Here is a 91,597-nt window from a genome sequence, read left to right as displayed (position 1 = left end):
GGCCGGCAACCTCAGGTCGCGTGAGTCCATGAGGTTGCCGGCCAGCGGCCGGCACTACCGGGTCACGTCAGCGCTTCTTCTTCGCCTTGCCCTGCTCGGCCGGGCCGATGGTCTGCTCCAGCCAGCGCTCGCTTTCGGCCAGCATGGTCATGATCGACTCGCGTGCACGGTAGGCATGCGATTCGTTCGGCAGCATCACCAGACGCGCGGTACCACCCAGGCCCTTCACTGCGGCGAACATGCGCTCGCTCTGCATCGGGAACGTGCCGGAGTTGTTGTCGTCCACGCCGTGGATGAAGAGGATCGGATCCTTGATCCTGTCGGCGTAGTTGAACGGCGCCATCTTCTGGTAGACGTCCTGCGCCTGCCAGTAGTTGCGCTCCTCGGCCTGGAAGCCGAACGGCGTGAGCGTGCGGTTGTAGGCACCGCTGCGGGCGATGCCGGCCTTGAACAGGCGCGTGTGCGCCAGCAGGTTGGCGGTCATGAACGCACCGTAGGAATGGCCACCAATGGCGATGTGATCGCGATCGGTCACGCCACGGCGCACCACTTCATCCACGGCTGCCTGGGCGTTGGCCACCAACTGTTCGATGTAGGTGTCGTTCGGCTCCTTGTCGCCCTCGCCGATGATCGGCATCGACGGGCTGGCCAGCACCACATACCCCTTGGCCAGGAACGCCTGCGGGCCCCAGTAGCTGACCGCATTGAAGCGGTACGGCGAATCGGTCACCTGGCTGGCCGCAGCCGCACTCTTGAACTCGCCCGGGTAGGCCCACATCAGCAGCGGCCGCGGGCCGTCGCGCTTCGGGTCGTAGCCCGGCGGCAGCAGCAGGGTCGCGGTCAGGTCGACGCCATCCTTGCGCTTGTAGCGGATCTGCTCCTTCTGCACGCCCTTCAACTGCGGCAGCGGATGCGCGAAGTGGGTCAGCGCACGCGGCGCAGCGCCAGCATCGGCCAGCGACTGCACGTAGAAGTTGGCCGGCTCATCCGGGCTCTCGCGGCTCAGCAGCAGCGAGCTGGCCTGGTTGTCCAGCAACGCCACCGGCAGCGCATAGCTCGGCGCCTGCGAGTGGAACAGGCGGGTGACCTTGCCCGTGGCAACGTCGAAGCGGTCCACGAACGGACGATCGCCTTCCGGCGATGCACCGGCACCGGCCAGATACAGGCTGCTGCCGTCGGCGCTGGTCTGCAGCAGCGAGCGGCCGCGGTCGTCGCTGGACAACAGCGGCCGGCCCGGATCGGAATAGCGGTCCTGTCCGTCGCGATCCCACAGCAGGCGCGGCTCGGCGCCGGCATTGTCCGGGGCGATCAGCCAAGTCCTGGTCTTGCGCGTCTTCCACCACGACTCGGTCAGCAGGGCCAGGTCGCCACGGCCCCAGTTGATGCCCACCAGACGGCTGCCGAGCTGGGCCAACGTGACCGGCGGCGTGTCGAACGGCGCAGCCTGCATCAGCACCGCATCGCGCACCTTGGCCTCCCTGTTCGGGTCGCCGCCGTCCTGGGCTTCGGCCCAGACCAGCGTGGCATCGGCATCACCACGCCAGCTGATATCGCGCACGCCGGTCACTTCAGCGTCGTTGCCGGTCGGCAGACCTTCCACCAGCGGACGCACGGCCACGGTGTGCACCAGCTTGCCGCTGGCACGGTCGATCACTTCAATGCGGCGCGGGAAACTGCTCACCGGCACCACGTAGGAATACGGCCGCTGCACCGGCTGGCGCAGCACGAAGCGGCCATCCGGCGACACCGAGAAGCCCATGAAGATGCCGGCCGCGCCGATCGCGCGGGTGTTGCCATCCAGGCTGACTTCCATCGGCTGGGTGGTGGCGTAGTAATCGAACTGGCGCGCGTCGGCCTCGTTCTTCAGCAGGTCCTGGTAGGTACGGATCGACACCACGCCGCCGCCCTGGCTGGTCTGCTGCACGGCCGGGCCGGTCGGAATGCCGTCGGCGGCCGGGGCCGCACCAAGGTTGGCCGGACGGGTGAACACCACCAGGCCGCGGCTGTCCGGCAGCCACTGGTAGCCACTGCCGATCACCGTGTTCAGGCCGGCGACCAGACGACGGGCGCTGCCGCCGGCCACATCCACCAGCCACAGTTCATTGGCGCCGCTGGCGGCGTCGACCTGGTTGAAGGCCAGCCACTTCTGGTCCGGCGACCACATCACGCTGGCGATCGACAGCTTGGCCGGCAGGCCGCTGATCTGCCGTTCCTTGCCGTCGGCCACGTTCATCAGCCACAGCTTCTCGCCGAAGCTGAAGCGGCTGTCGGAGAAGGTGCGCGGGTTGATGCGCAGGCCGGCCAGCTTCAGTTCCGGCTGCGCCACCACCTGGATCGACGGCAGCGACGGCATCTGCATCATCGCGGCCACGTCGCGGCGCGGTGACAGGTACAGCGAGGGCGCGCGCGGCGCGTCCACCACCGCCTGCAGCGCCGCCGACGGCAGTTCGTAGCCGTTGACGCCCTGGGCCTGTACCTGGGCGGGCTGCGGGGACGCGGCCCAGGCCAGCGGAGCCACCGCCAGCAGTCCCATCGACAGGACCAGACCGGTCCAGCGCCGTGTGCGGCGCGCGTGCATGCTCATCGTTCCACCTGTGTGATGCGTGAAAACACCGACCTTAACAGGCCGTGCACGCGATCCCACCTGCCGATGGTTGGGTCATCCGGATGTCACGCCGGGGCCGCGATATAATGGGGGTTCTCCCCTGCCGAGGGGCGCTGCGACCGGATCCCATGAGGCCCGGCCAGGCTCGGTAAGGTGGCTTTGTAACAACGGCGCCCGGCTAGATGCGAGCACCCGCTCGCCCACAACCGGAGCACACGAATGAACGCTGTTGCCAAGACCTTCTCCACCGAAGGTGATTACAAGATCCGCGACATCACGCTGGCCGACTGGGGCCGCAAGGAACTTGACATCGCCGAGCACGAAATGCCGGGCCTGATGTCGATCCGCCGCAAGTACCAGGCCGAGCTGCCGCTGAAGGGCGTGCGCGTGACCGGCTCGCTGCACATGACCATCCAGACCGCGGTGCTGATCGAGACCCTGAAGGACATCGGTGCCGACGTGCGCTGGGCCTCGTGCAACATCTTCTCGACCCAGGACCACGCCGCTGCCGCCATCGCCGCCACCGGCACCCCGGTGTTCGCCTGGAAGGGCGAGACCCTGGAAGAGTACTGGGACTGCACCCTGGACGCGCTGACCTTCACCCTGGCCGACGGCACCCTGACCGGCCCGGAACTGGTGGTCGACGACGGCGGTGACGTGACCCTGCTGATCCACAAGGGCTACGAGCTGGAAAACGGCAGCGACTGGGTCAACACCGCCTCTGCCTCGCACGAAGAACAGGTCATCAAGAACCTGCTCAAGCGCGTCGCCAAGGAGCGCCCGGGTTACTGGGGCCGCGTGGTCAAGGACTGGAAGGGCGTCTCCGAAGAGACCACCACCGGCGTGCACCGCCTGTACCAGCTGGCCCAGGCCGGCACCCTGCTGATCCCGGCGATCAACGTCAACGACTCGGTCACCAAGAGCAAGTTCGACAACCTGTACGGCTGCCGCGAGTCGCTGGCCGATGGCCTGAAGCGCGCGATGGACGTGATGCTGGCCGGCAAGGTAGCCGTGGTCTGCGGCTACGGCGACGTCGGCAAGGGCTGCGCGGCCTCGCTGCGTGCCTACGGCGCGCGCGTGATCGTCACCGAGATCGACCCGATCTGCGCCCTGCAGGCGGCGATGGAAGGCTATGAAGTCAACACCATCGAATCGACTCTGGGCCGTGCCGACCTGTACGTCACCACCACCGGCAACAAGGACATCATCCGCATCGAGCACCTGAGCGCGATGAAGGACCAGGCCATCGTCTGCAACATCGGCCACTTCGACAACGAGATCCAGGTCGATGCGCTGGTGTCGTTCGCCGGCATCAAGCACGTCAACATCAAGCCGCAGGTGGACAAGTACATCTTCCCGAACGGCAACGCGATCTTCCTGCTGGCCGAAGGCCGCCTGGTGAACCTGGGCTGCGCCACCGGCCACCCGAGCTTCGTCATGTCCAACAGCTTCGCCAACCAGACCCTGGCACAGATCGACCTGTGGGCGAACAAGGACAGCTACGAGAAGAAGGTCTACCTGCTACCGAAGAAGCTGGACGAAGAAGTGGCCCGCCTGCACCTGGAAAAGATCGGCGTGAAGCTGACCACCCTGAGCCAGGAACAGGCCGACTACATCGGCGTGCCGGTGGAAGGCCCGTTCAAGCCGGACCACTACCGCTACTGATGCCTGCGCGGTGGCGGCCAGCGGCCGCCACTACCGGTGCATGCAACACACGGAACGGGCGCCTTCGGGCGCCCGTTCTGCGTTCGCGTGTGGCCGTACACCACGTATCCACGCATGGCGTGGATCTACTGATCGTCCGGCCCCAGTAGATCCACGCCATGCGTGGATATCCCCCAGCCAACCCACAGTAGATCCACGCCATGCGTGGATGTTCCCCACCGGAGCGGGAACAATAGCCTCGGTCAAGGCAACACCCCTGCCCCGCGCTAGGATGCACCCATGACCCCGGCCATCAACCTGCTCAAGCGCGAGAAGATCGCCCACACCGTGCGCAGCTACGTGCACGACGCCCACGCCGAATCGTATGGGGGCGAAGCCGTCGACAAGCTCGGCCTCGACCCGGCCCAGGTGTTCAAGACCCTGCTGGCGAGCACCGAAACCCACGAGCTGCTGGTGGCGATCGTGCCGGTGGCCGGCCAGCTGGACCTGAAGGCCCTGGCCGAAGCGGCCGGCTGCAAGAAGTGCGAGATGGCCGCTGCTGACGCTGCACAGCGCGCGACCGGTTACCTGGTCGGTGGCATCAGCCCGCTCGGGCAGAAGAAGCGCCTGCGCACCTTCCTGGACGCCAGCGCGCAGGCATTGCCCAACCTGCATGTCAGCGCCGGGCGCCGCGGCCTCGAGGTGGAACTGGCGCCGACCGACCTGCTGCAGCTGACTGCTGGCCACTACGCTGCCATCGGCAAGTCACGCTGATGCGCTGGCCGTGGTCTGCAGCACCGATACCCCGGCTCGACGATGCACAGGCCGATGTGCTGCTGCAGGACCTGTTGTCGCGCGATGCAACGCGCATCACCGATGCCGCGCGTACGGTCGCTCGGCTGTTCAGCGCCTCATCGTTGGACGCGCTGGTCGCGCATGTGGATACGATCGAACGCAGCTGCCAGGACATCGCCCTTGGCGGCATGCTGATCAGCAACCAGGCGCACCTCAAGGCGGCCCTGCAACGGCTGCGCTACTGGCAGGCACGCGAAGGCTGCCTGTGCGCGCTCTACCCATCCTATGTGTTCTTCAGCCCCGAGCCTCTGCTGGAACAAGGTCACGTGCAGCTGCGTGCACGGGGCGAAGCGGAGGACGGCTGGGGCGAATGCTACCGGCTGACGTGCACCTGCTGCGCGCAGCAATGGAGCGCGACCGAGCGCGAATACCACTACACCTGGTGGGAGTGGAAGCCCGAGCCCGCCCTGCAGACGCCTTAGTTGAGCTTGAACGTGACCGTGCCGCGTATCAGGCTCATGCTTGGTGCCTTGCCTGCCGCTTCACGCTCGTAGCGCCAGTCACGCGCGTGCTTGAGCGCCGCCGCATCGAGCAGCGGGTAGCCGCTGGATCGGGACAGGATGATCGCCTGGGTCTTGCCCTGCGCATCCAGCAGCAGCATCAGCTCGACACCTCCCTGCTGGGCCTCGCGCATGGCGGCCGCAGGATACGTCGGGACCGACGAAAGTCGCCGCTGGTGCCAGCCTCCTTCCCGGGCAATCAAGGGCGTGCTGGAAGAGAGTGGGCAACGTGCAGGCATCTGCAGGTCGAAGCCTGCAGCCCCTTGCGAAGGCCGGGTGGTGGCTGGCGCACCACAGGCGATCGCCGACACGCTCTGCAGCAACGACTGCTGACGCGAAAGCGCTGCAGCGTCATCCGCTTCCACATGGAACGTGCAGCGCCCCGACGTTGCCTTCGCCTGCAGTGAACCCACGCCGGCATCGCGGATCGGCGTCACGTCGGACAAAGCACCACAGGCGGCGCCTGCATCGTACTTTGCTGCCGAGCTTTCACTTGCGGCCAGCAGACCTGCGGCGACCCATGCAAACGGCATCCAACTGCGAACATCCATCCCTGTGCTCCCTGCGTTGATTCACTGCTATGGTAGCGCCCCGCTGCAATCCTCCCTGTTCATATGCCGACTGTCCGGCCGCAGCGTGGGCTCACGGCCGCCAGTTCGCGTTGTTCTCCCAGAACGCGACGGAGCGCTGGTACGCCTCGCGATCCAGCGGCACACCGGAACCGCCCTCCTCCACGCCCAGTGCATTGCGCATCATGGTGATCGGCGCCATCGGTACTTCTTCGGGTTCGGCGGTGTAGATGCAGCCGACGATGCCCCAGTCCGCTTCGATCGGTGACCCCTCCTTCGCCAGCTGCCCGGCGCTGTACAGGATCACTACCAGATAGTTCGCGCGCGGCGACTCCACGCCCTCGAACCAGCGCACCAGCACCGGCAGTTCCTCGCGGTTGCGCGCCTCGTAGCCGCTGCGCAGCTGGTGGCGGTTGGCCTCGGTGACCGGCACCGTCAGGCAGCGCGTGCTGGTCCAGTTCTCGTAGACGAACAGTTTGCAGAACGGCGCGTAGCCGTCGAGCACCTTCAGCGGCGCGTGCGCATTGAGGTGTGCCTCGAACTGCTCGGCAGTACAGTCCTGGATGGTGTTGCCACGCGGCACGCGCGGGAACAGGCGGGGACGGGCGAAGTCGGTAAGGACGATGGACATGGCATGCACGAACGGGAACAGGCCCTCAGGGTAACGGTCGATGCGCTTGAAGTCTGCTTCACATTTGCCGGCCACAGTGCGCGCACATCTCCCGGAGAGTCCTGCATGAACCGCTTCCGCTCCCCCCTGCTGTCCGGCCTGCTGGCCGTCCTTCTCCTCCCTGCCATGGCCCCATCTTCCGCGTCTGCCGCACCATCGCGCGTGCTGCTCGTCGTCAGCAGCGAAGGCCGGGACCAAGGGAAGACCCGTCCGGGCTTCGAGATGGACGAATTTGCCCAGGCCTGGCTCATCCTCAAGCAGAACGGCTTCGACATCGACGTGGCAAGTCCGCGTGGCGGCGCCGTCGAGGCTGACAAGTACAACCCCTCCGAGGCCTTCAACGCAGCTGTCCTTGCCGATTCCCAGGCCATGGGCAAGCTTGCCGCGACCGTGCCCACTGCACAACTGCGTGCCAGCGACTACCAGGGCGTCCTGGTGATCGGCGGCAAGGGTGCCATGTTCGACCTTCCGGCCGACAAGGCCCTGCATGCCACGATTGCCGGAATCTGGCAGCAGGGAGGACTGGTCGCGGCGGTATGCCATGGTCCGGCCGCACTGGCGGGTGTTCGCCTTCCCGATGGCCGGGCCATGGTGGAAGGCCGCGCCATGACCGGATTCACGGAAGAGGAAGAAGCACTGTTCGGCAAACGTTGGGCGAAGGAATTCGCGTTCCAGCTTGAACCGCGCATGCGCGAGCTGGGCGCACGCTGGCAGGAGGCACCGCTGATGATGCCCAAGGTCGTAGTCGATGGACGCCTGCTGACCGGTCAGAACCCGTTCTCGACCGCCGCACTGGCTGACGCCTTCGTGCGCGCCAGCGGGCGTGTGCCACTGGCACGCCAGGCATGGCGCGATGAGCGCAGCATGGCGCTGGTGGAGCAGCACCTGCAGCAGCGTGATGGTCAGGCGGCGCAGATACTGGCGCAGCGCCCGTCCGACCATCACGTCGAGCTGATCGGCATGCTGGGTTTCTACCAGCTGAAAGCAGCAAAGGACGCCACTGCAACCGCCGACGCGCTGTCCATCATGCAGCTGGCCAGCCCGCATATGGACGAGCCGAGGCTGCAGGTCGCGATGGCAGAAGCGCACTGGCGCCTGGGCCGGACCGATCTGGCCCGTTCGCAGGTACTGGCTGTGCTGGAAAAGCAGCCCGGTCTGGACGAAGCTAACGCTCTCCTGGCCCGCATGCAGCCCTGACCATGGACGCCGAGCGCCTGCGCCTGCTGTTGATTGAAGACAACCTGCCGTTGGCCTCGGCCATCATCGACATGCTGCAGGCGCATGGCCATCTGGTCGATTTCGCCGCTGGCGGACACGTCGGGCTGCAGTTGGCGCTGGCGTCACCGCCGGATGTGCTGCTGCTCGATATCGGGTTGCCGGGCACCGATGGTACGACGGTCTGCCGTCGGTTGCGCGAGTGCAGTGATCGGCACGTCCCCATCCTGATGCTGACCGCACGCGATGCGATCGACGACAAGCTGCAGGGCTTCGCTGCGGGCGCGGATGACTATCTGGTCAAGCCCTTCGACGATGCCGAGCTGCTCGCCCGCTGTCTCGCCCTCGCCCGCCGCCATCGCGTGGGTCAACCGAACCTCCTGCAGATTGGGCCGCTGAGCATCGACCGCCGCAGCGGCCAGGCCTGGCGCGCGGGATTGCTGCTGGAGCTGGCACAGGTTCCGCAGCGCATCCTGCTTGTACTGGCCGAGGCCTGGCCGCGAACCGTCACCCGCAGCGAGCTCGTTCAACGCCTGTGGGGGGATGAAGCACCTCCTTCCGATCCGCTGCGCTCGCATCTGTACCTGTTGCGGCAGGTACTGGACAGGCCGTTCGAAGGCGAGATGCTGCGCACCGTCCACGGTGTCGGCTTCCGTCTGGAAGCTTCGCCATGAAACCGCGGCCCACCCAGCACCTGCGCCGTCGACTGCTGATCACATTCACAGCCTTCGCGCTGTTCACCGCCACGGTGTTCGGCACCTACTCGCTGGTGTTCATGTATGTGGTGGAAGACAGCATCTTCAACGCCCAACTGGACCGTGAAGCACGGGCTCAGCTCGCCCGGCACGCGCTCGAAGGGGACTGGCGTACACCTGCCGATGCCGCAATCCAGCTGCATCGTTCACCCTCTACCTTCCCCGACGATCTGCGCAGCGAGCTCGCAAAGGAACCGTGGCGCTCAGAGTTCGCGGGTGTCGATGGTCGGCACTACCATCTCAAGCGGATCGATCCCCCGGCCGGCGCCCGCCCTGCTTGGCTTGTGTCGGAGGTCAGTGCGCAACTGGTGGTCCGGCCGATCCGCGATCGGGTCGTAATGCTGCTTGCCGGCACAGCACTGCTGGTCCTGATCGCGGCGATCGTCCTCGGCATCTGGCTCGCCCATCGCAGCACACGCTCGCTCTACGCGCTGGTCGAGGAGGTTGAAGCGCTGCAGCCGGAACCAGGCCCCGGCGTGCGCCTGGCAGCACGTTTCGACGATGACGAGATTGGCGTGCTCGCGCGCGCCCTGGATGGATTGTCCGCACGCGTCGCTGCCTTCGTTGCCCGCGAACACGCGTTCACGCGCGATGCCAGCCACGAACTGCGCACACCCTTGAGCGTCATCTCCAGTGCGGCAGGCCAGTTGGCCAGCGAGTCGGGCCTGTCCGAGCGTGGCCGCCAGCATGTGCAGCATATCCGTCTTTCGGCACTGCAGCTGCAGCAGGCCATTGCGGCGCTGCTGGCGCTGGCTCGCGAGGAAACCGCCAGCCACGGCGCTCCGCCGGTCAAACTTGTGCCGCTGCTGGAACGGGTGATCATCGAGCAGTCTCCGTTGCTGGCTGCACGGCCGGTCGAGGTACAGCTGACCGTGCCCGACGGGGCCACGCTGCGCGCGCCCGAGGCGGCCCTGCGCGTAGTCCTGGCCAATCTGGTCGGCAATGCGTTCGCGCATACCGCGCAGGGCCAGGTCCTGATTGCATGGCAGGACGCTCAGCTGCTGGTGCACAACACGGCAGGTGCTTCGCCCTTCCTTGGCAACTGGCCCGAGCCGCGGCCATTCGACAAGCGTGATGGCAGCGAGGGCAACGGTCTGGGCCTGGATATCATGCGGCGACTGTGCAGCCACTACGGGCTCGAACTGGTCATCCAGCACGGCGGTGGCGGGGTGATGGCCCGCTTGAGGGGGCAGCCAGCCGAGGCATGAAGCGCCTCCGGCGGTCCAGCCCCGTCAGTGCCGAGCGGTAGCGGCAGCTACAACGCCATCCGTTCACGCAGTTCACGCGCCTGCCGGCGCGACACCTCCACCTCGCTGCCGTCATCCAGCGCCAGGTCATAACCATCAGCGATGCTGGGCGTCACGCCTCGGATGCGGCGCATGTTGACCAGCGCGTTGCGGTTGGCACGGAAGAAAAGATCCGGCGGCAGGCGTGCTTCCAGCGCAGTCAGGCTGCGGGTCAGCAGGGCATTCTGGTCGCGGAACCACAGCCGCGTGTAGTTGCCATCCACCACCAGCCGGCGGATCTCCGAGACCGCGACGAACCAGCAGCGTTCGCCCTCGCGCACGAACACCTGGTCCTGCGCAGCCAGCGTGCTGCGCTGCTCCGGCGTTTCGCCCGCCACCACCTCGCGCTGGCGCGCCCGCTGCAACGCTTCCAGCAAGCGCGGTGCCTCGACCGGCTTCACCAGATAGTCCAGCGCGTTGGCCTGGAACGCGCGCACCGCGTAGGTGTCGTAGGCAGTAACGAAGATCACCGCCGGCACCGTCTCCAGCCCATCCAGAACATCGAAGCCACTGCCGGAGGGCATCTGCACATCCAGCAGCACCAGGTCCGGCGCCAGTGTGGCGATCGCCTCGCGCGCGGCCGGCACATCGTCGGCCTCGCCCACGCACTGCACCCACGGCAGCACCGACAACAGCGTGCGCAGCTCCTGCCGCGCCAGCCGCGCATCATCAACGATCAACACACGCAGCACGCCACTCATTGCGGAATCTCCAGCAGGGCCTGCATGCGGTCGCCGACCGGCTGCAGGGTGAAACGACCTTGCGTACCGAGCTGCGCACGCAGGTAGGCCAGGCCGACGCCATGCCCAGGGGTGGGCTCGTTGGCGCTGCCCAGCGGATTGTCCACCTGCAGGCGCAGCACGTCATTGTCCAGCGTGGCACGGATCTGCACCTCGCCGCCGCCGGGGCGGCTGGCGATGCCGTGCTTGATCGCGTTCTCCACCAGCAGCTGCAACGCCATCGCAGGCAGCTGCGCCTGCATGGCATCGGCATCGATCTGCTGCCGCACCTGCAGGCGCTGCTCGAAGTGGATGGCCTCGATGGCCAGATAGTCGTCGACCACCGCCAGTTCCTCGGCCAGCGTGACCTGCTCGCTGCGGTTGTGCGCCAGCGCCTGGCGCAGTGTGCGCGACAGGCGGGTGACCATGTCGCGCGCACGCTCAGGATCTTCCAGGATCAGCGCACGCAGGTTGTTCAGCGCATTGAACATGAAGTGCGGGTTGAGCCGCGCACGCAGCGCATCGCGTTCCAGCGCACTGCGCTCGGCTTCGGCGCGCAGGCGGGCCAGTTCCGCCCCGCGTATCCGGCGCAGGCTGTGCAGGCTTGCCCAAAGCGCTGCCCACAGGGCCAGCATCACCGCAGTGGTGTACCAGTAGAGCAGCAGCGCCTTGGGACTGAAGTCGGCCGTCTGCCGCCCCAGGCTCACCCAGTTCCAGGCCAGCGCCGAGTGCAGCGCGATGTTCACCAGCAGCTGCGCCACTGCCGCGCCCAATGCCACCGACAGCGCCAGCCGCAGCAACAGCCCGGCCGTTCCGCGCGCCCACCAGTCTGCGCGCAGCGCCAGCGCGCGGATGGCACCGCTGCATCCGAACAGGGCCAACGCCAGGCCCAGCGTGATCAACACGCCTGCGCTTCCGGCATCGCTGAAATAGGCTTGGCGCAGGCCGATTCCGGCAACGCCATAGAGCGCCCATACCAGCGCATTGAGCAGCCAGAAGCGTACCGTCGAGGAGGAATCCGGCATGTCCATTCCGAGGCGTGTTGAAACTCAGTGGTGGCGGTCGAGGAAGGCCTGCACCTGTTCCTGCAACCAGCGCGGATCATCCCACATCAGGAAGTGGAAACCCTGCGCGCTCATCGCGATCTGTACGCCCTGCAGTTTCGCGTACTGCGACTGGAACATCGCCCGGGTGCCGTCCTCGGTGCCACCCATCGGCTGGTAGCCGGCCCAGCTGCCCAGCACCAGCGTCGGTGCGGTGATCGAGGCAATGCTGTCACGCAGGTCAGTGGACATCACCGCATGCATGGCATCGGCCGTGGTCTGGCGGTCGCTGTCTTCGCCCCAGCGGCCCAGTTCGGCCTGGCGCTGCGGATCGCGGGTCATCCCCGGCAGGCCCGCCTTCAACTGCGCCTGCCATTGCGCGGCGTCGGCGGCCAGCATGCCCTTGCGCAGCTGGTCGGCCATCGGCCGCACGCTGTCAGCGGTGGCCTTCGGGTCACGCGCGGCCGGCAGGAATGGCAGGGCGTCAACCACCACCAACGCGCTGACCGCCTTCGGCTCGGCCTGCGCCATCTGCAGGCCCAGCAGGCCACCGAGGCTGTGGCCAACCACCACCACCGGCCCCAGATGCTGGTCATGCAGGTAGGCCAGCAGCTGCCCGCGCATCGCCGGCAGGAACTCGACCGGGCGCGGATCGGCCGCGAGCGCACCGGCAAAGCCGGGCAGCTGCACCAGATGGCACTGCACATCCTTCAGGGCCAGGCAGGTCTCGCGCCACACCTCGGCGCTGCTGTTGAGGCCGGGAATCATCAGCAGCGGGCGGCCCTTGCCGACCACCTCGACCTGCACCTTGCCCGCCGCCGGGGCGCTGGCGGCGTGCGCCGAGCCGGAGCCGAGCACGGCCATCGCCATGCCGATCATCGCCAGCCGGGCCAGGGCCTTCATTGCATACCAGAGTGCCAGGAAGATCTTCATCGTCTGCTCCTTCGTCAGGTGGGTGGTGCCGGAATGGGCTCAGCGTGCCGCCGGCCACGGCACCCGGGGGGCGATTTCGGAGCAGCGGCCGATCGCCGGGGCGAACGGTCGCAGGCGGCAGACGATGTACGCCCGCAGAAATTGACAACATCCATCTTGATGAAGCGATATACTGATCCGCACCCGCCGCTGCCGCCCGTGCCATGACCGCCATCAGCTTCGAGTTCTATCCGCCCAAGACCGACGAACAGCGCAGCCAGCTGGACCGCGCCGCAGCCAGACTGAAGGACTACGGTCCCGAGTACGTGTCGTGTACCTTCGGCGCCGGTGGCTCGACCCTGAGCTATACCTCCGAGACCGTGCGCCACCTCAACCAGCACCATGGCTTCGATGCCGCACCGCATCTGTCCTGCGTCGGCGGCGCCCGTCAGGAAATCCGCGAGCTGCTCAAGCTGTATCGCGCCATCGGCTGCCGCCGCCTGGTCGCGCTGCGCGGCGATCTGCCGTCGGGCATGGGTTTCCCCGGTGACATGCGCTATGCCGCCGAACTGATCGACTTCATCCGCGCCGAGCACGGCGATGCGTTCCATATCGAAGTGGGCGCGTACCCGGAAACGCACCCGCAGGCTTCCGACGCACTGGCCGACCTGAAGCATTTCAAGGCCAAGATCGACGCCGGTGCCGATGCGGCGATCACCCAGTACTTCTTCAACCCTGATGCCTACTTCCATTTCGTCGACGAAGTGCGGCGGCTGGGCGTGCAGGTACCGATCACGCCCGGCATCATGCCGATCGCCAACTTCAGCCAGCTGCGCCGCTTCTCCGAACAGTGCGGTGCGGAGATCCCGCGCTGGATCAGCCGCAAGATGCAGGCTTATGGCGATGATGCAGAGTCGGTGCGTGCATTCGGCACTGAAGTGGTGGCCAAGCTGTGCCAGCGCCTGATCGAAGGCGGCGCACCCGGCCTGCACTTCTACACCTTGAACCTGGCCAAGCCGACCACTTCGGTGCTGAAGCTGCTGCAGGGCTGAAAGCACGGCGCGCAAGCGTGATCGGCGCTACCCTGCGAGGATGATCCGGCTTTCCTTCCTGCTGTTGCTGCTGCTGCCGTGCGTTCTGTCGAGCGCCGCCCACGCACAGTCCACGCGCCTGAACCGCTGCACCGATGCCCAGGGCCAAAGCGTCTACACCGACCGGCCCTGCGACAGCCTGGGCGCGCGGTCGCGGTTGCCACCGCCTGCGCCCGCCGGCAACACCCTGCAGCGCGACACCCTGGGGGCACGCTGCCCGCGGCGGCTGAGTGAACTGGTGGACGCGCTGCGCGTCGGCATCGTCAGCAACGATGTGAATCGGCTGTCCTCACTGTATCTGTGGGGCGCGGTTTCCGATGCGGGCGCGCAGCGCATCCTCGGCCAGCTGGAATCGTTGGCGCGGCGGCCCCTGGTGGACGTGGTGCCGGTGTATCCGTCACAGGCGCTGCCGCAATCGCAGGATGAGGATCAGAGCCCTGCCGCGCTGGGATCCGACCCTGTGGCCTCTGTGGCGCGGCATCCCATCGGCCTGCGCCTGGAGCAGACCCTGCCCGGCAGCGCGTCGCGCACTTCGACGGTGCTGGGGTTGCGACGGCAATACGGGTGTTTCTGGATCACGCTGTGATCGCGAGCATCCATCCACGCATGGCGTGGATCTACTGCCTCCATCCCACACGGTAGCGCCGGGCCATGCCCGGCGAGCGAAGCAGCTTTACTCCGGCCACAGCGCGCGGATGGCGGCGATGCCCTGCCCACCATGGCGACGCGCTTCGGCGATGTGACCGCGGCCCATGCCGCCCAGGGCGTAGATTGGCAGTGACACCTGCGCGCGCAGCTCGGCGAACGCGTTCCAGCCCAGCGGCACGGCATCGGGATGGCTGGCCGTGGCCTGCACCGGGCCCAGCACGGCGAAGTCGCAGCCCAACCGCTGTGCGGCCTGCAGCTGCTGCAGGTCATGGCAGGACGCGGCCACCAGCTGGCCTTCGGGCAGCGGACGCTGCGACAGCTCCAGCAGCTGCTCGCTGCCCAGGTGCACCCCAACGCCCAGTACGCGTGCGCGTTCGATATCGCGGTTGAGCAGCCACTGCACCCCGCTGCGACGATGCGCGCGCACAGCCTGTTCGACCATCGCCTGGCGCTGCGGATGCGCCGTCGGCAACCGCAGCTGGATGCGCTGCTGGCCCGCGGCCACCGCGCGCTGCAGCTGTTCATGCCAATGCTGCATGCCGCCCTCATCATCGGCCGGCGCCGGGGTGATCAGGTAGCTGTCGGGTTGGCGCAGCGCGGCCACCACCGGCAGATCGGCCGGTGGCATCGAATAGCGACCCAGTTTATCCGGCGCCACCCAGGTAATGGCCTGGCCCTCGCGGCCACGTGGCGTCCCCTTCCAGCTGCGCACGTGGCGCACTTCCAGGGTCAGGTGCTTGTCCGGGTAGCGCTGCGGCACATCCATCAGCCATTCGCCGACATCGGCTTCGATGCCCAGTTCCTCGCGCAGCTCGCGAACCAACGCCTGCTCGGAGGTCTCGCCGGATTCGCGCTTGCCGCCGGGGAACTCCCACAGGCCGGCCATGTCGCGGTTCTCGGTACGACGGTTGAGCAGCACGCGGCCACGGGCGTCGGTGATGACGGCGGCCACGACGTGGATCGATCGGGTGGGGGGAGCCATGGGGGAAGCATGCCCAGAACAGGGCGGCCCGCGCAATCTCGGATCGGGCCGGATCAGCCCCGCGAAACAGCCGCCATGAAAAAAGAGCCCCGCTTTCGCGGGGCTCTTCGGGGTCAGCTCAGCTGGCCGTGGCAGTGCTTGTACTTCTTGCCACTGCCGCACGGGCATGGATCGTTGCGGCCGATCTTCGGCTCATCGCGCTGCGCCTGTGCAATGCCCTGCTGGGCAGCTTGCACCTGCGCGGCTTCCTCGTCGGCGCTGTAGCCGCCCACGTCCTGGTGCTGGAACTGCGACTGGCTCAGGCGCGCTTCGGCCTGCTGGCGTTCGGCTGCTTCCAGCGCCTGCACTTCCTCGTCGCTGCGGATGCGCACGCGCGACAGCAGGGTCACCACTTCGCGCTTGACGTTCTCGAGCATGTCCGAGAACAGCTCGAAGGCTTCCTTCTTGTACTCCTGCTTCGGCTGCTTCTGCGCGTAACCACGCAGGTAGATGCCCTGGCGCAGGTAGTCCATGCGCGCCAGGTGCTCCTTCCAGCTCTGGTCCAGCACGGTCAGCATCACGTGCTTCTCCAGCGCGCGCATGGTTTCCTCACCGACACCGGCTTCCTTCTCGGCAAAGTGCTGGTTGACGCGCTCCTGCACCTTGGCAGCGATGGCTTCGGCGTCCAGCTCTTCGTGCGACTTGACCAGGTCGGTCAGCGACATCTGCAGGCCGAAGTCCGACTCCAGGGTCGCTTCCAGGCCACGCAGGTCCCACTGCTCGTCGATCGAGTTCGGCGGCACGAAGCGGGCCACCACGTCGAAGATCACGTCGTCGCGGATGCCGTCGACGTTGTCCTTCACCGACTCGGCGTCCAGCAGTTCATCGCGCTGTGCGTAGATCACCTTGCGCTGGTCGTTGTTGACGTCGTCGAAGTCCAGCAGGTTCTTGCGGATGTCGAAGTTGTGGGCCTCGACCTTACGCTGCGCCTTCTCGATCTGGCGGCTGACCAGGCGGTCTTCGATGACGTCGTCTTCCTTCATGCCCATCATGCGCATGGCCTTCTGCACCCAGTCGGAGGCGAAGATGCGCATCAGGTTGTCTTCCAGCGACAGGTAGAAGCGGGACGAACCCGGGTCACCCTGACGGCCCGAACGGCCGCGCAGCTGGTTGTCGATACGGCGCGATTCATGGCGCTCGGTACCGACGATGTGCAGGCCGCCGGCAGCCTTGACGGCCTCGTGGCGCTTCTGCCAATCGGCCTTGACCGCGGCCTTCTGTTCGTCAGTCGCGCCTTCGCCCAGCTCGTGGATTTCCGCTTCCAGCGAACCGCCCAGCACGATGTCGGTACCACGACCGGCCATATTGGTGGCGATGGTGACCGCGGCCGGACGACCGGCATTGGCGACGATGGTCGCTTCGCGGTCATGCTGCTTGGCGTTGAGCACTTCGTGCTTCACGCCCGCCTTTCGCAGGTGCTCGGACAGCATTTCCGAGGTTTCGATCGAGGTGGTACCCACCAGCACCGGCTGGCCACGCTTGGCGCACTCTTCGATGTCGGCCAGCACCGCATTGAACTTGCCCTTGCGGTTCAGGAACACCTGGTCCGGGCTGTCCTTGCGGATGGTCGGGCGGTTGGTCGGGATCACCACCACTTCCAGGCCGTAGATGCTCTGGAACTCGAAGGCTTCGGTATCGGCCGTACCGGTCATGCCGGACAGCTTCTTGTACATGCGGAACAGGTTCTGGAAGGTGATGCTCGCCAGCGTCTGGTTCTCGCGCTGGACCGGCACGCCTTCCTTCGCTTCCACCGCCTGGTGCAGGCCATCGGACCAACGGCGGCCGGACAGGGTGCGGCCGGTGAACTCATCGACGATGACCACTTCGCCATCGCGCACGATGTAGTCCACGTCACGCTGGTAGATCGCGTGCGCGCGCAGCGCGGCGTTGAGGTGGTGGACCACGGTCAGGTTCTGCGGCGCGTACAGGCCTTCGGTCTCGCCGTCGAGGATGCCGGCCTCGACCAGCAGCTGCTCGGCGTGCTCCATGCCCGCTTCGGACAGGTGCACCTGCTTGCCCTTCTCATCGACCCAGAAGTCGCCTTCGCCGTCTTCCGCTTCCTGCTTGACCAGGTTCGGCACGACGCGGTTGACGCGGATGTACAGCTCCGGGGAATCGTCGGCCGGGCCGGAGATGATCAGCGGGGTACGCGCTTCGTCGATCAGGATGGAGTCGACTTCGTCGACGATGGCGTAGTGCAGGCCGCGCTGGTAGCGGTCGGCCTTGGACAGCGCCATGTTGTCGCGCAGGTAGTCGAAGCCGAATTCGTTGTTGGTGCCGTAGGTGATGTCCGAGGCGTAGGCTTCGCGCTTGTCGCTGTGCGGCATGCCCGGGTACACCACGCCCACGCTCAGGCCCAGCCAGTTGTACAGCTTGCCCATCTGCGCGGCGTCGCGGCGGGCCAGGTAGTCGTTCACGGTGACCACGTGCACGCCCTTGCCTTCCAGCGCGTTGAGGTACACCGGCAGGGTCGCCACCAGGGTCTTGCCTTCACCGGTGCGCATTTCTGCGATCTTGCCCAGGTGAAGCACCATGCCGCCGATCAGCTGCACGTCGTAGTGGCGCATGCCCAGCACGCGGCGACCGGCTTCGCGGCAGACCGCGAACGCTTCCGGCAGCACCTTGTCCAGGGCTTCACCGTCGGCGATGCGCTGCTTGAACTCCGGCGTCTTGGCCTGAAGCTGCTCGTCGGAAAGCTTCTCGATCTCCGGCTCCAGCGCATTGATCTTGGCGACGATGCGGTTGAGCTGGCGCAGCTGTCGTTCGTTACGACTGCCAAATACGCGGGTAAGCAGGCTGTTGATCATTGAAGGAACCGGGTTGGATGGACACGACGCCCGGCCTCCCCCTTGGGATCCGTCCGCCGCAAACGAAACAGGGCGCCTGGCGCCCTGTCGATGGCAACACCCATTGTAGCTTGGGACGGCCGCAAGGGGTTTCAACCCTTTGGCGGCAATGGCATCCGAACACTCCCGGTAGTGCCGGCCGCTGGCCGGGTACGCGTCAGCGCATGCGCGCTGGCGCTCCCACGCTTCGCTGCGCGAACCGTGGGCCCCACTTACCTCGCCTCCACACCCCCGCGCCTACGGCGCTGCCCCCGTACTCCGGGGGCGGTAGTGCCGACGGCAGCCGGCACCCCAATGGGGCTTCAGCCGCGGCTGACGCGGCCGACCGGCGTGTTGCCGCCGTCGCCGAGGAACTTGCGCGGGTTGACCACGTTGCCGTTCTCCCACACCTCGAAGTGCACGTGGGCGCCGGTCGAACGACCGGTGGAACCGGCCTTGGCCACTTCCTGCCCGGCACGCACCAGGTCGCCGACCTTCACCACCAGGCGCGAATTGTGCGCGTAGCGGGTGACGTAGCCGTTACCGTGGTCGACGTCGACCACGTTGCCGTAGCCGCCCTTCACGCCGGAGAAGCTGACCACGCCTTCGGCCACGGCCATCACCGGATCACCGACCTTGGCGTGGAAGTCCATGCCCTTGTGGGTGGCGGCACCGCGGCCGAACGGGTCGGCACGGGTGCCGAAACCGGAGGTCACGTAGCTGTTGCGGATCGGCATGCGCGAGGGCACGGCGTTCTGCTGCAGCTGGTGGTCGAACATCAGCGATTCCATCACCGACAACTGGCGGCCTGAAGCAGCGAAGCGCTGCTCCAGCACCTGTAAGTCGGCGTTGACGTCCTTGACCGGGATGTCGCTGGTCGGGCCGCCGGCGTCGCCGTCACCGAGACCGGGGGTCTCGTTGAAGTCGAACTCGCCGTCTTCCAGCTTGCCCATCTGGGTCAGCCGTTCGCCGAGGGCGTTGAGGCGGGTGGCCTGGGCCTGCAGCTCGCCGAGGCGGGCCGCCAGCGCGTTGACCTGGGTCTGCGCATCGCGCTTGACCTTGGCCAGCTCTGCATCCTGGCGCTCGACCTTGGCCTGCAGGCGGGAATCATTCAGCGCGCTGGCGCCAATGCCGCCGGCAAGGCCGATAATGCAGCCTACCCCGAGCACGCTGCCCAGCAGGGCGCGGGGGCGGTCCTCGAAATAGAACCGCAAACGCGCGATCGGCGACGCTTTGGCCTGTCCTTCACGCGTTTTGATTACGATCTTTTTGAATGCCATCAGTGAGTTTTCATGTCTGAGCCGAAATCCAGCGTTCGCCCCGCGTCAGTGCCGAAGCCGGCGCTGGATGCGGTGATGGCGGACAAAAGCGGGAACCCGCTGCGGCGTGCCTTGTGGCTCGACGCGCTGGACCGTCAGTTGCGCCCCCAGTTGCCGCCACCTCTGCGCAGCCGTTGCCGGCTGGCCAATGTGGACGGGGAACACCTCGTTTTTCTCGTCGAGTCCCCGGTCTGGCATGCCAAGTTGCGGCTTGCCGAAGCCCAGTTGCTCGACGCGGCCCGTTCCATCGGGCTGAAGGCCACCAGGGTGACCATCAAGACTGCGTCTCCCACTCCCACGCGCTCCCCAGCGCTCGACAACCGGAATGGACCCCACGCAGTTTCAGCCGCCACGCACAAAGGGCTACGCGACGCCTTGGCTTGCCTGCAGGACGTTCCTTCGAAGCCGAAGAAGCGGTCCTGACGACAACGGAGCATCCGGCTCCGCTCCCCGTCGCGCGTGTCACCACGGCGTGAAACATTTCGGGGGCCGGGTCGCATCCTAGCTGCCATCCGGGGGTCTGTCGTTAGATTGTTGTTAAAAAGGCGTTAAATTCAGGCTTCCGATCCAACAGGTTCACAAAACCGTGACCTCGAACCGGCCTTGACGCGCGTCAAGCATGCTGAATGCGTCGGACACGCCTGAAACGACAAGGCCGCCCTGGGAGGCGGCGCTTTTGTCTTTCAATTCAACGATCTACAGGAATCAGGCGTAGGCCGGAGTGGCATATTCCACCGGGTCCGGGGTGGCCGGCGAGTCGAAGCTGACCCATTCCCAGGCGGTGGCGTCGGCCATCAGCGCCCGCACCAGCTTGTTGTTGAGGGCGTGACCGGACTTGAAGCCTTCGTAGGCACCCAGCACCTGGCCACCGGCCAGATAGAGGTCGCCGATCGCGTCGAGGATCTTGTGGCGCACGAACTCGTCGGCGTAGCGCAGGCCGTCTTCGTTGAGCACGCGGAACTCGTCCAGCACGATGGCGTTGTCCATCGAACCGCCCAGGCCCAGGTTGCGCTCGCGCATGTATTCCAGGTCGCGCATGAAACCGAAGGTGCGCGCGCGGGAGATTTCCTTGGTGTAGGCCAGCGTCGAGAACTCGATTTCCTGGCGCGACTGCTTGGCCGGGATCATCGGGTGATCGAACTGGATGGTGAAGCCCAGCTTGTAGCCCTCGTACGGGCTGAAGCGGGCCACCTTGTCGCCCTCGGTCACTTCCACGGTCTTCAGCACGCGGATGAAGCGCTTGGGCGCATCCTGTTCCACGATGCCTGCCGACTGCAGCAGGAACACGAACGGGCCGGCCGAACCGTCCATGATCGGCAGCTCGGCCGAGGACAGTTCGACGATGATGTTGTCCACACCCAGACCGGCCAGCGCCGACATCAGGTGTTCGACGGTCTGGATCTTGGCGTCGTTGCAGGTCAGGCCGGTGCACAGGGTCACTTCGGTGACCAGTTCGGCCTTGGCCGGCACTTCCACCACCGGGTCCAGATCCACGCGACGGAACACGATCCCATGGTTGACCGGTGCCGGGCGCAGGGTCATGTAGACCTTGTCACCGCTGTGCAGGCCAACGCCGGTGGCGCGGATCGTGTTCTTGAGGGTGCGTTGCTGGATCATGGGGGATGGGCCGGAAGTGACACATTAGATTAACACGCGCCCTCCCCTACCCTGGCTGAAACGCCAGTGAAGGCTGCCGGCAGGACGCACCGGCACGCCGCGGGGACGCGCGTGAAGCAGGGCAGCCGGACCCATCCTGGCCCGGCGCCCGCGTTTTCAGGACATGGTGGCGCAACCCGGGGAGGACAAGCCCCGGGCGCCCCGCTTAGTCCGCCTGGCGGCGCAGGAACGCCGGGATGTCCAGGTAATCGTTCGGCAGTTCCGCCGCCGCCGGGGCCGAAGCGGCCGGGGCCGAGGGAGCGGAGGCTGCCGCGGTATCGCTGCTGGCGCGACGCAGGCCCAGACCCATGCCGCCCACGGCCTTGGACACGGCGTCGCCGCCGTTGTCGAAGTCACCGAATTCCGGCTGGCCGGTGGTGGCATTGCGGACCAGCTTGATCGGCGCACGCTCGCCCGGACGCTGGGTCTTGCTGGCCGACACGCGGTTCAGGCCGGTAGCGACCACGGTCACGCGCACTTCGTCCTGCATGTCCGGATCCAGCACGGTACCGACCACCACGGTGGCGTCCTCGGAAGCGAAGCCATCGATGGTGCGGCCGATTTCGTCGAACTCGGCCATGGTGAAGTCGGCGCCGGCGGTGATGTTGACCAGGATGCCGTTGGCACCGGCCAGGTTCACATCGTCCAGCAGCGGGTTCTGGATCGCGGCTTCGGCGGCGGCCTGGGCGCGGTCATCGCCACGGGCGGTGCCGGTACCCATCATCGCCAGGCCCATTTCGGACATGACGGTGCGCACGTCGGCGAAGTCGACGTTGATCAGGCCCGGACGCACGATCAGGTCGGCGATGCCCTGCACGGCGCCCTGCAGCACGTCGTTGGCGGCACGGAAGGCCTGGATCATGGTCGCGTTGCGACCCAGCACGGTGATCAGCTTCTCGTTCGGGATGGTGATCAGCGAGTCGCAGTGCTGGCTCAGTTCCTCGATGCCCTTCAGCGCCACCTGCATGCGGCGACGGCCTTCGAACGGGAACGGTTTGGTGACCACGGCCACGGTCAGGATGCCCATTTCCTTGGCCAGCTGTGCCACCACCGGCGCAGCGCCGGTGCCGGTGCCACCGCCCATGCCAGCAGTGATGAACACCATGTCCGCACCCTGCAGGGCGTCCATGATGCGCTCACGGTCTTCCAGCGCGGCCTGGCGGCCGACTTCCGGGTTCGCGCCTGCGCCCAGGCCCTTGGTCACGTTGGTACCCAGCTGCAGCTGCAGCTTGGCACCGCAATTCTTGATGGCCTGCGAGTCGGTGTTGGCGGTGATGAATTCCACGCCGTCCACCGCCGAGTTGACCATGTGCGCCACGGCATTGCCGCCGCCGCCGCCCACGCCAACCACCTTGATCACCGCATTGGGTGCCATCTTTTCGATCAGTTCAAAATGCGCCATGTCCGTGTCCTCGTTGTATCCGCTTTGGCTGGCATGGGCATTCGGGCGTCCTGCCGTCCTGCTGCATGCCGACGTTGCGGCTGTGTGGGTTGTGTGTTGCCGGTGTTGCGTTGTGCTACGGGTACTGCGGGTGCTGCGCCCGGGCGATGCCCGGTGTTACGGGTTCCGCGTCAGAACTCGCCGCGGAACCAGGTCTTGAGTTTCTTGAACATGCTTCCAGCGCGCCCGGTCGGCAGCGACGGCCGCCGCGGGTGCTCGATCTGGCTGCCCATCAGCAGCAGGCCCACGCCGGTGGCATGCACCGGGTTGCCCACCACTTCGCCCAGGCCGGTGACGTGCTGCGGAATGCCCACGCGAACCGGCATCTGCAGCATTTCCTCGGCCAGTTCGACCACGCCTTCCATCTTCGAAGCGCCACCGGTCAGCACCATGCCGGCGCGTACCAGTTCCTCGAAGCCGGAGCGGCGCAGTTCGGCCTGCACCATCTCGAAGATTTCCTCGTAGCGGCCCTGCACGGCCTGCGCCAGCGAATGGCGCGGCATGCGGCGCGGCGGGCGGTCGCCCACCGACGGCACCTGGATGCTTTCCTCGGCGGTGGCCAGCTGGGCCAGGGCGCAGGCATAGCGCACCTTGATCTGCTCGGCTTCCGGGGTCGGCGTGCGCAGCATGTGCGCGATGTCATTGGTGACGTGGTCGCCGGCGATCGGCAGCGAAGCCGTGTGGCAGATCGCGCCCTGCACGAACACCGCGATATCGGTGGTGCCGGCGCCCATGTCGACCAGCACCACGCCCAGCTCGCGCTCGTCGGCGGTCAGCACCGCCACGCTGGAGGCCAGCGAGGACAGCACCAGGTCGTCCACCTGCAGGCCGCAGCGCTGGACGCACTTGCTGATGTTGGCCGCAGCCGACTGCGCGCACACCACCAGGTGGGCATGCACTTCCAGGCGCACGCCGGTCATGCCGACCGGGTTGCGGATGCCTTCCTGCGAATCGTCCAGGACGTACTCGCGCGGGATCGCGTGCAGGATCTTCTGGTCGGCCGGAATCGCCACGGCCTTGGCCGCATCGAGCACGCGATCCAGGTCGCCCCAGGTCACTTCGCCGTCGCGGATCGGCACGATGCCCGGCGAGTTCTTGCACTGCACGTGGTTGCCGGAAATCGAGGCATACACCGAGCGGATCTCGCAGCCGGCCATCAGCTCGGCTTCTTCCACCGCGCGCTGGATCGACTGCACGGTCGATTCGATGTCCACCACCACGCCACGCTTGAGCCCGCGCGACTCGTGCGAGCCGATGCCGATCACTTCGATCGGGTTGCCCGGCGAGTACTCGCCCACCAGCGCCACCACCTTGGAGGTGCCGATGTCCAGGCCAACGATCAGCGATTTGTCACCCTTGCGATTCATGTCCTTTCCTGCGTCCTGCTGGCTGGGGTCGCCGACGTTTTCGCCGGCGTGGCCGGGGTACCCCAGCTCAGCGTGAAACCATTGGTGTAACGGAGGTCGGCGCGCTCGATCGGCGCGTCCTGACGGTTGAGCTGCGGCAGCACCTTGACGAAGCGCTGCATGCGCGAGCGCGCGTCGTCGCGGCCGACCACCACTTCGGTACCGTTGCTCAGCACCAGCGACCAGCTACCGCGCGCATCCATCGTCACCCGGCGCACGTCGACGCCAGCCGGTGCGAACAATGCACGCGAGTCGCTGTACAGCTTCATCACTTCTTCGGTCTGGCTGTCCGGGCCGTCCAGTTCGGGCAGCGCCAGATCGGCCAGCTTCTTCGGCGTAGGGAACAACTTGCCCTGCTCGGAAACCAGGCGGTCGTTGCCCCAGCGCGCGAACGGCTTGTGCTCGACCAGGGTCACTTCCAGCACGTCCGGCCACTGCTTGCGCACCTGCGCGCTTTCCACCCACGGCAGCTGTTCCAAGGCGTCCTGCGCGTCCTGCAGCTTGACCGCGAAGAAACCCGCGTGCGCGTACGGCAGCAGCACCTGCTGCAACTGCTCGGCCGGCACCCGCTTGAACTCACCATGCACGCGCAGCTTCGCCAGCGGCCAGCGCTCGGCGCCGACCCAGCCATTGACCACGGCCACCACCGGCAGTGCAACCACCGACAGCGCCAACAGCCAGACGAAGATGCGCAGCACCGCGTTCATGCGTGCGAGGCCTCCAGGGTCTGTTCCAGCACGCGCCACACCAGCTCTTCGAAGCTGATGCCGGCCTGGCCTGCGGCCTTGGGCACCAGCGAATGGCTGGTCATGCCCGGCGCGGTATTCACTTCCAGCAGGAAGAAGCGGCCGCTGCTGCGGTCACGCATCACGTCCACGCGGCCCCAGCCACGGCAGCCGGCGGCACGGAACGCAGCCAGCGCGATGCGGCGGATTTCCTCTTCGTCGTCACCGTCCAGGCCTGGGCACAGGTACTGGGTGTCCTCGGCGATGTACTTGGCGTTGTAGTCGTACCACTGGCCCTTGGGCACGATGCGGATCGACGGCAGCGCGACATCGCCGAGGATGGCCACGGTCAGTTCGTCGCCCACCACCATCTGTTCCATCAGCAGCTGGCCGTCGTAGCGCGCGGCCAGCGCCACGGCTTCATCGAGGCCAGCGTCGTCGGTGACCCGGCTGATACCCACGCTGGAGCCTTCATTGGCCGGCTTCACCACTACCGGCAGGCCCAGTTCGGCTGCCAGTGCATGCACCGTGGTCGCGTCCACCTTCCGGTACTGCGGGGTGGGCAGGCCCAGCGACAGCCACACCTGCTTGGTGCGGATCTTGTCCATGCTCAGCGCCGAGCCCAGCACGTTCGAGCCGGTGTACGGCACGCCGAAGGCGTCCATCAGGCCCTGCACGATGCCGTCCTCACCGCCACCGTTGTGGCCATGCAGGATGTTGAACACGCGATCGATGCCACCGGCGGCGAGCGCCTTGGCCAGCGCCGGAATGCCATCCACCGCGAACGCATCGACGCCGCGCGACTGCAGCGCTTCCAGTACGTTGCGGCCGGAGTCCAGCGACACCTCGCGTTCGCTGGAGCTGCCGCCGAGCAGCACGGCGACGCGGCCGAACACGGCCGGGTCGGTCACGCGCAGCGGCGGGAAGGTCAGCGCGCTCACGCCTCGCCCTCCCCCTTGAAGCCTTCCACCGCGATATGGGTGGCCACGGCACCGATGTCGCCGGCACCCATCATCAGCAGCAGGTCACCGTCCTGCAGCACGTCCGGCAGCACGCTGGCCAGCTCGGCGGCCTTGCCCACCACCACCGGCTCGCTGCGGCCACGCGCTCGGATGGCGCGGGCCAACGCATGCGAATCGGCACCGGCAATCGGTTCCTCGCCGGCCGGGTAGACCTCGCTCAGCACCAGTGCATCGACGCTGGACAGCACCGCGGCGAACTTGTCGAACTGGTCGCGCGTACGGCTGTAGCGGTGCGGCTGGAAGGCCACCACCAGGCGCTTGTCGGCCCAGCCACCACGGGCGGCGGCGAACACCGCTTCCAGCTCGCTCGGGTGATGACCGTAGTCGTCGATGATGCGGACCTTGGCGCCGCTGGCGGTGGTCACTTCGCCCAGATCGTTGAAGCGACGGCCGACACCGGCGAAGCCTTCCAGTGCGCGCGCGATCGCGTCCGGTGCCACGCCCAGCTGCCAGCCCACCGCAGCGGCGGCCAGCGCGTTGAGTACGTTGTGCTTGCCCGGCAGCGCCAGCACCACTTCCTGGCTGGTGCCCTGCGGCAGGCGCAGGGTGAAGCGCATGCGCGAGCCTTCCTGCACCACGTTCTCTGCGCGCACGTCGGCCTGCGGGCTCATGCCGTAGCTCATCACGTGGCGCGGGGTCTTGGCAGCCAGAGCCGCGACTTCTGGATCGTCGATGCACAGCACCGCCAGGCCGTAGAACGGCAGGCGCTGCAGGAACTCGGCGAACGCCGCCTGCACGCGGGCAAAGTCGTTGCCGTAGTTCTCCAGGTGATCGGCGTCAATGTTGGTGATGATCGACATCAGCGGGTTCAGGCGCAGGAAGCTGCCATCGCTTTCGTCGGCCTCGGCCACCAGCCACTGTCCACCGCCCAGCTTGGCGTTGGCGCCGGCAGCCAGCAGCTGGCCACCGATCACGAACGTCGGGTCGAGCCCGCCTTCGCTCAGCACTGCAGCGGTGAGGCTGGTGGTGGTGGTCTTGCCATGGGTACCGGCCACAGCGATGCCGCGGCGGAAGCGCATCAGCTCGGCCAGCATCGCCGCACGCGGCATGATCGGAATACGCTGGCTGCGCGCTTCCATCAGTTCCGGGTTGTCTTCGCGGATGGCACTGGAGACCACCACGCAGTCGGTGCCCAGCACGTTGGCTGCGGAGTGGCCGCGCATGATGCGCGCACCCAGGCTGGCCAGGCGACGGGTCGCCACGTTGTCGGCGTTGTCCGAGCCGGACACCTCATAGCCCAGCGTCAGCATCACTTCGGCGATACCGCTCATGCCGGTGCCGCCGATGCCGACGAAATGCACGCGCGGGAACGCGCGCACCAGGTCGTTGGTGTCGTGCAGGCGACGGATCATGCGCGGCCTCGCGCAGGGCAGGCGCGGTGGCATGCCTTCTTCATACAGCTTCCTCAAGAATGATATCGGCGATGCGCTCGGCGGCATCGACCTTGGCCAGGGCACGCGCGGCTTGCGCCATCTGCATGCGGCGGGCGGGATTTTCGGACAGATCGCGCAGCAGTGCGGCAATGCCGTCAGCCAGCGTTCCGTCCTGCTTCAGCAAAACCGCCGCGCCGCGCTCGACCAGGTACTCCGCGTTGCGGGTCTGGTGATCGTCGACGGCGGCGGGGAATGGCACCAGCACGCTGCCGACGCCGACCGCGCACAGCTCGGCCAGAGTGGAAGCGCCGGCACGGCACACCACCAGATCGGCCCAGGCAAAGGCCTCGGCCATGTCGGCGATGAACGGCGTGATTTCAGCCTGCACGCCGGCCTTGGCATACGCCTCGACCGCTTCGGCATGCAGCTTCTCGCCGCTCTGGTGGCGAACCTGCACCGGCACACTCGTGCCCAGCGCAGCAATCGCCTGCGGCACGCCGGTGTTGAGCGCACGCGCGCCCTGGCTGCCACCGACCACCAGCACGCGCAGCGGACCCTGGCGGTCGGCGAAGCGCTGTTCCGGCGGTGCGATGGCGGCAATTTCCGCACGTACCGGGTTGCCGACGAACTCTTCGCCCTTGGCGAAGGTGCCCGGGAAGCCGGTCAGCAGCCGGCGCGCATAGCGCGACAGGATGCGGTTGGTCATGCCGGGAGCGCGATTCTGCTCGTGCACCAGCAGCGGCAGGCCGTGCAGGCGTGTGGCGATGCCCCCCGGGCCGGACGCGAAACCACCGAAGGCGACCACCGCACGCGGCTGGCGCTTGCGGATGATCATGCCGGCGGCACGCAGCGCGCGCATCAGCCGCCACGGCGCGCCCAGCAGGGCCAGCTTGCCTTTGCCGCGCAGGCCGGTGATGGCCAGGGTGTCGATCGGAATGTCGTGCTGCGGCACCAGGCGGGTTTCCATCGCACCATCGGCGCCCATCCAGGTGACCGGCACGCCGCGCGCGCGCAGCACGCGGGCCACGGCCAGGCCGGGGAAGATGTGACCGCCGGTGCCACCGGCCAGGATCATCACCGGGCGCACGTTATCGGTGGCTGCGCTCATGACAGCCTCCCGAAGGTCGGTTCGATGCGCGACTGCAGGCGGCTGGTACCGCGTGCGGCGTTCGCTGCAGCGGCAGCCGTCGGCTCGGCGCTCATCGGCACGCTGGCCGCAGCCGGTGCGGCCGGCGCGTCCACGGGTGCATCGGCCACGGCCTCGTCGCCACCACCGATGCGCACGGCCTGGCGACGCTCGGCGCGCTTGAGTTCATAGGAGACGCGCAGCAGCAGGCCCATCGCCACGCAGGTCATCAGCACCGACGAACCGCCGGAGGAGATCAGCGGCAGGGTCAGGCCCTTGGTCGGCAGGATGCCCAGGTTCACGCCGATCGAAACGAAGGTCTGCATGCTGATCCACAGGCCGATGCCGAAGGCGATGTAGCCGGAGAAGTGGCGCTTCATTTCCACGCAGCGCATGCCCAGCCAGAACGTGCGGCCGACCAGCAGCGCGTACAGGGCCACGATCACGCAGGTGCCGAGGAAGCCGAACTCCTCCGCGGTGACCGAGAAGATGAAGTCGGTATGTGCTTCCGGCAGGTAGTACAGCTTCTGCACCGAGTTGCCCAGGCCAACGCCGGTCCACTCGCCGCGGCCCACGGCCATCAGCGCGTTGGACAGCTGGTAGCCGTCGCCCTGCTGGTCGGCCCACGGGTCGAGGAAGGAGGTGATGCGGCGCATGCGGTACGGCTCGATGATCGCCAGCGCGCTCATGCCGACCAGGCCGATGATCACCGGCATCGACATGCGCGGCATGTTCACACCGCCCAGCACCAGCATGCCGGCGGTGATCGCCAGCAGCAGGGTCGAGGAACCGAAGTCCGGCTGCAGCAGCAGCAACAGCACCAGCGCACCGGCCACGCCCAGTGGCTTGAGCATCGCCGGCCAGGTCGCGTTGACCTCGTCGCGGAAGCGCACCAGGTAGCTGGACAGCCAGACGATATAGAGCACCTTCACCGCTTCCACCGTCTGGAACTTGGAGATGCCCAGATTGATCCAGCGGCGTGCGCCGTTGACCGTGCTGCCCAGACCCGGCGCGAACACCGCCAGCAGCAGCACGAAGCAGCCCAGCAGCAGCATCTGGTTGTACTGCTCGATGGACTTCAGTTCAGTGCGGGCGGCAACGACCGCCAGCACGATACCCACCGCCAGGAAGATCAGGTGGCGGTTGAGGTAGTAGAACGGGCTGCTCATCAGAGCGATCGAGCTGGACGCCACCATCACCACGCCGATGCCCGTGAGCGCGATGATCGCGCCCAGCAGCCACTTGTCGTAGCTGCCTTCGATGGCCTCAAGGCGTGTTGCCTGGCGGGACAGGTCGTTCATCTCAGCGCACCTTCAACGTGGCCAGGCCGATCAGCACGAGCACGACCGAGATGATCCAGAAGCGCACGATCACGCGCGGCTCCGGCCAACCCTTCAGTTCGAAGTGGTGGTGGATCGGCGCCATGCGGAACACGCGCTTGCCGGTCAGCTTGAACGAGGCGACCTGGATCATCACCGACAGCGTTTCGATGACGAACACGCCGCCCATGATCACCAGCACCAGCTCCTGACGGGTGATCACTGCGATCGTACCCAGCACCGCACCCAGCGCCAGCGCGCCGATGTCGCCCATGAACACCATGGCCGGATAGGTGTTGAACCACAGGAACCCCAGGCCCGCACCGGCGATGGCCGCGCAGATGATGACCAGCTCGCCGGCGCCCGGGATCTGCGGGATCTGCAGGTAGTTGGCGAACACCACGTTGCCCGAGGCGTAGGCGAACACGCCCAGTGCGCAGGCCACCAGCACGGTCGGCATGATCGCCAGGCCGTCCAGGCCGTCGGTCAGGTTCACCGCGTTGGAGAAGCCGACGATCCAGAAGTAGGCGATGGCCACGAATCCGATGCCGGCCAGCGGCAGCGCGATCGACTTGAACATCGGGATGTAGAAGGTCAGCGCTGCCGGCACGTCGGCCGTGTAGAACAGGAACAGGCCCGCGGCCAGGCCGAAGATCGACTGCAGCAGGTACTTCCAGCGCGACTTCAGGCCGTTCGGGTCGCGGCGGACGATCTTGATCCAGTCGTCATACCAGCCGATGGCGCCGAAGCACAGCATCACCGCCAGCACCAGCCACACGTAGCGGTTGCGCAGGTCGGCCCACATCAGCACCGACAGGGTGATGGTGAGCAGGATCAGCGAACCGCCCATGGTCGGCGTACCGGCCTTGGAGAAATGGGTCTGCGGACCGTCCTTGCGGATCGGCTGGCCGCCCTTGAACTGGGCAAGCTTGCGGATCATCGCCGGGCCGAGCCACAGCGACAGGAACAGGGCCGTCAACGCGGCAAGGATGGCGCGGAACGTCTGGTAGTTGAACAGCCCGAACAGGCTCTCCAACTGCTGCAACCATCGAGCCAGTTCATACAACATGCGGGGATTCCTCTCCTTGCGCCAGCAGCGCTTTGACAATCGTGTCCATGGCGCTGCCACGGGAACCCTTGACCAGGCAGCGCACGCCGGCGTGCAGCTCGTCCTTCAGCGCCTGCGACAGCGCGTCATGGGTGGCGAAATGACGGCCGCCTTCACCGAAGGCGGTGGCGGCAGCGGCGCTGAGCGGGCCCAGCGCATACAGGCGCTTGAGGCCAGCAGCGCGCGCGCGGAGCCCTGCCTGCGCGTGCAGCGCTTCGGCGTCCGGACCCAGCTCGCGCATGTCGCCCAGCACCAGCCAACCCTCTTCCGGTGCGGCGGCAAGGGCGTCGATGGCCGCGGCCAGCGAACCGGGGTTGGCGTTGTAGCTGTCGTCCACCAGCACCGCGCCGTTGCGCAGCTGATGGGCGATCTGGCGGCCCGGTACCGGCTGTGCTTCGGCCAGGCCGGCCGCGATCAGCGCCAGATCGACACCGGCGGCCAGCGCCAGGCTGGCAGCGGCCAGCGCATTGCTGACGTTGTGGCGACCCGGCAGGCCCAGCACCACGCGGGCTTCGCCGCCCGGTGCGACCAGGGTGAACTGGCTGCCCTGCGCGCCGGCGCGGATGTCGCGCGCGGTGATGTCCGCGGTGTGCTCCAGGCCATAGCGCAGTACGCGGCAGCGCGGCGGGGTGCCGACGAAGTGCTGTTCGAACCAGCGGCCGTAGGCATCGTCGACGTTGATCACGGCCACGCCATCGGCCGGCAGCGCGGCATAGATCGCGCCCTTGGTCACTGCCACGCCGAGCAGGCTGCCCATGCGTTCCAGGTGCGCCGGGGCGATGTTGTTGACCAGCGCATAGCGCGGGCGGGCGATGTCGGTCAGGTAGGCGATGTCACCCGGCTTGCCCGCGCCCATCTCGTAGACCGCGTAGTCGGCATCTTCCGGGGCATCGATCACTGCCAGCGGCAGGCCGATCTCGTTGTTGCGGTTGCCCGGGTTGGCGTAGACCACCTTGTGCGCATGACGGGCCACCTGCTGCAGGATCGACAGCAGCAGGCTCTTCACGCTGGTCTTGCCATTGCTGCCGGTGATCGCGAACACCTCGGTACCGCGGTCGCGCTGCATGCCGGTGGCGATCTTCGCCAGCGCCAGTTCGCTGTCGGCCACCAGCACCTGCGGCAGTTCGATCGGCAGCAGGCGCTCGACCAGCAGCGCGCTGGCGCCGCGCGCTTGTGCGTCGGCGGCGAAGTCATGCCCGTCGAAACGCTCACCGCGCAGCGCCACATACAGGCTGCCCGGGCCGAGGCTGCGGGTGTCATTGCTGACCGCATCGATGGCCACGTCGTCGCCGTGGATCTCGCCGCCGGCCCAGTGTGCGATCAGCGAAAGCAGGGTGCGCTTCATGCGGCGCCCTCCCCGGCCTGGGCCGCCAGGACACCGGCCTTGGCCGCCAGTGCAGCGGCAGCCACTTCGGTGTCGTCGAAGTCATGGCGCACGCCATTCACTTCCTGGTACGGCTCGTGGCCCTTGCCGGCAATCAGGATGATGTCTCCGGCACCGGCACGCTTCACCGCCAGGCCGATCGCACGCGCGCGGCTGCGCTGCACGGTCACGGCGGAGGCATCGGTGAATCCGGCCAGGATGTCGGCCACGATCACGTCGCCATCTTCGCCACGCGGGTTGTCGTCAGTGACGATGACCTGGTTGGCCAGACGCTCGGCGATGGCGGCCATCTGCGGGCGCTTGCCGGTATCACGCTCGCCACCGCAGCCGAACACGCAGAACAGCGTGCCCTGCAGGTGGCCGTGCAGGCTGTCCAGCGCCTGTTCCAGTGCGTCCGGGGTATGTGCGTAATCGACCACCACGGTCGGCAGGCCGTCTTCGCCGCCCAGGCGGTTCATGCGGCCACGGATCGGCTGCAGCGCCGACAACACCTCGGCAATGCGCGGCAGCGGCTGACCCTGCGCGTGCAGGGTGCCGGCCACGGCCAGCAGGTTGTCCACGTTGAAGCGGCCCAGCAGCGGCGACTGCACCGCCGCGCGCTGGCCGTCGATGACCAGTTCGAAGGCAATGCCACGGCCGTCCAGCTGCAGCGCCTCGGCGCGCACGCTGGCATCGGTGGCACCGCGCGAGCTCAGGCCGATCGGTTGCACGCCCGCCGGGAGGCCGGCGAACAGCTGGCGACCGAACGCGTCGTCAAGATTGATCACCGCGGCCTTCAGTCCCGGGCGATGGAACAGCCGTGCCTTGGCCGCGCCGTAGCTGGCCATGTCGCCGTGGTAGTCCAGATGGTCGCGGGTGAGATTGGTAAACACCGCCACGTCGTAGTGCACCGCATCCACGCGGCCCTGGTCCAGCGCGTGCGAGCTGACTTCCATCGCTACCGCTCGCGCACCGGCATCACGCAGCTGCGCCAGCAGCGCATGCATCTGCAGCACCAGCGGCGTAGTGAAACCGGTCGGCTCAACCGAACCATAAAGTCCGGCGCCCAACGTGCCGATACTGCCACTGGGCGTTCCGAGCAGGTGCCAGGCCTGGGCCAGCAGCTGCACGGTGGAGGTCTTGCCGTTGGTGCCGGTCACGCCCACCATCGCCATCGCCCGCGACGGTGCGCCATGGAACTGGTCGGCCATCGCACCCATGCGCGCGCGCAGGCCCGGCACAGCGATCGCATCGTCCGGTGCCGGCAGTTCGACCGGCGCCGGCGGTTCGAACAGGATGGCGCCAGCGCCGGCCGCACGGGCCTGCTCGACAAAGCCCAGGCCATGCGCGCCGAAACCGGCGATGGCGACGAAGGCATTGCCGGGGCGCACGGCGCGGCTGTCCAGCACCAGGCCGGTCAGAACGGGATCGTGGCCCGCCAGGGCCACATCCGGAAGCAACTGCGAAAGCAACATCGAAGGACTCATTGCGTGCCTCCCGTAGCGGGCGGCGTCTGGGCTTGCGCGCTGGGCAGCGCAGCGTCGAATTCAGCGGCGGCATCCACCGGCAGCGCGGCCTCGGCCGGCGGCGCGGGCAGGATCGAGGCCGAATGGCCGACCTTGCCGGACTGCTGTGCGGCCAGCCACGACTGCAGGTCGTCCAGCGGCACGTCCATCAGGCGCAGGGTGCCTTCCATCACGTTGTGGTAGACCGGCGCCGACACCAGGCCACCGTAGAACTTGCCGGCCTGCGGGTCGTTGATGACGATGACGGTGGCGAAGCGCGGATTGGTGGCCGGCACCACGCCAGCGAACAGCGCGTTGTAATGGCCGCGCTCGTAACCACCCGGGCCGGTCTTGCGCGCGGTACCGGTCTTGCCGGCCACGCGGTAACCCAGCACCGCCGCCTGCTTGGCGCCGCCTTGGGTAACAACCGTTTCCATCATCGCCACCACCTGCCTGGCGACGCTCTCATCGATGATCTGATGCGCTTCGTTGCGCTGGCCTTTGACAAAGGTCGGCGCTATCAATTTGCCGCCATTGGCCAGCGCCGAATAGGCGGTGGCGATCTGCAGCGGGGTCACATTCAGGCCGTAGCCGTAGGACATGGTGGTCTTGGTGGCACCGTCCCAGTTGGCCGGGCGCCGCACCACACCACCGGATTCACCCGGGAAGCCGCTGTGCGGCACCGAGCCATAGCCGAAGCGGCGCACGCCGTCATAGAACACCTGGTCCGGCATCTTCGCCGCGACCTTGGCCGCGCCGATGTTGGAACTGCGGGTGATCACACCAGTCACGTTCAATACGCCGTTGTTGCGCGGCACGTCGCGGATGGTGAAGCGCGCCACCTGCATGTAGCCCGGATTGGTGTCGATGACGGTGTCCTTGGTCACCGCACCTGCCTGCAATGCGGTGGCGATGGTCAGCGGCTTCATCGTCGAACCCGGCTCGACCAGGTCGGTCACCGCGCGGTTGCGGCGGGTGTCCGGAGCCGCGCCGCCCACCGAGTTCGGGTTGTAGGTCGGCAGGTTGACCATGGCCAGGATCTCGCCGGTGGTCACATCCATGATCACCATCGAACCGCCGGCCGCCTTGTTGGCCACCAGCGCGTTGCGCAGTTCCTTGAACGCCAGGTACTGGATGCGGCGGTCGATGCTGAGGGTCAGGTCCTTGCCCGGTTCGGCGGCGCGCAGCAGATCGCTCTCGACGGTCTCGCCCTTGCGGTTGCGGATCACCCGCTTGGCGCCGGCCTTGCCACGCAACCATTCGTCGAACGCCAGCTCCAGGCCTTCCTGGCCGCGGTCGTCGATGTTGGTGAAGCCCAGCACGTGCGCCATCGCCTCACCCTGCGGGTAGAAGCGGCGGAACTCGCGCTGCGCGGCCACGCCTGGAATCTTCAGCGCGACCACCTTCTCTGCCTCGTCCGGATTGATCCGGCGGCGCAGGTACATGAATTCCTTGTCCGACTTCTGCGACAGTCGGCTGCTCAGCTCATCCACCGACATGCCGACCGCCTGGGCCAGCTCGGGAATCCGCTCGGGCGAACGCAGCAGGTCCTGCGGGTTGACCCAGATCGAAGCGACCGGGGTCGACACCGCCAGCGGCTCGCCGTTGCGGTCGGTGATCATGCCGCGCGAGGTCTTGATCGGCAGCTCGCGCAGGTAGCGGGCCTCACCCTGGCGCTGGTAGAAGTCGCTGTTGATGATCTGCACGTAGGCCGCGCGGCCGACCAGCGACACCGAGCACAGGCCGAGCGCCAGGGCAACCCAACGCAGGCGCTGGCGCAGGTTGAAGGCGTTGCGCGGGCGGTTGCGGCCGGTCTTGCTCATGGGCGCACCACCACGATGTCGGCGGCCTCGGGGAACTTCATGCCGAGCTTCTCGCGGGCGATGCGATCCACACGGTTGGCTTCGGCCAGGGTGGCCTGTTCCAGCTGCAGGCGGCCGAATTCCAGATTGATGTCATCGCGCTTGCGCTCAGCGCGCGACAGCTCGATGAACGTCTGCCGGTGACGGTGACGCACGAACACGACGCCGATCGCCGAGGCCACGGTCGAGGCCAACAGGATGATCAGCAGCAGCCGGCTCATGCATCAGCCTCCCGCTTCTGGGCCACGCGCAGCACGGCGCTGCGGGCACGCGGGTTGGCCGCCAGTTCTTCGTCGGCGGCCTTGATGGCACCGCCGATCAGATCCAGCGTCGGTACGAACACCTCCGCCTCGGGCAGGCGGCGGTTGGCCGGCGGCGCCTTGGCCAGGCGGTTCATGTACTGCTTGACGATGCGGTCTTCCAGCGAGTGGAAGCTGATGATCGCCAGGCGGCCGCCGGGCTTCAGCCGTTCCACGGCCGCATCAAGCCCGGCTTCCAGGTCGGCCAGCTCGCGGTTGATGTGGATGCGGATGGCCTGGAAGCTGCGCGTGGCCGGGTGGATCTTGTCTTTTCCGCGCGGCATCACCGAGGCGATCAACTCGGCCAGTTCGGCGGTACGGGAGAACGGCTGCTTCTCGCGGCGGGCCACGATGGCGCGCGCGATACGGCGGCTCTGGCGCTCTTCGCCGTAGGTCCACAGCACATCGGCAATCTCGCGCTCTTCAACGCGGTTGATCCATTGTGCGGCGCTTTCACCGTTGTCCGGATCCATGCGCATGTCCAGCGGGCCGTCCTTGCCGAAGCTGAAGCCACGTTCGGCCACGTCCAGCTGCGGCGACGACACGCCCAGGTCGAACAGGACGCCGTCCAGGCCTTCAGCCGTCGCATCCCACTGCAGCAGCTGGGCGAAGCTGCCACGGAAGATGGACACGCGCGGGTCCGGCGCGAAATCGCGCTCGGCTACGGCGATGGCTTCCGGATCCTTGTCCATGACCAGCAGGCGCCCCTCGGGACCGAGCTGGGTGAGCACGCCACGTGCATGACCGCCACGACCGAACGTGCCATCCAGATAACGTCCGTTTTCGATCACCCTCAGGCCTTCAAGGACCTGGGTGTACAGGACCGGCAGGTGCACCGCCGGCGACTGCGACACCGGAAGGTGACCGGCCTGCGCTTCTGGGCGCATCCGGGCACCCCGGCTCACAACTTCAGGTCGAGCAACCCATCACCCAGATCCTCGTCAGACAATGTCTGCTGGATCAGGGCCCGATGCGCCTGCTCGCTCCACAATTCGAACTTGTCGCCCATACCGAGCAATACCGCCTTCTTCTCAATGCCCACCGCACCGCGGTGGCTGGCGGGGATGCTGATGCGACCGTTGCCGTCCAGCTCAAGATGGGCGGCCGAGCCGACCAGCTTCTGCTGCAACAGGCGCACGACGCGCTGGGTGTTGGGCTTGGACATCACGTCGTCGCGGACCCGCTCCCATTCCGACTCTGCATACAGCCACAGGCAGCCGGCTTCGAACGGGTTGTAGGTCAGCACGAGACGGTTGTTGCTGGCGCGCGCGACGAGGTCGCGGTAAGCGGTGGGAACCGCCATGCGCCCTTTATCGTCAACTGTGATGGCCGTCTCGCCCTGGAACACGACGCGTGCACCTATCCTTCGCCCGGTGAAACATTGAACCACGAAAACCCACAAAACACCCGGATTTCCCTCTGATGCCCACCTTAGCAGCGGCCGAAGGGTTGTCAACAACTTTTCAGCGGGGAAATCGCCAGCCACATCAATGGCTTGCAACAACCTTTAGAGAATTGTTCAAGGCTTATCCACAAGTTGCTGATCCGTCTCAATTTTTGAGATTGAACGGAAGTTCAGGGCTGTGGACAGCGCGTGAAACATCGGCCGCGCATTCATCCAAAACGGGCCGGAAGCGGCGCCAGACTGCGCAAACCGTGCACAATGCGGCCATGTGCCTGCTCGCTCTTGGCTGGATGCACCACCCGCGCTGGCGGCTGGTGATGACCGGCAACCGTGATGAGTTCCACGCCCGCCCGACGGCGGCGCTGGCCCCCTGGCAAGATGAGACCTCCGTCATCGGGGGGCGCGACCTGCGCTCCGGCGGCGGCTGGGCGGGCGTCGGTGCCGCAGGCCGGATGGCGGTGGTCACCAATGTGCGTGATCCGCTGGCCTCCCAGACCGGTCCTTCACGGGGCGCGCTGGTGGCCGACTTCCTGCGCGGCCGCGACCCGGCCGCCGTGCATATCGACCGGTTGGCAACGGTGGCCGGCGCCTACGCGCCGTTCAACCTGTTGCTGGCCGACGGCCACAGCCTGGAGTTTCTGGGCAACCACCCCGCCGAGCGGCAGAGCCTGGGCCCGGGCGTGCATGGCATGTCCAACGGTGCGCTGGACGCGCCCTGGCCGAAGACCCGGCGGCTGATGGCGGCCCTTGAAGCCTGGCTGCAGGAAGACCGGGTCAGATCCCTTTCGCAAAGCGAAAAGGATCTGACCCCGGACCTGACCCCGCTCTGGGCCGCCCTGGCCGACGAACATCGCCCCGCCGACAGCGACCTGCCCGACACCGGCATCGGCCTGGAACGCGAGCGCTGGCTGAGCCCGGCGTTCATCCGCGGCGACGACTACGGCACCCGCGCCAGCACCGTGCTGCTGATCGACGCCGATGGCCACGGCCAGATCCACGAGCGCCGCTTCGGCCCACAGGGCGTAGCCAACGGACAGAGTCACGTCATTTTCTGACCGGGTCGTGCCGGCCGCTGGCCGGCAACCTCCGGATCTTCGGGCAGGCCACGCCGCTGCCGGCCAGCGGCCGGCACGACCCGTCACTGCGATCCAAGGCTGCCAACGTCATTCAGCTTCCCGACGCAGCGCCTTTCCGCCCGCGCCACAGGGCCTGCGTTGCCGCAGCCACCCCACTGTGCCCTTTTTGCGCTTGGCACTGTGTCTATAAATGCCGCCCGCAACCTCCCAAGGTGGTCATGCCCGGCACCATGCCGCGCGATCCACATCCACATGGAGGCCCCATGCGCCGCACCCTCATCCTGCTCGCCACCCATCTGCTCACCCTCGGCCTCGGCTTCGGCCTGGGCGTCTACTTCCTGCCGATCCTGATCGCTCCTGATGATCCGCCGGCGGCACAGGTGCAGGCCGCCATGAACGACGCCACCCATCACACCACGTTCCGCCGCGACCTCAAGGGCAGCGACGCGGTGCACTGGGCGGAAGGCAAAGTCAGCGTCAGCGCACGCCAGGTGGCCTTCGACGGCAAGATGGGACCCGGCCCGGACTACAAGGTCTACCTGGTCCGCGATTTCGTCGACAACAAAGCGGACTTCCTGAAGATCAAGGCGCAGGCCCGGCGCATCGGCGAGGTGAAGACCTTCAACCGTTTCCTGGTCGATGTACCCGATGACGTCAACGTGGACGACTACACCACGGTGGTGGTGTGGTGCGAGCGCTTCTCGCAGTTCATTTCGGCCGGGCAGTACCGTACGCCGGGTTGAACAACATGCCGAGCATCTGAACGGAGAGCAGCCGAGCATGGCTCGGCTCTACTGTAGAGCCGAGCCATGCTCGGCTTACCGTAAGAAAGAGGCGGAGCCGGCCGATAAGCCGGGTTCTGTCGTGGACAGTCATTCCTCTAGGCGTTACGTCACCGCAACGCTCAAGCAACCTACCCGGATCCAACGCGGGCCGCGCCAAAGGATCCCTATTTGGTCTTGCTCCAGGTGGGGTTTGCCGTGCCGGTCTGTTGCCAGACTCGCGGTGCGCTCTTACCGCACCATTTCACCCTTACCGGCCTTCCGAAGAAGACGTAGGCGGTATCTTTCTGTTGCACTTTCCGTCGGCTTGCGCCGCCCAGGCGTTACCTGGCACCTTGCCCTATGGAGCCCGGACTTTCCTCGGCACCCCCGAAGGGATGACGCGACTGTCTGGCCGGCTCCGCCAGTGCACATTCTAGCCTACGCACGCCCTTCCTGCCGTGCTGATCGCGGCGTCCGGTTCATCCATCCACGCATGGCGTGGATCTACCGATTCCGCTGCTCTGGTGGGTGCGGACCTTGGTCCGCACGATCCATCAACTCCCGTACAACGCCTTGCGCGGTGCGCCGGTCAGCTCGGCAGCCAGTTTGGCGGCAGTCGATGGCGGCAGATGCTCGCTCAGCGTGGCGTAGACGCGACGGCCATGCGCCAGTTGCGCTTCTTCGTCATCACCCGCGCCCTGCACCATCACCACGAACTCGCCCTTGCGCTGGTTCTCGTCGGCTTCCACCTTCGCCAGCAGGCCGGCCAGGTCACCATCAAGCACGGTCTCGAACAGCTTGGTCAGCTCGCGGGCCAGCACCGCCGGACGCTCGCCGCCGAAGATCGCCGCCATGTCGGCCAACGACTCGGCGATCCGGTGCGAGGATTCGTAGAAGACCATCGTGCGGACTTCACCGGCCAGCGCCTGCAGGCGGTCGCGGCGACCGCTGGCCTTGGCCGGCAGGAAGCCCTCGAAGCTGAAGCGGTCACTGGGCAGGCCGGCCACGCTCAGCGCGGCAATGGCGGCGCAGGCACCGGGAATCGGGCTGACCTTGATGCCGGCTGCACGCGCGGCACGCACCAGGCGGAAACCAGGATCGCTGACCAGCGGGGTGCCGGCATCACTGACCAGCGCCAGCGATTCACCGGCCTGCAGGCGCGAGACCAGGCGCTGGGCCAGGGCCTCTTCATTGTGTTCGTGCAGGGCCACCAACGGCTGCTGGATGCCGAAATGGGACAGCAGCTGGCCACTGCGGCGGGTGTCTTCGGCACAGATGGCCGCCACCGACCGCAGCACCTCCTGCGCGCGCGGGCTCAGATCGGCCAGGTTGCCGATCGGGGTGGCGACGACGTACAGGGTTGGGACACTCATTTCAGCGGTACTCACGGGGCAAGGGTAGAATCGTAGCGTGTACCCGGCCAAGGCCGCTGCCCTCATCGCATGGACCCGATCATGAACAAGCCCGCCGCACGGATCTCCGCCCTGTCGTTGTCGCTGATGCTGCTGGCCGGCTGTGCCACCACCAGCCTGACCAGTGCACCCGAATCGCCGGCCCAGAGCCAGGCGCTGGCGCTGATCGAACAGGGCAAGCCACGCGACGCCGCACTGCAGCTGGAAGCCTTGGCCGCCACCCTGCGCGGCGGTGCCCGCAGCAACGCGCTGGCCGACGCGGCCTGGGCCTGGCACCTGGCTGGCGACAGCGCGCGTGCGCGCAGCCTGCTGGGTCAGCTCACCGCCCGCCAGCTATCCGGCGCCAGCCTGCAGCGCTACCAGCTGACCGGTGCCGAGCTGGCCCTGGCCGACAAGCAGCCGGCGCAGGCACTAGCACTGCTGAAGGAACAGGGCGACAACATCCTGCCGGCGCTGCGCACGCGCTGGTACCTGGCCCGTGCCAGTGCCCTGCAGGGCACCGGCGATGCCTTCGGCGCCGCCACCGAACGTGCACGCGCCCATGCCAGCCTGACCGGCAGTGCGCGCAGCGAGAACCAGGCCGCCATCTCCGGCCTGCTCGGTACCCTCGACGACGCCACTTTGCGCAGCCGTGCCGCTGCCCTGCCGGCCAACGATCCGCTGTACAACTTCGCCGGCCGTGCGCTGATCGCCCGCGGCCTGCCGCTGCCGCGCCCGTTCGACCGCGATGGCGCCGCTCAGTTCGACACCAGCAAGCGGCCGCCGGCGATGAGCGACGGTTACCGGCCGCCGGCCAAGCTGGCCGTGCTGCTGCCGCTCAGCGGCCGCCTGGCCACCGCCGCGCAGCCGGTGCGCGATGGCCTGTTGAGCGCCTACTACGGTGAAAGCCGCCGCCGCCCGGACATCAACTTCTTCGACACCGCCGGCACCCCGGCCGGTGCCCTCGCCGCCTACGACAAGGCCGTCGCCTCCGGTGCCGACTTCGTGGTCGGCCCGCTGGGCCGCGACGAAGTGGACGCCGTGTACGGCCGCCAGCAGCTGCAGGTGCCGGTACTGGCTCTGAACCGCGGCAAGGATGCACCGCCGGCCGGCAGCGCCGGCTTCTCGCTGGCCCCGGAAGACGACGGTATCGTCGCCGCCGAGTACCTGCGTGGCCGCGAGCGCAACCGCGCGCTGGTCATCAGCAGCAATGACGACACCGGCCGCCGTTCCGCCGCCGCCTTCGCCCAGCGCTTCGCACAGCGCGGCGGCCAGGTGGTGGCCACGGTCAATGTCAGCGAAGCCGTCGGCGATGTCGGCGCGCAGGTGCGCAATGCCGGTCAGGTCGACGCCGTGTTCCTCGCCGTGCGCGCCCCGCAGGCCCGGCTGCTGGCGCCGCAGCTTGCGCTGGCCGGTGCCGGTGGCGCGACCCGCGTCGGCACCTCGCAGCTGACCGTCGGCAGCGGCAAGGTAGAGGAAGATGTGGCGCTGGACGGCATCGTCTACCCGAACGAAGCCTGGAATGTGCGCAGCGTGTCCGGCCTGCCGTCGGCCAGCCAGGTGGCCAGCGCGCTGCCGAGCGCCCGCGGCGCCGCCGGCCGCCTGTTCGCCTTCGGCGCCGATGCCTGGAAAATCACCGCCTATCTGGACAAGCTGTCCAACGAGGGCGGCCTGGACGGTGCCACAGGCACCCTGTTCCTGGACAGCAACGGCAACATCCTGCGCCAGCCGGCATGGTCCACCTTCAATGGCGGCCGGCCGATGCCGATCGTCGGTGGTCGCTGAGCGCAGCCAACGTGGCTCGGCGGTGGAAGCCGCCGCCGAGCAGCATCTGCAACAGGCCGGACTGCAGCCGCGTGCGCGCAACGTGCGCTATCGCGGCGGTGAACTGGACCTGGTGATGGACGATGCCGGTACCGTGGTGTTCGTGGAAGTGCGTTACCGCGCACGTTCCGATTTCGGTGGCGGCGCCGCATCGGTGGATGCGCGCAAATGCCGGCGCCTGGCACATGCCGCGCAGCTGTACCTGCAGGACAACCCGGCGCTGGCCAATGCACCCTGCCGTTTTGATGTAGTCGATGCCACGGGCGAGCCGCCGCAGCTGCGATGGCTGCGTGATGCGTTCCGGCTGGATGACTGCTGATGGTTTCCGTCCGCTCTGGTAGAGGCCGACCTTGGTCGGCGCTTCTGTGCCAACCAAGGTTGGCACCTACCAGAGCGCAGCCTGGCCGGCACTACCACGGTGCGTGACTGATGCCTTCGATCATCACCCATGCCGCCGTACCGCTGGCGCTGTGGTGCGCCGCGGATCGTGGCCGCATTCCTGCGTGGCTGCTGGCTGCAGGCGTGGTCGCAGCGATGCTGCCCGATGCCGATGTGCTGGCCTTTGCACTACACATTCCCTATGCCGATGCGTTCGGACATCGCGGTGCCAGCCATTCGTTGCTGTTTGCCTGCGTGCTTGCGACATTGGCCGCAGTGTTGGCGTTCTTTGGTAGCAGCCGACCTTGGTCGGCGCCACACAGCTCCGGTAGTCGCCGACCTTGGTCGGCGGTTTCGTGCCAACCAAGGTTGGCACCTACCAAGGCAGGGCCAACGGTGGCATCTACCCTACAAGCCGCCGTGTTCGTCTTCGTCTGCGCCGCCAGCCACCCGCTGCTGGATGCGATGACCTCCGGCGGCCTCGGCGTCGCGCTGGCCTGGCCGTGGAGCGAACAGCGCTTCTTCGCACCGTGGCGACCCATCCGCGTTTCTCCGTTCGCACCGCAGTTCTTCAGCGCACGCGGCGTGGCCACCCTGCTCTCTGAACTGCGCTGGGTGTGGCTGCCGCTGGCCACCGCCGTCGTCGCCTGGAAACTGATCCAACCCGCTCCTGTTACCCCACGAGATCCGTCATGAGTCCTGCCCTGCCTGCTGCCCTGGTTGCCGAACTATCCGCCCTGCTGGGCGCGGAGGGCTGGCGCATGGATGACGGCGCGCTGGAGGCGAACGCGCAGGACAACTCATGGCGTCACCAGCGCCCGGCGGCGGTGGCGCTGCCAGCCGACATCGAACAGGTGCAGGCTTTGGTGCGGGCCTGCCGTGCGCATGGCGTGGCCCTGGTCGCACGTGGCGCTGGTACCGGCACCACCGGCGCGGCGGTGCCGCTGCCCGGTAGCATCGTGCTGTCGTTCACCCGCATGGACCGCATCGTCGAGATCCGCGCCGGTGACCGTTGCGCGGTGGTGCAGCCGGGCGTGCTCAACGGCACCCTGCAGCAGGCGCTGGCGCCGCACGGCCTGTTCTGGGCACCGGACCCTTCCAGCGCCGAGATCTGCAGCATCGGTGGCAACCTCGCCTGCAACGCCGGCGGCCCGCGCGCGGTGAAGTACGGCACCAGCCGCGACAACGTACTGGGTCTGGTGGCGGTGACCGGCACCGGCGACGTCATCCGCTGCGGCGGCGCCTACACCAAGGACGCCACCGGCTACGACCTCACCCATCTGCTGGTAGGCAGCGAAGGCACGCTGGCATTGATCGTGGAAGCCACGCTGAAACTGACCCCGCTGCCGGTCAGCCAGGCCGGCCTGCGTGTGCTGTACCGCGATGCCGATGCCGCCGCTGCGGCGGTATCACGATTGATGTCGCAGCCGGTAGTGCCGACCCGCCTGGAGTTCATGGACGCGCGCAGCCTGGAGCTGCTGCGCCTCAACGGTGCCGATGTGCCGGAGGCCGGTGCGATGCTGCTGGTCGAGGCCGATGGTGACCACGACACCCTGCCGTACCTGCTGCAGGCACTGGCCAGCGCCGCCGAGGGTGACGGCATGATCGAACTGGATGTCGCGATGGAAGGCCGTGCACGCGACCAGCTGTGGGCCGCACGCAAGGCGTTGTCGCCCGCGCTACGCAGCGTTGCGCCGGGCAAGATCAATGAAGATGTGGTGGTGCCGGTATCACGCATTCCGGAACTGGTGGCCGGCGTACAGGCCTTGGCACGCGACTACACGTTGACCATCGTCACCTTCGGCCATGCCGGCAACGGCAACCTGCACGTCAACATCCTGTACCACCCGGACGATGCCGACGAAAACGCGCGCGCGCATGCCGCGCTGCCGAAGATCTTCGAACTGACGCTGGCACTGGGCGGCACGTTGTCGGGCGAGCACGGCATTGGATTGGCCAAGCGCGATTTCATGGCCAGGGCGTTCACCCCGGAAACGCTGGCGACCATGCGCGCGATCAAGGCCGCGCTGGACCCGGATGGCATTCTCAACCCCGGCAAGGTGCTGCCGGCAGCGTGAGGTTCGACCGGCCACCGCGCATATGCGCTTCTGACCGGCATTCTTCATCACAGAGGGAACCGACTCCACACGATTCATGTCGGCGGATGTCCCCTCTCTGCCTGCATCGTGTACAGCGGTAAACCACGGTCGCTAGACGGCCACGCGCCAGCTCACTGCCAGCCGGCATGACTGAAGAAGTAGCCCTGCCCACGCACCGTCTTGATCCGGGCCGTGTCCGGTTCGGTGTCGCCCAGCTTGCGCCGCAGCCGGGAAATGCGCGCATCGATGGAGCGATCCATTCCATCGAAGCCAATGCCTCGCAATTGCTGGAACAACCAATCGCGCCCCAGAATGCGCCCCGCATTGGACGCCAGCACCGTAAGCAGATCGAACTCGGCCGTGGTCAACGCCACTGGCTTCCCGGCCAAGGTGACATTGCGTGAGGCCATGTTGATGCATAACTGGCCGAAGGCGAGCCGCCCCGGAGGCACATCGGCCTGCCGGCGGCGCAGATGCGCGCGCAGCCGCGCCATCAACAGGCGCGGCTCCACTGGCGTGGAAACATAGTCGTCCGCGCCAAGCTCAAGGGCGAGCACATGGTGCAGGTCATCGACACGCGCACTGAGGATGAACAGCAGACCCGTGTAGACAGGGCGGACCAAGCGGCACAGATCCAGACCATCCATGTCGGGCAGCCCCAGATCCAGCAGCACGACATCAGGCGGCTCGGTGGCGATGGCGTGCAGCGCGCTGGCTCCGTCCCGCAGATGCTGCAGGTCGAACCCATGGCCCTGCAGGTAACGGCTGACCACGCTGGCCAGCCGCTCATCGTCTTCCACCAGCAGCAGTCGAATCATGCGTATGCGTTCCACCTGTGAGGTGGCGGCATGCTAGTGAACGTTCATGCGCACACAGCAGTGGCAATCGCGACATTCGCCAAGCGTGTTACTGCTGCGTTCAACGTCCAGGATCGTTACAGAGCGTCTTGAAGCCGGACGCAGCAACGGTGAATTCACTAAAGAAAGCACGGCACAGCGTCTGCAGCAGGGTCACTCCCAACCACAGAGATCTCACTCCATGCGCAAAACCCTCTCCCTGCTGGCCATCATCTCCTGCATGCTGCCGACCTTGGCCAGCGCTCAATCATCTGATCGGGATGGCGCCTATGGCTTCGCCGGCATCGGTTCGTATGCGGTCACCATTCCGGCCAGCAGCAACGTCGCCCCCGAGTACCGGGATACCCGCTGGAAGAACAGCAAGCTTGGCTTCCATGCCGGGGCGGGCTACCGCATCAACGACCACTTTGCACTGGAACTGGCGGCACAGGCCCAGGGCGGCGGCAGCAAAGCCCGCACGCCGACGCAGGCGGGCGACACCCACGTCCGCAGCAGGGGCCGCGCATTGACGTTCTCGGGTCTCGGCGTGTTGCCGCTGGGTGATCGTTTCGAAATCTTCGGTCGTGCCGCCATAGGCGCCATGCGTACCTCGCTGACCGCCACCACCGTTGAGTTCGATCACAAAGCCACCTCCGGCACGCTGGCGCTGCAGTACGGGCTGGGCGCAAGCATGCGGCTGGGCGAGCGCGGCTTCGTGCGAACCGAATGGAATGTGCTGCGACCCACTGGCAAGAGCAGGTCGGCTGCGCCGTTGGCGGGCGAGCGGGTGTATGCAAGCCAAGTGAACGTGGCCTTCGGTCGCCATTTCTAAGCATTGATGCCTGCGAAGCCGGACCATGCTCGTCGGCTTCATTCATCGCGCAACAGCGAAAGCGGCTCCCAGAGGCCTTTCGGCCCGACAAGGCGCGTATTGAGTTTTCCTGCCGGCGCCGCCCGTCTTCTGCTGGGCGGCGTGGGCACAGAAGTCGTCCGCGCATCCAATGGCGGACGATGAGTCGCACCTCGTTCACGCCTGCGCGGTACCTACCACCACCGACAACGGTGACGGCGCACGCTGAACCGGCCCGCAATGGATCAAGCTGATCGCGACGCTTTGCAACAAATTGCATGGGACCCCGGCCCCTGTGCCGGAACAATTCGAGTCGAAGTGGACACGCCCGATCGTCTTTGGCATAGCATCGCCGAAAGGCCAGGCCCCCCGGGAAGCAAGGGGTCCCGGCCGATGACGCGGCTGTCCATACCAGACACATTCGTCCGATCAGGAGTGATCCATGCGCCGTCATTCTGCACGCCCCCAGCGCTGTGCCATGCGCCCCCTCGCCCGCGGCCTGCTGTTGGCCCTCGCGGCACTCCCCGCAACGCCTGTGCTGGCACGCAACCTGGATGGACAGTCGGCAACCGTGCGTGAGAGCACAGCCGTTGAAGCCTGGAACCTGATCAATGGCTCCTCTTTGACGGTTGACGGGGGCCGCACGGAGGGGATCACCAGCAGAGACTCGCTGGTGACGCTGCGCAATGGCCGCGTGGAAGCGCTGGCCAGTGGCGGCAGGGCAAACATCGTACTTCGAGGCACATCAACGCTGGATGTGACCAACAGCACGCTTCATGACGGGGGCGTGGAGGTCAATGATCTTTCCAATGCACGCATTACTGGAAGCACCCTGCATTCGGTCGGCGCCAATAGGAGGTTCAGCGTCGGCATCTCCCTTGCAATGTCGCCATCCGAACCCGATGCCGACAGCACGCTCATCGTCGATTCTTCGTTCGTGCGGGCCGAGGCCTCGCCAGGTGCAGTCAACCTCAGCAACGGCCACGCCGTGCGGCTTCAGCAGGGCACTGCCATTCTGCAGAACCGCACCCGCGTAGAGGGCGCAAACTCCGGCGTACTGCTGTTGGGCGGCACTTACAGCGCTCTGCTCGGCCAGCCGATTACCCTGCGCGTGGACAATGCCCAGGTTGCCTCGGACAACGGCGCGGCCATCTGGGTGGCGCCGCGCAGGCTGGTGCGCTACGACATCACCATCGCCAACGGCTCGCAGCTGTCCGGCGGTGACGGCCATCTGCTGCTGGTGCGGCCTGATGGTACGGCCTCGGGTGAGGCCGACGTCCACTTCACCGTGGACGACGCGCGCCTGGCCGGTGACATCACCTTCGATACCGATCGCGTCAGCGGAAACCTGGACGTCGTGCTGCGCAACAAGGCGCAGATTGACGGGCGCTTCAATGGCGTCACCTCGGCCGACATCGGCAGCGACAGCACCTGGCTGATGACCGGCGACAGCGTTGTCGGCGCGCTCGCCCTGGGCGCTACCGGCACGGTCGCGCTGGGTAGCGGCAGCAGCTTCAACACGCTCGATGTCGACACCTTCACCGGCAACGGCGGCACCCTGCTGTTCAACACTGTGCTGGGCGATGACACCTCGTTGACCGACAAGTTGGTGATCACTGGCGATGCCAACGGCCAGGCCAACGTACGCGTGCTCAATGCGGGCGGCGCCGGTGCCAAGACCGATCGCGGCATCGAGTTGATCGACATCGACGGCGCGTCCAATGCGCAGTTCGATCTGGTCGGCCGCGCGGTGGGTGGGCAGTACGAGTATTTCCTGGTGAAGGACGCCAACGGCAACTGGTACCTGCGTTCGGAAATGACCACCACGCCGGACCCCTGCAAGATCGACCCGACCCTGCCGGACTGCACCCCGATTAAGCCGATCGACCCGATTGATCCCATCGATCCGATCGAGCCGGTGCTGCGTCCGGAAGCCGGTGCCTACCTGGCCAATCAGTTCGCGCTGGACCAGATGCTGCGCCATCAGTATCGCGACCGCCAGGGCGGCGCTACAGCAGCGGACGGCATTCGTGGCTGGGCCCGCGTGGATGCGACCCAGAGCAAGCTGGGCGCCGTAAATGACCAGCTCGACCTGCGCGTGGACCGCTCGCGCCTGCAGCTGGGCGCCGATCTGGGCGTGTTCGACGACGGCCGTGGCCGCGTGGGCGTGATGGGCACGCTGGCGCAGTCCAGTGCCACCTCGCGTTCGCAGCTGACCGGCTACAGCGCACGCGGCAAGGTGGAAGGCGGCGCGCTGGGCGTGTATGGCAACTGGACCGCCGATGCGCTGTATGCGGATGCCAGCGTGCAACGCGGCCAGTTCCGCAACCGCGTGCAGGGCGAGGGCCTGGCGGAGGAACGCTACGACTCGGATATCTGGCAGAGCGCGGTGGAAGCCGGTTACCGCTTCGGCGTCGGCCAGATCGGCAACACCGCGCTGAGCCTGCAGCCGGAACTGCAGCTGACCTACACCGATGCCAAGACCAACGTGCATACCGAAAGCAACGGCACCGTGGTGCGTGCCGCCGGCGACAGCGGCCTGTCCGGCCGTGCCGGTCTGCGTCTGCAGGGCGACTCGCGCTCGGCAGCGGGCGCCTCGGTCAGCCCGTATCTGGCGGCCAACTGGTACCGTGACGGCGCAGGCAATGGCATCGCCTTCGACGATGAGGTGCTGAAGGCCGGCATTCCGCGCAACCGCTATGAACTGAGTGCGGGTGCGCGCGTGGAATTCCGCTCCGGGTTCAGTGCATGGGGCGGACTGGGGGTGATGCGCGGCGACCACGGCTATCGCGAAGCCACGGGCAACCTGGGCGTTGCGTACACATGGTGAGGTAGATGAAACAACGGCGCCGGAGAGATCCGGCGCCGTTTTTGTTTTGGCCCGGAAAAGCGGGTGCGTGCCGCTTTTGTAGAGTCGAGCCCATGCTCGACTGCTCTTGGCGCCAACCACGGCAAAAGCAGCCGAGCATGGGCTCGGCTCTACAGGCTTGTCGCAATCGGCACGCGCGGCCGTTGCGCCCTCGCTTTGCGAGTCTTTCGACTTTTCTCATTGGCAGCATAGGTGCTGCGTGCGAATCATGTATCGCCACCGACAACGGGTGGCACGGGCTTGCAATCCCGTTTGGCAACTATGTTGTTTGCGCTTGTCTGCCGGCGTCGCTCTTTCCTTGTTGAGCGGCGTCGGCAGGCAATCCATCTGCGCTTCTTTGGCGTGGGGGCCTCGTGCCCGCAGGTGTTTCGCAGTATTACCACCGGTATTGGGACCACGCACCGTCCGCCACCCTCGCTGACAAGCGGGGGGCTCCTTCGCCATACGTACAAGGACACCGCCATGAGCGCTTCAGACCACGCTATCCTTGTTCGCCATGCTGGGCGAGGCCGCCAACGGCCTGCCCGAGGATGTCGCAGACACCTTGGAAGGCTCCTTCAACCCACTGCAGGCCACCGCCAGCACACGCACCGCCGACAGCATCACCGTGCTGAACTGCCTGCGGCGCATCCGCGAGGTGGAAGCCTCCGACGGCCAGCCCTGGCCCTGCAGGAGCTACACGCCAGGGCAATGCATGGCACTGGCACGCATCGACCGAGCCAATGCCGGACAGACCTTCCTGCTGGAACTGCTGCACGCCATCGAACACACGCGCGTGGATGGCGATGAAGCGGAACAGGTGGCGATGGCACAGGCGAAGGGCTGTTGTTTGCTTTTCGTGCGTTGGCCGAGTACCTGGATGTGCAGCTGCGCGCGGTGTGAGGTTTCGGGGTCAGCCACGCGTGACGTGGCTCCACTGCACATGCGGTGACAGGGGGGCGTGCATGCCGTCATCGCTCAATCGTAGGCTGCGGTCACCACGATTTCGGTGGAGATGTTGCCGGCGTTGATGCCAGCATTCGACCCGATGTAGTAGCCCGCTCGCAGGGCATAGCTGGCCGTCGCACCGGTAATGGAAACCGTCTGGGTGTCGCCCTTCTTCAGGTAGTTGGTACCGGTGGTGCCCGACAGCAGTGCGATCGAAACACCCGTGGCCGGCGTGGTCGTGGCCGTGTTCTTCCAGCGCTCGGCATCACCATCGGCCTCGGTGCCGTCGAACGACAGCCGGGCGCGGGCGACGCCCACGCAACCAGCGAAGTTCAACGCACCGGCCTTCAGACTGATCGGCGTCGCGACGGGAATTTCATCGGCCTTGACCGGATCGAGGCTGATGTCACTGGCGGTCATGGTGCAGGTGCCAGGCAGCACCGTACCGCTGACGGTGAGCGTTGCGGTATCGGCCAACGCACTCGCGGGCAGCATAAGCAGCAATAGTGAAAACAGGGACTTGGGCATGTCAGGTTCCTTTTCAAAGCAGATGGATCATGGGGAGGCAGGTAGCAACGGAGTTCGGACCTGTAGGCTGGGAGGCAGCGGTGGATCGGGCAGGCAGGTGGCCTGGGTCCACGACAACCCATAGGCATCAGGTGCTTCCGGTAGCTGGTAAGCCAGCCGGCAGCGCTGCGGGCCTTCGGGGTCGACCACCAGCGCGCCTTCGGCCTGCGCACCGCGCAGCGCGATGACACTGCCCTGACCCACGGCCCCCCTGTGCTGGCCCTGTGCGTCTTCCACACGCGCCGCGAATGGCAACGGTTGGCCCAGCGCATCGGTGGCATCGATGTACAGCGTGCGTTCGCGGCGCACCTCAAAGGCCACGCGTACGATGCTGCCGGCCGTGGGCGCAACACGCTGCGAGGTCTGCAGCAGTTCCACCTCCAGCGGCAACCCGGAGGGATCCAGTTCTATCTGGTTCCAGCGGTAAGGGCTGACGTGCGGGAGCACCGCGTAGCCGTTGCCACCGATGCGCACGTCGCCGCCAGTGCCGACGCGGGCATTGGTCGCCCCCTTGGCCTTCACCAGCGCGAAGCCCTCGCCCACGGGCTGGCCCAGCTGCACACCACCGGCATGGGCCACCACGCTACCCGACAGCCCCAGCGACTGGCTATGCCGGTTGCCAGTCTGGCTGTAGCCCATATCGACAGTGCCATGCCGGCCGCGATAGCTGGCAAACGCATCGGTGCTGCTGCGGCTCGCGGTTGCACTGGTGGAAGACAGGCTGTAGCTGAGTGCCTGGCGTTCGCCAGCGGTTCCGCTCACACCCACTTGGCGCTGCATGTCGCCCGTGCCTGAACGGCTCAGCTGGCTGTTCAAGCGTGGCGCGGCAGCCCTCTGGCCTAGTGGCACGCTGAGGGTGAGCGCGTAGCGCGTGTCCAGGCGGCCGTCGGCCAACCGATAGCGCAGGGCCGACACACCATAGTTTACTGGTCCCCATGCACTCTGGAAGCCCAGCTGAACATCATTCTGGCGCTCGCTGCGATCCCAGTACGCAACATGGCCGCCGCTGAGGTACAGGTTGCTGCGCGCGCCGAGCCGCTGCGACAGGTTGAACTGGTAGCGCTGTCGTGCACGCCCTGCTCGCGCCCATGAATCGTCGCGCAGACGGGCGGTGTCAGCCAGGGTGTGGAAACCCTCGGTGCTGTAGCGGTAGGCCGCCAGACCCACATGGGTCGCACTGGCCGCAAAGTAGCGCTGGTAGTTCAGCCGGTAGCTGTTGCCACGGGCCACACCGACACCCTGCAGGCGCGCGCGCGCATGGGTGATATCCGCACCGAACGCACCGAACGCGGTGTTGATGGCCGCGCCGCCCAGCACGGCGGCGTAGCGCTCGCCCAGCTGGCTGCCGCCGAGCAGGGTCAGCCGGTTGTTGATCCCGCGCACGTAGGTGCCTTCGGCAAAGCGCAGCGGCGCGAACATGCCGTCCTGCGCGCGCAGCGCACCGACCGTGGCACTGAAGCGATGCGTGCCGGCACGCAGGGCCTGTGGCACGGCGGAGAAGTTCACGTTGAAGCGCTGGCTGCGGCCGTCGGCTTCCAGCACCGTTACTTCCAGATCGCCGCCAAAGCTGGTCGGGTACAGGTCGTCGATCTGGAACGGCCCCGGTGCCACGTTGCTTTCGTGGATCACCCCGCCGTTCTGGCGAATGGTGACCACGGCATTGCCTTCGGCGATGCCCCTGACCACTGGCGCATACCCGCGCAGCGAGTCGGGCAGCATGCGCTCGTCGGTAGCGACCCGCACACCCGTGAAGGCAACACTGTCGAACAACTCGCCACCGGTGTTGGACTGACCCAGAAACAGCTGGCTGTTCCATGCGGGAAGGTCACGCTGGGCGTGGCTGCTGATGACGTCGTGGCGGCTGCCTTCATGCGTGCTGCGGTTGAAGGTGGTGCGGTGGCGCAGGCGCCAGTCGCCCAGGTTTACCCCCGCACGCACGCCCAGATAGCTGCTATCGCGGCCAGCGCTGCGGAAATGGTTGGCGCTGTAGTCAACGAAGGCCGCGTCGATGCCACGGTCGCGTAGCTCCGGTGCCACGTAGCCACGCACCGCCGTGGCCTGTGCGGCCTGCGGCACGGTAATCGACAGCTGTAGCGTGCTGCTGTCGAAGGCGACGGTTGCACCGTCTACCAGCGCAGGCAGATCCACGCAGGCGTCGTCGGTAGGCAGTGCTTCCAGGTACGCCGGCTTCAGGCCCAGTCCCGCCACCAGACTCGCCGGCAGGCATGGGCGCGCCACCGTAGCGTCGTCGGACGCCACGAAGGTGATATCGCGTGCGGCGACGAAGCGGTCGTTCAGATGCAGGTCCACCGCGTATAGGCCCGCAGGCACCGGATGCCCCTGTGTGTAGCGCGACAGATCAATGGCCTCGCCACCGATCAGGAAGCCTTCGCTGAACTCCAGCGCAGGCGCGCCCACCGCGCGCGCGGGAAGCGCCAGCGCAACCGCCACGCTGAGCAGACCTAGCGAAGGCTTCATCGGTAGGTGGCCGTCAGCACAGCTTCGCCCTTCACCGTGCCAGGCACCAAGGCCGACGGCATGCGCAGGTAGCGCGCCGTGAACGGAATGGCCTGCACCCCCTTCAGCGAGAAGCCATGGCTCCAGGTACTGCCGAACTGCACTGGCGCGCCCGCCTGCAACAGCTGGATCTGCACGCCCTCCGCCGTGCTGCCCGTAGCCAGCGCAAGCACGCCGTTGGTGCCACCGGCAGCATTGGCGTCGGCCACGGAAAGATCGACATGGACGTTGGCGCTGGGGCAATTCATCGAAACGCCGAACGCCGACTCCCTGGCAGTGTCCCCGGCGCTGGCCAGTGCGTTGGCCGATACGTCGTCCAGCGTGTGATCGGCGGCGGACAACGTGCAGGTCAGCACCGGGACGGTCAGCTGCACCGACACGGTATGCCGCACGCGGTTGCCGGGATCGCTCTGCGACCAAACTTCGAGTGTTCCCAGGGACGTGGCAGGAATGCTCTCCATCGCGCCGCCGCGGAAGAAGGCGTAGACATTGACGACCGACGCCAGCAGCCCGGCTGTCTTCGGGACGAACTGCGACCGGGTGACTTCACCGGCGCGCAGCGGCGTACGCTCGTAGTTGTCCCCAGCCAGATCGCCGATGGTGTGGTTGAAGATCAGCAGCGGACTGCGGGGACTGGTCTGGTACGCAGGGTAGGTTCTTGCCTCGTAAACAATGTCGCGCACATACGTAAGCCCAGACGCCGGCATCTGGACCATCAATTCTTCTGTACCCAGCGTACAGTTGAATGCATCGTCGGCACGGCTTCCGCCACCGGCGAAACGCGCGTCGGGTCGGTCGATATTGGGCATGGTGAGTGCCAGGTCCAGCGTCCCATCACGGGTTCCGTTGCGCTGGCAGGCCGCCTGTACGCTGCCGGCGCAGAGCAGCAGCAACGGCAGCAGCAGGCGGTCGGTAAAAATGTGAAAGGAAGCGCGCACGGCTGCACCTGCCTGAGTTCATCAGGGCGGTGATTCTAGGCGGCGGGCATTCGCCAGAAAATACAACAAATTGCAGATATGCGCGGCATGCGGCGTTTTGCAACTTGTTGCATTTTCTGGCGAATGCCGGTGCACCATACTGCGCTTCCCAAAACGCTGATGGAGCCAATGAATGAATTACCGCCTGCTGATACTGCCCCTGCTGCTGTGCGCAGCACCGTCCGCCTTTGCCGAGAAACTGGAGGTCACCGGTGAACTGGTCACCAGTACCTGTTCCGTCAATTCAGCCGGTGGCACCATCACCGTGCCGATGGGCAAGGTCGATCTGGTCTCGGTCAACACCGATACGCGTGCAGGCCAGAAGAACTTCTCGATCCAGCTGGACTGCACCAGCTCGGGCGCCGCGCAGGACGTCAGCGTCCGCTTCGGCGGCCTGCCGCATGGCAGCACCGGCAACCTTGGCCTGACCGCCGCTTCCACCGCCCGCAACGTGGGCGTTGCCCTGTACGACGCGGCCGGCAACCACCAGAAAATCGGTGAGGACCCGGTGCAGTGGGTGACCATCGCCGCTGGTGGCAGCGGTCAGCTGGATTACAGCGCCTGGTACGCTTCCCCGGCCCAGGATGCAGAGGCGGGCATCGCCAACGCGTCCGGCGACTTCGTCGTGCTCTACAGGTAACGTCACTTTCCATGGGCGATCCACGGATGGAGCGCCCACTCTGGCATGAGGTGAACCATGTCTTTCCGCTCTCTTCGCGTTCCTGCTGTAGTAATGGCAGCAGTGCTCGCGGCCGCGCTGACACCGCCCGCGTCGGCGGCGGTCACGCTGCAGGGCACACGCATCATCCATGACGCGGGCAAGGGCCGCGATGTTACGGTGTCCGCCAACAATGTAGGCACCGAGCCCGCGCTGGTGCAGGTCTGGATCGATGCGGGTGATGGCCATGCGCGCCCCGAAGACGTACGCACGCCGTTCCGGTTGACTCCGGCCGAACCGCGCCTGCTGCAGCCGCACCAGGGCCAGGCCTACCGCATCACCTACGCGCCACGCCCGGGAGACGGCGCCCTGCCCAGCGACCGGGAGTCTGTCTTCTATTTCAACCTGCTGGACATTCCGCCAAAACCGGGTGATGCCAACACGCGCAACCTGCTGCAGTTTGCCGTGCGCACGCGGGTGAAGCTGTTCCACCGCCCGGCGGGACTGCCTGGCCAACCGCGCGATGCGGCCGGCCTGCTGCAATGGCGTGCGCACGGCGGTGCACTGCAGGTGCACAACCCGAGTGCCTACCACGTGACCGTGAGCAGCGTGACCCTGCCCGACGGGAACGCAGTGGAAGTGGACATGATCGCGCCCGGTGCACAGGCAGAGTTCCTGCTGCCGACGGGTAGCGCGTTGCCGACCGCATTGAGGTTCCAGTGGCTGGATGACCACGGCACCGCGCGCGATGCCGAAGCAAAGGTCTCCCAGTGAACGTTTAGAGCCGAGCCTGCACTCGGCTTTGCTGTTGATCTGCGAAGGCAGCCGAGCATGGGCTCGGCTCTGAAGAGATTCGCGGCGCAATTGCAACAAATTGCATGGAGTGCGGTAATTCCGACAGCGATAGTGCGCACTTCACTTCAGAGAGCGTACCGATGCACAAGATGATGATCCCGCTTACCCGCTATGCGCAGTTCAACGGGCGCGCCAGCCGCAGCGAGTACTGGTGGTTCCAGCTGTTCATCATGATCGTTTCGATTCCGCTGTACATGCTGAGCTTCTACGCCGGCTACAGCGGTTCGCAGGGCCTGGCCATGGTATCGACCGGACTGAGCGTGGTGATGTGGTTGGTGTTCGCCTTGCCGTGCATTGCGGCGACCATTCGCCGCCTGCACGATACCGATCGCTCGGGCTGGTGGTTGTTGCTGGCGTTCGTACCGTTCATCGGCCTGGTGCTGCTGGTGTTCATGCTGCTGCCGGGTACGCTGGGCGGCAACCGCTTCGGGGCATCGGCTCCGCAGGTGTGAGTTGCCCGCTCTGGTAGGTGTCGACCTTGGTCGACACGGTGTTGGCATGGATGCCTGACATATTCGTGCCAACCAAGGTCGGCATCTACCACGGCGCTGCTGTACGGATGCCTGACACATTCGTGCCAACCAAGGTTGGCACCTACCAGGTCGGTGCTGCTGTCACGCGAAGTGCTGGTAGCCGCCACCAGCGGATTCGCCATCCACCTGCACGCCCTGCCCTTCAGCAATACGACCAATACGGGTGAGCGGCACGTCCAACGATTCGGCCAGGTAGTGCAGCGCGTCGCGCTGGTCGGCGGCGGCGGTGAAGCACAGTTCGTAGTCGTCGCCACCGCGCAATGCGCAGTCGCGTGCACCGTCGCGGCCGAGCAGCTCACGCAGCGCGTGCGAGATCGGCAGCGAATCGGCATCCACATGTGCGGCCACGTTGCTGCGTGTGGCGATATGGCCCAGATCGGCCAGCAGGCCATCGGACACATCCACCGCCGCATGCGCGAAGGCACGCAGGCGCAGGCCCAGGGTCACGCGCGGCGTCGGCCGCAGCAGGCGCAGGCGCAGGCTTTCGTAGTCGGCCAGCAGCGTGGCGGTGGTTACGCTCAGTGCCCCCTGCTGCCACAGGCGCAACGCGCCGGCGGCATCGCCCAGCGTGCCGCTGACCCAGAGATCGTCACCCACCTGCGCGCGATCGCGGCGCAGGGCTTGGCCACGCCCGACCTGGCCCATCGCGGTCACCGACAGCGACAACGGACCACGCGTGGTGTCGCCGCCGATCAGCGCGATGTCGTGCTGGTCGGCCAGGGCGAAGAAGCCATCGGCAAAGGCCTCGATCCAGTCTTCAGACGCTTCCGGCAGCGACAACGCCAGCGTGCACCATGCCGGGCGCGCGCCCATCGCTGCGAGGTCCGACAGATTGACCGCCAGGGTCTTCCAGCCGATGTCGAAGGCCGGGGTTTCCACCGGGAAGTGCACACCACTGTTGAGCGTGTCGGCGGTGACCACCAGTTGCTCATTGGCACGCGGCTGCAGCAGCGCGGCGTCGTCCCCGATGCCGAGAAGGATGTCGTCGCGCTCGAGGGTGCGGGCGCGGATGCGGTCGATGAGGGCGAATTCGGCCAGGGACATGGGGCGGTCTGCTGTTATGTAGAGCCGAGCCATGCTCGGCTGCAGTTCGATCACGCGCCGCAATGCCGGACGCAACCGTGCGCTGCACGGTGAGCCGAGCATGGCTCGGCTCTACAGGAATCGGGTCAGTGACCCGATTCGACCTTGCGCCATTCCACGGCGGCACGATCCAGCACGCCGTTGACGTAGGTATGGCCATGCTCGGAACCGAAGCGCTTGGCCGATTCGATGGCTTCGTTGATCACCACGCGGTACGGCACGTCCAAGCGGTAGCGCAGCTCGTACGCCGCCAGGCGCAGCACCGCGCGTTCGATCGCGTCTACCTCTTCGATGCCACGGTCCAGGTACGGGCCGAGCGCTTCGTCGATGTCGCGGCGGTTGTCGAGCACGCCGTGCAGCAGTGCTTCGAAGTACGCCAGGTCGGCGATTTCGCGGGCCTGCTCGTGGGCGAACTGGGCGATCAGCGACTGGGCGTTGCCGCCGGAGATCTGCCAGGCGTAGATGGCCTGCACGGCACGACGGCGCGCGCGCGAGCGCAGCACCGGGTCGACGCCATCGCGGCGGACGGGCTTACCGGAGGGCTTGCCCTGGGTGTTCTTGTTCATGGCAGCTGCTCCAGAAGATTGACCATTTCCAATGCGGCGAGTGCGACTTCCTCGCCCTTGTTGCCGTGGCTGCCGCCTGCGCGGGCCTCGGCGTCTTCAACGCGTTCCACCGCCAGCACGCCGTTCAGCACCGGCACGCCGAAGTCCAGCTGCACGCGCATCAGGCCTTCGGCGCAGCGATCGGCTACGTGCTCGTAGTGGCGGGTATCGCCACGGATCACGCAGCCTAGGGTAAGGATGGCGGCGTGTTCGTGGGCGGCGGCCAGGCGCGCGGCCACCAGCGGCAGTTCCCAGGCACCCGGCACGCGGATCACGTCGATGTTGGCTTCGGTGATGCCGTTGCCGGCCAGGCTCTGGCGGGCGCCAGCGACCAGCGTGTCGGTGATGCGGGCGTTCCAGCGGCTGGCCAGGATGGCGAAGCGCGCCGATTCGGGAGTGCGAAGATCGCCTTCGAAGTGGCTCATATGCGGCTTGGGGGACTCGATAAGGGGGTAATTCTAGCGTGGATGGGCCCCGGCCGTGGCCGATGGGGGCCCGGGGCGTGCCGACCAACGGTCGGCACCCACCAGGGGAAGGGCATGGTCGGCACCAAACGTGGGTGCCGACCGTTGGTCGGCACGCCAAGCGGCTTACAGCGTCACCGTCTCCACCACTTCCAGGCCGTACCCGGCCAGGCCTATCTGTCGGCGGGGGGTGCCAAGCACGCGCAACTTGCCCAGGCCCAGGTCGGACAGGATCTGTGCGCCAGCACCATTGCGGCGCCACTGGCTCACGTCCTTGTCCTTGCCCGGTACCACCGGCGCCGGCTGCTGCCGCAGGCGGGCCAGCAGGGCCTCGCCGTCGCGCGGGGCCGACAGCACCACCATCACGCCGGCGCCTTCGGCATCGATCGCGCGCAGGGCATCGGTGGCAGCCACGCCGAAGTCATCGCGGCGCCAGTGCAGCAGGTCGGCCAGCGGGTTTTCCACCTGCACGCGCACCAGGGTCGGCGTTTCGGCATCCGGGGTGCCGCGCACCAGGGCGAAATGCACGTCGTGGGCGATGCGATCGCGGTAGGTGACCAGCTTGAACGGGCCGAACTCGGTCTCGATCTCGCGCTCGTCCACACGCTCGACGGTCTTTTCGGTGGCCAGGCGGTAGGCGATCAGGTCGGCGATGGAGCCCATCTTCAGACCGTGCTCGCGGGCGAACACTTCCAGTTCCGGGCGGCGTGCCATGCTGCCATCCGGGTTCAGGATCTCCACCAGCACGCCGGCCGGTTCCAGCCCGGCCAGCATGGCCATGTCCACGGCCGCCTCGGTGTGGCCGGCGCGGGTCAGCACGCCGCCCGGCTGGGCGATCAGCGGGAAGATATGGCCCGGCTGGTGCAGGTCCGACGGCTTGGCGTTGGGCTTCACCGCGGTGCGGATGGTGTGCGCGCGGTCATGCGCCGAGATACCGGTGGTGACACCCTCGGCGGCCTCGATGCTGACCGTGAAATTGGTCTGGAACTGCGCGGTATTGGCCTGCACCATCGGCGCCAGGCCAAGATCGGCGGCGCGGGTGCGGTTCAGCGGCAGGCACACCAGGCCGCGGCCATGGGTGACCATGAAATTGATGTCGCTGGCCTTGACCAGCTCGGCGGCCATGATCAGGTCGCCTTCGTTCTCGCGGTCTTCGTCATCGACGATGACGACCATGCGGCCCAGGCGGATGTCTTCCAGGATCTCCGGAATCGGGGCGAAATTCATGCTGCATCTCCATGCGGGTGCTGACCGTTGGCCGGCGCAGCATCTCCCAGTGGGTGCCGACCGTTGGTCGGCACGCTGATCAACCGCTCGACATATCGGGCGACCAGATCGATTTCAAGGTTGACCGCACTGCCCACGCCTGCGGCGGAGAAGGCGGTGTTGGCCACCGTGTGCGGGATCAGGGCGACTTCAAAACCTTCATCGTCCACTTCGTTGACGGTGAGGCTGACGCCGTCCACGCAGATCGAGCCCTTCTTGGCGATGTAGCGGCGCAGCGAGGCCGGAGCTGCGAAACGCCAACGCTGGGCACGCGCGTCTTCGTGGATGGACAGCACCTGGCCGAGGCCGTCGACGTGGCCGCTGACCAGATGGCCGCCGAGGCGGTCGGTCGGGCGCATGGCGCGTTCCAGGTTGATGACCGCACCCTCGCCCAGCTGGCCCAGCGTGGTCAGGCCCAGGGTCTCGGTGGAGGCATCGGCCTGGAAGCTGCTGGCGTCGAATGCGATGACGGTGAGGCAGACGCCGTTGATGGCAATGCTCTCGCCCATCTGCACGTTGTCGAACGGCAGAGTCCCGACATTGAAGGTGAAGCGGACATCGCCGCCGATGGATTCGCGTGCGGCCAGACGGCCGACGCCTTCGATGATTCCAGTAAACAAGTAACGTTCTCCGCGAAAAGTGAGCGAAAAACGCCGCAAGGCAAACAGGCGCACGCAGGGCATGAGCCCTGTGGCACCGTCTTCTTTCATCCGGACTATGACCGTCGGCTCCGGCATTGGACCGGATCTGCTGACCCCCGGCCGTGGGCCGGGGCGCTCGCGGGCTCGTGCTTGCGCACCTACCGCCGGTGGGGAATTGCACCCCGCCCTGAAGACGTTTGTGTACCGGCGAACCGGCGTGGCTAGTGTACCAGCCCGTGCTGAACGGGGTCGGATGCCACAGCTGTGACGGCCGTCGCTCGCAATTTGTAAAACTTTCATTAAAATTCTGCCCCGGACGACATGAGGTCGCCACGGGCAGCCCGCTGGGCAGGCCCGCCAAAGGACTGAAATTCATAGGAATTCCCATGCGCAAGATGCTGATCGTGGCCGCCCTGCTGGCCGCCGCCCCGCTCTCGGCTTCGGCCGACGCCCTGAGCTACACCTACGTTGAAGGCGGTTGGACGCAGGTCAAGGTTGACGACAACGCACTGGACGACCCGAAGGTCGACGGCGGCTACCTGCGTGGCTCCGTGGCCATCGCCGAACAGGTCTACGTGTTCGGTGGCTGGTCGCGCACCAGCAAGACCTATCACTACAGCGACGGTTCGCTGAAGGTTGAACTGAATCAGCCGGAGCTGGGCATCGGCTACCACATGCCGTGGACCGACCGCGTCGACTTCACCGCCGACATCGCCTGGGTGCGCCAGAACGCCGAGCTGACCGATCGTTATGACGGCTACAGCGACCGCTACAAGGACCACACCAACCTGGCCCGCGCCACCATGGGCATCCGCGGCAAGCCGTCGCGCATGACCGAAGCCTGGGCCAAGGCCGGTTACATGGACGGCGGCAACAACTACAAGGGCACCTGGGTCGGCACCATCGGTGGCCAGATCAACTTCACCAGGACCTGGGGGCTGGTGGGCGAGATCTCCGGCTACCGCGACGTCACCCAGTACTCGGCCGGCGTCCGCGCCAGCTTCTGATCCAACGATCGCTCCTCGTCGTGCGATCGAACGGGCCCCGCAAGGGGCCCGTTTTTTTTGGCCGACATGCACGACCTCGTGACCCCATCGCGCCATCGAAAGTCCACGCAGATGCGCTAGGCTTGCGCGCCTCTGGAACAGGAAAACACCGTCATGAAGACCCCCACCCGCACCCTGCTGGCCAGCATGCTGCTGTGCGCCCCGCTGATCGCCACGGCCGCCCCGGCCACGCTGTCGCCCGAACAGGCGTTCGACCTGTATGCACGCGTGCTGCTGGAAGACGACGCAACCGCCACGCGCACGCTCAACGACGCACTGAAGCCGGCGTTCGAGGGCCAGGACGCTGTGACCCCGAACCCGGGTGCGCTGGCCAAGGCATTGGCCGAACCCTGGCAGACCGTGCTGGCCAGCACCGGCGCCAAGGTAGACGCTGCAGCCACCGAAGCGCTGTATGCCAAGGCGCTGCGTGATTCGAAGTGCCGCGCCACCAAGAGCGTGATCGAAGACAACGAATACGTTGACGACCAGAAGCTGGCGCGGATCAGCTACAGCTGCCAGCTGCCCGACCTGGGCAAGGTGCGCCCGCTGTTCGCCGCCAGCCTCGCTGCCGATGCCAGCCCGGCGGTGCGCAAGCAGTTCACCGATGCCTATACCCAGGCGCTGCAGAGCGGCGCGCGCGTGCCGGTCAGCGGCACCTTCACCCTGTACCCGGCCAAGGACAACGGCTACTGGTACAGCGGTAACTTCGATGATCTGGTGGGTACCGTGACCGGCGCGCTGGCACCGTTCGAGGACTGGATGCAGGACGCGCAGGCGGCCAACGCGCCGAAGGTGACCGGCGTACCGGGCTGCGACCTGCTGCTGCAGCAGCATCGCGCCTGCGTGGCGAAGATCGCACCGGACCAGATCAGCGGCGTGGATGCCATGGCCGAGGAACTGAAGGCCAAGGCCCAGGTGCAGTCGGCCGATGAGATGACGCAGGAGTGCAAGGCACTGCGCCCGATCGCCGAGATGATGTGGACCGACGCGTGCGCGTAGGCGAGCGGTAACACCGTGCCAACGTCCGGAGATTTCCCGAATCTCCGGACGGTACTGCTTGCTGACTGTGCGGACAGAACGGCAGCGCGCTGCATTTTCGGACTTGTTGCATGGACGTGGCGCGCTGCTGCAAGGATTCTCATCCGCTGTCCGAAGCAACGTCGTTACTTTGATGCTCCCGCCCATTCTCGTCGGCCTGCTCGCCGCGCCGCTATGCACGTCTGCCACGGCATCTGGGGCGCTCTCGCTTGACAGTACATTTGAAGCATACGTGCGTGTCATCACCCAAGACGACACGCACGCCAAAGGCGCACTCAGAGCAAGCCTTCAGAGAGCAGGCCAGCACGGGTTTCCCGGCATCGCGGACCTTGTCGACCAGCTCTACATCCATCAGGGGCCTGAGGGGGAAAGCGGAGATCCCATCGTAAACGCCGTCAAAGCCAGATGGCATTCCATCCGATGCGCAGAAATCGACCGCCATGAAAGCGATGCTTCAGATCGTGTCACGATCAGCTACCGCTGCAGTCTTCCCGATGTCTCCAGCTTCTTCGAAACCTACCGTGAGCATCCCGAGCATTTCCAGACGACAGGTGGAGCTGCATTCAACCCTGCTGCGAGAGGAACGTTCGCTTCTGCACTGATCCAGGCTCCCGACGGTACGTACGAGACGAATGCCGAGTTCCTCCGTGCCGGCAAGGATGGCCCTTGGGTCAGTAACGACATGATGTTCCTCGGGCTGGAACTTCTTCAGAAACTTCTGCCGTTCCGTGCATGGAATGAACGCATCCTCGCAGAGGCCGTCACCGCCCAAACGGGCGTTGCCGCCTGTGATCTGATGCTGGACGCACACCTCAACAGCACACGGAGGCGGGTGCCGCCTCTCTCCGCGCCGTGTGAAACGTCGTTTCAGGACACGGTCCAGCAGGCGGTGGGCGCAATGATGCCGGACCAGGCTGCTGCGTACTGCCGCGCCCTTCATGAACGGCACCGCGAGAGGTGGAACACCGATGCCAGCAAAGCCGAACCGAGGCTGAGAGTCCGGTGAACTCTGCAATGTATCGATCCATCAGTTCCGTAGAAGAACACCTGCGGCAGTCCCCCATGCCTGCAACATGCTGTATCTGACCCCGGGTCAGACCCCACATCCGAGGCCGACGATGAAAATGAAGAAACTGCTGATGCTGCCCTGCGCTCTGCTCTGTGCTCTGGCCTCAACCGATCCGTCCGCCCGGACCTTGCCAGCGCTGCCAGAAGATGAGATCAGCCAGAGCATTGACGCAAGCTTCCGGCTCTATCTCTCCCTGCTGCTGGCCGCGGATCCAGTCGCGCGCCGCACCCTCGATGAACAGTGGAAGGGTACTTTCCAGCCACCAGGCTATCTTGATCGACTGCAGGAAGTGCGGGCGCGCATTGGCGATGACGAGGCCGCCGAACGCTTCTTGGTACCTGCCGGCTTTGAACCACCCGGCATCGGCCTTGCATCGCTGGACCGGTTGAGCCGCGTGGCCTGTACCGCGCTATCCACCCGCGCAGGCCCCACCGCCAATACGGCGACGTTGTCCTACCGCTGCTCTGTACCCGACTTGACCCCACTGTACGCCCGGCATAGGGAGGCAACAAAGGCAGGCTCCACGGCTGCGGCTCCCGCCGCAATGGCCGACATCTTCCGCCGCCAGATCGAGATTCTGAAGGGCTCCAGATCGCGCACCATTTCCGGTGACCTGGTATTTTCCAGGCGAGGTGAAGGTGCTTGGCTCAGTATGGATGTCGGCAGCCTGGAAGCGAAGCTGCTCGATGCATTCATTCCCTACCCCGGCTGGCAGCAGCGCATGCTGGAGGAGGAAGCCCCAAGGCTTACAGGATCCGTTGCATGCGATTGGCCGCTGCACCGGTTCCGCAACTGCGTGAGCCAGCAGTCACCCCAGCGCATCGGTCAATTGAATGCGCTGCAGACCGACATTCTGGACGCCGCGAAGGGCATGGATCCGCACGAGCTTCTGGTCTACTGCAACAATCAGGTATCGCCGTATCTTCATTTTGAGTATGGCGGGCTGACGTGCCCATGACGCAGGGCCCAGCGGATCGCCTGCGCGCCGCGTCCAGTGCAATCACCTCATCGGAGCACCCGGTCCTGCCGCGAAGCGCTCACGGCCGCAGCAGCAACCGCAGGTCATCGCCCACTTGCCGCTGGTCAACCACACGCAGGCGTCGCTGCTGGTCCATGGCATCGATGCCGAGGCCGGCCAGCAGCGGGCGGCCGTTGTCGCCCAGCAGCGTAGGCGCCTGATACAGCAGCAGTTCGTCTACCCAGTCACCGCGCAGCAAGGCACCGGCCAGCGTCGCGCCGGCTTCGGTATGCACCTCGTTGATGCCGCGTTCGGCCAGCAGTGCCAGCACCGCGCCAAGATCGAGACGGCCGTCAACACTGGGCACGCTGGCGAATTCGGCATCGGCCGCATCCGGTGCACTCACCGCTGCATCGTGCAGGTACAGCGTCGGTGCCCCGCCCTCGCGCACACGGCTGCACTCCAGTGAGCGCAGGCGCGAATCCAGCACTACGCGCAGTGGCGGCATCACCTCGGCATCAGCCAGGCGCACGGTCAGCATCGGGTCGTCGGCCAGCACGGTATCGGCGCCGGTCAGGATCGCGCCGGCGCGTGCCCGCCAGTGCTGCACGTCTTCGCGCGCGGCCGGCCCGGTGATCCACTTGGAGCTGCCATCGGCCATCGCGGTACGGCCATCGAGGCTGGCGGCCAGCTTCACCCGCAACCACGGTCGGTTGCGCTCCACACGCGACAGGAAGCCCTTGTTGAGCTCGCGTGCCTGCGCCGCCATCAGCCCTTCGGCGACCTCGATGCCGGCGTTGCGCAGCAGATCAAAGCCACCGCCATCGACCTTCGGGAACGGATCGCGCATCGCCGCGACTACGCGCGATACGCCCGCTTCGATCAGGGCCAGCGCACACGGCGGCGTACGACCGTAGTGTGCGCAGGGTTCCAGGGTGACGTAGGCGGTAGCACCACGTGCCTCGCTGCCGGCCTCGCGCAGCGCGAACACTTCGGCGTGCGGTCCACCGGCGCGCTGGTGCCAGCCCTGCCCGACCACACGTTCGCCGTGGGCGATCACGCAGCCGACCATCGGGTTGGGGCGGGTGGTGTAGGCGGCACGCTCGGCCAGACGCAGTGCGTTGGCCATGTGCAGGTGGTCGAGAACGGAGAACGGGGGGGTCATGCGGCCATGGTAGCGCCGTTGGTGTGGATCCATGCCATCAGTGCCAACCAACGGTTGGCACCCACCAGTGGATGTGCCATCGGCGCCAACCAAGGCTGGCATCTACCGGGGCGTCAGCCCTTCTTCTTCTTGGTCAGGGCGATCACGTCGCCCAGCAGCTGCAGCTGTTCGGTACTGGAGGGCAGGTCGCGTTCAAGCTTCTCGATCTCCTCGCGGAAATCGGCCACGTCCTCGAAGCTGCGGTAGACCGACGCGAAGCGCACGTAGCCGACATGGTCGAGCTTGCGCAGTTCGTTCATGACGAACTCGCCGACCTTGATCGAGGGCACTTCGCGCTCGCCGCTGATGCGCAGCTGGTGGACCACGGCGCGTACCGCCGCTTCGATCTTGTCTTCGGCCACCGCACGCTTCTGCAGCGCGCGGTCGAAGCCAGCGCGGACCTTGCGCTGGTCGAATGCTTCACGGGTGCCATCGCTCTTGACGATGGCGGGCAGTTTCAACTCCACCGTTTCCATGGTGCTGAAGCGCTCGCCACAGGCTTCGCATTCACGCCGACGACGGATCGTCGCGCCGTCTTCGGAGACGCGCGAGTCGATGACCCGGGTATCGGCATGTTGGCAGAAGGGGCAGTGCATGGAACGCCTGGCTCAGGAAAGTACCTATTGCCACGGTCATGGCAGCGTCGCAAAGGTACCTGAGAAAGGGCCCCGCAGCAAATGCTGTCTGCGCGGAAGTGCCTGCATTTCGGCCGAACTGAGCCGCCAGCGCGGTCACGGCTGCGCGTTCAACCGGGTGTCGGCGGCGCCGAGGCCGCGCGCGCCCAACGCAGCCACGCCAGATGCCCCGCCATCACCAGCAGCGGTGGGCCAAAGCCAAGGAAGGCCAGGGTCGAGATCTCCCCGTGCTTGAAGGTGAAGTACAGCGTGGCGCCAACCACGCCCAGCGCGGCCAGGGTCCCCAGCGCCAGGCCGACCCAGGCGACAACCGGCGATTGGCGCAGGCCGCTGACACCGCGCCACAGGAACAGGCCGCTCAGCCACAACCACGACAGCAGGCCGATGATCCCGGCCGACGACCACAGCAGCAGGATCCTGTACTCGTCACCGGTCAGGTACTTGCCATCCCATACGACCATCAGACCCAGCACGGCACCCGTGCCTCCGGCGGCCACCGTGGGCAGGCCCACCAACAAGCCGGCAATGGCCATCCAGCGTTTGTGCAGACGCTCATCCATGCGTTCGGTTTCCTTCCCTGGGCCGCATCATCCGCGGCGTTTGATCCACACCAGCATCGCAGCCGGCACCAGCATCGACGGGCCCAGCAGCAACAAGCCGAGGCCTTCGCCGTGCACGGCGATGCCCCACCACAGCGCCAGCCCCAGCGGCGGCAAGGCGGCGAGACCGCCCGCCAGCAGCATCCACCACCAGAGGCAGTGCACCTGCAACCCGACACGCCCCTGCATCAGAAAACCCGCGCTCAGCCACAACCAAGCCAGGCAGCCGGCAATGCCAGCCAGGCCCCACAGCGGCATCACCGTCACCGAGGCCAGCGTGCCATGGCCGAACTGGCCCAGCCCCATCAGCAGCAGCATCGTCGCCGCCGCGCCGCCCATCGCCAGGCTGGGCAGGCCGAACAGCACCGCCAGCGCGGTGTAGAGGTACTTGAGGTGGCGCTCATCCATGCGCGGTTACTCCCATACCGGCGTCGGAGCCCTTCCCGGCGGGAAGGGATCCGACCCCTGCTTCGATCAGCCGTAGACCGGATACTTGCGGCACTGCGCGCTGACGGCGTCGCGCACGCGGGCGATGACGGCGTCATCGGCCGGTGCGTCGAGCACGTCGGCGATCCAGTTGGCCAGGTCCACGCAATCCTGTTCGACGTAACCACGGGTGGTCACCGCCGGGGTGCCCAGGCGCAGGCCCGAGGTCACGAACGGCGAACGCGGGTCGTTCGGCACCGAGTTCTTGTTGACGGTGATGTGGGCCTTGCCCAGCGCGGCTTCCGCGTCCTTGCCGGACACGTCCTTGCCGATCATGTCGACCAGCATCAGGTGGTTCTGGGTGCCGCCGGAGACGATCTTGTAGCCGCGCGCGATCAGCGTATTGGCCATCGCCTGGGCGTTCTTCACCACCTGCTGCTGGTAGGCCTTGAAGCCCGGTTCCAGCGCTTCCTTGAAGGCCACGGCCTTGCCGGCGATGACGTGCATCAGCGGACCGCCCTGGATGCCCGGGAACACGATCGACTGCAGCTTCTTGACCAGGTCTTCGTCGGCGCCCTTGGCGACGATGATGCCGCCGCGCGGGCCGCGCAGGGTCTTGTGGGTGGTGGAGGTGACCACGTGCGCGTGTTCCAGTGGGCTGGGATAGACGCCAGCAGCAACCAGGCCGGCGACGTGGGCCATGTCGACGAACAGGTAGGCACCGACCTTGTCGGCGATGGCACGGAAGCGCGCCCAGTCGATCACCTGCGAGTAGGCCGAGAAGCCGGCCACGACCATCTTCGGCTTGTGCTCCAGAGCCAGGCGCTCGACTTCGTCGTAATCGATCAGGCCCTGGTCGTTCACACCGTACTGCACGGCGTTGAACAGCTTGCCCGAGGCGTTCACCTTGGCACCGTGGGTGAGGTGGCCGCCGTGGGCCAGGCTCATGCCGAGGATGGTGTCACCCGGCTGCAGCAGGGCGAAGTACACGGCCTGGTTGGCCTGCGAGCCGCTGTGCGGCTGCACGTTGGCGTAGTCGGCGCCGAACAGCTGCTTCAGGCGGTCGATCGCCAGCTGCTCGGCGATGTCCACGTATTCGCAACCACCGTAGTAGCGCTTGCCCGGATAGCCTTCGGCGTACTTGTTGGTCAGCTGGCTGCCCTGCGCTTCCATCACCGCCGGGCTGGTGTAGTTCTCGCTGGCGATCAGCTCGACGTGGTCTTCCTGGCGCTGGGTTTCAGCGGCGATGGCCTTGGCCAGTTCGGGATCGTAGGATTCGATGCGGACGTCACGCGGGAACATCGGGTACTCCAGCAGGCAGGGAAAAGGGGTACGGCTCAGCCCCCGATTGTAGCCCCGCACCGGGCCTGCCGGGGCCGAAACGGACGGGGCCGGCATCCCCGAAGGAATCCGGCCCCGTATGGTTTCGAGTGCGCTGTACCGGCGTACCGGTAGATCCACGCCATGCGTGGAGGTGGCTGCGGACTCAGCGGCTGCTGAGCACGTACTGGGCGATCACACCGGTGGCGATGGCCACCAGCAGCATGTTGCCGCGGTCATCGCGGATCCAGTGGTGGCCATACGGCGGGCGACGCAGGTGATAGCGCGGGTAGTCGTTCACCACATAGACCGGGCCACGGTAGTAGTCGCGGTAGCGATGGCCGACCTTCCAGCCGTAGCCCGGGCCATAGGCCGGGCGGTACACCACACGCGGCGGTGCCGGGCGGTAGTAGCGGTCATGGTCGCGGTGCCACTCGCGGCGGTCATGGCGGTAGTCGCGCCGGGCCTCGCGGCGGTCGCGCTCCCAGTCGCGGCGATCCTGGCGCCACTCGCGGCGATCCTCGCGCCATTCACGGCGGTCATGGCCGCGGCGATGGTCGTTGTCGGCGAAGGCCGGGGCCACGGCGCCGAGCGCCAGCACAGAGGCCACGGCGCCGGCCATTATTCGATTGATGCGCATGTCAGACCTCTGCTTGGGTGGGTGGTGAGCCCATATTGCGCACCCGATCTGAACCGTTTCCGGCTGGAAACGCTTCCCGCTACAGGACTGTGACCGGGTATTCAGGCCGCGGCCAGCCCGGCGCCCCTGCCCGGGCGCGGCCCGGAACCGGTTCCGGCTATAATTGGCGGTATTCCATTTCAGTCTGTGCCCGCTGCCGCAACGGGATGTTCCCGTGACGGATCGGGCGCAGGGCCGCGCCTACGGAGACCGCATGTCCTCGCAATACATCTACACCATGAACCGCGTGTCCAAGGTGGTCCCGCCCAAGCGGCAGATCATCAAGGACATCTCGCTGTCCTTCTTCCCGGGCGCGAAGATCGGCCTGCTGGGCCTGAACGGCGCCGGCAAGTCCACCGTGCTGAAGATCATGGCCGGCGTGGACACCGATTTCGAGGGCGAAGCCCGCCCGCAGCCGGGCATCAAGGTCGGCTACCTGGCGCAGGAACCGGAACTGGACCCGACCAAGACCGTGCGTGAAGCGGTCGAGGAAGGCGTGGGCGAAGTGCTGCAGGCCCAGGCCGCGCTGGACGCGGTGTACCTGGCCTACGCCGAGGAAGGCGCCGACTTCGACGCGCTGGCCAAGGAACAGGAGCGCCTGGAGGCGATCCTGGCCGCTGGCGACGCGCACACCCTGGAGAACCAGCTGGACGTGGCCGCCGATGCGCTGCGCCTGCCGCCGTGGGATGCCGTGGTCGGCAAGCTGTCCGGTGGTGAAAAGCGCCGCGTAGCGCTTTGCCGCCTGCTGCTGCAGAAGCCGGACATGCTGCTGCTCGACGAACCGACCAACCACCTCGACGCCGAGTCGGTGGAATGGCTGGAACAGTTCCTGGCGCGCTACACCGGCACCGTGGTGGCCGTTACCCACGATCGCTACTTCCTGGACAACGCCGCCGAGTGGATCCTGGAACTGGACCGCGGCCGCGGCATTCCGTGGAAGGGCAACTACACCGACTGGCTGACCCAGAAGGATGAGCGCCTGAAGCAGGAAGACAACCAGGAAAAGGCTCGCCAGAAGGCGATCCAGAAGGAACTGGAGTGGTCGCGCCAGAACGCCAAGGGCGGCCGCACCAAGGGCAAGGCCCGTCTGGCCCGCCTGGAAGAGCTGCAGTCGGTCGATTACCAGAAGCGCAACGAGACCAATGAAATCTTCATCCCGCCGGGCGAGCGCCTGGGCAATGCGGTGATGGAGTTCAAGAACGTCTCCAAGAAGTTCGGCGACCGCCTGCTGTTCGACAACCTGAGCTTCCTGGTGCCGGCCGGCGCCATCGTCGGCATCATCGGCCCGAACGGTGCCGGTAAGTCGACCCTGTTCAAGATGATCACCGGCCAGGAAAAGCCGGATACCGGCGAGATCGTGGTCGGCCCGACCGTGAAGCTGTCCTACGTGGACCAGAGCCGCGACGCGCTGGAAGGCAACCACAACGTCTTCCAGGAAATCGCTGGCGGCCTGGACATCCTCAACATCAACGGCATCGAGATCCAGTCGCGCGCCTACATCGGCCGCTTCAACTTCAAGGGCCAGGACCAGCAGAAGATGGTCGGTTCGCTGTCCGGTGGTGAGCGTGGCCGCCTGCACATGGCCAAGACCCTGCTGCAGGGTGGCAACGTGCTGCTGCTCGACGAACCGTCCAACGATCTGGACATCGAAACCCTGCGTGCGCTGGAAGATGCGCTGCTGGAGTTCCCGGGCAACACCTTCGTCATTTCGCATGACCGCTGGTTCCTGGATCGCATCGCGACCCACATCCTGGCGTTCGAAGGCGACTCGCACGTGGAGTTCTTCCAGGGCAACTACCGCGAGTACGAAGAAGACAAGCGCCGCCGCATGGGCGACGACGCTGCGCCGAAGCGCCTGCGCTTCAAGGCGCTGAAGTAAGGCAACAGGAAAGGCCGCGCTCGCGCGGCCTTTCTCATTTCGGTAGGTCGCCACCGTTGGTGGTGACGCTGTGAAGCGTACCGACCAACGGTCGGTACCCACGTTCTGCATTCGGGTAGGTCACGACCGTTGGTCGTGACGCATTATTGTCGCGAGATTCCCCCATGTCCCTGTTCGAACGCCTGTTCCAGCTGCAACAGCACGGCACCACCGTGCGCACCGAGCTGCTGGCCGGTGTCACCACCTTCCTGACGATGTCCTACATCGTCTTCGTCAATCCCGAGATCCTCGGCACCACCGGCATGGATGCGGGCGCGGTGTTCGTGGCCACCTGCCTGGCGGCTGCACTGGGTTCGGCGGTGATGGCGCTGGCCGCCAACTTCCCGGTCGGCATGGCGCCCGGCATGGGCCTGAACGCGTTCTTCGCCTTCACTGTGGTCGGCGCTGCCGGCCTGCCGTGGCAGCAGGCACTGGGCGCGGTGTTCATCTCCGGCCTGGTGTTCCTGGTGCTGTCGCTGACCGGTGTGCGTGCATGGCTGGTGTCGGGTATTCCTTCGTCGCTGCGCTCGGCCATCGTGGCCGGCATCGGCCTGTTCCTGGCGATCATCGCGCTGCAGAAGTCCGGCGTGATCGTCGGCAATGAAGACACGCTGGTGGCGCTGGGCCCGTTGAACACGGCGCCGCCGCTGCTGGCGCTGGCCGGCTTTCTGCTGATCGCGGTACTGGAAGCGCGCCGCATCCGTGGCGCGATCCTGATCGGCATCCTGGCGGTGACCGGCGCTGGTTGGGCATTGGGCGACGTGCAGTACCAGGGCCTGGTCTCGCTGCCGCCGAGCCTCGCGCCGACCTTCCTGCAGCTGGACCTGCCGGGCCTGCTGCACCATGACGGCGGCGCGCCGATCGCGGTGCTGCTGCAGGTGGTGCTGGTATTCGTGCTGGTGGAAGTGTTCGATGCCACCGGCACGCTGTACGGCGTGGTCGGTCGCGCCGGCCTGCTGAAACTTCCGGGCGCGCAGAAGCGCTTCGGCCGTGCGCTGCTGGCCGACAGCACGGCGATCGTGGCCGGCTCGATGCTCGGTACCAGCAGTACCACCGCGTTTGCCGAAAGCGCCTCGGGCGTGCAGGTCGGCGGCCGCACTGGCCTGACCGCACTGGTGGTATCGGCGCTGTTCCTGGCCGCGCTGCTGTTCTCGCCGCTGGCGGCGATGGTGCCCAGCTATGCCACCGCACCGGCGTTGCTGTTCGTGGCTGGCCTGATGCTGCGCGAACTGGTGGAAGTGGACTGGAGCGACCTGACCGAATCGGTGCCGGCGGCACTGTGCGCGCTGGCGATGCCGTTCACCTACTCCATCGCCAATGGCCTGGCGTTCGGCTTCATCGCCTACGCCGCGCTGAAGGCCGGTACCGGCCGCTGGCGCGAAGTGCATCCGGCGGTGTGGCTGGTGGCGGTGCTGTTCACCCTGCGCTACGCGTTGGAATAAGCGGTAGGTGATGCCGGCCAGCGGCCGGCACTACCAGAGCACGCTTCGGCCAGCGGCCGGCGCTACCGGGCGCTGGTTCACCTGCTGCGCACGGTGCTCTGGGATGATGCGGGCATGGTTCGGCCTGACCTTCCCGCGGATCCGTCTTCGCCGTTGCGCCGCCGGCTGCTGCGTGCGGCAGTGCTGGCACCGCTGGCCGCTGCGCTGACCACCCTGCCCGGCTGCTCGTTGCCGGTGCAGGTCGATGGCACCTTCCTGCAGCCGTGGCGCAGCCACCTGCAGTGGGACCTGGCCGACTGGCAACGATCCTTGAAGCTTGCACGTACGCTGGGCTGCCGGCAGCTGGTGCTGCAGTGGACCGGCATCGTCGGTGGCAGCGACGGCGACTGGTCGCTGCCGGACAGCAGCCTGCAGCAGCTGTTCACCGCCGCCAGCGGGAACGACATCCGCATCCGCGTCGGCCTGCCCTTCCAGCAGCGCTGGTGGCAGGCCATCGGCGCCGACGATGCCACGCTGCAGGCCTTCCTGGCCGACAGCCTGGTGCAGGCACGCCGCTGGTTGGCACAGGCGCCCTGGGCGCAGCAGCCGGCCTTCGGGGGCTGGTACCTGCCCTACGAGCTGGAGCAGTATCACTGGGCCGATCCGGCCCGCCAGCTGTGGCTGGCGCAGTGGTTGCACGGCCTGGTGCAGGCCGCCGGCGCACGCGGCGGTGACTGTGCGATCTCCTGTTACTTCAGCCGCCTGCAGACCAATGGCAACCTGGTCACGCTGTGGCAGGCGGTACTCGCGCACGCGGCCGTGCGGCCCATGGTGCAGGACGGCGTGGGGGTGGCCGGCGCCGGCAACGTGCAGCAGCTGCAACCGCTGCTCGATCATCTCCATGCCAACGGCATCGGTTTCGATGCGATCGTTGAACTGTTCCGCGAACTGCCCGGCGGCCCCGCCGACGGCAGCGGATTCAAGGGCGAAACGGCCGATGCCGCACGCATCCAGCGGCAGTTGGCATGGGCACGCGACAGCGGCGCACAGCACGTGCTGGTCTATGCATTGGAGCCATGGCTGACCCAGGACACACCGCAGGCCGCAGCGCTGCGGCGACGCTGGGGCCTGCCTCAGTAGTAGAGGATGGCGGTGGCGAACAGGCCCTTGGCACGCTGCGTATCACCACCGCCGATGGCGATGCGGTACTGCACGGTCAGGTCCAGGTAGGAACGCGGCGTGTTGTAGTGGTCCTCGCGGAACCAGTAGCGCACGCCCACGCCTGGCCCTGCACCAAGTGACCAGCTGCGCTGCGTATCGTTGAGCGCGAACGACTGCGCCGGGAACGGCGGATAACGGATGTCGCGCACGCGCGAGCGCTGGTCCAGCCAATCGGCGCCAACCACGACATAGGGTGTGACCACCCAGTGCGTCTGCCCGGCACCGAAACGGAAGCTGCGCCCGGCGCGCAGTTCACCGGCAGCGAACCACTGTTCGCGATGCAGGCGCCCGTTGGCGTCGCCGATCCGCCGCACCGGCGTGCCGTTGGCGTCGAGCGCGTCGAGGGTGAAGGTGGCACCGTTGTCGTCCCAGGTATATCCCCCCTGCGCATAGCCACTGACCATCCACCACTGGTTCACATCGGTGCGCAGATCGGTGCCGTGGTAATAACCGTAGGTCAGGTAGGACATCCATCCACCCGAACCGCTGGCCAAGCGGTAGCGGGCCAGCGTGCTGGCTTCCAGTGGCCGGTTCAGGGCCAGCTGCAGGCGGCACTGCACCACTGCCGATGCGGGGTAGACCTCGCCCTGGCGGGTGGCACTGCCCAGGAACTGGCGGCGCTCGATGCCGGCGCTCAAACCGGTCTGGCCAAAGGCGTAGCGCAGGCCGAACGAGGCGATGGTGGACGGCCAGCCGGTGGTCGAGCGCGAATGACTGAGGCGCTCGGCGCGAGCACGCGCATCCGGCGTTGATTCGCCGGTGCACGGATCCACCGCACGGATCGACTCGTAGGTGCCGCCCTCGTCGTACAGCGTGTTGAGCAGGCGTGCGTAGAGCTCCAGCGTGCCATGCTGGTCGTTGAAGGCCGGGGGCCGCCAGAACGCCTCCAGCGTGCTGAACACCGAATCGCCCGGCGTGCTGATCGCTGCGCCGCCGACATTGGTCGCGGCCTGGCGCGCACCCCGGAAACCGGCCGAGGCGATCACGCCCCACTCGCGTGAATAGTTGGCGATGGCATTGCGCACGTTGTAGCGCTGATGCTCATCCAGCGGCAGCTCACCGACGTCGGCGCGGTCGATGGCGCTACGCAGCAGTGACACCGCCTGTGGATGATCGCCGTTGGCTGCGCTGGCGTAGGCCTGGTCCAGCACCACGCTTTTCGGTGCCTTGCCGGTGGCCTCGGCGGCACGGAAGTCGGCCAGTGCCTGCGCAGGTTCGTGCGCCTTCTGGTTGAGGTAGCCGCGCTGCATCAGCGCCTCCGCATCGTCAGGACGCTGTGCCAGTGCCGCATCCAGGCGCTGCCGTGCTTCGTCCTGCTGTGCGCGGTTGCCCGCTGCCAGCGTGGTGGTCAGCAGGGCTTGCAGGTTCGCGTCGTCCGGTGCGAGTTGCACGGCCTGCCGTGCCTCACCGATGGCATCGGTGTAATCCTGGCGCGCGTAGGCAGCATAGGCACGCTGTGCGGCACCGCCGTCGCCCTGCAGGTCGGCCGGCATCAACTCGCAGACATTGCCTGTGTCGCCCGACTGGCAGTGCTGGAACGGCACCGGATAGGTCTGCGCGCTCATACGCGGAAGCTCGCGACTGGAGCGGATCGCCCGGCTGCGTTGCTCGATGCCCTGCTGCAGAAGCTGCCGTGTCCGTGCATCGCCTTCAGCTGGCTGTACCGCCGCCTGCAACGGTGCCAGCAGTGCAGCAGCGCGTACCCGATCACCTGCGGCCAGTGCCGCATCTACCGCCAGCAGTCGCACGTTGCGCTGCTGCGCGGTTGATCCCGGCGTGGCAAGCGCGGCGTCGAAATCTTCATTGGCCCGCAACGTGCTGCCCTGGCGCTGGCGCAGGTAACCGCGCATGACTCGTGCATTGAGGTCGTTGGCATCTACCTGCAATGCCTGATCAGCACTATGCTCAGCGTCGGCCAGCTGATCGCCCTGCAGCTGCGCGGTGATCAATAGCAGCCGGTATGAAGCCACGTCGGGGGCCAGTTCCACGGCAGCGTGTGCCTGCTCAATGGCGGCGGCATCCTCGCCTGCGGACAGCGATTGATAGGCCTGCTGGGCCTGCAGCAGGGCGCGTTGGCGACCCAGTGCCACGCGCCGCGTGCGCAGCGCCTCGGCATTCGGTGCACCCAGCTGCAGCGCGGTGCCGATGGCGGCGTCGGCCTGTTCGGGCTGTTGCTGTGCCTCCAGTGCCGCCACCCACAGCAGGGCCCAAGCGCCCTGTTTCGGCTGCTGCCGGAACGCCTGCTCGGCCTTGCTGGCGGCGATGCCCATCTGCCCGGCGTCGTAGGCCGCATAGGCTTCGGTTGCCAGCATGTAGGCCTGCCGGTTGTTGCGGTCGGCCACCGTTGCGGATGCACGCGGTGCCGCTGCGCTACGCGCCGCACCTGTGGCCGTCCTGGGCGCAGCGGCGGCCAGCGCCGGCAAGGCCAGATCTTTCATCCCCGCGTCCAGCGCACGCCGCGCCTGCTGCTGCGCTTCTGCGCCACGCCCGAGCTTCTGCAACGCATAGATCTGCAGCAGGCGCAGCCGCACCACATCCGGGCGCAGCCGGATCGCTTCAGTGGACTGCTGGTACGCCGCTCGGTAGTCACCACGCTCATAGGCGGCAAACGCCTGTTCGGCGATACGGTAGGCAGCTCCAGACAATGGCAGCTGCGCATCGGCCTGGGCCTGTACCGATACACTGGCCGTGGCCAACGCGACGGCAATGACGGTGGACAGCAGCGTGGTCTTCATGCCGGCAAGGCTCCGGGAGGCGGTGACTGCAGCGCGGCCGCACGTCGACGCTGCTCCTGCATGGCCTGGGCCACGGCCTCCTCGGTGGTGATGCCCTGCTTGACCAGGTAATCGCCGATGCGGCCGTCGCGCTGCGGCATGTAGTCATCCAGTGCGATCTCGAACCGCGCGTGGTCGATCAGGCGCATCTCCACCAGCAGGTCACCCAGCAAGGGCACGTTGTCCAGGTGCCACTGCCGGTCGCCGCCGATCAGGCGCAGGCCCGCGTTGATTTCGCTTTCGCGGGCGATGCTCTGTTCAACGTGCTCGCTGCGGGTTTCCTGCTTCAGCAGTGCCAACGCCTCTTCGGGCAATGGGCTGGCCACGGCCAGCCGCAGGGTGCCTTGCTGGCGCGGTGGCAGTGGCAGCATGCGCCATTGCACGCAGGCATCGGCACTGACCGGGAACTGGCAGGCGCGCAGGTAGTCCACGTCGATGACCGCGCGTGGCAGGTCGCCCTGGAAGGCGATCGCCTCGGCCAGCGTTTCATCATCCAGCCAGCCCTGGGTGAGCAGGATGCGGCCCAACGGCTGCTGGCGGCCTGCCTGCTGCTGATCCAGCGCCTGCTGCAGGCGTTCGGGTTCCACCACCTGCCAGGTGCTCAACAGCTCACCGAGCTGCTTGCGGGTCTGCACCAGCTGCGCCGCATCCGGGAAGTCGTGCATGGTCTTGTCCCAGACCATGCGCTTGCCGAACAGCAGGTAGGCCAGGAACACCTTCCACGCGCGTGCGGTGGCCATGAAATTGATCATGTTGCCGACCACCATGCGCGGGATCGACATCAGCGCGTGTTCCCAGCCATACAGCCGGTTGACGAAGTAGAAGCGCTGCACGACCCGGGTCGCCAACGCCGCCGTGGTCAGAAGCGCCACGTTCATCTGCCAGGTACCGGCCTGGAACACGCTGGGAAACTGCATCGTCCACAGCCCGGTCATCTTCAACAGCCAGAACAGCAGCAGCTGCAGGAAGATGACGTAGGCGATGATGCTGACGAACGAGGTGATGATGCCCTTGCGGTCGCGCGCCAGCAGGTACTTGGTGGCCAGCGAGCCGCGCCAGCCCAGCGACTCCCAGCTCTGCAGGCCGATGCCCAGCACCCACCGCGCCTTCTGCCGGTACGATGCGCGGAAGTTGTCGGGGAAGTACTCGCGCACGCACAGCGCCATCTGCTGGGTGCGCTCGCGTACCGGGCCCCAGCCGAACCAGGACGGGCGACGCACGCGGAACTGCACCGGGAAGCGCGCGAAGATCGACTGCATCCCCATCGCCGCCAGCCGCGCACCGACGTCGTAGTCCTCGGTGAGGCTGTCGGTGTTGAAGGGCTGGTTGTCGGTCTGCGCGCTCAGTGCCAGCAGCGCGCGCCGCGAGAAGCAGGTGCCGACGCCCGCCGACGGCACCATGCCGGAAACACTTTCACGCACCACCAGATCCTTGGCATGCCATTCGGCGAACTCGTCCATGTAGACGCCGGCCACCAGTTCGTACCACTCGCGGTCCAGCGAGGTGACCGGCAACTGGATCATGTCCTTGCGCGGCAGCAGGTAGTTGTAGAAGCGCAGTTCCATCGGGTGCAGCACGTCCTCGCTGTCGTGCAGGATCACCCCGGCGAACTCAATGTCGTGGCGTTTCTCGTAATCGAAGATGGCCAGGATCAGCCAGTTCAGGCAGTCGGCCTTGCTGGTCGGCCCGTCATGCGGAACTTCCACGCGGCGCAGGCGCTTGTAGCGGCGGCGCATGCGCTCCACTTCGTCGATGGTCTGCTGGTCGTTGGGATAGGTGCCGACGAACACCACGTACTCGCGGTAGTCGAGCACGTTGATCATGTTCTCCACCATCTGCGCGATGACGTCGTACTCCATCCACGCCGGCACCATGATTGCCAGCGGCTGTTGCGGCCGCTGCATCAGGTCTTCCTGGGTCAACGGCTTGTAGGCATCGCGACGCTTGATGGTAAGTGCGCGCCAGCTTTCGCGCACCCAGTACCAGACATCGATGAACAGGTCATCGAGGCTGGAGATCAGGATCAGCACGGCCACCGCCGCCGCCGTGGTTTCCAGGACAGCGTAGTAGTTGGCCAGCTGGATGTTCCAGAACAGACCGTCCACGGCGGATCAGTGCCCTGTGTTGGCGGACTTGCGGCGGCGCACCTGGGTAACGCGGGCGGCCAGCAGCGCGAACACGATCACGCCGACCAGCAGCAGCAACCAGACCATGTGCCGTTCCCACTTCGATTGCGGATTGCCGTCCTGTGCGATACGCGTGCCATAGGGATCCTGGCGGTCGAATTCGCGCACGGCCTCACTGCCGTCGAGCACAGCGAGATCACCGCGCAGCAGCCGGAACGGTGCGCCGAATGACGGTACCTGTGCGCCCAGGTCGCTGTACAGCACGCCGAGCTGTCCGCCGGAGGTGCCGACCTGCACCACCGCGGCACGATCCAACCCGCTGACATCCAGCAGCGGCTGCGGCTTCCCGCCGATCAGCAGATGACCGTCCTTCAGGCCGGCCGCATCGACACCCGATGGCGCCACACCGAACGCCAGCCACGGCGCACCCGGGCTGACCGCCGCACCGGCATCGACCACCTTCAGTTCCGACGCCTCCGGCGAGGCACCCACTGCACTGGCCACCGCAATCACCTTGCGCAGCGATGCCGGTGCATCCTGCAGCCACGTGGCCGGCACGAACACCTGGTTGCCGCGCGACAGCTGACTGCTGGCGCCGACGAAATCACTGCCCAGCGACCGCTTGGCCAGGGTCAGGTGGCTGCTGGGCAGGATCGAGACCGGATAGGCGGTGGCCGGATCGTGGCAATAAGGTCGTGCCGGCTGGCGCAGGAAGCTGACGCGGATCTCGTTGCGCGCCGACAGCGCGTAGGCCGGCACCTTGGCCACCAGCCGTTGCGGCTGGCCATTGGCCGACAGCACCTTGCCGCCCAGCAGGTAATCGTTGAAATGGATCGTGGCCACCGCGCCCTGCCCGGCGGCGTTGGGCGCCGCCGAGACATCGATCACCACTTCCTCGGGCAGGCGCCCATCGGCCGACAGCGCGCCGAGGTCGAAGGTGGCACTGCGGTCCGCGCGGGTGACCACATCCATCGTACCGGCGATGTTGCCGAGCCGGCTCAACAGCACATGGTCACCGTCGAGCTTCGGCGTGCCCGCTTGGCTGACCTGCAGGCTGCGGCCCAGCGCGTAGCTGCGCCACTGTTCGGCGAACAACCCGGCGACCTTGCCTGCCGCTGCCGGGTCGACCACCAGCGTCGGACGGCCGGCAACGGCGACCACGCTGACCGAGGCGTTGGCGGCGGGCTTTTCTAGCCCGCCCATGTCCGCGCTGCGCCAGGCACTGAAGGCCGTGCCCGCATCGGCACCCGCGGCGCCGACCTGGGCAGCCAGCGCATCCAGTGCCGCGCGTACGCCGGCCCGCAGCGCATCACTGCCGATCATCACGTCAGCGGCCAAGGGCCCGCTGTCACGCAGCGACAGCAGCGCGCCAACTTCAGCCAGATCCTTGATCACATGCGCACGCTCGCCCGTCGCCAGCGCAGCGTAGGCCGGCACGCCCTGCAGGCTGGCCGGGATGCTGATGCCGGTCAGGTCGACACTGTCACCGACCTTGGGTAGCGCCACCACCTGCACCTGCTTGCCACCGCCCTGCAACGCGGTACCGACGCGCCAGGCGGCATCGTAGGCCGGCGCCTGCAGCGCCTTGCCGTCCACCAGCAGGCGCACCTGCGGTGGCAGCGCGCCCCAGGCCTTGGCCACGGTGTCCACGGCCCGGCCATCGAAGCGGTAGCTGAAACGCGAGTCCGGCGACAGCCGCAACACGTTGGCCGGCGCGCTCTGGTCGGCACATTGGTAGTCGGAGACGATCGACCACCAGCCGACGCCGACCCGCACGAAGCCGTTCTGGCGAGGTTCGCCATCAATGGCCAGCAGCTGGCTGGCGTCGCCCTGCGCATCGGTGATCGAGCGCGCGGCGATCGGATCGCCATCGACCGACCACAGGCCGGAAGTGCGCCCGGCGTGGCCGCGCACATAGCGCCCGTCCAGCTGCAGCTGCGCATCGCGGGTGGCGACGCCGGCCGGCACCGGCAGGTAGACCTCGCGCTGGCTCTCCTGCCCGCTGAGCACCAGCGGTTGGCGGAAACCGAGTTCACGCAGGGTCATCTGCCGGTTGACCGTGCTGTCGCCGCTCCATTCGGCGAATTGGCCGGCGACGCTGTCGGCGGCATGGGCACTGGCAACCACGCCCGACAGGACGAACGCGGCGGCGGATGCAAACAGGGGAGAGCGGCCGGTCTGGGTCATGGCGTCACTTCGCGTGGATGGAGGTGGGCGGCACCGCTGTTGCGGAGGCCGGGCGAGAATTCGGGAAGGGGCGTGCCACGCAGGGCGGCGACGATGCGCGCGCTGGCACGGCCATCGCCGTAGGGACTGGCGTCGGGATCGAAGCGGGTCGGATGCGGTGGTTGTGCCAGTGCCGCGTTGACCGCCTCGACAATGCGCGAGGGCCTGGTGCCGACCAGCGTCACCACTCCGGCCTCGACCGCCTCCGGGCGTTCGGTGACATCGCGCATGACCAGCACGGGCTTGGCCAGCGCAGGCGCTTCTTCCTGCACGCCACCGGAGTCGGTGAGGATGACGTCGGCGCGCTGCATCAGGCGCACGAAGCGCAGGTAGTCCTGCGGCGGCACCAGGTGCACATTGTCGAGATGGCCGAGGTGGGCGTTGACCGGGCCCTGCACGTTCGGGTTGAGATGCACCGGATACAGCACCTGCAGGTCCGGCCGCCGGGCCAGTTCGGCCAGCGCACGGCAGATGTCCTCGAAGCCCTGGCCGAAACTCTCGCGGCGATGACCGGTGACCAGCAGCAGGCGACGATCGGGGTCAAGCATGTGGAAGGGTTCGTCAGCCCGCGCACGCAGCGCCGGGTCGGCATCCAGCCGCTCTACGGTCTGCTGCAGGGCATCGATGACGGTATTGCCGGTGACCAGGATCTGCCCGCCCAGGTGTTCACCGGCCAGGTTGGCGCGCGAGCTGGGCGTGGGCGCGTACAGCTGGTGGCCGACCACATCGATCACCCGCCGGTTCATTTCCTCCGGCCACGGCCGGTTGATGTCGCCGGTGCGCAGGCCGGCCTCGACATGGCCGATCGGAATGCGGTGGTGGAACGCGGCCAGTGCGGCGGTCATCGCCGTGGTGGTATCGCCGTGCACCAGTACCCGGTCCGGGCGAACCTGCGTGTAGAGCGCGTCAAGCCGTTCGAACAGCTTGGAACACAGGCCATTGAGGGTCTGGTTGGGCACCATGACATCGAGGTCATGGTCGGCGGTGATCGCGAACAGCGACATCACCTGGTCCAGCATCGCCCGGTGCTGGCCGGTGATGCAGACCACCGATTCGATGTCCGCAGCCTCCGCCAAGGCCCTTACCAGCGGCCCCATCTTGATCGCTTCCGGTCGCGTGCCGAACACCGACAGGACCTTCATCGCAGCGCTCCGAAAGGCCGGCGCGAGGGAATGCCAGGAGCTGTAGCCACGTCTGGATCCTTTCGGCGTTCCCGTCCAACACCCGCAGGCAGGAGACGGTCACCTCATGAGGAAACTCCAAAATCGCGACGTACATCACATTCGAATGATGGTACGTGCGTCGTGGCATTGATCTTCATCGTTGGAAGATCAAGACGCAGTCAACGCCGCCCGTGGAACGGGCGACGTTGCGGTGGAACGCAGCAGTGGCGCGGCCTGCGGCCGCCTTACTCGTACTGGATGGTGAAGGTGGCCTGGCCGTTTGCGACACCTGCACCCACCGTGCCGGCCTGGGTCTGCACATAGCGGGCACGCAGCGGCAGCGCCATGACACTGGTACCCGGCACGGTGGTGCCGACGTTGACGGTCTGGCCGAAACGCACTTCGCGCTCGGTGCTGCCATCGCGCTGGACCATCTGGATGCCGATACGGGTGGCGCTGTTGGTGGCCGCACTCAGCTTCAGCACGCCGGGCATGTTCGAGCTGTCCTGGTCGGCGTCGAGGCGGATGCCGATCTTGCTCTGGTAGGCAGCAACGTTGCTGCCCTGGCAGTTCAGGCGGATCTCGAAATCGCGATCTACAGCCTTGGAACCGACACCGGTGAACGTGGTGTTGGGCACGCTGCCGAAATCGACGGCAATGTTGCGACTGCCCGCCTGCACTTCGCAGGTCGGGCTGACCACGGTGGTGCCCGAGCCCCTGAAGGTGGAGGTCAGCACCGGGCGGCTGGGGCCATCACCATCGAAGTAGTAGGTGGTGAAGCGACCGTTCGGTGCGATCACGCCCGAACCGGTCTGCGCGGCGGTCTTGATCAGCTGGATGCGGAACTGGCCACCGATCAGCGAGATCGTGGAGTTGGCCGCGAAATTGATGGTATGTGGGTAATAGGCCTGGATCGCGCCGGAGTCGCGGAACAGGCGGATGCCCACACCGGCCACGCCGGTCTCATAGACGTTGGCAAAGCCGGCCACCGGTCGCTTCTGCGGCGCGTTGACGTACTCGCCTGTCGAGTAGCCGCTATACCAGTAGTCACAGCGGGCAACGCTGTTCTGCTGGTTGATCGGCACGCTGATTTCCTTGATCACGCCACCCACCGGTGTACTGGGCAGGATCACGATCTGACCCATGTCCATCTGCACGTCCTGTGCAACGAAGCCGTTGATCTGGATGCGGCAGGCCGCACTGGCCTGCTGCGCCAGCAGCACGCCACCCAGCAGGGCCAACGCGGCCAATGCCTTGCGGCCACGGGAAGAAATCATCGGCATGCTGCCTCCAGCGGGATGAAGCCGGTCTTGGACGCGTCGGCGCCCGCCGGTACCTGGTAATCAATGGTGCAGCGCTGATCGGCACCTGCGCCCCACTCGACCTGCAACTGGCCCTGGTTCTTCTCGCTGCGCACGTACAGGCGGCCGCCCTGGCTGACCATGCCCACCGGCTGGCCCTGTTCGTCCTTGACCTGCGCACCGAACGGCATGGTGCGGCCATCGGTGTTGCGCACCTGGATCAGCAGCGCGTTGCCCTTGCGGGTATCGAAGCGCAGGTAGCTGATGGCACCGGCGAACGGGGCGATCGACTGGCTGGTGCTTTCCAGCTCGACGTCGTGGGCCATGCCCTGCGGGTCGAGGGTGACGGTGTTGAGGCGGTACGGCGACACGTACGGGACCACCGCGTAGCCGCGGCCGTCGACGCGCAGGCCCGGGGCGTTGCTGACGATCGCATCGCGTGCGCCCGGCGCTTCGACCAGCACCATGGTGTCGCCACGCTGCGGGGTGAAGGTGAAGCCACCCGGATGCACGACCACGCTGCCGTTGGCACCGACCGACGCCTGGCGGAAATCGCGCGAGTGGCTGTAGGTCGCGTTCAACGCGCTGTAGCGACTGCGGTATTCCGCACTGCCCACCGCGGTGGTGCCACCTTCGCGGGAGTCGGACAGCGCCACACCGTAGCTGAAGTTGTTGTCGATGCCGGTCGAACCGGTGATGCCAACGCGGCTGTTGTCGTAGCCACCGCGCTCGCGCACGCCGAGGTCGGCGCTGAACGACACCGGGTGCGAACCACGGCCCAGCGGCACGCTCATCGACAGCAGGTACTGGGTATCGGAACGGCCGAGCACGCCCTCTTCGGTGCGCAGCGCCGAGAAGCCGTAGTTCACCGAACGCCAGGCGTTGTTGTAGCCCACCTGATACTGCTTGGAGGTGCCGGGGCGGTCGTAGAAGTCACGCACCGAGCCGGTCACGTACAGCGCGCCGCCGCGACGGCCCAGCGGCTGGTTCAGCGTTACCTGGAACTGGCTGCGCTGACGGCCACGGGTGGTCGGATCGATGCCGCGCTTGTCCGAATCACGGCCGTACAGCGCATCCTGCAGGCTGTAGAAGCCTTCGGTCGAATAGCGGTAGGCGGCCAGGGTCAGGTTGGTCCCGGTCTCGCCGATCATGTTGCTGTAGCTCAAGCGCACGCTGGCACCGGTGTGGTTGCCGTAGTGGTCGAACGTCGTACGTGCGTGGGTGACGTCGGCGGCGAACGCGCCAACCGGCGTGGACAGGCCGACGCCGTACAGCAGCGACAGGTAGCCGTCGCTCAGTGCACTGCCGCCGTACAGCGTCAGCTGGTTGCCGATACCGCGCTGGTAGGTGCCCTGCACCAGCCACGGCTCATCGGCCAGCAGCTTGTTGCGCACCTGGCCGGCGGTCAGCGAGTAACGCGACACGCCTTCGCGCAGCATCTGCGGCACCGAACCGAACGGAACCTTGAATTCGCGGCGGCGGCCATCGGCCTCGATCACGCTCACTTCCAGGTCGCCGCCGTAGCCGGTCGGGTACAGGTCGTCGATGACGAAGCTGCCCGGCGACACGGTGGAGGAGTAGATCAGCTGCTCGTTCTGGCGCACTTCGATGCGTGCGTTGGTCTCGGCGATGCCGCGCACGACCGGCGCGTAACCGCGCAGCGAATCGGGCAGCATGCGGTCGTCGCTGGCCAGGCTGGCACCGCGGTAACCGATCGAGTCGAACAGTTCACCGGTGGTGTAGGCCTCACCGATGGTGAGCATGCCGCGCACCTGCGGGATGCCGCGCTGCGCATAGGTGGCGATGCTCTGCCAATGGCGGCCATCGCCCTCGGACCAGGTCAGGTTCGAATCGTGGCGGAACTGCCAGCCACCCAGGTTCATGCCGGCGTTGAGGCCGAGGTAGGCACTGCGGTTGCGCTGGCCACCTTCGACACGGCTGTCGCTGTCGATGGCATTGAAGCTGTAGCCGACGAAGCCGGCATTGATGCCGCGGTCCCACAGCGCCGGGTTGACGTAGCCGCGTGCCTCACGACGCAGGAACACCTGCGGGATGCTCAGGTCGTAGCGCAGGTTGCCGCTGTCATAGACACCATAGGCATTGGCCATGCGCTGCTGGACCGGCACGCAGCTGGTCTTGTCGGTCGGCACGGACGGATCCTGCTGCAGCAGCACGGCTTCGCTGTCCACGCCCATTTCTTCCAGCATCGGCAGCGGCAGGCAGGCGTCGACACGGCCCTGCGCATCGGCCTTGAACTGCAGATCGCGACGGCCCTGCCAGGCACCGTTGACGTAGACGTCGACACGGTAGTTGCCGGCCACCATCGGGTTGCCGTTGCTGAAGGCCGCCAGATCGACCTGCTTGGCCTGGCCAGACAGGAAGCTGGAGTTGAACTGGGCCGATTCCGGTGCACGCGCATTGGCCGCACCACTCTGCGCCATCAGCGCCTGTTCGCCGAGATTGGCCGGGGCAGCCAGCGCCCATCCTGGGCAGGCCACGCCAGCAACCAACAGGCAAAGCGCCTGATGGATCGACAATGTCAATCTGTTTCCGATCACACTGACATTCCTTCAATTCGCCGCACAGCGGCGGTGGCGGGATGCGCAGGCCCAAGGCCGGCGCGGCGCGTTCAGCCCCCGGTGCTGCCGAGGCGGATGGTGTGTTCCACCCGGCCGCCGTAGTCGTTGATGGTGATGAAGCGGACCTGGTCGGTGCCCGCCGGTGCGGCGAACTCCAGGCTCTGCTTCGGCGCGACCATCGCGCCCTTGTCCTCGACGGCCTTTTCACTGCTGCCGGTCACGGCATGTATTTCGGCCAGAGTGACGTGGAAGGGGCTCGGGTTTTCCACCCGCAGACGGTCGCCCGTGCGGGTCCAGCGCAGCGCTGCGGGCGCGTCGTTGGCGACGCCCTTCAGGCCCTGCGGCCGGTAGAAAAGCTTCAGGCGCGAACGGAACGCGACCTGCAGGTAATTCTGTTCGCCGCTGTCGGCGTTGTCCGGGGACGGCGGAACATCCAGCACGTTGAGCCAGAACACCGACTCACGGTCGGTCGGCAGCTGCGCGCCGGAGAAGATCAGTCGCAGCGCCTGGCTGCGGCCCGGCTCGACGCGCGCGATCGGCGGCGTCAGCACGAACGGGGCATCGCTGGTGTCGGCGGTCTGGTTGGCGTCGCCGCTGTCGATCCAGGCCTGCACCAGCGCCGGCGAATCGCCCACGTTGTCGACCTGCACGGTGACTTCGCGCGCCTGCGCCGGATAGATCACTCGCGTGCCATTGACCACCACGCCGGCCAGAGCGTTCTGGCAGAAGGGCAGCGTGAACGCTGCCAGCAGCAGCGCCCGGGGAAAGAATGCTTTCATCGGAAGTACTACGCTCGAGGTATGTGGCCAGGGGCCGCGATGCACTGGCCGGCGCGTACGCCGGCCAGTGCGGGTAAGACTACGATCAGTTGTAGATGATCGTGTACTTGACGCTGCTGGTGACGTCGCCCGGGGTGGCGGCGGCAGTGGCGTAGTACTCAGCGTAGTAGTTCAGATCGGCCGAGCCGTCGGTGCCGACGGTGACCCACTGCGAGTTGGTTTGGGCCTGGCCAGCGCCTGCAGCCTTGATCGGCAGGACCTGGTTGTTCGAACCCAGCAGCTGCAGCTGCACGTTGGTGGCAGCGTTGGCCGAAGCCTGGTTCAGCAGGCGACCGGTGTTGAAGTCAACGGTCGAACCCGGCTCGAAGTAGGTCGCGACGTTGCCGGCGCTGCACTTGGTCAGGTTGATGGCGAACGGGGTGCGACCGGCAACGTTACCGGCGGCGGCCAGGGTGTTCTTGGACACGGTCGGCAGGTTGACGGAGAAGTCCTTGCCGCCCGGGGTCGAGATGGTGCAGGTCTTGTCGGTCACCTTGCCGTTGAAGGTGATGGTGCCGTCGGCGGCGTTGGCGGCCAGCGGAGCGGCGGCCAGCATCAGAGCGGCGATGATATTGATCTTGTGCATTCGCTTTTACCTAACCCTACTGAAGAGATGAGAAGTAGAGGAGGAAGCAAGGAGCACTGCCGGGCTATCAAGACCCATCCTTGCGTCTCACCTGTGGCCGGACTCGGACATACCTTCCCCTGAATCCGTGACGCAAGTATAGGCACAACTGTGATGAAAGTCTCATTATTTTTCTGAACGCCAATTCATTGACGCCTCAAATTTGACGTGGTAGGCGGAATGAGAGCCCGGCGGGCGTGGGGGATTTGACGGCAAGGCGATCAGGTCACAAACGACCCTGCATGACGCTTCCCGTGGCGCGTTCGGCATGCGCGAAAACAGGCTTTTTTCAGGTGGAAATCGCCTTATTTGATGCGCATCACTCTTTCTTGGTGATGGCCCTAGCAGATTCGGATTTGTCCTATTAAAGACGGATCGAACCTGTCGCTAACTAGGACACACCGAACCAGAGAACGTGTCATGAGGAACTCCATTCTGCTGTGTGTGGCCCTGATGTCCGTCAGTGCGCTGGCCCAGGCCAGCAGCGGCAGCATCCGTTTCAGCGGCCGTATCGCCGAGCCGGGCTGCACGACGAACCTGTCCCAGGGTGAGCTGAGCCTGGCCGCCTGCCCGCCCTCGGCCAAGGGCTCGACGGTGGCCGTGACGGCGCTGGCCGATGGCCAGGCCGCGACGCTGCGCGACGGCAAGCGCCAGGGCCAGAAGCTGTCGGTGTCGGCCAGCGCGATGCGCGCCGGCGATATCGCCTTCTCCGAGCGTTACAGCGTGCAGGCTTCGAAGCAGCAGCCGCTGCAGGGCGCCTACCTGGTGGTGGTCGACTACCTGTAAGCCGACGTGTTTACGCCGGCGGCAGCTCGAAGACCTGGCGCAGATAGGCCAGGTAGCCCGGGTCGTCGCACATGCTCTTGCCCGGTGAATCGCTGAGCTTGGCCACCGGCTGGCCGTTGCAGCGGACCATCTTGATGACGATGTTGAGCGGCGTTGGCCCCAGATCATTGGTCAGGTGGGTGCCGACGCCGAAGGCGACCTGGCAGCGACCACGGAAGTAGTCGTACAGGCGCATCACCTTGGCGATGTCGAGCCCGTCGCTGAACACCAGCACCTTGCTGCGTGCATCCACCCGGCGCTGCTGGAAGTGGGCCAGCATGCGGTCGCCCCAGTCGAACGGATCGCCGGAGTCATGGCGGACGCCGTCGAACAGCTTGCAGAAGTACATGTCGAAGTCGCGCAGGAACGCATCCAGGCCGACCACGTCGGACAGCGCGATGCCGAGGTCGCCGCGATACTCGCGTGCCCACGATTCCAGTGCCGCCACCTGCGAATCGCGCAGGCGTGGGCCCAGCGCCTGGAATGCCTGCAGGTACTCATGGGCCATGGTGCCGTGCGGGGTCATGCCGTACAGGCGGGCGAAGTGCACGTTGCTGGTGCCGACCAGCTGCGGGCCGAGCGCATCGCGCAGCAGCGGCAGCAGACGGGCATGCCAGTCACGCGAGTAGCGGCGGCGGCTGCCGTAGTCGGCAATGCGGCACTGCTCGAACCCCGGGGTATCACGCAGCAGCGCGGCCTTGGCCTGCAGGCGGCGCTCGCCCTCGGCGAAGTCGGCGGTGGTGGTATTGCGGAACCAGACTTCGTTGATGATCGCCAGCAGCGGCACTTCGAACAGGATGGTGTGCAGCCAGGGGCCGGTGATGTCCAGTTCGATCTCGCCGGGCACGGTCTTCGACGCGCGCAGCTGGATGTACTTGCGGTCGAGGTGGAACAGGCCGAGGAAATCGGCGAAGTCCGGCTTCACGAAGCGCAGGCCACGCATGTAGTCCAGCTCCGCGTCGCTGAAACGCAGGCTGCACAGGTGGTCGATCTCTTCGTCGATCTGGTCGATGTAATGGGCCAGGTCGATGCCGGGCGTGCGGCACTTGAACCGGTACTGCACCTGGGCGCCGGGGTGCTGGTGGAGCACCGCCTGCATCATGGTGAACTTGTACAGGTCGGTGTCGAGCAGGGACTGGATGATAGGCATGGGGCGGATTATGCGCCCGGCAGGGTGAACCGGGGTGCCTGCGGCCACACTCAGCTCACGGGAAACAACATTGGTAGATCCACGCCATGCGTGGATGCTCTTGCGGCGCTACAGCGCCCTGCGCAGCAGCTTCGGCACCAGCATCAGCGCGTGCGCCCAGATCGCGCCCCACACCGCTACCCGCACCGGCAGCGAACGCTGCCTGGCCTCGAACTTCTGGAAATAGCGCCACAGGCCCTTGTGCTTGTGCCATTCAACGAAGAACGGCCGCGAGCGGCTGGAGACGCCACGAACATGGGTGACCTGCAGGTCATTGGCGATCGCCACCACTGCTCCGGCTTCGCGTGCACGCCGGCACAGGTCCAGGTCTTCGGCATGCAGACGATAGCCGGCGTCCCAACCTCCGATGCAGTCGAACAATGCACGCGGCATCATCAGCAGCGCACCGGACAGCGCCGGCACCCACTGCAGCGCCTGCTGCGGGTCACGCGGCACCGCCAGCTTCGAGCCCTTGCCCGGCGAGCGCAGCATCATCAGGAAATCCGGGTCGCGGCGGCGCACGGCTTCGTCGGCATGGCCCTGCTCGTCCACCTGCTCGACACCGAGCAGGCAGTCGCCCAGTGCTTCCGCGCGGCTGCGCAGTGCGGCCAACGTCTCCGGTTCGACCATCAGGTCCGGGTTGATGAAGGCCAGCCATGGACTGTGCGAATCGGCCACGCCCTGGTTGTTGGCGGCGGCAAAGCCGGGATTGTCCGGATTGCCGACGAAACGCACGCGCGGGTCGTGGCTGGCATGGCGCTGCACGATATCCAGCGTGCCATCCATCGAGCCATTGTCGATCACCCGGATCTCGGCCACGTCCTGCGCCTGGCGCAGACGCGAGAGGCAGGCGTCGATGGTGCTGCCGCTCTGGTAGGTGACGACGATGGCGGCAATGGCAACATTCAAGCAGGAGGCTCCGGCGCGGAAGACGAGACGAACAGGTCACCCTGTTCCTTCGGCATTATCGCCTGCCGCATGCGCTGCTGCAGGTCGGCACGCAGGCCATGCAGCGGATCGTGCATGAGGAAGTCAGCCAACCGTGGCACCCACCCCGGCCAGCGCGCGGCCAGGGCCTCGAGATCGCCATCACGGCTGACCGCCTCCCCTGCCCGGCTGACGAAGGCGGTCTCGCACAGCACGTTGCGCCATCCCAGGCCAGCCATGCGCAGGCTCAGGTCCACCAGTGCCGCGTTCCAGCCAGCGTAGCTGTCCACGTCCAGGCCGCCGGCACGCCGGCGTGCGTTGCCACGCACCAGTACCGCGTGGGTGACCGCCGAGGGCAGCTCTGGATTCAGCACCGGCAAGGTGGCGCAGGTGTGTGCCAGCAGTGCCGGATCGTCCGGTTCCGGATTGATCTCGCCCAGCCGCGGCCATGCAGCGGTTTCGCCGGCATTGCACCACGGGGTTGCGGTGGCGATGGCGGCGTCGCGGGCGAAGGCATCCTGCAGCTGCTGCAGCCAGCCCGGCGCGGGCACGCTGTCCGGCGCCAGCACCGCCACGTCCATGCCCTCGCAGGCGCGCAGCATCTCATCCAGATGGGCGACCTCGCCCAACGGCCGCGCGCGGCGGGTGTATTCGGCCTGCAGTGGCGTATGCGCCAACCAATGCTCCACCACCGCCTGCGCACGCGGGCCGGTCTGCGCGTCATCGGCCAGCCAGACCGCGGTTCCCGGCGCGGTGCCGGCATCCAGCGCGGCCAGGCAGCGGTCGAGCGCGGCATCGTCCACGCACAGCGGCAACAACACGATCGCCCCCATCCCGCCTCCGTGGTTGTCGGTAGCCACAGCCTAGCACTGGGAGGGTATCGGCCGGGTTGCACCCGGCACCTGCAGAGGCCAGAGCCAGAGCCAGAGCCGAAGCAACAGCCGGAGCAAAAGCTGGGTTCCTGGGGGATGGCGGGGTGGGTCCGGTTGCGGGGGACGCTGCAAGTACGTCCATGTAAGCTCGGTCGCCGCTTGCTCGTGTGC

Annotated in this window: 79 protein-coding genes, 1 other RNA gene, 1 pseudogene and 2 riboswitches; of the genes and pseudogenes, 29 read left to right on the top strand and 52 right to left on the bottom strand. The window is 66.7% G+C overall.

What is annotated here, in order from left to right; all coding sequences use genetic code 11:
• Positions 1-67: 67 nt before the first annotated feature.
• Complete coding sequence (locus R1L06_RS07245; protein WP_317217308.1) at positions 68-2,584, bottom strand: S9 family peptidase; 2,517 nt, start codon at positions 2,582-2,584, stop codon at positions 68-70.
• Positions 2,585-2,704: 120 nt separating this feature from the next.
• Positions 2,705-2,788: riboswitch (S-adenosyl-L-homocysteine riboswitch) on the top strand.
• 36 nt (positions 2,789-2,824) lie between these two features.
• Between R1L06_RS07245 and ahcY the strand changes: the two genes are divergently transcribed.
• The 3 genes from ahcY to R1L06_RS07230 all read left to right on the top strand — a co-directional run bounded on the left by ahcY (position 2,825) and on the right by R1L06_RS07230 (position 5,526).
• Positions 2,825-4,270 (top strand): adenosylhomocysteinase, encoded by a 1,446-nt coding sequence (gene ahcY, locus R1L06_RS07240; protein WP_014036003.1) that lies wholly within the window; start codon positions 2,825-2,827, stop codon positions 4,268-4,270.
• Between the two features lie 279 nt (positions 4,271-4,549).
• Entirely contained in the window at positions 4,550-5,023 is a 474-nt protein-coding gene (gene ybaK, locus R1L06_RS07235) for a Cys-tRNA(Pro) deacylase (RefSeq protein WP_317217307.1), read from the top strand.
• Positions 5,023-5,526 carry a hypothetical protein gene (locus R1L06_RS07230; RefSeq protein ID WP_317217306.1) on the top strand — a complete coding sequence of 168 codons (504 nt, stop codon included), beginning with the start codon at positions 5,023-5,025 and terminating at the stop codon, positions 5,524-5,526. The genes ybaK and R1L06_RS07230 overlap by 1 nt, the downstream gene beginning before the upstream one ends.
• Here the strand turns inward: R1L06_RS07230 and R1L06_RS07225 are convergent.
• Both R1L06_RS07225 and R1L06_RS07220 read right to left on the bottom strand, forming a co-directional pair.
• Positions 5,523-6,155, bottom strand: a complete 633-nt coding sequence (locus R1L06_RS07225; protein ID WP_317217305.1) for an energy transducer TonB — start codon at positions 6,153-6,155, stop codon at positions 5,523-5,525. The two genes, R1L06_RS07230 and R1L06_RS07225, sit on opposite strands and share 4 nt — an antisense overlap.
• A 91-nt stretch (positions 6,156-6,246) precedes the next feature.
• On the bottom strand, positions 6,247-6,804 hold the full coding sequence (locus R1L06_RS07220) for a DUF3228 family protein (protein ID WP_049425078.1): 558 nt from the start codon (positions 6,802-6,804) through the stop codon (positions 6,247-6,249).
• Between the two features lie 201 nt (positions 6,805-7,005).
• Here R1L06_RS07220 and R1L06_RS07215 point away from each other — a divergent pair, with 201 nt between their 5' ends.
• The 3 genes from R1L06_RS07215 (at position 7,006) to R1L06_RS07205 (ending at position 10,021) form a co-directional block, all read left to right on the top strand.
• Positions 7,006-8,040 carry a type 1 glutamine amidotransferase domain-containing protein gene (locus tag R1L06_RS07215; RefSeq protein ID WP_317217304.1) on the top strand — a complete coding sequence of 345 codons (1,035 nt, stop codon included), beginning with the start codon at positions 7,006-7,008 and terminating at the stop codon, positions 8,038-8,040.
• A gap of 2 nt (positions 8,041-8,042) precedes the next feature.
• The gene (locus R1L06_RS07210) at positions 8,043-8,732 is read left to right on the top strand and encodes a response regulator transcription factor (RefSeq protein WP_032129701.1); all 690 of its coding nucleotides are present in this window, start codon (positions 8,043-8,045) and stop codon (positions 8,730-8,732) included.
• 74 nt (positions 8,733-8,806) lie between these two features.
• Complete coding sequence (locus tag R1L06_RS07205) at positions 8,807-10,021, top strand: sensor histidine kinase (RefSeq protein ID WP_317217303.1); 1,215 nt, start codon at positions 8,807-8,809, stop codon at positions 10,019-10,021.
• A 47-nt stretch (positions 10,022-10,068) separates the two neighbouring features.
• Here R1L06_RS07205 and R1L06_RS07200 read toward each other — a convergent pair whose 3' ends face one another.
• The 3 genes from R1L06_RS07200 to R1L06_RS07190 are packed head-to-tail and all read right to left on the bottom strand — an operon-like array spanning position 10,069 to position 12,794.
• Positions 10,069-10,800, bottom strand: coding sequence for a LytR/AlgR family response regulator transcription factor (locus tag R1L06_RS07200; protein ID WP_317217302.1), 732 nt, complete (start codon positions 10,798-10,800; stop codon positions 10,069-10,071).
• Complete coding sequence (locus tag R1L06_RS07195; RefSeq protein WP_049425075.1) at positions 10,797-11,843, bottom strand: sensor histidine kinase; 1,047 nt, start codon at positions 11,841-11,843, stop codon at positions 10,797-10,799. The genes R1L06_RS07200 and R1L06_RS07195 overlap by 4 nt, the downstream gene beginning before the upstream one ends.
• A 24-nt stretch (positions 11,844-11,867) precedes the next feature.
• Positions 11,868-12,794 (bottom strand): alpha/beta fold hydrolase, encoded by a 927-nt coding sequence (locus R1L06_RS07190; RefSeq protein WP_317217301.1) that lies wholly within the window; start codon positions 12,792-12,794, stop codon positions 11,868-11,870.
• Positions 12,795-12,997: 203 nt separating this feature from the next.
• Here R1L06_RS07190 and metF point away from each other — a divergent pair, with 203 nt between their 5' ends.
• Together metF and R1L06_RS07180 are read left to right on the top strand one after the other, a co-directional pair.
• On the top strand, positions 12,998-13,825 hold the full coding sequence (gene metF, locus R1L06_RS07185) for a methylenetetrahydrofolate reductase [NAD(P)H] (RefSeq protein ID WP_317217300.1): 828 nt from the start codon (positions 12,998-13,000) through the stop codon (positions 13,823-13,825).
• A gap of 40 nt (positions 13,826-13,865) precedes the next feature.
• Positions 13,866-14,450: a DUF4124 domain-containing protein gene (locus R1L06_RS07180; protein WP_317217299.1), complete on the top strand. Its 585-nt coding sequence runs from the start codon at positions 13,866-13,868 to the stop codon at positions 14,448-14,450.
• An 87-nt stretch (positions 14,451-14,537) separates the two neighbouring features.
• Here the strand turns inward: R1L06_RS07180 and R1L06_RS07175 are convergent, their stop codons facing one another.
• From R1L06_RS07175 to R1L06_RS07165, 3 genes are all read right to left on the bottom strand, one after another.
• Positions 14,538-15,494, bottom strand: a complete 957-nt coding sequence (locus tag R1L06_RS07175) for a Nudix family hydrolase (protein WP_317217298.1) — start codon at positions 15,492-15,494, stop codon at positions 14,538-14,540.
• Between the two features lie 113 nt (positions 15,495-15,607).
• The gene (gene secA, locus R1L06_RS07170) at positions 15,608-18,340 is read right to left on the bottom strand and encodes a preprotein translocase subunit SecA (protein ID WP_032129708.1); all 2,733 of its coding nucleotides are present in this window, start codon (positions 18,338-18,340) and stop codon (positions 15,608-15,610) included.
• Between the two features lie 341 nt (positions 18,341-18,681).
• A complete protein-coding gene (locus R1L06_RS07165; RefSeq protein ID WP_049399804.1) occupies positions 18,682-19,638 on the bottom strand; it encodes a M23 family metallopeptidase in 957 nt (318 codons plus the stop codon).
• A gap of 12 nt (positions 19,639-19,650) precedes the next feature.
• Between R1L06_RS07165 and R1L06_RS07160 the strand changes: the two genes are divergently transcribed.
• Complete coding sequence (locus tag R1L06_RS07160; RefSeq protein WP_005408086.1) at positions 19,651-20,100, top strand: DciA family protein; 450 nt, start codon at positions 19,651-19,653, stop codon at positions 20,098-20,100.
• Between the two features lie 282 nt (positions 20,101-20,382).
• Here R1L06_RS07160 and lpxC read toward each other — a convergent pair whose 3' ends face one another.
• The 15 genes and pseudogenes from lpxC to mraZ form a co-directional block, all read right to left on the bottom strand.
• Positions 20,383-21,294 carry a UDP-3-O-acyl-N-acetylglucosamine deacetylase gene (gene lpxC, locus R1L06_RS07155; RefSeq protein WP_005408085.1) on the bottom strand — a complete coding sequence of 304 codons (912 nt, stop codon included), beginning with the start codon at positions 21,292-21,294 and terminating at the stop codon, positions 20,383-20,385.
• A gap of 205 nt (positions 21,295-21,499) precedes the next feature.
• Positions 21,500-22,735, bottom strand: a complete 1,236-nt coding sequence (gene ftsZ, locus R1L06_RS07150) for a cell division protein FtsZ (protein WP_043397963.1) — start codon at positions 22,733-22,735, stop codon at positions 21,500-21,502.
• Positions 22,736-22,905: 170 nt separating this feature from the next.
• On the bottom strand, positions 22,906-24,141 hold the full coding sequence (ftsA, locus tag R1L06_RS07145; protein ID WP_005408083.1) for a cell division protein FtsA: 1,236 nt from the start codon (positions 24,139-24,141) through the stop codon (positions 22,906-22,908).
• Between the two features lie 68 nt (positions 24,142-24,209).
• Positions 24,210-24,887 (bottom strand): annotated as a pseudogene (locus tag R1L06_RS07140) (cell division protein FtsQ/DivIB); the annotation flags it as partial.
• The gene (locus R1L06_RS07135) at positions 24,884-25,846 is read right to left on the bottom strand and encodes a D-alanine--D-alanine ligase (protein WP_049399805.1); all 963 of its coding nucleotides are present in this window, start codon (positions 25,844-25,846) and stop codon (positions 24,884-24,886) included. The gene R1L06_RS07135 and the pseudogene R1L06_RS07140, both read right to left, overlap by 4 nt.
• On the bottom strand, positions 25,843-27,279 hold the full coding sequence (gene murC, locus R1L06_RS07130; protein WP_012510048.1) for a UDP-N-acetylmuramate--L-alanine ligase: 1,437 nt from the start codon (positions 27,277-27,279) through the stop codon (positions 25,843-25,845). The genes R1L06_RS07135 and murC overlap by 4 nt, the downstream gene beginning before the upstream one ends.
• 40 nt (positions 27,280-27,319) lie before the next feature.
• Positions 27,320-28,408 (bottom strand): undecaprenyldiphospho-muramoylpentapeptide beta-N-acetylglucosaminyltransferase, encoded by a 1,089-nt coding sequence (gene murG, locus R1L06_RS07125; protein ID WP_317217297.1) that lies wholly within the window; start codon positions 28,406-28,408, stop codon positions 27,320-27,322.
• Positions 28,405-29,727 carry a putative lipid II flippase FtsW gene (gene ftsW / locus R1L06_RS07120; protein WP_049399807.1) on the bottom strand — a complete coding sequence of 441 codons (1,323 nt, stop codon included), beginning with the start codon at positions 29,725-29,727 and terminating at the stop codon, positions 28,405-28,407. The genes murG and ftsW overlap by 4 nt, the downstream gene beginning before the upstream one ends.
• Position 29,728: 1 nt before the next feature.
• A complete protein-coding gene (gene mraY / locus R1L06_RS07115) occupies positions 29,729-30,814 on the bottom strand; it encodes a phospho-N-acetylmuramoyl-pentapeptide-transferase (RefSeq protein WP_010481929.1) in 1,086 nt (361 codons plus the stop codon).
• Positions 30,804-32,198: a UDP-N-acetylmuramoyl-tripeptide--D-alanyl-D-alanine ligase gene (locus R1L06_RS07110; protein ID WP_317217296.1), complete on the bottom strand. Its 1,395-nt coding sequence runs from the start codon at positions 32,196-32,198 to the stop codon at positions 30,804-30,806. Before R1L06_RS07110 ends, mraY begins: the two co-directional genes overlap by 11 nt.
• Positions 32,195-33,703: a UDP-N-acetylmuramoyl-L-alanyl-D-glutamate--2,6-diaminopimelate ligase gene (locus R1L06_RS07105; protein ID WP_317217295.1), complete on the bottom strand. Its 1,509-nt coding sequence runs from the start codon at positions 33,701-33,703 to the stop codon at positions 32,195-32,197. The genes R1L06_RS07110 and R1L06_RS07105 overlap by 4 nt, the downstream gene beginning before the upstream one ends.
• A complete protein-coding gene (locus R1L06_RS07100) occupies positions 33,700-35,544 on the bottom strand; it encodes a peptidoglycan D,D-transpeptidase FtsI family protein (protein WP_099590097.1) in 1,845 nt (614 codons plus the stop codon). Before R1L06_RS07100 ends, R1L06_RS07105 begins: the two co-directional genes overlap by 4 nt.
• Positions 35,541-35,804 carry a cell division protein FtsL gene (ftsL, locus tag R1L06_RS07095; RefSeq protein WP_005412242.1) on the bottom strand — a complete coding sequence of 88 codons (264 nt, stop codon included), beginning with the start codon at positions 35,802-35,804 and terminating at the stop codon, positions 35,541-35,543. The genes R1L06_RS07100 and ftsL overlap by 4 nt, the downstream gene beginning before the upstream one ends.
• Complete coding sequence (rsmH, locus tag R1L06_RS07090; protein ID WP_317217294.1) at positions 35,801-36,769, bottom strand: 16S rRNA (cytosine(1402)-N(4))-methyltransferase RsmH; 969 nt, start codon at positions 36,767-36,769, stop codon at positions 35,801-35,803. Before rsmH ends, ftsL begins: the two co-directional genes overlap by 4 nt.
• A 14-nt stretch (positions 36,770-36,783) precedes the next feature.
• The gene (mraZ, locus tag R1L06_RS07085) at positions 36,784-37,230 is read right to left on the bottom strand and encodes a division/cell wall cluster transcriptional repressor MraZ (protein WP_004143635.1); all 447 of its coding nucleotides are present in this window, start codon (positions 37,228-37,230) and stop codon (positions 36,784-36,786) included.
• Positions 37,231-37,553: 323 nt separating this feature from the next.
• Between mraZ and R1L06_RS07080 the strand changes: the two genes are divergently transcribed.
• Positions 37,554-38,342, top strand: a complete 789-nt coding sequence (locus R1L06_RS07080; RefSeq protein ID WP_317217293.1) for an NRDE family protein — start codon at positions 37,554-37,556, stop codon at positions 38,340-38,342.
• A gap of 284 nt (positions 38,343-38,626) precedes the next feature.
• The gene (locus R1L06_RS07075) at positions 38,627-39,106 is read left to right on the top strand and encodes a DM13 domain-containing protein (protein ID WP_049461627.1); all 480 of its coding nucleotides are present in this window, start codon (positions 38,627-38,629) and stop codon (positions 39,104-39,106) included.
• 89 nt (positions 39,107-39,195) lie between these two features.
• On the opposite strand, the gene rnpB is transcribed toward R1L06_RS07075, so the two are convergent.
• Positions 39,196-39,547, bottom strand: an RNA gene (gene rnpB, locus R1L06_RS07070) — RNase P RNA component class A.
• Positions 39,548-39,681: 134 nt separating this feature from the next.
• Positions 39,682-40,500, bottom strand: a complete 819-nt coding sequence (gene rsmI / locus R1L06_RS07065; protein WP_100437876.1) for a 16S rRNA (cytidine(1402)-2'-O)-methyltransferase — start codon at positions 40,498-40,500, stop codon at positions 39,682-39,684.
• An 81-nt stretch (positions 40,501-40,581) separates the two neighbouring features.
• On the opposite strand from rsmI, the gene R1L06_RS07060 reads away from it, so the two are divergent.
• From R1L06_RS07060 to R1L06_RS07045, 4 genes are all read left to right on the top strand, one after another.
• Positions 40,582-42,303, top strand: a complete 1,722-nt coding sequence (locus R1L06_RS07060; RefSeq protein ID WP_317217292.1) for a penicillin-binding protein activator — start codon at positions 40,582-40,584, stop codon at positions 42,301-42,303.
• Positions 42,293-42,661: a YraN family protein gene (locus R1L06_RS07055; protein WP_170272468.1), complete on the top strand. Its 369-nt coding sequence runs from the start codon at positions 42,293-42,295 to the stop codon at positions 42,659-42,661. The genes R1L06_RS07060 and R1L06_RS07055 overlap by 11 nt, the downstream gene beginning before the upstream one ends.
• A gap of 110 nt (positions 42,662-42,771) precedes the next feature.
• Positions 42,772-43,416, top strand: coding sequence for a metal-dependent hydrolase (locus tag R1L06_RS07050; protein WP_317217291.1), 645 nt, complete (start codon positions 42,772-42,774; stop codon positions 43,414-43,416).
• Positions 43,413-44,798, top strand: a complete 1,386-nt coding sequence (locus R1L06_RS07045) for an FAD-binding oxidoreductase (RefSeq protein ID WP_317217290.1) — start codon at positions 43,413-43,415, stop codon at positions 44,796-44,798. The genes R1L06_RS07050 and R1L06_RS07045 overlap by 4 nt, the downstream gene beginning before the upstream one ends.
• 152 nt (positions 44,799-44,950) lie before the next feature.
• Here the strand turns inward: R1L06_RS07045 and R1L06_RS07040 are convergent, their stop codons facing one another.
• Positions 44,951-45,637, bottom strand: coding sequence for a winged helix-turn-helix domain-containing protein (locus tag R1L06_RS07040; protein WP_317217289.1), 687 nt, complete (start codon positions 45,635-45,637; stop codon positions 44,951-44,953).
• A gap of 46 nt (positions 45,638-45,683) precedes the next feature.
• Here R1L06_RS07040 and R1L06_RS07035 point away from each other — a divergent pair, with 46 nt between their 5' ends.
• The 3 genes from R1L06_RS07035 to R1L06_RS07025 all read left to right on the top strand — a co-directional run bounded on the left by R1L06_RS07035 (position 45,684) and on the right by R1L06_RS07025 (position 50,305).
• On the top strand, positions 45,684-46,487 hold the full coding sequence (locus tag R1L06_RS07035) for a porin family protein (protein WP_317217288.1): 804 nt from the start codon (positions 45,684-45,686) through the stop codon (positions 46,485-46,487).
• 460 nt (positions 46,488-46,947) lie between these two features.
• Positions 46,948-49,335, top strand: a complete 2,388-nt coding sequence (locus R1L06_RS07030; protein WP_317217287.1) for an autotransporter family protein — start codon at positions 46,948-46,950, stop codon at positions 49,333-49,335.
• 526 nt (positions 49,336-49,861) lie between these two features.
• On the top strand, positions 49,862-50,305 hold the full coding sequence (locus R1L06_RS07025; protein WP_317217286.1) for a hypothetical protein: 444 nt from the start codon (positions 49,862-49,864) through the stop codon (positions 50,303-50,305).
• Positions 50,306-50,331: 26 nt separating this feature from the next.
• On the opposite strand, the gene R1L06_RS07020 is transcribed toward R1L06_RS07025, so the two are convergent.
• From R1L06_RS07020 to R1L06_RS07010, 3 genes are read right to left on the bottom strand one after another with little or no spacing between them, the layout of a single operon-like run.
• Positions 50,332-50,829, bottom strand: coding sequence for a fimbrial protein (locus R1L06_RS07020; RefSeq protein WP_317217285.1), 498 nt, complete (start codon positions 50,827-50,829; stop codon positions 50,332-50,334).
• A 27-nt stretch (positions 50,830-50,856) separates the two neighbouring features.
• Complete coding sequence (locus R1L06_RS07015) at positions 50,857-53,346, bottom strand: fimbria/pilus outer membrane usher protein (protein WP_317217284.1); 2,490 nt, start codon at positions 53,344-53,346, stop codon at positions 50,857-50,859.
• Positions 53,343-54,323, bottom strand: a complete 981-nt coding sequence (locus tag R1L06_RS07010) for a fimbrial protein (RefSeq protein WP_317217283.1) — start codon at positions 54,321-54,323, stop codon at positions 53,343-53,345. The genes R1L06_RS07015 and R1L06_RS07010 overlap by 4 nt, the downstream gene beginning before the upstream one ends.
• 172 nt (positions 54,324-54,495) lie before the next feature.
• On the opposite strand from R1L06_RS07010, the gene R1L06_RS07005 reads away from it, so the two are divergent.
• The 3 genes from R1L06_RS07005 (at position 54,496) to R1L06_RS06995 (ending at position 56,327) form a co-directional block, all read left to right on the top strand.
• Positions 54,496-55,002, top strand: a complete 507-nt coding sequence (locus R1L06_RS07005) for a fimbrial protein (protein ID WP_317217282.1) — start codon at positions 54,496-54,498, stop codon at positions 55,000-55,002.
• 93 nt (positions 55,003-55,095) lie between these two features.
• Positions 55,096-55,794 (top strand): fimbrial biogenesis chaperone, encoded by a 699-nt coding sequence (locus tag R1L06_RS07000; protein ID WP_317217281.1) that lies wholly within the window; start codon positions 55,096-55,098, stop codon positions 55,792-55,794.
• A 161-nt stretch (positions 55,795-55,955) separates the two neighbouring features.
• Positions 55,956-56,327: a DUF805 domain-containing protein gene (locus R1L06_RS06995; protein WP_317217280.1), complete on the top strand. Its 372-nt coding sequence runs from the start codon at positions 55,956-55,958 to the stop codon at positions 56,325-56,327.
• A gap of 162 nt (positions 56,328-56,489) precedes the next feature.
• Here R1L06_RS06995 and thiL read toward each other — a convergent pair whose 3' ends face one another.
• The 5 genes from thiL to R1L06_RS06970 form a co-directional block, all read right to left on the bottom strand.
• Positions 56,490-57,452: a thiamine-phosphate kinase gene (gene thiL, locus R1L06_RS06990; protein WP_317217279.1), complete on the bottom strand. Its 963-nt coding sequence runs from the start codon at positions 57,450-57,452 to the stop codon at positions 56,490-56,492.
• 125 nt (positions 57,453-57,577) lie between these two features.
• The gene (gene nusB / locus R1L06_RS06985) at positions 57,578-58,057 is read right to left on the bottom strand and encodes a transcription antitermination factor NusB (protein WP_005408062.1); all 480 of its coding nucleotides are present in this window, start codon (positions 58,055-58,057) and stop codon (positions 57,578-57,580) included.
• On the bottom strand, positions 58,054-58,521 hold the full coding sequence (gene ribH / locus R1L06_RS06980; RefSeq protein ID WP_005408061.1) for a 6,7-dimethyl-8-ribityllumazine synthase: 468 nt from the start codon (positions 58,519-58,521) through the stop codon (positions 58,054-58,056). The genes nusB and ribH overlap by 4 nt, the downstream gene beginning before the upstream one ends.
• 165 nt (positions 58,522-58,686) lie before the next feature.
• Positions 58,687-59,787 carry a 3,4-dihydroxy-2-butanone-4-phosphate synthase gene (gene ribB, locus R1L06_RS06975; protein ID WP_049425006.1) on the bottom strand — a complete coding sequence of 367 codons (1,101 nt, stop codon included), beginning with the start codon at positions 59,785-59,787 and terminating at the stop codon, positions 58,687-58,689.
• The gene (locus tag R1L06_RS06970) at positions 59,784-60,446 is read right to left on the bottom strand and encodes a riboflavin synthase (RefSeq protein WP_317217278.1); all 663 of its coding nucleotides are present in this window, start codon (positions 60,444-60,446) and stop codon (positions 59,784-59,786) included. The genes ribB and R1L06_RS06970 overlap by 4 nt, the downstream gene beginning before the upstream one ends.
• Positions 60,447-60,520: 74 nt before the next feature.
• Positions 60,521-60,666, bottom strand: a riboswitch (FMN riboswitch).
• 187 nt (positions 60,667-60,853) lie between these two features.
• On the opposite strand from R1L06_RS06970, the gene R1L06_RS06965 reads away from it, so the two are divergent.
• From R1L06_RS06965 to R1L06_RS06950, 4 genes are all read left to right on the top strand, one after another.
• The gene (locus R1L06_RS06965; RefSeq protein ID WP_032128042.1) at positions 60,854-61,474 is read left to right on the top strand and encodes a hypothetical protein; all 621 of its coding nucleotides are present in this window, start codon (positions 60,854-60,856) and stop codon (positions 61,472-61,474) included.
• A gap of 153 nt (positions 61,475-61,627) precedes the next feature.
• Complete coding sequence (locus R1L06_RS06960) at positions 61,628-62,512, top strand: hypothetical protein (protein ID WP_317217277.1); 885 nt, start codon at positions 61,628-61,630, stop codon at positions 62,510-62,512.
• Between the two features lie 271 nt (positions 62,513-62,783).
• Positions 62,784-63,557 (top strand): hypothetical protein, encoded by a 774-nt coding sequence (locus tag R1L06_RS06955; RefSeq protein WP_317217276.1) that lies wholly within the window; start codon positions 62,784-62,786, stop codon positions 63,555-63,557.
• A 118-nt stretch (positions 63,558-63,675) separates the two neighbouring features.
• Entirely contained in the window at positions 63,676-64,578 is a 903-nt protein-coding gene (locus tag R1L06_RS06950) for a hypothetical protein (RefSeq protein ID WP_317217275.1), read from the top strand.
• A 79-nt stretch (positions 64,579-64,657) separates the two neighbouring features.
• Here the strand turns inward: R1L06_RS06950 and ribD are convergent, their stop codons facing one another.
• From ribD to R1L06_RS06920, 6 genes are all read right to left on the bottom strand, one after another.
• Positions 64,658-65,743, bottom strand: coding sequence for a bifunctional diaminohydroxyphosphoribosylaminopyrimidine deaminase/5-amino-6-(5-phosphoribosylamino)uracil reductase RibD (gene ribD, locus R1L06_RS06945; RefSeq protein WP_317217274.1), 1,086 nt, complete (start codon positions 65,741-65,743; stop codon positions 64,658-64,660).
• A gap of 113 nt (positions 65,744-65,856) precedes the next feature.
• Positions 65,857-66,378 carry a transcriptional regulator NrdR gene (gene nrdR, locus R1L06_RS06940; protein ID WP_004143350.1) on the bottom strand — a complete coding sequence of 174 codons (522 nt, stop codon included), beginning with the start codon at positions 66,376-66,378 and terminating at the stop codon, positions 65,857-65,859.
• A 149-nt stretch (positions 66,379-66,527) separates the two neighbouring features.
• Positions 66,528-66,977 (bottom strand): hypothetical protein, encoded by a 450-nt coding sequence (locus R1L06_RS06935; RefSeq protein WP_317217273.1) that lies wholly within the window; start codon positions 66,975-66,977, stop codon positions 66,528-66,530.
• Between the two features lie 27 nt (positions 66,978-67,004).
• A complete protein-coding gene (locus R1L06_RS06930; protein ID WP_317217272.1) occupies positions 67,005-67,424 on the bottom strand; it encodes a hypothetical protein in 420 nt (139 codons plus the stop codon).
• Between the two features lie 66 nt (positions 67,425-67,490).
• Positions 67,491-68,744 (bottom strand): serine hydroxymethyltransferase, encoded by a 1,254-nt coding sequence (gene glyA / locus R1L06_RS06925; protein WP_008266020.1) that lies wholly within the window; start codon positions 68,742-68,744, stop codon positions 67,491-67,493.
• Between the two features lie 184 nt (positions 68,745-68,928).
• A complete protein-coding gene (locus R1L06_RS06920; RefSeq protein WP_317217271.1) occupies positions 68,929-69,402 on the bottom strand; it encodes an RcnB family protein in 474 nt (157 codons plus the stop codon).
• 253 nt (positions 69,403-69,655) lie between these two features.
• Here R1L06_RS06920 and ettA point away from each other — a divergent pair, with 253 nt between their 5' ends.
• The 3 genes from ettA (at position 69,656) to R1L06_RS06905 (ending at position 73,920) form a co-directional block, all read left to right on the top strand.
• Positions 69,656-71,320, top strand: coding sequence for an energy-dependent translational throttle protein EttA (gene ettA, locus R1L06_RS06915; RefSeq protein WP_005412220.1), 1,665 nt, complete (start codon positions 69,656-69,658; stop codon positions 71,318-71,320).
• A 164-nt stretch (positions 71,321-71,484) separates the two neighbouring features.
• Positions 71,485-72,801 carry an NCS2 family permease gene (locus tag R1L06_RS06910; protein ID WP_005408048.1) on the top strand — a complete coding sequence of 439 codons (1,317 nt, stop codon included), beginning with the start codon at positions 71,485-71,487 and terminating at the stop codon, positions 72,799-72,801.
• A 114-nt stretch (positions 72,802-72,915) separates the two neighbouring features.
• Positions 72,916-73,920 (top strand): DUF4434 domain-containing protein, encoded by a 1,005-nt coding sequence (locus R1L06_RS06905; RefSeq protein WP_317217270.1) that lies wholly within the window; start codon positions 72,916-72,918, stop codon positions 73,918-73,920.
• Here the strand turns inward: R1L06_RS06905 and R1L06_RS06900 are convergent.
• The 8 genes from R1L06_RS06900 to R1L06_RS06865 all read right to left on the bottom strand — a co-directional run bounded on the left by R1L06_RS06900 (position 73,914) and on the right by R1L06_RS06865 (position 87,574).
• Positions 73,914-76,736, bottom strand: coding sequence for an NfrA family protein (locus R1L06_RS06900; RefSeq protein ID WP_317217269.1), 2,823 nt, complete (start codon positions 76,734-76,736; stop codon positions 73,914-73,916). The two genes, R1L06_RS06905 and R1L06_RS06900, sit on opposite strands and share 7 nt — an antisense overlap.
• Positions 76,733-78,880, bottom strand: coding sequence for a glycosyl transferase family protein (locus tag R1L06_RS06895; protein ID WP_317217268.1), 2,148 nt, complete (start codon positions 78,878-78,880; stop codon positions 76,733-76,735). Before R1L06_RS06895 ends, R1L06_RS06900 begins: the two co-directional genes overlap by 4 nt.
• Before the next feature lie 6 nt (positions 78,881-78,886).
• Positions 78,887-81,088, bottom strand: coding sequence for a hypothetical protein (locus R1L06_RS06890; RefSeq protein WP_317217267.1), 2,202 nt, complete (start codon positions 81,086-81,088; stop codon positions 78,887-78,889).
• Entirely contained in the window at positions 81,085-82,269 is a 1,185-nt protein-coding gene (wecB, locus tag R1L06_RS06885) for a non-hydrolyzing UDP-N-acetylglucosamine 2-epimerase (protein ID WP_149908773.1), read from the bottom strand. The genes R1L06_RS06890 and wecB overlap by 4 nt, the downstream gene beginning before the upstream one ends.
• Positions 82,270-82,535: 266 nt before the next feature.
• A complete protein-coding gene (locus tag R1L06_RS06880; protein ID WP_253143427.1) occupies positions 82,536-83,573 on the bottom strand; it encodes a fimbrial protein in 1,038 nt (345 codons plus the stop codon).
• Positions 83,564-86,128, bottom strand: a complete 2,565-nt coding sequence (locus tag R1L06_RS06875; RefSeq protein ID WP_317217309.1) for a fimbria/pilus outer membrane usher protein — start codon at positions 86,126-86,128, stop codon at positions 83,564-83,566. The genes R1L06_RS06880 and R1L06_RS06875 overlap by 10 nt, the downstream gene beginning before the upstream one ends.
• A 92-nt stretch (positions 86,129-86,220) precedes the next feature.
• Positions 86,221-86,949: a fimbrial biogenesis chaperone gene (locus R1L06_RS06870; protein ID WP_317217266.1), complete on the bottom strand. Its 729-nt coding sequence runs from the start codon at positions 86,947-86,949 to the stop codon at positions 86,221-86,223.
• A gap of 85 nt (positions 86,950-87,034) precedes the next feature.
• The gene (locus tag R1L06_RS06865) at positions 87,035-87,574 is read right to left on the bottom strand and encodes a fimbrial protein (protein WP_032128057.1); all 540 of its coding nucleotides are present in this window, start codon (positions 87,572-87,574) and stop codon (positions 87,035-87,037) included.
• 459 nt (positions 87,575-88,033) lie between these two features.
• On the opposite strand from R1L06_RS06865, the gene R1L06_RS06860 reads away from it, so the two are divergent.
• Entirely contained in the window at positions 88,034-88,399 is a 366-nt protein-coding gene (locus R1L06_RS06860; RefSeq protein ID WP_014645902.1) for a hypothetical protein, read from the top strand.
• 10 nt (positions 88,400-88,409) lie between these two features.
• On the opposite strand, the gene pncB is transcribed toward R1L06_RS06860, so the two are convergent.
• The 3 genes from pncB to R1L06_RS06845 form a co-directional block, all read right to left on the bottom strand.
• Positions 88,410-89,588, bottom strand: a complete 1,179-nt coding sequence (gene pncB, locus R1L06_RS06855) for a nicotinate phosphoribosyltransferase (RefSeq protein WP_010482009.1) — start codon at positions 89,586-89,588, stop codon at positions 88,410-88,412.
• A gap of 108 nt (positions 89,589-89,696) precedes the next feature.
• On the bottom strand, positions 89,697-90,536 hold the full coding sequence (locus tag R1L06_RS06850) for a glycosyltransferase family 2 protein (RefSeq protein ID WP_317217265.1): 840 nt from the start codon (positions 90,534-90,536) through the stop codon (positions 89,697-89,699).
• A complete protein-coding gene (locus R1L06_RS06845; RefSeq protein ID WP_317217264.1) occupies positions 90,533-91,387 on the bottom strand; it encodes a glycosyltransferase family 2 protein in 855 nt (284 codons plus the stop codon). Before R1L06_RS06845 ends, R1L06_RS06850 begins: the two co-directional genes overlap by 4 nt.
• Positions 91,388-91,597: the final 210 nt, after the last annotated feature.

The organism is Stenotrophomonas mexicanensis (assembly GCF_032911605.1).
Lineage (GTDB): Bacteria > Pseudomonadota > Gammaproteobacteria > Xanthomonadales > Xanthomonadaceae > Stenotrophomonas > Stenotrophomonas maltophilia_A.
This window is presented reverse-complemented; position numbering and strand designations above follow the sequence as displayed.

Bases quoted from the DNA above. Each gene is read 5' to 3' on its own strand.
- murG (WP_317217297.1), bottom strand. From the start codon at position 28,408: ATGAGCGCAGCCACCGATAACGTGCGCCCGGTGATGATCCTGGCCGGT.
- R1L06_RS07080 (WP_317217293.1), top strand. From the start codon at position 37,554: ATGTGCCTGCTCGCTCTTGGCTGGATGCACCACCCGCGCTGGCGGCTG.
- R1L06_RS06965 (WP_032128042.1), top strand. From the start codon at position 60,854: ATGCGCAAGATGCTGATCGTGGCCGCCCTGCTGGCCGCCGCCCCGCTC.
- R1L06_RS07075 (WP_049461627.1), top strand. From the start codon at position 38,627: ATGCGCCGCACCCTCATCCTGCTCGCCACCCATCTGCTCACCCTCGGC.
- R1L06_RS07030 (WP_317217287.1), top strand. From the start codon at position 46,948: ATGCGCCGTCATTCTGCACGCCCCCAGCGCTGTGCCATGCGCCCCCTC.
- R1L06_RS07195 (WP_049425075.1), bottom strand. From the start codon at position 11,843: ATGCCGGATTCCTCCTCGACGGTACGCTTCTGGCTGCTCAATGCGCTG.
- ftsW (WP_049399807.1), bottom strand. From the start codon at position 29,727: ATGAACGACCTGTCCCGCCAGGCAACACGCCTTGAGGCCATCGAAGGC.
- R1L06_RS07220 (WP_049425078.1), bottom strand. From the start codon at position 6,804: ATGTCCATCGTCCTTACCGACTTCGCCCGTCCCCGCCTGTTCCCGCGC.
- R1L06_RS06960 (WP_317217277.1), top strand. From the start codon at position 61,628: ATGAAGACCCCCACCCGCACCCTGCTGGCCAGCATGCTGCTGTGCGCC.
- R1L06_RS07105 (WP_317217295.1), bottom strand. From the start codon at position 33,703: ATGAGTCCTTCGATGTTGCTTTCGCAGTTGCTTCCGGATGTGGCCCTG.
- R1L06_RS06860 (WP_014645902.1), top strand. From the start codon at position 88,034: ATGAGGAACTCCATTCTGCTGTGTGTGGCCCTGATGTCCGTCAGTGCG.
- nrdR (WP_004143350.1), bottom strand. From the start codon at position 66,378: ATGCACTGCCCCTTCTGCCAACATGCCGATACCCGGGTCATCGACTCG.
- R1L06_RS06845 (WP_317217264.1), bottom strand. From the start codon at position 91,387: ATGGGGGCGATCGTGTTGTTGCCGCTGTGCGTGGACGATGCCGCGCTC.
- R1L06_RS07180 (WP_317217299.1), top strand. From the start codon at position 13,866: ATGATCCGGCTTTCCTTCCTGCTGTTGCTGCTGCTGCCGTGCGTTCTG.
- R1L06_RS07015 (WP_317217284.1), bottom strand. From the start codon at position 53,346: ATGAAGCCTTCGCTAGGTCTGCTCAGCGTGGCGGTTGCGCTGGCGCTT.
- R1L06_RS07175 (WP_317217298.1), bottom strand. From the start codon at position 15,494: ATGGCTCCCCCCACCCGATCGATCCACGTCGTGGCCGCCGTCATCACC.
- secA (WP_032129708.1), bottom strand. From the start codon at position 18,340: ATGATCAACAGCCTGCTTACCCGCGTATTTGGCAGTCGTAACGAACGA.
- thiL (WP_317217279.1), bottom strand. From the start codon at position 57,452: ATGTCCCTGGCCGAATTCGCCCTCATCGACCGCATCCGCGCCCGCACC.
- R1L06_RS07000 (WP_317217281.1), top strand. From the start codon at position 55,096: ATGGCAGCAGTGCTCGCGGCCGCGCTGACACCGCCCGCGTCGGCGGCG.
- R1L06_RS07060 (WP_317217292.1), top strand. From the start codon at position 40,582: ATGAACAAGCCCGCCGCACGGATCTCCGCCCTGTCGTTGTCGCTGATG.
- pncB (WP_010482009.1), bottom strand. From the start codon at position 89,588: ATGCCTATCATCCAGTCCCTGCTCGACACCGACCTGTACAAGTTCACC.
- R1L06_RS07035 (WP_317217288.1), top strand. From the start codon at position 45,684: ATGCGCACACAGCAGTGGCAATCGCGACATTCGCCAAGCGTGTTACTG.
- wecB (WP_149908773.1), bottom strand. From the start codon at position 82,269: ATGAAGGTCCTGTCGGTGTTCGGCACGCGACCGGAAGCGATCAAGATG.
- R1L06_RS06950 (WP_317217275.1), top strand. From the start codon at position 63,676: ATGAAGAAACTGCTGATGCTGCCCTGCGCTCTGCTCTGTGCTCTGGCC.
- R1L06_RS06865 (WP_032128057.1), bottom strand. From the start codon at position 87,574: ATGCACAAGATCAATATCATCGCCGCTCTGATGCTGGCCGCCGCTCCG.
- R1L06_RS06920 (WP_317217271.1), bottom strand. From the start codon at position 69,402: ATGCGCATCAATCGAATAATGGCCGGCGCCGTGGCCTCTGTGCTGGCG.
- R1L06_RS07160 (WP_005408086.1), top strand. From the start codon at position 19,651: ATGTCTGAGCCGAAATCCAGCGTTCGCCCCGCGTCAGTGCCGAAGCCG.
- R1L06_RS07110 (WP_317217296.1), bottom strand. From the start codon at position 32,198: ATGAAGCGCACCCTGCTTTCGCTGATCGCACACTGGGCCGGCGGCGAG.
- metF (WP_317217300.1), top strand. From the start codon at position 12,998: ATGACCGCCATCAGCTTCGAGTTCTATCCGCCCAAGACCGACGAACAG.
- R1L06_RS06905 (WP_317217270.1), top strand. From the start codon at position 72,916: ATGGTTCGGCCTGACCTTCCCGCGGATCCGTCTTCGCCGTTGCGCCGC.
- R1L06_RS07245 (WP_317217308.1), bottom strand. From the start codon at position 2,584: ATGAGCATGCACGCGCGCCGCACACGGCGCTGGACCGGTCTGGTCCTG.
- mraY (WP_010481929.1), bottom strand. From the start codon at position 30,814: ATGTTGTATGAACTGGCTCGATGGTTGCAGCAGTTGGAGAGCCTGTTC.
- murC (WP_012510048.1), bottom strand. From the start codon at position 27,279: ATGATCCGTCGCCTGCACGACACCAACGACCTGGTGCGCGCGTTCCCG.
- R1L06_RS07100 (WP_099590097.1), bottom strand. From the start codon at position 35,544: ATGAGCAAGACCGGCCGCAACCGCCCGCGCAACGCCTTCAACCTGCGC.
- R1L06_RS07045 (WP_317217290.1), top strand. From the start codon at position 43,413: ATGAGTCCTGCCCTGCCTGCTGCCCTGGTTGCCGAACTATCCGCCCTG.
- rsmI (WP_100437876.1), bottom strand. From the start codon at position 40,500: ATGAGTGTCCCAACCCTGTACGTCGTCGCCACCCCGATCGGCAACCTG.
- R1L06_RS07225 (WP_317217305.1), bottom strand. From the start codon at position 6,155: ATGGATGTTCGCAGTTGGATGCCGTTTGCATGGGTCGCCGCAGGTCTG.
- lpxC (WP_005408085.1), bottom strand. From the start codon at position 21,294: ATGATCCAGCAACGCACCCTCAAGAACACGATCCGCGCCACCGGCGTT.
- glyA (WP_008266020.1), bottom strand. From the start codon at position 68,744: ATGTTCCCGCGTGACGTCCGCATCGAATCCTACGATCCCGAACTGGCC.
- R1L06_RS07200 (WP_317217302.1), bottom strand. From the start codon at position 10,800: ATGAGTGGCGTGCTGCGTGTGTTGATCGTTGATGATGCGCGGCTGGCG.
- ftsZ (WP_043397963.1), bottom strand. From the start codon at position 22,735: ATGGCGCATTTTGAACTGATCGAAAAGATGGCACCCAATGCGGTGATC.
- R1L06_RS07230 (WP_317217306.1), top strand. From the start codon at position 5,023: ATGCGCTGGCCGTGGTCTGCAGCACCGATACCCCGGCTCGACGATGCA.
- R1L06_RS06995 (WP_317217280.1), top strand. From the start codon at position 55,956: ATGCACAAGATGATGATCCCGCTTACCCGCTATGCGCAGTTCAACGGG.
- R1L06_RS06935 (WP_317217273.1), bottom strand. From the start codon at position 66,977: ATGGATGAGCGTCTGCACAAACGCTGGATGGCCATTGCCGGCTTGTTG.
- R1L06_RS06930 (WP_317217272.1), bottom strand. From the start codon at position 67,424: ATGGATGAGCGCCACCTCAAGTACCTCTACACCGCGCTGGCGGTGCTG.
- nusB (WP_005408062.1), bottom strand. From the start codon at position 58,057: ATGAACAAGAACACCCAGGGCAAGCCCTCCGGTAAGCCCGTCCGCCGC.
- ftsA (WP_005408083.1), bottom strand. From the start codon at position 24,141: ATGAATCGCAAGGGTGACAAATCGCTGATCGTTGGCCTGGACATCGGC.
- R1L06_RS07165 (WP_049399804.1), bottom strand. From the start codon at position 19,638: ATGGCATTCAAAAAGATCGTAATCAAAACGCGTGAAGGACAGGCCAAA.
- ftsL (WP_005412242.1), bottom strand. From the start codon at position 35,804: ATGAGCCGGCTGCTGCTGATCATCCTGTTGGCCTCGACCGTGGCCTCG.
- R1L06_RS07190 (WP_317217301.1), bottom strand. From the start codon at position 12,794: ATGAAGATCTTCCTGGCACTCTGGTATGCAATGAAGGCCCTGGCCCGG.
- R1L06_RS06880 (WP_253143427.1), bottom strand. From the start codon at position 83,573: ATGCCGATGATTTCTTCCCGTGGCCGCAAGGCATTGGCCGCGTTGGCC.
- R1L06_RS07210 (WP_032129701.1), top strand. From the start codon at position 8,043: ATGGACGCCGAGCGCCTGCGCCTGCTGTTGATTGAAGACAACCTGCCG.
- R1L06_RS07050 (WP_317217291.1), top strand. From the start codon at position 42,772: ATGCCTTCGATCATCACCCATGCCGCCGTACCGCTGGCGCTGTGGTGC.
- R1L06_RS07020 (WP_317217285.1), bottom strand. From the start codon at position 50,829: ATGCCCAAGTCCCTGTTTTCACTATTGCTGCTTATGCTGCCCGCGAGT.
- R1L06_RS06870 (WP_317217266.1), bottom strand. From the start codon at position 86,949: ATGAAAGCATTCTTTCCCCGGGCGCTGCTGCTGGCAGCGTTCACGCTG.
- R1L06_RS06910 (WP_005408048.1), top strand. From the start codon at position 71,485: ATGTCCCTGTTCGAACGCCTGTTCCAGCTGCAACAGCACGGCACCACC.
- ribB (WP_049425006.1), bottom strand. From the start codon at position 59,787: ATGAATTTCGCCCCGATTCCGGAGATCCTGGAAGACATCCGCCTGGGC.
- ribH (WP_005408061.1), bottom strand. From the start codon at position 58,521: ATGAGCCACTTCGAAGGCGATCTTCGCACTCCCGAATCGGCGCGCTTC.
- R1L06_RS06900 (WP_317217269.1), bottom strand. From the start codon at position 76,736: ATGAAGACCACGCTGCTGTCCACCGTCATTGCCGTCGCGTTGGCCACG.
- ybaK (WP_317217307.1), top strand. From the start codon at position 4,550: ATGACCCCGGCCATCAACCTGCTCAAGCGCGAGAAGATCGCCCACACC.
- R1L06_RS07040 (WP_317217289.1), bottom strand. From the start codon at position 45,637: ATGATTCGACTGCTGCTGGTGGAAGACGATGAGCGGCTGGCCAGCGTG.
- rsmH (WP_317217294.1), bottom strand. From the start codon at position 36,769: ATGCGCCCAGAAGCGCAGGCCGGTCACCTTCCGGTGTCGCAGTCGCCG.
- R1L06_RS06890 (WP_317217267.1), bottom strand. From the start codon at position 81,088: ATGACCCAGACCGGCCGCTCTCCCCTGTTTGCATCCGCCGCCGCGTTC.
- ahcY (WP_014036003.1), top strand. From the start codon at position 2,825: ATGAACGCTGTTGCCAAGACCTTCTCCACCGAAGGTGATTACAAGATC.
- ribD (WP_317217274.1), bottom strand. From the start codon at position 65,743: ATGACCCCCCCGTTCTCCGTTCTCGACCACCTGCACATGGCCAACGCA.
- ettA (WP_005412220.1), top strand. From the start codon at position 69,656: ATGTCCTCGCAATACATCTACACCATGAACCGCGTGTCCAAGGTGGTC.
- R1L06_RS07005 (WP_317217282.1), top strand. From the start codon at position 54,496: ATGAATTACCGCCTGCTGATACTGCCCCTGCTGCTGTGCGCAGCACCG.